This window comes from Kitasatospora sp. NPDC015121, assembly GCF_055562955.1.
Window position 1 is genome coordinate 1 of sequence record NZ_JBVHEH010000023.1, and the last position, 112,292, is coordinate 112,292.

93 protein-coding genes, 2 pseudogenes and 1 riboswitch (1 of these 96 running past the window's edge) are annotated in these 112,292 nt (G+C 75.4%); of the genes and pseudogenes, 51 read left to right on the forward strand and 44 right to left on the reverse strand.

Annotation, left to right across the window (positions count from 1 at the left end; translation table 11 throughout):
• From ACZ3J7_RS29430 to ACZ3J7_RS29440, 3 genes and pseudogenes are all read left to right on the forward strand, one after another.
• Positions 1-225, forward strand: a pseudogene (locus tag ACZ3J7_RS29430) (2-oxoacid:ferredoxin oxidoreductase subunit beta); the annotation flags it as partial.
• A 79-nt stretch (positions 226-304) separates the two neighbouring features.
• Positions 305-1,891 carry an acyl-CoA mutase large subunit family protein gene (locus ACZ3J7_RS29435; protein WP_465626280.1) on the forward strand — a complete coding sequence of 529 codons (1,587 nt, stop codon included), beginning with the start codon at positions 305-307 and terminating at the stop codon, positions 1,889-1,891.
• Positions 1,892-1,956: 65 nt separating this feature from the next.
• On the forward strand, positions 1,957-2,382 hold the full coding sequence (locus ACZ3J7_RS29440; protein WP_465626282.1) for a cobalamin B12-binding domain-containing protein: 426 nt from the start codon (positions 1,957-1,959) through the stop codon (positions 2,380-2,382).
• A 20-nt stretch (positions 2,383-2,402) separates the two neighbouring features.
• Here ACZ3J7_RS29440 and ACZ3J7_RS29445 read toward each other — a convergent pair whose 3' ends face one another.
• Positions 2,403-5,465, reverse strand: coding sequence for an ABC transporter substrate-binding protein (locus ACZ3J7_RS29445; RefSeq protein ID WP_465626284.1), 3,063 nt, complete (start codon positions 5,463-5,465; stop codon positions 2,403-2,405).
• A gap of 243 nt (positions 5,466-5,708) precedes the next feature.
• On the opposite strand from ACZ3J7_RS29445, the gene ACZ3J7_RS29450 reads away from it, so the two are divergent.
• Entirely contained in the window at positions 5,709-7,910 is a 2,202-nt protein-coding gene (locus tag ACZ3J7_RS29450; protein WP_465626286.1) for a SpoIIE family protein phosphatase, read from the forward strand.
• Between the two features lie 4 nt (positions 7,911-7,914).
• On the opposite strand, the gene murQ is transcribed toward ACZ3J7_RS29450, so the two are convergent.
• The gene (gene murQ, locus ACZ3J7_RS29455) at positions 7,915-8,859 is read right to left on the reverse strand and encodes an N-acetylmuramic acid 6-phosphate etherase (RefSeq protein WP_465626288.1); all 945 of its coding nucleotides are present in this window, start codon (positions 8,857-8,859) and stop codon (positions 7,915-7,917) included.
• Positions 8,856-9,758, reverse strand: coding sequence for a hypothetical protein (locus tag ACZ3J7_RS29460; protein WP_465626290.1), 903 nt, complete (start codon positions 9,756-9,758; stop codon positions 8,856-8,858). The genes murQ and ACZ3J7_RS29460 overlap by 4 nt, the downstream gene beginning before the upstream one ends.
• 217 nt (positions 9,759-9,975) lie before the next feature.
• Here ACZ3J7_RS29460 and ACZ3J7_RS29465 point away from each other — a divergent pair, with 217 nt between their 5' ends.
• A complete protein-coding gene (locus tag ACZ3J7_RS29465) occupies positions 9,976-10,977 on the forward strand; it encodes a hypothetical protein (RefSeq protein WP_465626292.1) in 1,002 nt (333 codons plus the stop codon).
• A gap of 73 nt (positions 10,978-11,050) precedes the next feature.
• Here ACZ3J7_RS29465 and ACZ3J7_RS29470 read toward each other — a convergent pair whose 3' ends face one another.
• The 9 genes from ACZ3J7_RS29470 to ACZ3J7_RS29510 all read right to left on the reverse strand — a co-directional run bounded on the left by ACZ3J7_RS29470 (position 11,051) and on the right by ACZ3J7_RS29510 (position 20,808).
• The gene (locus tag ACZ3J7_RS29470; RefSeq protein ID WP_465626294.1) at positions 11,051-11,992 is read right to left on the reverse strand and encodes a DUF5996 family protein; all 942 of its coding nucleotides are present in this window, start codon (positions 11,990-11,992) and stop codon (positions 11,051-11,053) included.
• A 232-nt stretch (positions 11,993-12,224) separates the two neighbouring features.
• Positions 12,225-13,265 (reverse strand): cation diffusion facilitator family transporter, encoded by a 1,041-nt coding sequence (locus tag ACZ3J7_RS29475; RefSeq protein WP_465626296.1) that lies wholly within the window; start codon positions 13,263-13,265, stop codon positions 12,225-12,227.
• A gap of 104 nt (positions 13,266-13,369) precedes the next feature.
• Entirely contained in the window at positions 13,370-15,094 is a 1,725-nt protein-coding gene (locus ACZ3J7_RS29480; protein WP_465626298.1) for a condensation domain-containing protein, read from the reverse strand.
• Between the two features lie 70 nt (positions 15,095-15,164).
• On the reverse strand, positions 15,165-16,829 hold the full coding sequence (locus ACZ3J7_RS29485) for a condensation domain-containing protein (protein ID WP_465626300.1): 1,665 nt from the start codon (positions 16,827-16,829) through the stop codon (positions 15,165-15,167).
• A gap of 4 nt (positions 16,830-16,833) precedes the next feature.
• On the reverse strand, positions 16,834-17,712 hold the full coding sequence (locus ACZ3J7_RS29490) for a class-II aminoacyl-tRNA synthetase family protein (protein WP_465626302.1): 879 nt from the start codon (positions 17,710-17,712) through the stop codon (positions 16,834-16,836).
• A 98-nt stretch (positions 17,713-17,810) separates the two neighbouring features.
• Positions 17,811-18,515 (reverse strand): 4'-phosphopantetheinyl transferase family protein, encoded by a 705-nt coding sequence (locus ACZ3J7_RS29495; protein WP_465626304.1) that lies wholly within the window; start codon positions 18,513-18,515, stop codon positions 17,811-17,813.
• On the reverse strand, positions 18,512-19,387 hold the full coding sequence (locus tag ACZ3J7_RS29500) for a beta-ketoacyl-[acyl-carrier-protein] synthase family protein (RefSeq protein WP_465626306.1): 876 nt from the start codon (positions 19,385-19,387) through the stop codon (positions 18,512-18,514). The genes ACZ3J7_RS29495 and ACZ3J7_RS29500 overlap by 4 nt, the downstream gene beginning before the upstream one ends.
• Before the next feature lie 5 nt (positions 19,388-19,392).
• Positions 19,393-19,701 (reverse strand): acyl carrier protein, encoded by a 309-nt coding sequence (locus ACZ3J7_RS29505; RefSeq protein WP_465626308.1) that lies wholly within the window; start codon positions 19,699-19,701, stop codon positions 19,393-19,395.
• 174 nt (positions 19,702-19,875) lie between these two features.
• The gene (locus tag ACZ3J7_RS29510) at positions 19,876-20,808 is read right to left on the reverse strand and encodes a 3-oxoacyl-[acyl-carrier-protein] synthase III C-terminal domain-containing protein (RefSeq protein WP_465626310.1); all 933 of its coding nucleotides are present in this window, start codon (positions 20,806-20,808) and stop codon (positions 19,876-19,878) included.
• Between the two features lie 323 nt (positions 20,809-21,131).
• Between ACZ3J7_RS29510 and ACZ3J7_RS29515 the strand changes: the two genes are divergently transcribed.
• The 3 genes from ACZ3J7_RS29515 to ACZ3J7_RS29525 all read left to right on the forward strand — a co-directional run bounded on the left by ACZ3J7_RS29515 (position 21,132) and on the right by ACZ3J7_RS29525 (position 24,232).
• On the forward strand, positions 21,132-22,316 hold the full coding sequence (locus ACZ3J7_RS29515) for a glycosyltransferase (RefSeq protein WP_465626312.1): 1,185 nt from the start codon (positions 21,132-21,134) through the stop codon (positions 22,314-22,316).
• Between the two features lie 152 nt (positions 22,317-22,468).
• Complete coding sequence (locus ACZ3J7_RS29520; RefSeq protein WP_465626491.1) at positions 22,469-23,422, forward strand: ATP-binding cassette domain-containing protein; 954 nt, start codon at positions 22,469-22,471, stop codon at positions 23,420-23,422.
• A 45-nt stretch (positions 23,423-23,467) separates the two neighbouring features.
• Positions 23,468-24,232 (forward strand): ABC transporter permease, encoded by a 765-nt coding sequence (locus ACZ3J7_RS29525; protein WP_465626314.1) that lies wholly within the window; start codon positions 23,468-23,470, stop codon positions 24,230-24,232.
• A 69-nt stretch (positions 24,233-24,301) separates the two neighbouring features.
• Here ACZ3J7_RS29525 and ACZ3J7_RS29530 read toward each other — a convergent pair whose 3' ends face one another.
• From ACZ3J7_RS29530 to ACZ3J7_RS29545, 4 genes are all read right to left on the reverse strand, one after another.
• Positions 24,302-25,609: an aminotransferase-like domain-containing protein gene (locus tag ACZ3J7_RS29530; RefSeq protein WP_465626316.1), complete on the reverse strand. Its 1,308-nt coding sequence runs from the start codon at positions 25,607-25,609 to the stop codon at positions 24,302-24,304.
• Complete coding sequence (locus ACZ3J7_RS29535) at positions 25,606-26,613, reverse strand: alpha/beta hydrolase (RefSeq protein ID WP_465626318.1); 1,008 nt, start codon at positions 26,611-26,613, stop codon at positions 25,606-25,608. The genes ACZ3J7_RS29530 and ACZ3J7_RS29535 overlap by 4 nt, the downstream gene beginning before the upstream one ends.
• Positions 26,613-27,593: a class I SAM-dependent methyltransferase gene (locus tag ACZ3J7_RS29540; protein WP_465626320.1), complete on the reverse strand. Its 981-nt coding sequence runs from the start codon at positions 27,591-27,593 to the stop codon at positions 26,613-26,615. The genes ACZ3J7_RS29535 and ACZ3J7_RS29540 overlap by 1 nt, the downstream gene beginning before the upstream one ends.
• Positions 27,594-27,671: 78 nt before the next feature.
• A complete protein-coding gene (locus ACZ3J7_RS29545; RefSeq protein ID WP_465626322.1) occupies positions 27,672-28,778 on the reverse strand; it encodes an alpha-hydroxy acid oxidase in 1,107 nt (368 codons plus the stop codon).
• Positions 28,779-28,966: 188 nt separating this feature from the next.
• On the opposite strand from ACZ3J7_RS29545, the gene ACZ3J7_RS29550 reads away from it, so the two are divergent.
• The 11 genes from ACZ3J7_RS29550 to ACZ3J7_RS29600 all read left to right on the forward strand — a co-directional run bounded on the left by ACZ3J7_RS29550 (position 28,967) and on the right by ACZ3J7_RS29600 (position 40,410).
• Positions 28,967-30,376: a class I adenylate-forming enzyme family protein gene (locus tag ACZ3J7_RS29550; protein WP_465626324.1), complete on the forward strand. Its 1,410-nt coding sequence runs from the start codon at positions 28,967-28,969 to the stop codon at positions 30,374-30,376.
• A gap of 572 nt (positions 30,377-30,948) precedes the next feature.
• The gene (locus ACZ3J7_RS29555; RefSeq protein WP_465626326.1) at positions 30,949-31,215 is read left to right on the forward strand and encodes an acyl carrier protein; all 267 of its coding nucleotides are present in this window, start codon (positions 30,949-30,951) and stop codon (positions 31,213-31,215) included.
• Entirely contained in the window at positions 31,215-31,505 is a 291-nt protein-coding gene (locus tag ACZ3J7_RS29560) for an acyl carrier protein (protein ID WP_465626328.1), read from the forward strand. The genes ACZ3J7_RS29555 and ACZ3J7_RS29560 overlap by 1 nt, the downstream gene beginning before the upstream one ends.
• Complete coding sequence (locus ACZ3J7_RS29565) at positions 31,502-32,620, forward strand: beta-ketoacyl synthase N-terminal-like domain-containing protein (RefSeq protein WP_465626330.1); 1,119 nt, start codon at positions 31,502-31,504, stop codon at positions 32,618-32,620. The genes ACZ3J7_RS29560 and ACZ3J7_RS29565 overlap by 4 nt, the downstream gene beginning before the upstream one ends.
• A gap of 242 nt (positions 32,621-32,862) precedes the next feature.
• Entirely contained in the window at positions 32,863-33,483 is a 621-nt protein-coding gene (locus ACZ3J7_RS29570; RefSeq protein ID WP_465626332.1) for a beta-ketoacyl synthase chain length factor, read from the forward strand.
• 83 nt (positions 33,484-33,566) lie between these two features.
• Positions 33,567-35,246 carry a class I adenylate-forming enzyme family protein gene (locus ACZ3J7_RS29575; protein ID WP_465626334.1) on the forward strand — a complete coding sequence of 560 codons (1,680 nt, stop codon included), beginning with the start codon at positions 33,567-33,569 and terminating at the stop codon, positions 35,244-35,246.
• A complete protein-coding gene (locus ACZ3J7_RS29580; protein WP_465626336.1) occupies positions 35,243-36,511 on the forward strand; it encodes a beta-ketoacyl-[acyl-carrier-protein] synthase family protein in 1,269 nt (422 codons plus the stop codon). Before ACZ3J7_RS29575 ends, ACZ3J7_RS29580 begins: the two co-directional genes overlap by 4 nt.
• Positions 36,508-37,509: a VOC family protein gene (locus ACZ3J7_RS29585; protein ID WP_465626338.1), complete on the forward strand. Its 1,002-nt coding sequence runs from the start codon at positions 36,508-36,510 to the stop codon at positions 37,507-37,509. Before ACZ3J7_RS29580 ends, ACZ3J7_RS29585 begins: the two co-directional genes overlap by 4 nt.
• A 53-nt stretch (positions 37,510-37,562) precedes the next feature.
• Entirely contained in the window at positions 37,563-38,480 is a 918-nt protein-coding gene (locus ACZ3J7_RS29590) for a phytanoyl-CoA dioxygenase family protein (protein ID WP_465626339.1), read from the forward strand.
• Positions 38,477-39,451: a thiamine pyrophosphate-dependent dehydrogenase E1 component subunit alpha gene (locus ACZ3J7_RS29595; RefSeq protein ID WP_465626340.1), complete on the forward strand. Its 975-nt coding sequence runs from the start codon at positions 38,477-38,479 to the stop codon at positions 39,449-39,451. The genes ACZ3J7_RS29590 and ACZ3J7_RS29595 overlap by 4 nt, the downstream gene beginning before the upstream one ends.
• Positions 39,448-40,410 (forward strand): alpha-ketoacid dehydrogenase subunit beta, encoded by a 963-nt coding sequence (locus ACZ3J7_RS29600; RefSeq protein WP_465626341.1) that lies wholly within the window; start codon positions 39,448-39,450, stop codon positions 40,408-40,410. Before ACZ3J7_RS29595 ends, ACZ3J7_RS29600 begins: the two co-directional genes overlap by 4 nt.
• Before the next feature lie 190 nt (positions 40,411-40,600).
• On the opposite strand, the gene ACZ3J7_RS29605 is transcribed toward ACZ3J7_RS29600, so the two are convergent.
• Complete coding sequence (locus tag ACZ3J7_RS29605) at positions 40,601-41,782, reverse strand: globin domain-containing protein (RefSeq protein ID WP_465626343.1); 1,182 nt, start codon at positions 41,780-41,782, stop codon at positions 40,601-40,603.
• 188 nt (positions 41,783-41,970) lie between these two features.
• Positions 41,971-42,483, reverse strand: a complete 513-nt coding sequence (locus ACZ3J7_RS29610; protein WP_465626345.1) for an RrF2 family transcriptional regulator — start codon at positions 42,481-42,483, stop codon at positions 41,971-41,973.
• Between the two features lie 222 nt (positions 42,484-42,705).
• On the opposite strand from ACZ3J7_RS29610, the gene ACZ3J7_RS29615 reads away from it, so the two are divergent.
• Complete coding sequence (locus tag ACZ3J7_RS29615) at positions 42,706-44,265, forward strand: carboxyl transferase domain-containing protein (protein WP_465626347.1); 1,560 nt, start codon at positions 42,706-42,708, stop codon at positions 44,263-44,265.
• A gap of 24 nt (positions 44,266-44,289) precedes the next feature.
• Here the strand turns inward: ACZ3J7_RS29615 and ACZ3J7_RS29620 are convergent, their stop codons facing one another.
• On the reverse strand, positions 44,290-44,616 hold the full coding sequence (locus ACZ3J7_RS29620) for a rhodanese-like domain-containing protein (RefSeq protein ID WP_465626349.1): 327 nt from the start codon (positions 44,614-44,616) through the stop codon (positions 44,290-44,292).
• Between the two features lie 37 nt (positions 44,617-44,653).
• On the opposite strand from ACZ3J7_RS29620, the gene ACZ3J7_RS29625 reads away from it, so the two are divergent.
• Both ACZ3J7_RS29625 and ACZ3J7_RS29630 read left to right on the forward strand, forming a co-directional pair.
• Positions 44,654-45,268, forward strand: coding sequence for a TetR/AcrR family transcriptional regulator (locus ACZ3J7_RS29625; RefSeq protein WP_465626351.1), 615 nt, complete (start codon positions 44,654-44,656; stop codon positions 45,266-45,268).
• A 430-nt stretch (positions 45,269-45,698) separates the two neighbouring features.
• The gene (locus ACZ3J7_RS29630) at positions 45,699-46,283 is read left to right on the forward strand and encodes a TetR/AcrR family transcriptional regulator (protein WP_465626353.1); all 585 of its coding nucleotides are present in this window, start codon (positions 45,699-45,701) and stop codon (positions 46,281-46,283) included.
• A 108-nt stretch (positions 46,284-46,391) separates the two neighbouring features.
• Here ACZ3J7_RS29630 and ACZ3J7_RS29635 read toward each other — a convergent pair whose 3' ends face one another.
• A complete protein-coding gene (locus ACZ3J7_RS29635) occupies positions 46,392-46,928 on the reverse strand; it encodes an HAD domain-containing protein (protein ID WP_465626355.1) in 537 nt (178 codons plus the stop codon).
• Between the two features lie 87 nt (positions 46,929-47,015).
• The gene (locus tag ACZ3J7_RS29640; RefSeq protein ID WP_465626357.1) at positions 47,016-47,603 is read right to left on the reverse strand and encodes a hypothetical protein; all 588 of its coding nucleotides are present in this window, start codon (positions 47,601-47,603) and stop codon (positions 47,016-47,018) included.
• A gap of 246 nt (positions 47,604-47,849) precedes the next feature.
• On the opposite strand from ACZ3J7_RS29640, the gene ACZ3J7_RS29645 reads away from it, so the two are divergent.
• Positions 47,850-48,353, forward strand: coding sequence for a hypothetical protein (locus ACZ3J7_RS29645; RefSeq protein WP_465626359.1), 504 nt, complete (start codon positions 47,850-47,852; stop codon positions 48,351-48,353).
• Between the two features lie 38 nt (positions 48,354-48,391).
• Here the strand turns inward: ACZ3J7_RS29645 and ACZ3J7_RS29650 are convergent, their stop codons facing one another.
• Positions 48,392-49,537, reverse strand: a complete 1,146-nt coding sequence (locus ACZ3J7_RS29650; protein WP_465626361.1) for an alpha/beta hydrolase family protein — start codon at positions 49,535-49,537, stop codon at positions 48,392-48,394.
• Positions 49,538-49,747: 210 nt separating this feature from the next.
• Here ACZ3J7_RS29650 and ACZ3J7_RS29655 point away from each other — a divergent pair, with 210 nt between their 5' ends.
• The 4 genes from ACZ3J7_RS29655 (at position 49,748) to ACZ3J7_RS29670 (ending at position 53,310) form a co-directional block, all read left to right on the forward strand.
• On the forward strand, positions 49,748-50,194 hold the full coding sequence (locus ACZ3J7_RS29655) for a MarR family winged helix-turn-helix transcriptional regulator (RefSeq protein WP_465626363.1): 447 nt from the start codon (positions 49,748-49,750) through the stop codon (positions 50,192-50,194).
• Positions 50,195-50,342: 148 nt separating this feature from the next.
• Positions 50,343-51,686 carry a precorrin-6y C5,15-methyltransferase (decarboxylating) subunit CbiE gene (cbiE, locus tag ACZ3J7_RS29660; protein ID WP_465626365.1) on the forward strand — a complete coding sequence of 448 codons (1,344 nt, stop codon included), beginning with the start codon at positions 50,343-50,345 and terminating at the stop codon, positions 51,684-51,686.
• Positions 51,683-52,423 carry a precorrin-4 C(11)-methyltransferase gene (cobM, locus tag ACZ3J7_RS29665; RefSeq protein WP_465626367.1) on the forward strand — a complete coding sequence of 247 codons (741 nt, stop codon included), beginning with the start codon at positions 51,683-51,685 and terminating at the stop codon, positions 52,421-52,423. The genes cbiE and cobM overlap by 4 nt, the downstream gene beginning before the upstream one ends.
• Before the next feature lie 251 nt (positions 52,424-52,674).
• Complete coding sequence (locus ACZ3J7_RS29670; RefSeq protein WP_465626369.1) at positions 52,675-53,310, forward strand: hypothetical protein; 636 nt, start codon at positions 52,675-52,677, stop codon at positions 53,308-53,310.
• Between the two features lie 13 nt (positions 53,311-53,323).
• Here ACZ3J7_RS29670 and ACZ3J7_RS29675 read toward each other — a convergent pair whose 3' ends face one another.
• Entirely contained in the window at positions 53,324-54,004 is a 681-nt protein-coding gene (locus tag ACZ3J7_RS29675) for a TetR/AcrR family transcriptional regulator (RefSeq protein ID WP_465626370.1), read from the reverse strand.
• Between the two features lie 76 nt (positions 54,005-54,080).
• Between ACZ3J7_RS29675 and ACZ3J7_RS29680 the strand changes: the two genes are divergently transcribed.
• On the forward strand, positions 54,081-54,665 hold the full coding sequence (locus ACZ3J7_RS29680) for a peroxiredoxin-like family protein (RefSeq protein WP_465626372.1): 585 nt from the start codon (positions 54,081-54,083) through the stop codon (positions 54,663-54,665).
• Between the two features lie 152 nt (positions 54,666-54,817).
• Here ACZ3J7_RS29680 and ACZ3J7_RS29685 read toward each other — a convergent pair whose 3' ends face one another.
• The 3 genes from ACZ3J7_RS29685 to ACZ3J7_RS29695 form a co-directional block, all read right to left on the reverse strand.
• Entirely contained in the window at positions 54,818-55,465 is a 648-nt protein-coding gene (locus tag ACZ3J7_RS29685; RefSeq protein ID WP_465626374.1) for a bifunctional 4-hydroxy-2-oxoglutarate aldolase/2-dehydro-3-deoxy-phosphogluconate aldolase, read from the reverse strand.
• Positions 55,466-55,535: 70 nt separating this feature from the next.
• Positions 55,536-57,221: an N-acyl-D-amino-acid deacylase family protein gene (locus ACZ3J7_RS29690; protein WP_465626376.1), complete on the reverse strand. Its 1,686-nt coding sequence runs from the start codon at positions 57,219-57,221 to the stop codon at positions 55,536-55,538.
• Positions 57,221-58,690 carry a type III PLP-dependent enzyme domain-containing protein gene (locus tag ACZ3J7_RS29695; RefSeq protein WP_465626378.1) on the reverse strand — a complete coding sequence of 490 codons (1,470 nt, stop codon included), beginning with the start codon at positions 58,688-58,690 and terminating at the stop codon, positions 57,221-57,223. The genes ACZ3J7_RS29690 and ACZ3J7_RS29695 overlap by 1 nt, the downstream gene beginning before the upstream one ends.
• A 263-nt stretch (positions 58,691-58,953) precedes the next feature.
• On the opposite strand from ACZ3J7_RS29695, the gene ACZ3J7_RS29700 reads away from it, so the two are divergent.
• The 3 genes from ACZ3J7_RS29700 (at position 58,954) to ACZ3J7_RS29710 (ending at position 61,354) form a co-directional block, all read left to right on the forward strand.
• Positions 58,954-60,015, forward strand: a complete 1,062-nt coding sequence (locus tag ACZ3J7_RS29700; RefSeq protein WP_465626380.1) for a sugar kinase — start codon at positions 58,954-58,956, stop codon at positions 60,013-60,015.
• Between the two features lie 137 nt (positions 60,016-60,152).
• Complete coding sequence (locus ACZ3J7_RS29705; protein ID WP_465626382.1) at positions 60,153-60,911, forward strand: IclR family transcriptional regulator; 759 nt, start codon at positions 60,153-60,155, stop codon at positions 60,909-60,911.
• A 32-nt stretch (positions 60,912-60,943) separates the two neighbouring features.
• Positions 60,944-61,354 carry a RidA family protein gene (locus ACZ3J7_RS29710; protein ID WP_285733029.1) on the forward strand — a complete coding sequence of 137 codons (411 nt, stop codon included), beginning with the start codon at positions 60,944-60,946 and terminating at the stop codon, positions 61,352-61,354.
• Positions 61,355-61,373: 19 nt separating this feature from the next.
• On the opposite strand, the gene ACZ3J7_RS29715 is transcribed toward ACZ3J7_RS29710, so the two are convergent.
• Positions 61,374-62,462, reverse strand: coding sequence for a cobalt-precorrin-5B (C(1))-methyltransferase (locus ACZ3J7_RS29715; protein ID WP_465626493.1), 1,089 nt, complete (start codon positions 62,460-62,462; stop codon positions 61,374-61,376).
• A gap of 243 nt (positions 62,463-62,705) precedes the next feature.
• Here ACZ3J7_RS29715 and ACZ3J7_RS29720 point away from each other — a divergent pair, with 243 nt between their 5' ends.
• Complete coding sequence (locus tag ACZ3J7_RS29720; RefSeq protein WP_465626384.1) at positions 62,706-63,446, forward strand: cobalt-precorrin-6A reductase; 741 nt, start codon at positions 62,706-62,708, stop codon at positions 63,444-63,446.
• A 19-nt stretch (positions 63,447-63,465) separates the two neighbouring features.
• On the opposite strand, the gene ACZ3J7_RS29725 is transcribed toward ACZ3J7_RS29720, so the two are convergent.
• From ACZ3J7_RS29725 to ACZ3J7_RS29735, 3 genes are read right to left on the reverse strand one after another with little or no spacing between them, the layout of a single operon-like run.
• A complete protein-coding gene (locus tag ACZ3J7_RS29725; RefSeq protein WP_465626385.1) occupies positions 63,466-65,067 on the reverse strand; it encodes a precorrin-2 C(20)-methyltransferase in 1,602 nt (533 codons plus the stop codon).
• On the reverse strand, positions 65,064-65,690 hold the full coding sequence (locus ACZ3J7_RS29730) for a precorrin-8X methylmutase (protein ID WP_014139538.1): 627 nt from the start codon (positions 65,688-65,690) through the stop codon (positions 65,064-65,066). The genes ACZ3J7_RS29725 and ACZ3J7_RS29730 overlap by 4 nt, the downstream gene beginning before the upstream one ends.
• Entirely contained in the window at positions 65,687-67,033 is a 1,347-nt protein-coding gene (locus ACZ3J7_RS29735; RefSeq protein WP_465626388.1) for a hypothetical protein, read from the reverse strand. The genes ACZ3J7_RS29730 and ACZ3J7_RS29735 overlap by 4 nt, the downstream gene beginning before the upstream one ends.
• Before the next feature lie 281 nt (positions 67,034-67,314).
• A riboswitch (cobalamin riboswitch) is annotated at positions 67,315-67,379 on the forward strand.
• Positions 67,380-67,658: 279 nt separating this feature from the next.
• On the opposite strand from ACZ3J7_RS29735, the gene cobN reads away from it, so the two are divergent.
• Positions 67,659-71,267, forward strand: a complete 3,609-nt coding sequence (gene cobN / locus ACZ3J7_RS29740) for a cobaltochelatase subunit CobN (RefSeq protein ID WP_465626390.1) — start codon at positions 67,659-67,661, stop codon at positions 71,265-71,267.
• A gap of 190 nt (positions 71,268-71,457) precedes the next feature.
• Positions 71,458-73,032, forward strand: a complete 1,575-nt coding sequence (gene lnt / locus ACZ3J7_RS29745) for an apolipoprotein N-acyltransferase (protein ID WP_465626391.1) — start codon at positions 71,458-71,460, stop codon at positions 73,030-73,032.
• 103 nt (positions 73,033-73,135) lie between these two features.
• On the opposite strand, the gene ACZ3J7_RS29750 is transcribed toward lnt, so the two are convergent.
• Both ACZ3J7_RS29750 and ACZ3J7_RS29755 read right to left on the reverse strand, forming a co-directional pair.
• Positions 73,136-73,897 carry a VOC family protein gene (locus ACZ3J7_RS29750; RefSeq protein WP_465626393.1) on the reverse strand — a complete coding sequence of 254 codons (762 nt, stop codon included), beginning with the start codon at positions 73,895-73,897 and terminating at the stop codon, positions 73,136-73,138.
• Entirely contained in the window at positions 73,894-74,808 is a 915-nt protein-coding gene (locus ACZ3J7_RS29755) for an NADP-dependent oxidoreductase (protein ID WP_465626395.1), read from the reverse strand. Before ACZ3J7_RS29755 ends, ACZ3J7_RS29750 begins: the two co-directional genes overlap by 4 nt.
• A gap of 285 nt (positions 74,809-75,093) precedes the next feature.
• Here ACZ3J7_RS29755 and ACZ3J7_RS29760 point away from each other — a divergent pair, with 285 nt between their 5' ends.
• From ACZ3J7_RS29760 to ACZ3J7_RS29770, 3 genes are all read left to right on the forward strand, one after another.
• On the forward strand, positions 75,094-75,759 hold the full coding sequence (locus ACZ3J7_RS29760; protein WP_465626397.1) for a GTP cyclohydrolase II: 666 nt from the start codon (positions 75,094-75,096) through the stop codon (positions 75,757-75,759).
• A 258-nt stretch (positions 75,760-76,017) separates the two neighbouring features.
• Positions 76,018-76,773 carry a hypothetical protein gene (locus ACZ3J7_RS29765; protein WP_465626399.1) on the forward strand — a complete coding sequence of 252 codons (756 nt, stop codon included), beginning with the start codon at positions 76,018-76,020 and terminating at the stop codon, positions 76,771-76,773.
• Positions 76,770-77,852 (forward strand): phosphotransferase, encoded by a 1,083-nt coding sequence (locus ACZ3J7_RS29770; RefSeq protein ID WP_465626401.1) that lies wholly within the window; start codon positions 76,770-76,772, stop codon positions 77,850-77,852. Before ACZ3J7_RS29765 ends, ACZ3J7_RS29770 begins: the two co-directional genes overlap by 4 nt.
• Positions 77,853-78,289: 437 nt before the next feature.
• Here the strand turns inward: ACZ3J7_RS29770 and ACZ3J7_RS29775 are convergent, their stop codons facing one another.
• Together ACZ3J7_RS29775 and ACZ3J7_RS29780 are read right to left on the reverse strand one after the other, a co-directional pair.
• Entirely contained in the window at positions 78,290-80,488 is a 2,199-nt protein-coding gene (locus tag ACZ3J7_RS29775; RefSeq protein WP_465626403.1) for a putative bifunctional diguanylate cyclase/phosphodiesterase, read from the reverse strand.
• On the reverse strand, positions 80,485-81,291 hold the full coding sequence (locus tag ACZ3J7_RS29780) for an SAM-dependent methyltransferase (protein WP_465626405.1): 807 nt from the start codon (positions 81,289-81,291) through the stop codon (positions 80,485-80,487). The genes ACZ3J7_RS29775 and ACZ3J7_RS29780 overlap by 4 nt, the downstream gene beginning before the upstream one ends.
• Before the next feature lie 152 nt (positions 81,292-81,443).
• On the opposite strand from ACZ3J7_RS29780, the pseudogene ACZ3J7_RS29785 reads away from it, so the two are divergent.
• Positions 81,444-81,617 (forward strand): annotated as a pseudogene (locus ACZ3J7_RS29785) (trehalase-like domain-containing protein); the annotation flags it as partial.
• Positions 81,618-82,176: 559 nt separating this feature from the next.
• On the opposite strand, the gene ACZ3J7_RS29790 reads toward ACZ3J7_RS29785, so the two are convergent.
• The gene (locus ACZ3J7_RS29790; RefSeq protein ID WP_465626407.1) at positions 82,177-84,336 is read right to left on the reverse strand and encodes a glycoside hydrolase family 6 protein; all 2,160 of its coding nucleotides are present in this window, start codon (positions 84,334-84,336) and stop codon (positions 82,177-82,179) included.
• 793 nt (positions 84,337-85,129) lie between these two features.
• On the opposite strand from ACZ3J7_RS29790, the gene ACZ3J7_RS29795 reads away from it, so the two are divergent.
• A complete protein-coding gene (locus ACZ3J7_RS29795; RefSeq protein ID WP_465626409.1) occupies positions 85,130-86,320 on the forward strand; it encodes a winged helix DNA-binding domain-containing protein in 1,191 nt (396 codons plus the stop codon).
• A 341-nt stretch (positions 86,321-86,661) separates the two neighbouring features.
• Here ACZ3J7_RS29795 and ACZ3J7_RS29800 read toward each other — a convergent pair whose 3' ends face one another.
• Both ACZ3J7_RS29800 and ACZ3J7_RS29805 read right to left on the reverse strand, forming a co-directional pair.
• Complete coding sequence (locus ACZ3J7_RS29800) at positions 86,662-87,564, reverse strand: hypothetical protein (RefSeq protein WP_465626495.1); 903 nt, start codon at positions 87,562-87,564, stop codon at positions 86,662-86,664.
• A 321-nt stretch (positions 87,565-87,885) separates the two neighbouring features.
• Positions 87,886-88,347 carry a DIP1984 family protein gene (locus ACZ3J7_RS29805; protein ID WP_465626411.1) on the reverse strand — a complete coding sequence of 154 codons (462 nt, stop codon included), beginning with the start codon at positions 88,345-88,347 and terminating at the stop codon, positions 87,886-87,888.
• A gap of 352 nt (positions 88,348-88,699) precedes the next feature.
• Between ACZ3J7_RS29805 and ACZ3J7_RS29810 the strand changes: the two genes are divergently transcribed.
• From ACZ3J7_RS29810 to egtD, 6 genes are all read left to right on the forward strand, one after another.
• A complete protein-coding gene (locus tag ACZ3J7_RS29810; protein WP_465626413.1) occupies positions 88,700-90,448 on the forward strand; it encodes a methyltransferase in 1,749 nt (582 codons plus the stop codon).
• A 74-nt stretch (positions 90,449-90,522) separates the two neighbouring features.
• Entirely contained in the window at positions 90,523-91,629 is a 1,107-nt protein-coding gene (locus tag ACZ3J7_RS29815; RefSeq protein ID WP_465626415.1) for an aminotransferase class I/II-fold pyridoxal phosphate-dependent enzyme, read from the forward strand.
• A gap of 143 nt (positions 91,630-91,772) precedes the next feature.
• Positions 91,773-93,047 (forward strand): ergothioneine biosynthesis glutamate--cysteine ligase EgtA, encoded by a 1,275-nt coding sequence (gene egtA / locus ACZ3J7_RS29820; RefSeq protein ID WP_465626417.1) that lies wholly within the window; start codon positions 91,773-91,775, stop codon positions 93,045-93,047.
• Between the two features lie 49 nt (positions 93,048-93,096).
• Positions 93,097-94,434 carry an ergothioneine biosynthesis protein EgtB gene (egtB, locus tag ACZ3J7_RS29825; protein ID WP_465626419.1) on the forward strand — a complete coding sequence of 446 codons (1,338 nt, stop codon included), beginning with the start codon at positions 93,097-93,099 and terminating at the stop codon, positions 94,432-94,434.
• The gene (gene egtC / locus ACZ3J7_RS29830; RefSeq protein WP_465626421.1) at positions 94,434-95,210 is read left to right on the forward strand and encodes an ergothioneine biosynthesis protein EgtC; all 777 of its coding nucleotides are present in this window, start codon (positions 94,434-94,436) and stop codon (positions 95,208-95,210) included. Before egtB ends, egtC begins: the two co-directional genes overlap by 1 nt.
• Positions 95,207-96,193, forward strand: coding sequence for an L-histidine N(alpha)-methyltransferase (egtD, locus tag ACZ3J7_RS29835; RefSeq protein WP_465626423.1), 987 nt, complete (start codon positions 95,207-95,209; stop codon positions 96,191-96,193). The genes egtC and egtD overlap by 4 nt, the downstream gene beginning before the upstream one ends.
• A 78-nt stretch (positions 96,194-96,271) precedes the next feature.
• Here the strand turns inward: egtD and ACZ3J7_RS29840 are convergent, their stop codons facing one another.
• Together ACZ3J7_RS29840 and ACZ3J7_RS29845 are read right to left on the reverse strand one after the other, a co-directional pair.
• The gene (locus tag ACZ3J7_RS29840) at positions 96,272-97,933 is read right to left on the reverse strand and encodes a phytoene desaturase family protein (protein WP_465626425.1); all 1,662 of its coding nucleotides are present in this window, start codon (positions 97,931-97,933) and stop codon (positions 96,272-96,274) included.
• A 157-nt stretch (positions 97,934-98,090) separates the two neighbouring features.
• The gene (locus ACZ3J7_RS29845; RefSeq protein ID WP_465626427.1) at positions 98,091-98,750 is read right to left on the reverse strand and encodes a TetR/AcrR family transcriptional regulator; all 660 of its coding nucleotides are present in this window, start codon (positions 98,748-98,750) and stop codon (positions 98,091-98,093) included.
• A 157-nt stretch (positions 98,751-98,907) separates the two neighbouring features.
• Between ACZ3J7_RS29845 and ACZ3J7_RS29850 the strand changes: the two genes are divergently transcribed.
• Both ACZ3J7_RS29850 and ACZ3J7_RS29855 read left to right on the forward strand, forming a co-directional pair.
• Entirely contained in the window at positions 98,908-99,861 is a 954-nt protein-coding gene (locus tag ACZ3J7_RS29850; RefSeq protein WP_465626429.1) for an alpha/beta hydrolase fold domain-containing protein, read from the forward strand.
• Between the two features lie 65 nt (positions 99,862-99,926).
• Entirely contained in the window at positions 99,927-102,023 is a 2,097-nt protein-coding gene (locus ACZ3J7_RS29855; protein WP_465626431.1) for a phosphotransferase family protein, read from the forward strand.
• A gap of 10 nt (positions 102,024-102,033) precedes the next feature.
• On the opposite strand, the gene ACZ3J7_RS29860 is transcribed toward ACZ3J7_RS29855, so the two are convergent.
• Positions 102,034-102,669 carry a TetR/AcrR family transcriptional regulator gene (locus ACZ3J7_RS29860; protein ID WP_465626496.1) on the reverse strand — a complete coding sequence of 212 codons (636 nt, stop codon included), beginning with the start codon at positions 102,667-102,669 and terminating at the stop codon, positions 102,034-102,036.
• A gap of 225 nt (positions 102,670-102,894) precedes the next feature.
• Between ACZ3J7_RS29860 and ACZ3J7_RS29865 the strand changes: the two genes are divergently transcribed.
• From ACZ3J7_RS29865 to fabG, 3 genes are all read left to right on the forward strand, one after another.
• Positions 102,895-104,043, forward strand: coding sequence for an acyl-CoA dehydrogenase family protein (locus ACZ3J7_RS29865; RefSeq protein WP_465626433.1), 1,149 nt, complete (start codon positions 102,895-102,897; stop codon positions 104,041-104,043).
• 80 nt (positions 104,044-104,123) lie between these two features.
• Positions 104,124-105,311 carry a thiolase family protein gene (locus ACZ3J7_RS29870; protein ID WP_465626435.1) on the forward strand — a complete coding sequence of 396 codons (1,188 nt, stop codon included), beginning with the start codon at positions 104,124-104,126 and terminating at the stop codon, positions 105,309-105,311.
• Positions 105,312-105,363: 52 nt separating this feature from the next.
• The gene (fabG, locus tag ACZ3J7_RS29875; protein WP_465626498.1) at positions 105,364-106,122 is read left to right on the forward strand and encodes a 3-oxoacyl-ACP reductase FabG; all 759 of its coding nucleotides are present in this window, start codon (positions 105,364-105,366) and stop codon (positions 106,120-106,122) included.
• 12 nt (positions 106,123-106,134) lie between these two features.
• Here the strand turns inward: fabG and ACZ3J7_RS29880 are convergent, their stop codons facing one another.
• Positions 106,135-106,962, reverse strand: coding sequence for an HAD family hydrolase (locus ACZ3J7_RS29880; protein WP_465626437.1), 828 nt, complete (start codon positions 106,960-106,962; stop codon positions 106,135-106,137).
• Positions 106,963-107,112: 150 nt separating this feature from the next.
• Positions 107,113-107,475 carry an HGxxPAAW family protein gene (locus tag ACZ3J7_RS29885; protein ID WP_465626439.1) on the reverse strand — a complete coding sequence of 121 codons (363 nt, stop codon included), beginning with the start codon at positions 107,473-107,475 and terminating at the stop codon, positions 107,113-107,115.
• A gap of 115 nt (positions 107,476-107,590) precedes the next feature.
• On the opposite strand from ACZ3J7_RS29885, the gene ACZ3J7_RS29890 reads away from it, so the two are divergent.
• On the forward strand, positions 107,591-108,067 hold the full coding sequence (locus ACZ3J7_RS29890) for a MarR family transcriptional regulator (protein WP_465626441.1): 477 nt from the start codon (positions 107,591-107,593) through the stop codon (positions 108,065-108,067).
• Between the two features lie 210 nt (positions 108,068-108,277).
• Here the strand turns inward: ACZ3J7_RS29890 and ACZ3J7_RS29895 are convergent, their stop codons facing one another.
• Positions 108,278-110,446: a glycoside hydrolase family 27 protein gene (locus ACZ3J7_RS29895; RefSeq protein ID WP_465626443.1), complete on the reverse strand. Its 2,169-nt coding sequence runs from the start codon at positions 110,444-110,446 to the stop codon at positions 108,278-108,280.
• Between the two features lie 145 nt (positions 110,447-110,591).
• On the reverse strand, positions 110,592-112,292 hold the 3' portion of the coding sequence (locus tag ACZ3J7_RS29900) for a hypothetical protein (RefSeq protein ID WP_465626445.1). Its footprint extends 471 nt past the window's final position; 1,701 of the gene's 2,172 nt are visible here — the last part of the coding sequence; the start codon falls outside the window, past its right edge; its stop codon occupies positions 110,592-110,594.

Here is a 112,292-nt window from a genome sequence, read left to right on the forward strand (position 1 = left end):
GTCCACGACGCCCACGCCCCCAGCCCCGCCACCGCCTTCGCCCTCACCCGCCTCGCCGACGCCGACACCCTCCACCACACCCCCATCGGCGTCCTGCGCGACGTCCAGCGCCCCGTCTACGACACCCAACTCAACGACCAACTCGCCCTCGCCGCACACCAACACGGCCCCGGCGACCTCGCCACCCTCCTCGCCGGCACCAACACCTGGACGGTCGGCGGCTGAGGGCACCGGCGCCCGCGGACCGACGACCGTTCCCGAACGGGACGGGGAGCGCCCCCGTCCCGCGACGAAGAGAGATGCCATGAACCCCGGAGCGCTGACCGAGTCGGGCCTGCCCGTCGAACCGGTCTACGACGCGTCCGCACTGGCGGGTTTCGACCCCGCCGCGAAGCTGGGAGAGCCCGGCCGCTACCCGTTCACCCGGGGCGTCTACCCGACGATGTACACCGGGCGGCCGTGGACGATGCGGCAGTACGCCGGGTTCGGCACCGCGAAGGAGTCCAACGCGCGCTACCACGAGCTGGTCGGCGCGGGCACGGGCGGCCTGAGCGTGGCGTTCGACCTGCCGACCCAGATGGGCTACGACTCGGACGAGCCGCTGGCCCACGGCGAGGTCGGCAAGGTCGGCGTCGCGATCGACTCGGTGGAGGACATGCGGACCCTGTTCCAGGGCCTGCCGCTCGACCAGGTGTCGACCTCGATGACGATCAACTCCCCGGCGGCGACGCTGTTCCTGCTCTACCAGCTGGTCGCCGAGGAGCAGGGCGTGCCCGGCTCGAAGCTGACCGGCACCATCCAGAACGACGTGCTGAAGGAGTACATCGCCCGCGGCACGTACATCTACCCGCCGCAGCAGTCGCTCCGCCTGACCAGCGACATCTTCGCGTACTGCCACCGCGAGACGCCGAGGTGGAACACCATCTCGATCTCCGGCTACCACATGGCGGAGGCCGGGGCGACGCCCGCGCAGGAGATCGCCTTCACCATCGCCAACGGCATCGAGTACGTCCGCACCGCGATCGCCGCCGGCCTGGACGTGGACGACTTCGCGCCCCGGCTCTCCTTCTTCTTCGTGGCCCGCACCACGCTGCTGGAGGAGGTCGCCAAGTTCCGTGCCGCGCGCCGGGTCTGGGCCCGCATCATGCGCGACGAGTTCGGGGCGCGGAACCCGAAGTCGCAGATGCTGCGCTTCCACACCCAGACCGCGGGCGTCCAGCTGACCGCCCAGCAGCCCGAGGTCAACCTGGTCCGGGTCGCCCTCCAGGGGCTCGGCGCGGTGCTCGGCGGCACCCAGTCGCTGCACACCAACTCGTACGACGAGGCGATCGCGCTGCCGACCCAGAAGGCCGCCCGGCTGGCGCTGCGCACCCAGCAGGTCATCGCGTACGAGACCGACGTGACCAGCACGGTCGACCCGTTCGCGGGGTCGTACGTGGTCGAGTCGATGACCGACGACATCGAGACCGCCGTGCTGGAGCTGCTGCGGGCCGTCGAGGAGCGCGGCGGCGCGGTGCGCGCCATCGAGCAGGGCTTCCAGAAGTCCGAGATCGAGCGCTCCGCGTACCGGACCGCGCTGGAGATCGACGGCCGGGAGCGCACCGTGGTCGGCGTCAACCGCTTCGTCCTGGACGAGGAGGAGCCGTACGAACCGCTGCGGGTCGACCCGTCGATCGAGGCCGACCAGTGCGAGCGGCTCGCGGTGCTGCGCAAGGAGCGCGACGGCGCGGCCGTCCGCCGGGCGCTGGACGCGCTGCGGACCGCGGCGGCCGGACCGGACAACCTGCTGCCGTTCATGCGCGAGGCGCTGCGCCTGCGGGCCACCGGCGGCGAGGTGGCGCACGCGCTGCGCGACGTCTGGGGCGTGTACACCCCGCGCGAGACCTTCTGACCACCGGCCCGACCGCCGACCCGACCGCCGACGCTTCCCGACCCTGGAACCCTGGAGGGCCCAGCATGCCACCCACAGCCGGACCGGACGCCCCCGCCGCGCGCGCACGCGTGGTGGTGGCCAAGCCCGGTCTCGACGGCCACGACCGAGGCGCGAAGGTCATCGCGCGCGCCCTGCGGGACGCCGGCTACGAGGTCGTCTACACCGGCCTGCACCAGACGCCCGAGCAGATCGTGGCGACCGTCGTCGCCGAGGACGCGGCGCTGCTCGGCCTGTCCATCCTGTCCGGCGCGCACCTGACCGTCGTCCGGCGGATCCTCGAACTGCTGCGCGCGCAGGACGCGGGCGACACCCGGGTGCTGGTCGGCGGCATCATCCCGGCCGCCGACATCCCCGAGCTGGAGGCGCTGGGCGTCGACGCCGTCTTCACCCCGGGCGCGGACATCGCGGCCGTCGTCGGTGCCGTCGAACGGCTCCTGGCCGCCGCCTGACCCGCACCCGGCGCTGGGCGTCACGCGCCGTCGGAGACGCCCAGCGCCTGCAGGTCGACGCCGCCGTAGGCGTCGGTGACGTAGACGTTGGTCAGCCGCGGGCTGCGGTAGTTCAGGGCGCGGGTGGCGCTGTAGGGCAGGTAGTAGGCGCCGTCGGTGACCTTGTGGTTGATCTTCCGGTAGAGGTCGGCGGCCTTGGCCCGGTCGCCCTGGGTGGCGGCCTGGTCGAACCAGCCGTTGATCTCGGGGTCGTTGAGGCCGGTGAGGTTGTAGTTGCCGCTCTCCCGGATCCGCCGGCCGTCGGTCAGGTCCTGGAGGAAGACCCGGCCGGACGGGTAGTCGGCGGTCCAGCCGGACATGATCAACCCGTAGCCCTTGGACTTGACGGTGCTCGGCGAGCCGATCGTGCTTGCCGTCTTGGTGATGTCGTAGTTCTCGACGGTCACGCTGATCCCGACCGCCCGGAGCGAGCTCTGCAGGGCCTGCGCCGCCGCCTGCTCCTTCGCGCTGTTGACGCGGGCGGCCAGCGTGACGGCGAAGCCGTCGGGCTTGCCGCAGGCGGCGAGTTCGGACTTGGCCTTGGCCGGGTCGGGCTTGCCGTCGGTGAGGCCGTACGGGTCGTAGTCGTCCCAGCCGGACACGGTCGGCGGCAGCATCGAGCCGGACGGCGCGCCGGTCTCCGGGCCGCCGCGCGCGGTCTGCAGCGCGGTGGTGTCGGCGGCGTACAGCACGGCGTTGCGGCAGTGCCGGTCGTCCAGCGGCGCGACGGCCGGGACGAGCGCGACGTAGCGCAGGACGCCGGTGGCGGGGTCGTCGGTCCGCGCCTTCAGGGCGGGGTCGGCGAGCACCTTGGCCTGGGCGGCGGGCTGGAGGCCGGCCTGCGACAGGTCGAGGTCGAAGTCGCCGGCGAGCACCTTGGCGTCGACCTCGTCGCCGCTGGTGGCCACGGTCAGCCGGATCCGGTCCGGCAGCGCCTTGCGCAGCGGGTCGGTGGACCGGTCCCAGGCGGGGTTGCGCTCCAGCTCGTAGCCCTTGCCGGTCTGGACGGTGCGGAACTTGTACGGCCCGGAGGAGAGCGGCTTCTCGGCGTACTTGTCGCGGGTGTCGGCGGCCTGCGGGACGGGCGAGGTGGCGCCCAGGGTCAGCAGGTACGGGAAGTCGGCGTTCGGTTTGGCGAGGGCGAACACCAGCGTGCGCTCGTCCGGGGTGCGCACCGAGTTCAGGCCCAGCTTCCCCGGGTCGGCGTCGCTGTACGGGCCCTTGTAGCCCTGGCCCTGGTCGAGCTCGTCGACCAGCAGCGTCGGCCCGCCGTACAGCTTCTCCTGGTCGAAGGACCGCTCGATGGCGTACTTGACGTCCTTGGCGGTGATCGGCGTGCCGTCCTCGAACTTCAGGCCGCCGCGCAGCCGGACGGTGTACGTGCGGCCGTCGGCGGAGACCTCGGGCGCGGCGGTCGCCAGGTCCGGCACCACGGCGGTCCCGGCCTGGCCGGGCTTGCCGTCGTACGCGTACAGGGTGCGGGCGTAGAAGCGCTGGAAGTTCCAGGTGGAGCCGTAGTAGGCGCGGGCCGGGTCCAGCGAGTCCAGGTCGGCGGGGGTGCCCAGGTTGAGGGTGCCGCCCTTCTTGTCGGACGGGTTCAGCACCCGGCCGATCGCCGCGTTGTACGCCGAGGTGCTCGTGGTGCCGCCGCCGTCCGGGCTGGGCGAGGTCGAGGCCGACGCCGAGGTGCCGCCCCCACCGCCCCCGCCGCCGCCCGGCTCCTCCTTCCCCAGCAGGTCCGTCGCCAGGATGCTCGCCGGCACCACCGCCGCGAGCACGCCGAGCGCGCCGAACAGCAGCACCTTCCGCCGCCGCCCGGCCGCGCCCGCCCCCGCCGCCTCGGCCGGTCCGGTCGGCCCGACCGGCGGCAGCGGAGTGGCGTACGGGTTCGGGAACGGCACGGGCGAGGCGTACGGGTTCGGACCCGGGTTCGGGGTGTCGTACGGGTTCGGGGTCTTGTACGGGCTCGGGTTCGGGCTCGGGCTCGGGTTCGGGCTCGGCAGGGCGTACGGGTTCGGGCTGTCCACCGGGCCGGGCGCCGGGGCCGGCGCGGGCGTCGACGTCGGGACGGGCGGCGGCGGGGTGCTGGGGAACGGCGGCGGAGTGGTCGGGGCGGCCGGCACCGGGGCCGGTGTCGGTGTCGGTGTCGGTGTCGGTGTCGGTGTCGGGGAAGCGTCGCGGACCGTCTGCTGGTGCGGCAGTGGCACGGGCGGGGCCTCGGGCGCGGTCCGGGTGGCCGCGGTCAGGGCGCGGACGGTCTGCTCGGCGGTCAGCCGCAGGCCCGGGTCCTTGACCAGCAGGCCCTGCAGCGCCGGGGTGAGCGGTCCGGCGTGCTGGGGCGGGCGCGGGGGCTGGGTGAGGATCGCGACGTACAGCGCGGTCAGCGTGGTCGCGGTGAACGGCGCCTCGCCCTCGACCGCGGTGTGCAGCGTGGCGCCCAGCGACCACAGGTCGGAGGCCGGGGTGGCGGGCTTGCCGTCGAGCTGCTCGGGCGCCATGTAGGCGGGGGTGCCGAGCAGCGTGCCGGTGTTGGTGAGCGACATGGTGGCGTCGGTGATGCTGGCGATGCCGAAGTCGGTGAGCACCACGCGGTTGCCGCTCAGCAGGATGTTGTCGGGCTTCAGGTCGCGGTGCACGACGCCCGCGGCGTGCGCGGCGGTCAGCGCGTCCAGCACGGCCAGGCCGATCCCGGCGACCCGCGCGGCGGGCAGTCGGCCGTGGTCGCGGACGGTGGCGGCCAGCGAGGTGCCGACGACGAACTCCATCACGATCACCGGGGCGCCGTCGTGCTCGACCACGTCGAACACCGTGATGATCCCCGGGTGGTTGAGCCCGGCCGCGACCCGCGCCTCGCGCATCACCCGTTGGAGCAGCAACTCCCGCTGCCCGTCCTCGAGTCCGGCCGGGAACAGGATCTCCTTGACCGCCACCTCGCGGTGCAGGGTCTCGTCCCGCCCCCGCCAGACCCGGCCCATCCCGCCCCGCCCGACCGGCTCGATCAGCCGGTAGCGTCCACCGATCAGCGTCCCGTCCCCGTCTGTCACGGCGCACAGGATATCGCTCCCCCGCGGCCGCCCGGGCGGCCATGATCTGTTCGTGACCGGCGCCCGGCCCGGCCTTCGGACCGGGCGCGTCGGGGCCGCTCCTCGCCGCCGTCCGGGTCGCCGTCCCCGTCGCAGCCTCGTGCCGGGTTTCCCGGCGTGGCGGTTTGAGGCGGTCAGGCCGGACGGCGATGCTGGGGGCGACGGCCTGGCTCTTGCTGCTCCGAAGGGGGTTGGACGGACGACATGGCGACTCGGGTGACGGGCCAGGCGGCGACCGCGACGGTCGGGGGCGGCGGGGCGGTCACCGGCTGGTCGGTGGCGGCGGAGCGGCTGACCGGGTTCGGCGCGGGCCGGGTGCTGGGGCAGCCGGCCGTCGAGCTGCTGGCCGGGGAGGCGCCGATCGCCTTGCTGCGCGCGGTGGTTCGGCACGAGCCGTTCACCGGGATGGTCCGGCTGCGCCGCTCCGAGGACGACCCGGTGGCGGTCGAGCTGGGCGCGGTGCCGGTGCGGACGGCGCGCGGCGAACCCGCCTGGGTGCTCTCCGCGCAGCCGCTGCGGCCGCTGACGGCCGGGGCCGACGGACTCGACGGGACCGACGGGCGTACCGGGAGCAACGGGCACACCGGGGTCGCCGGGGTCGCCGAACTGCCGCCGGTCGCTTCCGGGTCAGCGCCTGGCCCGGCGTCCGGGCCGGTGCCCGGCTCCGCGCCTGGACCGGCGTCCGGTTCCGCGGCCGCGCCGGTCGGTGCCGAGGAGCGGGCCCGGCGTCGGCTGGCGCTGCTCGGCGAGGCCGGGCTGCGGATCGGTTCGACCCTCGAAGTGGAGCGCACCGCACAGGAGTTGGTGGACGTCGCGGCCGAGGGCTTCGCCGACTTCACCGGCGTCGACCTGCTCGACGCGGTGTTCGGCGGCGGTCTGCCGTCCAGCGCCGGGCTGGTGTTCTACCGGGTGGCCCAGCGTTCGGTGCTGCCGGGCAGCCCGGAGTCCGCGGTCGCCACCGGCGCCGGGGACGTGATCGCGCCGGACTCCCCGATGGCCCGGGTACTGGCCTCGGGCCGTCCGCTGCGCACCGACTACCGCGATCCGGAGATCCGCGGCTGGCTGGCCCAGGAGCCCGAACGGGAGCGGCGGGCCAAGGAGTTCGGCATCCACTCCTCGCTGCTGGTGCCGCTGACCGCCCGCGGCACGACGCTCGGCGTGGCGATCTTCCTGCGGCACCGCAACCCCGAGCCGTTCGACGACGACGACCTGCTGCTGGCCACCGAACTGACCGCGCGCGCCGCGCTGTCGATCGACAACGCCCGCCAGTACACCCAGCAGCGCGACACCGCGCTCGCCCTGCAGCGCTCCCTGCTGCCCAGCCGGACGCCCCGGCAGGCCGCCGTCGAGGTGGCCTTCCGCTACCTCCCGGCGGGCGGCCGGGAGGGCGTCGGCGGCGACTGGTTCGACGTGATCCCGCTCTCCGGCGCCCGGGTCGCCCTGGTGGTGGGCGACGTGGTCGGCCACGGGGTGCCCGCCTCGGCGGCGATGGGACGGCTCCGGACGGCGGTCCGCACCCTCGCCGACATCGACATGCCGCCGGACGAACTCCTCACCCACCTGGACGACTTGGTGCTCCGGGTCGACCTGGACGAGCTGCCCGAGGGCGGCACCGCCTGGGCCGGCAGCAGCGTCGGCGCGGCCTGCCTGTACGCGGTGTACGACCCGGTCACCCGCACCTGCTCGCTGGCCCGGGCCGGCCACCCGGGCCCGGCCCTGGTCGGCCCGGACAACACCGTGACCTTCCCCGAGCTCCCGGCCGGTCCGCCGCTCGGCCTGGGCGGACTCCCGTTCGAGGCCTTCGAGTTGGAGGTGCCGGAGGGCAGCGTGCTGGCCCTGTACACCGACGGCCTGCTGCGCGCCTCCGAACTGCGCGGCGACCCCGGACTCGGCCTGGACCGGCTCGGATCGGCCCTCGCCGCCCCCGCCGACTCGCTGGAGGACCTGTGCGACCAGGTGCTCTCCGCGACCCTCGGCCCGGACGCCCCGACCGACGACGTCGCCCTGCTGCTGGCCCGCACCCGGGCCCTGCACACCCAGGACGTCGCCGACTGGTCGCTGCGCCACGACCCGGCCGAGGTGGCCCGGGCCCGCCGGCTGGCGGCCGCGAAGCTCACCGAGTGGGGCATCGAAGAGGCCGCCTTCGTCACCGAGTTGGTGGTCAGCGAGCTGATCACCAACGCCGTCCGCTACGGCCTACCGCCGATCGGGTTCCGGCTGATCCGCGACGGCGGCCTGCTGATCTGCGAGGTCTCCGACGGCAGCAGCACCGCCCCGCACCTGCGCCGCGCCCACAACGACGACGAGGGCGGCCGCGGGCTGCTGCTGGTGGCGCAGCTCTGCCGCAACTGGGGCACCCGGCACACCCCGCGCGGCAAGACCATCTGGGCCGAGCAGGAACTCTGACCCGTCAACCCCCCTGCTCCTCCAGGGCGTTGCGCAGCCGGCCGGCGTTCCGGGCCAGCGCCTCGGCCGCCCCCTGCGCGTCCAGCCCGGTGAGCAGCAGCAGGATCGCGTCCTTGACCCGCCCGCCGGTGGCCGCCAACGCGGCGTCCACGTCCGGGAGTTCGGCCTCGGTGGCGAGGGCGACGATCCGGCGGGCCCGGGCGCGCAGCTTGTCGTTGGTGGCGCGGAGGTCGACCATCAGGTCGCCGTAGGTCCTGCCGAGCCGGACCATGGTGATCGTGGAGATCATGTTGAGCACCAGCTTCTGCGCCGTCCCGGCCTTCAACCGGGTGGAGCCGGCCAGTAGTTCGGGCCCGGTGGCGACTTCGATCCGGTGCTCGGCGGCGTCCCCGAGCGCGGAGCCCGGGTTGCCCGCCAGGGCGACGGTGAGCGCACCGAGCGCGCGGGCGTGCTCGACGGCGGCCAGCGCGTACGGGGTGCGGCCGGAGGCGGAGACGCCCACCACGGTGTCGGCGGCGGTCAGCCCCAGCGCGTCCAGGTCGGCGACGGCGGCGGCCCGGTCGTCCTCGGCCCCCTCCACGGCGGTGGTGACCGCCCCGGGTCCGCCCGCGATCAGCCCGACCACCTGGCCGGGCGCGGTGCCGAAGGTCGGCGGGCACTCACCGGCGTCCAGCACCCCGAGCCGTCCCGCCGTCCCCGCCCCCGCGTACACCAGCCGCCCGCCGCGCCCCATCCGGGCGACGATCGCGTCCACCGCCGCCGCGACGGCCGGCACCACGGCGGCGACCGCCTCCGCCACCGTCCGGTCCTCGGCGTTCATCAACCGGGCGAGCTCCACCGTCCCCAGCAGGTCGATCCCCGCGCCGCCGGGCCGCCGTCCCTCGGTCGCCAGGCCGGCCAGGTGGCCGGGATCCGCTCGCCGCCGCGCTTCGTCCGGGGTGTCCGTCACGGGCCCACCCTAGGCCCTCCGGCACCGCCGGCACAGCCGGGCCGGCCGGCGGCCAGGCGGGCGAGCGCGGCGCGGTGGCGGGACCGGGCGGTGCGGCGGGCGGCGGCCTCGGCGAGGACGGCGGCGGTGGCGGCGGCGGGGTCGAAGGGGGGCGGGGCGAAGCGGGTGCCGGGGGTCCGGGCGTGCTGCCGCCAGTCGTCGTGGTGGAAGCGGACCGTCCAGCCGGGCCACAGCCGCGGGACCTCGTAGGCGCGCGGGACGGGGTACAGCGTCCACCAGTCGAGGCGGCGGCGGGCCGGGTCGAGGTGGAGGCCGGAGCTGACGTACAGCCGGCAGTCCTGGTGGGCGGGGGCGTCGGCGAGGCGGTCGAGCAGGGCCGGGCCCTCCAGGACGGGGTGGCTGAAGGCGTCGGAGGCGAGGTGGCGGCGGTCGGGGGCGAGGGTGAGCAGGACGCCGCCGGGGTCGGGGAGCGCGAGGTCCTCGTCGTCCGGGGCGAGGAACGGGGCGGCGCTGGGGGCGTCGTCGCGGCAGCGGACGTACTCGGGGTCGAGGCCGAGGTGGGTGCGCAGTTCGGCCGGGCCGTCGTACAGCCGGCGGACCCGCCAGCCCGGCCAGGCGGCCCGGATCAGGGCCAACGCGGCGGCGCGGTGGCGGAGTTCGGTGCTCGGACCCTCGCCGGTGAAGAACAGCAGGGTCTTCCGGCCGAAGTCGGCGAGGATCCCGCCGTGGGCCAGCTCGTCGTCCAGCCACCAGTCGTCGTGGTGGATGTCGGGGATGCCGGCGAGCAGGGCGGCGGGGCCGTCGAGCAGGTCGAGGTCGAGGCCGACCGCCCAACCGGTGCGGTGGAGCTCGTGCGTGCCGTCGGCGTGGACCAGGACGATGTTGGCTCGGTCTCCCATCGGTCCAGGATGGCCGCCGGGCCGGGGCCGCAGCCACCGGGTTTCCGGCCCGGGGCGGGATGGGTCGGGACGGGGCGCGCCGGGGGCCGGGGCGGGGGCGGTGTTCGCCGGCCGTTGGTCCGCGGGTGGTGGCAGCGTTGCCGTGGGGGCCGGTACGCTGCGCGCGTCGGCGCGGAGTGGGTTCGGTGGGGCGCGCCTTTCGACTCGGGGGTTCTCCATGGCGCGGCGCGTCGTTCGGACGACGGTGCTGCCTGCCGTCGTACTGCTGCTGGCGGCGTTGGGCGGGGCGCTGCTGTCCGTCGTTCCGGCGTCGGCCGCGTCGGGCGGCGGGACGGTGGGGACGGTCGTCGTCGGCGTCCCCGTGCGGGTGCCGGCCGGGGAGGGGTTCACGGCGGTGTTCACCGTGCAGTCGACCTCGCGGTACCGGATCGTGGTGGACTCGCTGCGGCTGCGGGTGTCGGCGGCGGACGACCCGTCCGAGCCGTCGGACGGCGTCTCCGTGCGGTGGCAGGATCCGGGCACCGGCGGCTGGCGGGACTCCGACGCGCGGACCGGGACGACCTGGGGGCTGGCGCTCTCCCCGCCGCTGGTCGTGGAGCCGCGCGGGTCGCTGACCTTCCGGGCCCGGATCGGCCTGTCGTCCGAACTGCCGGACGGCGCCTACGCGGTGGAGAGCGACGGGGTGGCCGGGTACCGGCTGCTCGACGCGGCGGGGCACGACGCGGGGCAGTTGGGCGCCCGGCAGTGGGCCCGGGCGGTGTTCCGCTACGGGGCGGGCCCGGCCCCGGACCCCTCCGCGTCGCCCTCGGCCTCCGGCGCGCCCACGGGGTCGGCCTCGCCCGCCCCGTCGCCCTCCGCGTCCGCGTCCGTCCCCGCTGACACCGACGCCTCCGTCGGTACGACGCTGCCGCCGGACGGCACGCCGTCCGCCGTCGGCACACCGTCCGGCGCGTCGCCGTCCGCCCCCCGTTCGCGGTCCGCCTCCCCGTCGCCGTCCGCGCGCGGGGACGACTCCCCCACCCCGGACGACGCGGACTCCTCGGCGCCCGTCGCGCTGTCCGCCGCCGGTCCCGCGCTGGACGCGGTGGCCGGCCCGGGGTCGAGCGGCGGGCCGGTGGGGTCCGCGAGCACCACCCTGCTGGCGATCGGCCTGCTCTCGATCGTGTCCGGCCTGCTGCTGGGCGCCTCACTGCTGGTCCAGCGGCACGCCCGCCTCTGAGGCGTCCGGGCCGCGGTCGGCGTCCTGCCCCGCGCCCCTCCCGGCACCTGAGCCGGCCCGGCGGCGGCTCCCGCTACGCGCCGGGGAGCCTGCGCAGTTCGGGGTCGGTGACGCCGCCGGGGCACTCCCGTTCGCGGCCCCAGCCGGCCAGGTCGGCGCCGGCCCGGTAGGCGGATTCGAGGAACTCCAGGGTGGTGTTCCAGGGGTCGGCGGCGGCGCGGGCCTCGTCGTACATCAGCAGGGCGAGGTGGCTGCCCCGACTGGGGGACCAGCGGGCGGCGGCGGGGTGCAGCGGGCGGGCGTCGAGGCCGGCCGGTTCGGGGGCGGTGTAGGAGTAGAACGCGGGGGCGGGGACGTTGTCGTCGCCGAACCAGAAGCCGGCGCTGATGACCTCGCGCGAGTAGGCCTCGCGGGTGACCGGGTCGGCGGCGGGCTGGTCGATCCGGCGGTCGGAGAAGCGGGTGACGGCGAGGTCGAAGGTGTGCCAGAAGTGGTGGACCGGGCTGGTCTTGCCGGAGTACCCGGTGGCGTACTCCTCCAGCAGCAGGGCGACTTGGCTGAGGATGTGCCAGTAGGTGGTGACGGCCGCCGGGTCGTAGCTGCGGTGTTCGCGGTCGTCGGCGAACGGGCGGTGCGCGTCGGGCAGGTCGTAGGGGTAGGGGTGGTCGGGGACGACGTCGATGTCGAGGTGGACGAGGGCGCGCAGGATGTCGCGGTAGAAGTCGGCGACGGACCGTCCGGCGAGCGGGAAGGAGTCCTCGGCGCCGTCGAGGGTCCGGACGTACAGGCGGTGGTCGGTGAAGTCGAAGTCGATGGTGAAGGCGTCGCCGCCGCGGGTCGGGCCGGTGGGGCGGGTGGTGATGCCGCGGCCGGTGAGGTGGAAGGGCACGTTCCACCAGTGGTTGCGGCGGGCGCTGCCGGCCAGCCGGATCTTGCCGACGACCTGGGCGAAGCGGTGCAGTGTCTCCTTGGTGTCCCGCCAGGACTCCAGGGGCAGGGGCGGGAACAGCTCCATGGTGGGCTCCGGCATGGGGAGGGGTCGGGGACTGCTGCCCATCCTCACCGCAGCCGGCGGGCCGCCCGGACGCGACTCGCCCGGACGGGGGCGCGGCTGCTCCGCCCGGGTGCCACGGCGCGGCCGGCCGGGGCGAGCGCTCGGCGCGGCCGGTCCGCGTGCCGGCGGGGTGGTGCGCCTGCGGGGCGCAGCCACGGCGGGCAGGCCCGGTGAGGGGTTCCCGGGTCGCGGTTCAGTTCCCGGCGGCCGTCTGCCGTCGGACCGCCTCGCGCAGTTTCCGGCGGCGCTCGGCCGCTCGGCGGCGTTCGTCCTCGTCGGCGGCGGTGATGTCGAGGAAGACCTGGTCGATGTCGGGGCAGACCGACCTGATCCGCTGCTTGAGCCCGACGCAGAGCTCCTCGACCCCGTTGCTGTCCAGACCGTCGACCAGGTCGATCCGGGCGGCCAACAGGGCGGAGCGGGGGCCGAGTTGCATGGTCAGCAGCCGGGTCACGGTGTCGACCTCGGGCCGTTCGGTGAGCACGTCCAGCGCCTTCTGCTGGACGGCCGGATCGACGGCCTGCCCGACCAGCCGGTCCTTGGCGTCGCGGCCCAGCCGGTAGGCGACGTACATCAGCAGCAGCGCGATGGCGAGGGCCGCGCCGGCCTCCCACTGCGGCCGGCCGGTCCACTGGTGCAGCCCGGCGCCGGCCAGGGCCAGCAGGACGCCGAGCACGGCGGCCGCGTCCTCCGCGAACACCGTCCGCACCGTGGGGTCGTCGCCGTGGCGCAGCTGTGCCGTCAGGCTGCGTCCGGCCTGCCGGGCCTGTCGGCGCACCTGCAGGGCGGCCCTGGCCAGCGAGCCGCCCTCGGCGAGCAGGGACACCAGCAGCACCAGGTAGACGATCAGGTAGTCGCCGGTCTCCTCGGCCTCGGGGTTCAGCAGCGTGTGCAGGCCCTGGTAGGCGGAGAAGCAGCCGCCGGTGACGAAGATGCCGACGGCGGCGAGCATCGACCAGAAGAACCGTTCCTTGCCGTAGCCGAAGGGGTGGCGGGCGTCCGGCCGTCGGCGGCTGCGGCTCAGCGAGGCGAGCAGGAACACCTCGTTGAGGCTGTCGGCGACCGAGTGCGCCGCTTCCGCCAGCAGCGCGGGCGAGCCCGCGACCAGGCCGCCGGCGACCTTCGCCAGTGCGATCACCAGGTTGGCCACCAGGGCGACCAGCACCGTTCCCCTGGTCTCGCCGTCGCCCTCCGGGCCGTCCGTCCGCGCGCCGAGCGCCTCGTCCCTCGTCATGCCCTGCCGTGTGCCCCGGCCGTCGCGGTACAACCTCCCGGCGGGGCGCAGGTCCGGGGCGCAGGTCCGGGACGGGGGGTCAGGGGCGGGGGTCCGGGGCGGGGCTATGCGCGTCCGGTGCCGGTGCCGTTCGGCAGGACGTACCGGTGCGGGGCCATCGCGGTGTCGTGGCCGGGGAGGGCCGCCATCACGGCGGCGTGTGCCCGGTCGGGGGTGAGCGGGTCGGCTCCGTTATCCAGCACGGCAGTCAACTCACCTCCCTCGCAGGTGACTTCGACGTCCCGGGCGGCGGGCAGGGCGGCCCGCAGCAGGTCGGTGACGGCGTCCAGGTCGACCCAGTTGCTGCCGACCCGCTGCCAGCGGCCCCGCTCGCGCCGTCCGACCGGCAGGCCGCTGAGGGCGGCGATCTCCCCGGTCGGACCGAGGGTGACGTTGCGGGTGCCGGCCAGGTCGAGCAGGCGGAGCAGGGCGAGGGCGAAGAGTTCGGTCTCCTCGCGGTCGAGGACGTCGGGGTGGGTGTGCAGGGTGAACTCGAGGCAGCCGCTGGTGCGCCAGATGTTGAGCATCAGCCGGGTGGGGGTGGGTTCGACGGGGTACCAGGCGAGGTCGGGTTCGGTGGGCGGCAGCGGGCGGGCGGCGGCGACCTCCGGAGGGACGGTGCCGCTGAGGTCGTTGACGACGACGTGCCGGGCGAAGCGGGCGCCGCGCCGGACGGCGACGTCCTCGATGAGCTGCCAGATCCGTTCCGCGTCGAAGGTGGCGTGCCAGTAGCCGGAGAGGGCGTGGGCCTGGGTGCGGCCGATCAGGGTGTCGAGGTCGGGGCAGTCGGTGTCGACGGCGAGCAGGGCGTCCTGGGCGAGGGTGCCGACGTGTTCGGCGAGGCCGGGGCGGTGCCGGTTGGCGGAGAGCGCGGCCATCACCACGGTGGGCTGGGCGGCCCGGTGGGCGGCGAGGACGGCGTAGCAGGCCAGCAGGACGGCGGAGGTGGAGGCCCCGGTGCGGGCGGTGGCGCGCTCCAGGGCGGCGGCACCGGCGGTGGAGCGGACCCCGAGGGTGGGCAGCAGGGTGTCGTTGGGGCCGATCCGGTCGTCGGCGAACACCGAGGTGGGCTGCTCGGCGAGGATGTGCTCCCAGTGCCGCAGCGCGGCCTTGGTGCGGCGCTGTCCGGAGGAGGACCGTTCCTGCTCGGCGACCTCGACGGGGGTGGGGGCGGCGGGGGCGGGCAGGGTGCCGCCGGCGGCCAGGGCCAGCCACTCCCGGAACAGCAGTCCGGTGGCGACGCCGTCGAGGTGGGCGTGGCAGATCACCACGGCCAGCAGGACGGGTGCGCCGTCGCGGGTGAGGAGGGCGAAGCGGAGCGGGAACTCCTCGGCCAGGTCGAAGGCCTGCCGCCGCCCCTCCCAGCAGTACGCCTCGGCGCGGGCGGCCGGGTCCTCGTCGGCCGCGAGGGGGAGCACCCGGACGGTGAACTCGCCTTCGGCGCGGACGTGCTGGCGGTCGGGTCGGCGGTCGGCGGGGCCGGGGAAGACGGTCCGCAGGGCGGGGTGGCGTTCGGCGAGGGTGCGCAGCGCGTCCAGGCAGGCCGGGAGTCCGGCTCCGGGCGGGACCGTCCAGGTGGCCTGCTTGTTCATGTGCGAGGGCTCGTCGTGGCGCAGGCAGCGGATCATGTTGTCCTGGCCGAGGGTGAGCGGGCCTTCGGCCTCGGGCGCGTCGGAGCGGTAGCGCAGGGTGAGGGCGGTGCCCTCCGGGTTGCTCCGGGGCGGTGCGGCCGGTGCGACTGGTGCGACTGGTGCGACTGGTGCGACTGGTGCGACTGGTGCGACTGGCATGGTGCCGGACTCCGTTCGGGGTGGCGCTGGTCTGCTCGGGCCGCTGCTCGCGTCCGGCCCGGTGGGGCCGCTACGGGCGTCCGGTGCCGGTGCCGTTCGGCAGGACGTAGCGCTGCGGGGCCATCACGGTGTCGCGCCAGGAGAGCGCGTCGACCACGGCGGTGTGCGCCTGGGCTGGGGTGAGCGTGCAGCCGCTGGGCACCACGGCGGTCAACTCCTCGTTCTGCCAGGTCACTTCGACGTCCTTGACGGCCAGGACGGCGCGCAGCCGGTCGGCGACGGCGTCCAGGTCGACCCAGTTGCTGCCGACCTGCTGCCAGCGGCCCTTCTCGCGGCGGCCGACGGGCAGGTTGCTGAGGGCGGCGAGTTCGCCGTCGGGGCCGAGGGTGACGTTGCGCTGCCCGGCGAGGTCGATCAGGCGGAGCAGGGCGCGGGCGAAGTGCTCGGTCTCCTCGCGGTCGAGGATGTCGGGGTGGGCGTGCAGGCTGATCTCCAGGCAGCCGCTGGTGCGCCAGATGTTGATCATCAGCCGGGTGGGGAGCGGTTCGGTCGGGTACCAGCTGAGGTCGGGGTCGGCGGCGGGGCCGGGGCGCAGGGCGGCGATCTCCTCGGGGACGGTGCCGCTGACGTCGTTGAGCACGACGTCCCGGACGAAGCGGGCGCCGCGGCCGAGCGAGGAGTCGTCGAGGATCTTCCAGAGCTGTTCGGTCTCGAAGGTGGCGTGCCAGTAGCCGGACAGGGCCTGGGCCTGGGTGCGGCCGATCAGGGTGTCGAGGTCGGGGCAGTCGGTGTCCAGGACGAGCAGGGCGTCCTGGGCGAGGGTGCCGATGTGCTCGGCGAGGACGGAGCGGTGACGGTTGGCGGACAGGGCGGCCATCACCACGGTGGAGCGGGCCGCGCGGTGGGCCGCGAGGGCGGCGTAACAGGCGGTCAGGACGGCGGACTTGGAGCTGCCGGTGCGCCGGACGGCCCGTTCCAGGGCGGCGGCGCCGGCCGGGGTGCGGATGGCCAGGGTGTGCAGCAGGTTGTCGGCGGAGTGGACCCGGTCGTCGGCGAAGACGGCGGAGGGCTCCTCCGCCAGGATGCGCTCCCAGTGGCGGAGGGCGGCGCGGCCGCGGCGCCGGCCGCCGGCGGAGCGCTCCTGTTCGGCGACCTCGATCGGGGTGGGTCCGGCGGGCGGGGGGAGTTCGCCGCCGGAGGCCAGAACCATCCACTCCTTGAAGAGCAGTCCCGTTGCCACGCCGTCGAGTTGGGCGTGGCTGACGACCACGCCGAGCGCCACGGGGCGGTCCTCGCGGGTGATCAGGCCGAGGCGGAGCGGGAAGTCCGCGGTGAGGTCGAACGGGTGGCAGCGTTCGTCCCAGCCGAACGCCTCGGCCCGGGCGGTGGCGTCCTCGTCCGGACCGAGGGCGATCACCTGGACGGCGAACTCGCCTTCCTGGAGCTGGTGTTGGACCTTTGGGAGCTGGTCGCCACCGGCTTCGGGGAAGACCGTGCGCAGGGCGGCGTGCCGTTCGGCGAGGGTGCGCAGGGCGGCGAGGCAGCGGTCCGTGTCGGCGCCCTCGGGGATGATCCAGGTGGCCTGCTTGTTCAGCGAGGAGGGTTCGTTCCGCTCCCGCGAGGGCTGTTCGTTGCGCAGGCAGCGGAGCATGTTGTCCTGGCCGAGGGTGACCGGCCCTTCGGCGCCGGGCGCCTCGGCCCGGAACCGCAGGACGGTGGAGCTGGTGTCTGACACGGGGTCAGTTTCCCTTCAGGGCGGTGCTGATGTGCTCGGGCCAGTCGGCGGGGCGGGTGCCGTGGGCGTGCAGCAGGGCGAGGGCGATCCGGTCGAGGCCGAAGGCGGTGCAGGCGGTGTGGCCGGTGGTGCCGTCGGCGGTGAAGTCGAAGACCTCGCCGAAGTGGTCCTTGTGGATGTTGGCGGAGGCGATCGCCTGGACCAGCCCGTCGGCCACCGGGACGCGCAGTTCGAACTTCAGCTCCTGGGCGCGCTGGGCGGCCTGGTAGAGCTTGCGGCCGCCGCCGAAGAACGGGTCGTCGGCGAGTTCGATCGAGGGCTTCAGGCCGAGGCCGTCGAGCCAGTCGGCGACCCGCCGCAGCCAGTGCTCGCGCCACTCCTGGCAGTGCTCGGCGGTGCCGGCGGTGACGAGTTCGGCCATCCGGAAGGTGCGCAGCCGGCCGGCCTCGGCGGTGGCCTCCTGCCGGAAGCACTGCGCCTCGACGCTGTAGCGGACGGGCTCCTGGAGGTCCTGGCCGGTGAGTCCGGCGTAGACGGGGTAGCAGGCGGCGGGCAGCAGGACCAGGTCGGAGATCTCCTGCCGGGCGTGCCAGGGGCCGGCTTCGGCGATCAGCGGGGAGAGCCGGCGCCAGTCGGCGGCGCTGCCGGTGTAGCTGTGCACGGTGCCGAGCAGCTGCGGGAAGGACGCCGCGTAGCCGGCCCGTTCGATGGTGGCGCGGGCGATCACGGGCGGGACGACGAGCCGTTCGAAGGGCTCGTCGGCGGCCAGCCGGGCGATCGAGTCGCTCAGCGCGCGCAGCAGCTTCTCGTAGGCGGCGGGCTGGAGTTGGACGCCGGGCGCGGCGGTGGGCAGCGGGGTGGCGTCCTCGGGGTGGCGGGTCATGGTCGGTCTGCCTAGGGTTTCGGGGACGGCGGGGGTGTCGCGTCCGGGTTCAAGTCGCTTGCAGGGTAGGGCCGTTGCGGGACGATCCCGGGGCGGGATCAGGTCCGCTGCGGAGCCGCTTCCGTTGCGGGGTAGGCGCGCAGGCGCGGCCGGTACGGTCGGGGGCCGCCTCCGTCACCCGCGTCCGCGTGCGCGCCGGTGCGGGCGGCGGCGGCCCGGTAGCCGGGGGGCGCGGGCAGGTCGTGGACGGTGCAGGGTCCGAGCGGTCCGTCCAGCCGGTGCGGGCCGGGGGCGAGCGGTCCGGCGTGGGTGCGCAGTCCGTCGGCGAGGCGTCCGCCGTGGGCTTTGGCGTACGCCTCCTTGCGGGTCCAGCGGCGGGTGAACTCCTGGGCGTCGCAGGCGTTCTCACCGTCCGGGTAGTAGCGGGCGGCGAGTCGGGCGGCGGCCGGTCCGCTCGGGACCGGCTCCAGGTCGACGCCGACGCCGACGCCGTCCTCGTCCGGGCCGAGGCGGTGTACGGCGAACAGCGCCCACGGTCCGGCGGTGCTCAGGTTGACGCTCAACTCGTCTTGCAGACCCTCGGGTTCGGGGCGTCCGTGCGGTCCCCGGCGCCAGCGGACCCGTTCGGGGGGCAGGTCGGCGGCGCGGGCGGTGAGCAGCCGGGCGGCGGCGTGCGCGGTGACGAAGCGGTGGCGTCCTGGCCCGTCGGGGTGGCGGGTGGCGCGGGCGCGTTCGTCCTCGTCGAGCAGGTGCCAGGCGCCGGGGAGGTCCGCGTCGGTGCGGATCAGCCAGACGTCGGTCATCGGCCCGGCTCCGCGGCCGCCCAGTGGGCGAGGTCGATCCGGCCGGTCTCGGGCTCGCGGTCGACGAGCGCGAGCGGCCGCCCGGCCAGGGCGGGGTCGGCGAGTGCGGCGCCGAGCGCGGCCCAGCCGCCGGTGTACGGGGCGGCGGCCCGGGCCGTCCGGGTCTCCGGGCCGCCGGGCGGTTCGACGCCGGCCAGGCCGGGGCCGAGCAGCAGCAGCGTCCGCTCGGGCAGCTCGGCGCTCAACTCCTTGAGGAACGGGCCGACTTGATCGGCGTGGACGTCGCTCCGGCTGTCCGTTCCGGTCAGCGGCCGCCCGCCCTCCTCCGACTCCCAGAGCAGGGCGGCGGCGGAGTGCCGGCCGGGCAGCCGGGCGGGCCGGTGCGGGTGGTGGTGCAGGTCGGCCTGCTCGACCGAGACCAGCAGGGCGCGCCGGGCCCCGCCGGTGCGGGCGTACGCGTCGGCGATCCGCAGCGCGCTGAACCCGGCGCCGGCGCCCTCGTCGCAGAGCGCGAAGGACAGCGGTTCGCCCGGGCACGACTCGGCGAGGTGCAGCGCCACGGCCTGTCCGGGGCGGACGTCGGGCGTGGCGTACACCAGCAGCAGCAGGTCGACCGGACGGGTCGGGCCGGTCAGCGCGTCGATGGCGTGCTGGGCCAGCACGGCGTACGACTGCCCGCGGGCCCCGGTCAGCGCGTCCTCGTCGAGCCGCACCCCGTACGGGCGGGTCAGGTCGGCGGTGAAGGCGCGCAGGTCGGGGTCGGCGGCGAGCGGGGAGTGGCCGGGCAGGTCGAGGGCGTGGGCGGCGGTCAGGCGCAGCGGGGAGGCGGCGCGCGACAGGGTGGTGGCGGGGAGCGGCCCGTGGACGCGCACGGTCGTCAGTCCTCGGCGATCACGTGTCCGGCGACGAAGCCCGCGAGGGTGCCGACCGAGCGCAGGTCGTCCTGTTCGATGCCCTCGACGTCGATCTGCACGTCGAGGTGGTCCTCCAGTTCGAGGATGAGTTCGAGGGTGGAGGCGGAGGTCAGGCCGACCTCGTCGAACAGGCAGGCGTTCTCGCCGACCTCGGGCAGTTCGCGCTTGAGCACCTGGGGCAGCAGCAGCAGGATCCCGTCGAGCGCGCGGCCGCGCAGCTCGGGGTCGACGGTGCTCCGGGTGGTGGTTTCGGGCAGGGCGGAGTCGGTCATGGCGATCCCCTGGATGGTCTGGCCGGCGTCCCGGCGGCGGGGCCGGGACGCGGGCGGGTGGACTGGGTGCCCGAGCGGGCCGGGTGCCCGGGCGGGCGCACGGGGCGCGCCGCCGTCGGGGGTCCGGCGTCCGGCCGGTCGCACCGGCCCCGGGCGGGGCGGGTGCGGGGCGGCTCAGTGCTGGAGCACCATGGCGGCGAAGGTCGCGCCGATCCCGGACGCGGCGAGCAGGTAGCGGTCGCCGCGGCGGAGCAGGCCGCGAGTGGTGGCGGTGTGGTGGTTGAGCAGGACGTCGGCGGCGAAGCTGTGCCCCACCGCCGGGACGTTGTCCAGCACCACGCGTTCGAGCGGGAACCCGGTCGCGCGGCAGATCCGTTGCCAGGAGATCCGGTTGACATTGTGCGGGAGCAGCAGCCGGATCGAGTCCCAGCTCTCGCCGGCCTCCTCCAGTGCCGCCTCCATCACGGCCACCATCAACTCCGGGTAGCTGCGCTGGTAGCGCTGCATCAGCTCCGGATCGTCGGCGAGTCGCCCGTCGAACTCGCCGCGCTGGTCGACCGCGTAGGACAGCACGCGGTCGCGTTCGCCTTCGGCCCGCACCAGGCAGGCCGCCGCCCCCTCGCCGAAGAGGGCGGTGTCCGGGACGATGCGGGCGTCCCGGGTGAAGGTCTTCTCGCCCGCCAGGATCAGCGCCAGCGCCTCGGGGTCGGGGTCTGCCGCCAGCAGCCGACCGGCCACGTCCAGGGCCAGCAGGGAGCCGGCACAGGCGTGGTGGGCGATGGTGAAGGCACGGGCGTGCGTCAGCCCCAGACGGCCGAGCGCGTCGTGCAGCGGGTTGTGCGGGTAGGGTGCCGCGATCGGCAGGCTGCGCGCGTGCAGCACGTACTTCACGCGGTGTTCGTTTCCGCGCAGCGGGGCCAGGGCCTTCGCTGCGGCGGTGAGCAGGTCGGACAGGTCTCCGTCGGGGTCCACCCTGACCTGGTCCAGGCCGTGGAAGCGGCGGAACAGTCTGATCTGACGGTCCGTCAGCCCCAGTCTCGCACCGGTGGTTTCGACCGGTTCGGCGACGGGGGGAAGGTGGACGGCGACTGCCTCCAGAGCGGTCACGCGGGCTAGTATTCCGTCGCCTCACCGGCCCGCACAAGAGATCGCCGACGCTTCCTTCCCGGCATCCCCCCGTGGTCTGTACCAGTTCCCCCTCGTTTGCACACGACTCGTACGCGACTCGCACCCGCCTCGCACGCGTCGTGCCGCGGCACCGCCCGAACCCCGCCGCTCGTGGGCCCGTTCGCACCCGTGCCGCCACCGCCTCCCCACCCCCTCCGCCCGCCCCTTCGCCCCGCCCCGCCCCTCCGCACCGCACCCCCCTTCGCCCCGCACCGCCCCTTCGTCCCGCCCCTTCCGTCCCGCTTCCGCGAGGAGAGCCGCCCATGTCCGCCACCCCCCTCCCCCACGCGCCCGGCAAGCGCCTGCTGATCGTGGTGCCGCCGCTGTCCGGGCACCTGCTGCCGGCCCGGGCGCTGGCGCTGGCCTGGGCCGCGCGCGGGCACCGGGTGTCCTGGGTCGGGCCGGAGGCGGCCCTGCGGCCGCTGCTCGGACCGGACGCGGAGGTGCACCCGACCGGCGCCCGGCTGTTCCGCGAGCAGGCCGCGGGCGGGTCGGCGGCGGTGCGCTCGCTGTGGGAGGGCTTCGTGGTGCCGCACACCCGGTTCACCCTGGGCGCGGTGCGGCGGGCCGTCGCGCAGTGGCGGCCGGACGTGGTGCTGGTCGACCAGCACAGCCCGGCGGGCGCGCTGGCCGCGCACGGCGCGGGCGTGCCGTGGGCGACCTTCGCGCCGTCCTCGTTGGAGATCGGCGATCCGCTGGGCGGCGACGGCGAGTTGGCCGACTGGCGGGACGGCGTGCTGCGCGGCCTGTGGGAACGGGCCGGCCTGCCCGCCGCCGAGTACGCCGACCCGCGATTCTCCCCCGGCCTGGTGGTCGCCCCGAACAGCGCCGCCCTGCTCGGCCTGGAGCCGTCCGCCGTCCCCGCCGAGTACGCCCTGGTCGGGCCGCTGCTGGCCGACCGCCCCGAAGTGCCGTTCCCCTGGGGCGAACTGGATCCCGACCGGCGCCGGGTGCTGGTCACCATGGGCACGCTGTCCGCCGAGGTGGCGGGCGACTTCCTGGACCGGACGGCCGCCGCGCTGGCCGGACTCCCGGACGTGCAGGCGGTGGTGGCGGCCCCCGGGGCGGTGGACCTGCCGCCGGGCACGGTCGGCCGCGCGCACGTCCCGGTGCTGGAACTGCTTGAGCGCGGGGCGGTCGACGCCGTACTGTGCCACGGCGGGATGAACACCGTCGGCGAGTCCCTCGTCCACGGAAGGCCGTTGGTGCTCGCCCCGATCCGCCACGACCAGCCGGTGACCGCCGGCCGGCTGTCCGCGCTGGGCGCGGCCGTCCGCGTCGACTTCGCCACCGCCCCGCCCGAGGAGCTGCGGGCGGCGCTGCGCGCCGTCCTCGACCGGCCCGGCTTCCGCACCACCGCCGAGCTGCTGGGGCGTCAACTCCGGGAGGGCGGCGGCGCGGTGGCCGCCGCCGAACGGCTGGAGCGGTTCGCCTGCGCACCGCGCTGAGCCCGCCCCGCCAGCTGGTCCAGACCATTGTCGGCGGGCCTGGTCGGGCCCTAGGGTCTGCTCCGGCGTCCCCCGCCACCCCCTCTTCTCCCCCTTCCTCCCTCCCTTCCTTCCCCATCCGCACCAACCGACCACAGGAGTCCGGGTTGATCGTGACCAAGGGGCTGCGCAAGTCCTTCCAGCCCCGCCGCGGCGCCGCCGTCGACGCGGTGCGCGGCATCGACCTGAACGTCGCGGAGGGCGAGATCTACGGCCTCCTCGGCCCGAACGGCGCCGGCAAGACCACCACGCTGCGCATGCTCGCCACCCTGCTCGTCCCCGACGGCGGCGCGGCCACCGTGGCCGGCGCCGACCTGCGCGCCGAGCCCGGCGAGGTCCGCCGCCGGATCGGCTACGTCGCCCAGGGCGGCGGCACCACCGACCAGGCCACCGCCCGCGAGGAGCTCGTCCTGCAGGCCCGGATGTACGGCGTCCGCAAGGCGGAGGCCGTCCGGCGCGCCGAACAGGGCCTGGCCGCGTTCGACCTCACCGAGTTCGGCGACCGGGTCTGCAAGACGTACTCGGGCGGCCAGCGCCGCCGCCTCGACCTCGCGCTCGGCGTCGTCCACCGCCCCCGGGTGCTGTTCCTGGACGAACCCACCGTCGGGCTCGACCCGCGCAGCCGCTCCCAGGTCTGGTCCGAGGTGCGCCGCCTGCGCGAGCAGGGCATGACGGTACTGCTGACCACCCACTACCTGGACGAGGCCGACGCCCTGTGCGACCGGATCGGCATCGTCGACAACGGCGGCATCGTCACCGAGGGCACCCCCGAGGAGCTCAAGCAGAAGATCGCCGGCGACTCCGTCACCATCGGCCTGCCGGACGCCGCGACCACCACCGGCGCCGAGCGCGCCCTGGCCGAACTCCCTTGCGTCCAGCGCCTGGAGGCGCTGCCCGGCGAGGACGGGCTGCGCCTGCACGTGGACTCCGCGGCCACCGCGATCCCGCAGCTGCTGCGCACCCTGGCCGCCGCCGGCATCGAACCGGAGCACGTCCAGCTGCAACGCCCCAGCCTGGATGACGTGTTCCTGGCCCTGACCGGCCGCGCGCTGGTCCACAGCGGCTGATCCCGCTGCCCCCCTTTTTTCCGGCACCGAAGCCCCGAGGTCCCCGTGAAGCTCGCCCGCGACACCTGGCTGGTCTACCAGCGCCAACTGCTCCTGATGGCCCGCTCCCCCGTGTGGATCGCCGTCGGACTGCTCCAACCCCTGTGCTACCTGCTGCTGTTCGCCCCGCTGCTGACCTCGGCGCTGGCCGCGTCCGGCGCGCACAGCACCGCCGACGCCTACCGGATCTACGTGCCGGGCCTGCTGTCCGCGCTGGCCCTGATGGGCGGCCTGTTCACCGGCTTCACGCTGCTCGGCGAACTGCACACCGGCGTCATCGAGCGCTCCCGGGTGACCCCGGTCAGCCGGGTCGCGCTGCTGCTCGGCCGGGCGCTGCGGGAGACCACCGCGCTGCTCATCCAGTCGGCGCTGATCGCCGTGCTGGCCATCCCGTTCGGTCTGACCGTGGGCCTGACCGACCTGCTGCTGGCGATGGCCATGCTGGGGCTGATGGCACTGATGGCCTCCTCGGTCTCCTACGGCCTGGCCCTGCTGGTGCCCACCGACGCCGCGCTCGGCCCGGTCCTCAACACCATCGCGCAGCCGCTGGCACTGATCTCCGGCACCCTGCTGCCGATCGCGCTGGCCCCGGCCTGGCTGCGCACCGCCGCGTCCTGGAACCCCTGCTACTGGGCCGTGGAGGGCATGCGCGCCCTGTTCGCCGGCCACCTGGACGCCCCCGAGGTGTGGCGCGGCCTGCTGCTGACCGCCCTGCTGATGGCCGTCGCGGTGGCCTGGTCGGCCCGGCTGTTCGCCCAGCGGATCCGCTGACGGGCCGGTGGGCGCGCAGCACCGAGCGGGGCCCGGCACTCCTGCGCCGGGCCCCGCTCGGTGCTGCGCTCAGCCGCCTTCCGGCACCCGCTCCTTGACGAAGTCCGCCAACCTCCGCACCCCATCATTGATCTGTTCTGGCGTCAGATACGAGCAGGAGAGCCGCAGTTGGTGCTCGCCGCCGCCCCCGGGATGGAAGCCGTCCATCGGCGTCCACAGCACGCCGTACTTGCGGGCGCAGTCGTCCAGGGCGCGGGCGTCGGCCCGGAACGGCACCGTGACGACGGCGAAGTAGCCGCCGTCGGGGTGGTTCCAGGAGACGCCCGGAACGCCCCGGAAGGCCGCCTCCAGCGCTTCCAGCAGGGTCTCCATGTTGCGGGCGTAGAAGCGCCTGGCGGGCTCGTTGGCGTCCCGCAGGCGCAGTCCGGCGCTGATCAGCATGCCGCCGATGACGGCCTGGCTGAGCGCCGACGTGTTCACCGTGGTCATGCTCTTGAGCTTGGCGAGCTCGTCGGCGAGCAGCGCCCGCCGGCCGTCCGGCCCGGCCACCTGCTGGTCGGCGAGCAGGTAGCCGACCCGGGCGCCGGGGAAGCAGGTCTTGGCGAACGAGCCGAGGTAGACCACGTTGCCCCGGTCCCCGTCCAGCGCCCGGAGGGTGGGGCGGGGGGAGTCGGTGCGGCCGAAGAAGCCGTACGGGTTGTCCTCGATCAGCAGGACGCCGCCCTCCTCGGCCACCTCCAGCAGCCGGCGGCGGGACGGCTCGTCCATGCTGGCGCCGCTCGGGTTGGCGAAGTCGGGGACGACGTAGCAGGCGCGGGGGCGCTTCCCGGCGGCGCGCAGCTCGCGGACGGCCGCGCGCAGCGCCTCGGGGTCGAGGCCGCCGTCGCGCCCGGCCTCCGGCACGGGGTGCACCGTCAGGTCGAGCAGCCGGGCCGCGCCGGTCACGCCGACGTAGCAGGGCGCGGAGACCAGCAGCACGTCGTCCGGGCCGGCGCACAGCGCGCGCAGCACCAGCAGCATGCCCTCCTGGGCGCCGACGGTGACCACCAGCGCCTCGGGATCGGCCTCGATGCCCTCGTCGGCGGCCAGCGCCCGGGCGATCAGCGGGGCGATCAGGCCCTTGGTCCGCCCGTACTGGAACACCTCCTGGCGGACCCGGCTCTCGCTCAGGCCGCGCTCCTCGCGCAGGTGGCGCAGGTAGGTCTCCAGGTGGGTGTGGATCTCCGCCGGGTCGAAGAACTCCTCGTACGGGCGGCCGGGGGCGAAGGAGACCGCGTCCGGGTAGCGGCCGGTGACCTCGTTGAGGAAGGTCATCGCGTCCAGCAGCGGGTCGGCCAGCGATCCGTGCAGGTCGGCGAGGTGCAGCACCCGGGTCACCGGACCGCCTCCGCCGGGGTCCGCTGGTAGGCGGCCACCAGGCGTTCGGCGGCGAAGAGTTGGGCCGCGCGGCCGTCGTCGAGCACGGCGGGCATCGCGAAGAAGCCGTGCGGCATGCCCTCGTAGCGGCGCAGTTCGACGGGCACGCCGGCGGCGCGCAGGGCCTCGGCGTACTCCTCGCCCTCCGCGCACAGCGGGTCGTACTCGGCGGTGATCACGGTCGCGGGCGGCAGGCCGGCCAGCGAGGGGGCGCGCAGCGGGGAGACCAGCGGGTTCGCGGCGTCGGCGGGGTCGGCGAGGTAGTGCGACCAGTACCAGGCCACCGAGTGCCGATTGAACAACGCCGGATCCGCCTCGTCGCCGTCCTGCCCGGTGTCGTCCTGCCCGCCGTCCTGTCCGGTGTCGTCCGCCGCCGGGACCCGGTGGTCGGTGTTGGGGTAGACCAGCAGCTGGTGCCGGATCGCCGGGCCGCCGCGTTCGCGGGCGAGCAGGGTGAGGGCGGCGGCCAGGTTGCCGCCCGCGCTGTCGCCGCCGACCGCGATCCGGTCCGGGTCGAGGCCCGACTCGGCGGCGTGGCGGGTGATCCAGTCCAGGGCGGCCCAGCAGTCGTGGACGGCGGCGGGGAACCGGTGCTCGGGGGCGTGCCGGTAGCCGACGGCGAGGACGTCCTCGCCGGTGGCGTTGGCCAGCGCGCGGCAGATCGGGTCGCCGGTCTCCAGCGAGCCGAGCGCCCAGCCGCCGCCGTACAGGTAGAGCAGCGCGGGGCCGGGCTCGGCGTCCGCGGGGCGGGGTTTCGGCAGGTAGTGGCGCAGGGTGAGCGGGCCGCCGGGGCCGTCGATGATGAACTCGGCGACGTGGTGGACCTCTTCGCCGCTCCCGGTGGCGGCCCGCAGGTCGGCGAGGTCGGCGGCGCGGGCCTCGGCGAGGGTGCGGGTGTACAGCGGCGGGGTGCCCGCGGCGACGCGGCGGGCGCGCATCGCCTCGGCCTGGGGGTGCAGCGGCATCAGCGCGGTCCTCCGGGGGCGGCGTCGGGGGCGACGGCCTCCAGGTAGATCGACTCGTCCTTGCGGAAGGCGGTGTCGAGGGCGGCGACGTCCGGTCGGGCGCCGGTCTGGAACTCCCGTCGGGTGACGGCGAATCCACCGTACCCCGCGCTGTCCAGGACGTACCGCAGCTCGGCCTCGTCGTAGATCCAGCGGTGGCCGAAGTGGTAGAAGATCTGGTTCAGCATGAAGGCGCGCCGCTCCGGCATCGGCGGTCCGACCCGCATGGTGCGCAGGCGGCGGCGGTGGCGGCGGAAGAACTGCTCGCGGTCGTCGAGGTAGCCGGTGATGTACGCGGCCAGGTCCGGGGTGGTGATTCGGAGCAGCCCGCCGGGGCGCAGCACCCGGCGCACCTCGGCCAGCCAGTACACGGCGGTGCCGAGCGGGACGTGCTCGATCAGGTGCTCGGCGTACACCCAGTCCACGCTGTGGTCGGCGAACGGGAGCGGTTCGGTGATGTCCAGGCTGGTGTACAGGCTGCTGCCGTCGATCCGGTAGACCGGGCCGGGACGGGTGGCGTCGGTGCCGTTGTGCAGGCCGACCAGGTCGGTGCCGAGGCCCTGCGGGTGGCGGGTGCGGAACGCGGCGAACTCGATGCCGGTGACGCCGAGCTGCTGGAACTCCTGGTGCGTACGCGGTACTTCAGGGCTGACCTGCTCGATCGTGACGCATCGGGCGAGGTCCTCGGTGAACGCGTCGGTGCGGGCGGCGAGGCCGTCGGGGTCCTCCCAGTCCCAGTCGGCGAACAGCGCGGCGACGGGGTCGGCGGCGGGGGCTTCCGCGGGGGCGGCGAGAGCTTCAGGGGGTCCTGCGGCCGACTCCGGGGAAAGGTTCACGGAAACTTTCACGGCGGGCTCGGTGCCGGGCGCGCCGGGGCCGGCGGCGGCCTCTCCGGCGGGGTCGGCGCCGGGTGTTCCGGTGGGGATTGCGGTGTGCGTCACGGGGCTTCTTCCGTTCTCTTCCACTTGCTTTGTCGGTGCTCCGTCACGTCCCCTATATATAAGGAGAGCGGAGCGCACTCAGCGGTACGTCCGCGGGGCCGGCGGCCAGGGCGCGAGCGCGCCGCGGTCGAGGTCCGCGAGGGTGGGCCGGCCGGCCAGCACCATGGTGTCGAGCAGCTCCTCGCGCAGCAGGTCGAGCACCGCCCGGGCGCCGTCCGCGCCGCCGTGCGCCAGGCCCCACAGCACGGGTCGGCCGACCAGTGCGGCGCGGGCGCCGAGCGCCAGCGCCTTGGCGAGGTCGGCGCCGTGCCGCAGGCCGCCGTCGACCAGCACGGGGTACCCGACGGGGACGGCGTCCACCACCTCGACCAGGGCGTCCAGCGCGGGCGGGGTGCCGTCGAGCTGGCGGCCGCCGTGGTTGGAGACGACCAGGCCGTCCACGCCGTGCTCGACGGCGAGCTTCGCGTCCTCGGCGGTGAGCACGCCCTTGAGCACCAGCGGCAGCGCGGTGTGCTCCCGCAGCCAGGCCAGGTCGGACCAGGTGATCGTCGGGTCGAACTGCCGCCGGGAGTGCTCCTCGATGCCGGAGCGGCCGGGCGCGGACCGGCCGGCCTCGTCGCTGAGCCGGGCGACCAGGTTGGCGGCGGTCATGCCGGGCGGCAGCGCGAAGGCGTTGCGCAGGTCGCGGAGCCGGCGGCCGACCTTGGGCGCGTCGACGGTGAGCACCAGCGCCCGGTAGTCGGCCTGCTCGGCGCGGCGGACCAGCCCGGCGAGCGCCTCGCGGTCGCGCAGCCAGTACAGCTGGAGCCAGCGCGGCGCGCCGGGCGCGGCGGCGGCGATCCGCTCCAGCGTGCAGCCGGCGAAGATGCTCACCACCAGCAGCGCGCCCGCCCCGGCGGCGGCCCGGGCGGTGGCGCACTCCGCGTCGGGGTGGGCCAGGCCGTGGTACGCCATCGGGGCGACGCCGTACGGGGCGGCCAGCCGGGCGCCGAACAGCTCGGTGCCGGTGTCGGGGGCGGAGACGTCGACCAGGACGCGCGGGCGCAGCACGTACCGGCGCCAGGCGTCCGCGTTGGCCCGGGCGGTCCACTCGTCCCCGGCCGCTCCGTCGAAGAAGTCCCAGATCACAGCGGGCAGTCGGGCCTTGGCCAGTGCGCCGTGCTCCGCCAGTGTGAGCGGAACCATCGCGTCCGAACCTCCTGATGAGCCGTCAACTCGTGCGAAAACGATGGACAGCGTAGGGGGCAGCCCGCCACTGGTATAGACCTTGACCCTTGATGCGCTCCCGTGCAAAGGTCGGCACCGACGGGGGATCCACACTGAAGCATCACAACTTCCGAACCTTGCTTCCCACACGAGCGCGTGGAGTTGCGTTGACGCTTACCCCAACCCCGGTGCGCGGCGGCACGGTCGCCGCGGACTGGGTGGACGAGCAGTTACTCGCCGGACCGGACGGCGAACCGTGCCTGCGCTTCGGCGCCCCGGTGGCCAGAGGGACCTTGCGGGCCCTGGTGGCCGAACGGCAGCGGCAGTTGGCCGCCGCCGGCCTCGGCGAACGCGGGACGGTGGCATTGCGGATGCCGCCGTCGGCGGAGTTCGTCGCGGTGCTGTTGGCCGCCTGGCGCTCCGGCGCCCAGGCGGTCCTGCTCGACCACCGGCTGACCACCGTCGAGGTGGACCGGGCGGTGGACCGGCTGCATCCCCGGGTGCTGGTCGAACTCGCCGACGGACGACCGACGTTCAGGTCGCTCCCGGACGGCGTGGCGGCCGCCTCCGAGCATGCCCTGGTACAGCTCAGTTCGGGGTCGACCGGCCCGTCCAAGGTGATCGCCCGGACGGCCGCCGACCTGCTCCGCGAACTCGGCTGCTACGCACGGCTGCCGGAGTTCCCGACCCGCGGCGAGCGGACCGTGCTGCTGTCCTCGACGGTGCACGTGCTCGGCCTGGTCGGCGGACTCCTGCACGCCCTGCACGCGGGCGTGGAGCTGGTGGTGCCGCAGCGGATGACCCCCGCGGGCATCCTGGCCACCATTGCCGAGGGCACCGCCCCGACCACCGTGATCGGGGTACCGTTCCACGCCGAGCTGCTGGCCGCGGCCGCGGCGCCGCCCGAACTGCCGCAGCTGCGGCGGATGATCGTGGCCGGCGAACTCGTCCGCCCGCAGCTGCCCGCGGCGTTCCGCGAACGCTTCGGGGTACCGCTGGGCACCATGTACGGGATGACCGAGACCGGCGTCATCGCGACCGACCTGACCGGGCGCACCCACCCGGCGGTGGCACCCGTCCACGGCATGGAGCTCACCGTCTCCGGCGGCGAACTGCACATCGCCCGGGCGGAGTCCCCGTACCTGGGCCCGACCGACCCCACCCGCTGGTCGGACGGCCTGCTGCACACCCGCGACGCCGCACGGATCGAGGCCGCCACCGGCCTGGTCACCGTGCTCGGCCGACGCGACTCACAGATTTCCATCGGCGGCCTCAAGGTCGACCTGAACGAGGTCGAACAGGCCCTCACCGGACTCCCCGGTGTGGTCGAGGCCGTGGTGCTGTTCGCCGACGGCGCGATCGAGGCTTACGCCGCGACCGCCGACGGCGTCACCTCCTCGCCGTCCGAACGGGGCGGCGCTGCCGAGCAGCTGCGCGAACTGCTCGGCAGGGAACTGGCGGGCTACAAGCTCCCCCGCCGACTGCACCTGATGCCGCAGCTCCCCCGGACCGCCACCGGGAAGCTGCTGCGGGACGTCACCGCCCTGCGCCGACAGGTCACCGACACCCCCCGCTGATCCACCCCCGCCCCACCCCGTTCCCCCGCCCGCCCCTTCCGGTGCGGTGCGCCCGGACCGGCGGCCGGCTCCAGACACCGTCCGCACGTCCGTCCGCACGTCCCGCCCGGAACCGACCCGTCTGCGCTGTGACGCTGCTGCCGTGGGCATCGGTGCTACGGCATCGATGCGCCGTCATCGGTGACCCCTCACCGATGTGTCGACATCGATGTCCCGACATCAATGCTTCGACATCAATGCTTCGGCATCCGTGTCGTGACATCCATGTCCCAACACCCGTGTCGTGACATCGATGCCTCGGCACCCATGTCCCCACACCGACGTCCCGGTCCCGCCCCCTCGGCGGCCGCCCTGACACCCGTGCCCCAGCACCGATGCGCCGTCATCGATGTCGGGTCATCGATGTTCCGACATCGATGCGCCGACATCCGTGTCGCAACACCCATGCCACAACACCCGTGTCGTGACATCGATGCCTCGACATCCATGTCCCCACACCGATGTTCCACCACCGATGCGCCGACATTCGTGTCTCGTCATCCGTATCCCGACGCCCCGGAAAGAGTCAGCTCATGCAGGAACAGATCCGCTCGTTCATCCTCACCACGCTGGCGTCGATGAACTACGACGTCTCGCAGGTCACCTCGGAGACCGACCTCGGCCCGGCCGGCCTCGACCTGGAGTCGCTGGCGCTGGCGGACCTCGCGGTGCAGGTCGAGGAGGAGTTCGGCATCCGCTTCGAGCTGGACGACATGGAGTCCACCGCGCTGATGACCATCGACGAGTTCAGCGCCGAGGTGGCCGCCCGGATCGCCAAGACCTCGGTGGGCACCGCCTGATGAGCGCCTCCGCTGACGTGCGCTTCGACCGGTCCGAGGCGCTGGCCATGCTCGCCCGGTACGGCGACCGCTCCCCCGAGCAGGTCGACGAGCACCTGGGCTCGCTGGAGCTGACCTGGCTGATCGCCGAGGCCGAGAGCGCCTACGGCGTGCAGATCGACCTGGACGACGAGCGCCTCGACGCCATCCGCACGGTGGACGACGCGGTCGCCGCGCTCGGCGCGCAGATCGCCGCCGCGACGGATCCGGGAACCGCCCCGGAAGCGGCCGCGGGATCCGCCGCGTCATGACTGCGACCGCGCTCCGGAACGGTCCGCCGCGGCGCGCCGTCCTGGTCGGCGGGATCGGCGTGCGGTCGGCGTTCGGCGCGGGGCTCGCGGCGCTGACCGACGGGGTGCTCGCCGGGCGGCCCGCGTTCACCCGGGTGGAGCGCTTCGGCACCTCCGCGCAACGCACCGACCGGGCCGCCACCGGGCCGGGCTCGCCCCGGCTGGCCGACCAGCTGGTGGCGGTACTCGCCGAGTCGGGCGCGCTCTCCGGTCCGGTCGACACCGAACTCCCCTCCCAGGGCGAGGAGTTGCTGCTCGCCCTGCACGGCGACCGGCGGGCCGGACCGGTCGCCGCCGAGGTCGCCGAGCGCACCGGCCTGCGGCCCCGGGTGTACACCGGCGCGTGCGTCGCGGCGTCCACCGCGGTCGCCGACGCCGCCGCGCTGATCGCCTCCGGCCGCCGCGAGCGGGTGCTGGTCGCGGCCGGGTACCTGGTCGAGCCGGACACCTTCGCGGTGTTCGACGCCGGCCGGGCACTGGCCGGGGACGGCGCCGTCCGGCCGTTCAGCCTGGGACGGCAGGGGATGCTGCTCGGGGACGCGGTGGTGGCGGTGGTCCTGGAGTCCGAGCCGGCCCTGCGTCGGCGCGGCGGCCGGCCACTCGCCAGGATCGCCGGCTGGGCGCGGACCGGGGACGCCCACCACGTCTGCCGACCGCACCCGGACGGCACCGGTCTGGCCCGGGCGGTGCACGGGGCGCTGGCCCGGGCCGGCGTCGAGCCGACCGCGGTCGGCTACGTCAACGCCAACGGCGCGGGCTCCAAGCTCGGCGACCTCGCCGAGGCCGCCGCCCTGCGCACGGTCTTCCCGGACGGCACCCCGCCGGTCAGCTCCACCAAGTCCGTGCACGGCCACGCCCTGGAGGCCTCGGCCCTGCTCGAACTGGCCGTCACCGTCGGCGTGTTGCAGGTCGGCTCGCTCCCCGTGAACGCCGGCTGGCAGGCTCTCGACCCGGGCTGCCCGCTCGACCTGGTCCTCGACCGCCCCCGACCGGCCGCCCCGGCTCCGGCCCTCGCCCTGACCGTGAACGCCGCGTTCGGCGGCGCCGACACCGCACTCCTGGTGGCCTCCGCATGACCTCTTCGCCCACCCCTCCCGCCACCGACCCGCCACTGTCGCCGCCGTCAGCACCGTCGCCGCCGGCACCGCCGGCACCCCCGTCACCGCGGACCCCGGGAGCGCCGCTCGCTCCACGCCCCGGACCGGCCACCGCCCCGCCCGCCGTGCACCGCCTCGGCCGCCTCCCCTGCTGAGGCCCGCGCACCACCGTTCCCGCTCCCGTCCGGCCGTCCCCGGCCCGTCCTCCTGGTGGCTCCCGCATGACCGCCCCGACCGCTCCGACCGCCCAGACCGCCAAGGCCTCCGCGCCCGTACCCGCACCCGCCGCGCCCCCGTCGCCCCCGTCGCCCCTTCCGTCCCCGCCGCCGGGGTCCGTCGCGGTGCCCCGGCTGCTCGCGGGGCCGCTGCGGGTGCTGGCCGCCGCCCGGTGGCCGGACCGGCCGGCGGACGAACTGCCCGCCATCGCGGGGTTCGTGGAGTCCGCGTTCAGTCCGCTGGTGGCCGAGACCGCCGAGCGCTGCCTGCGCGCCCGCTACGGGTCGCCGCCGGCCGCCGGGGCGCCGCGCACCGCGCTGCTGCTGGTCAGCCCGACCGGCGACACCGGTACCGCGGACGCGCTCGCCCGGGCCACCGCCGCCGGGCAGCGGGCGGCGCCGCTGCTGTTCTTCCAGTCCAACCCGAACGCCGTCCTCGGTCACCTCGCCGCCCGCTGGCAGCTGGACGGCCCGGTCGTCGCGCTCGGCCCCGGCTTCGAGGACGAACGCGAACTGCACGACCGGGCAGCCCTGTTGATCGAGGACGGGGACGCCGAGCAGGTGCTCGCGATCACCGCCGTCCAGGGCCCGCCCGACCACGCCACCGCCGTCCTGCTCGCCCCCTGAGCGTTCGGCGCCCCCGGCACCCGACCCCCGAGGGCCCCCGAGGGCCCCGCCTCCCGCACCACGCCACGACAAGAACGGGAACGATGAGCCTCCGAACCCTTCGCGCCACGCTGTCCGCGGACAGTTCCGTCGGCGCGGGCAACGTCCTGACCACCCGGGTCGAGCAGGGCCTCGGCCTGGACTCGCCGACCCTGACCTTCGACACCCCCGTCGACTCCCATCCGGCGAACGAGGCGCTGACGCTCCGTCAACTCGACGTCGCGGTACGGGCCAGGGCCGCCTCCCTGCACGCGCTGGGGGTGCGCCGGCGCGACCCGGTCGCCGTCCAGGCGTCCGCCGCCGCCGACCAGGTGCTGTCCTTCCTGGCCCTGAGCCGCCTCGGCGCTATCCCGGCCCTGCTCAACCCGGCGCTGGACGCGGACACTTCGGCCCGCTACCTGCGCCGGTTGAACGCGGTCGGGCTGCTCGCCGACGCCGCGCACGCCAAGGCCCTGGCGGACGTCGACTTCGGGGCCCCGATCCTCGCCGACACCGCCGAACTCGCGGACGGCGACCCGGAGTCGGCGCCCGCCCCGTACCGGCACTGGCCGACCGACCCGGTGGCGATCACCCACTCCTCGGGCACCACCGGCCTGCCGAAGGCGGTGCTGCACTCGCACGCCAGCCTGTACGCGGCGATCCGGCACCGCCTGCTGCTGCCCCGTCCGCAGGGCATCGACCGGGTGCTCAGCGCGCTGCCGGCCGCGCACGCCGCGACGCTGATCGCGGTCAACCTGGCACTCAGCTTCGACGCCCAACTGCACCTGATCTCGCAGCAGTCGGGCCCGGCCGTGCTGGACGCCATCGAGCACTGGCAGCCGCAGGGCGTGTACGGCTTCGCCACCACCTGGGCCGACCTGGCCCGGCGCGACCTGTCCTCCCGCGACCTGTCCTCGGTCGGCCTGTGGTGGAACACCGGCGACTGCGCGCACGAGGCGCACATCCGCCGCCTGGTCGCCCAGGGCTCGCGGGAGACCGCCACCCGCCAGGGTCGGGTGCGCACCGCCGGTTCGGTGTTCATCGACGGCCTCGGCTCGTCCGAGATGGGCCACTCGCACTTCCACATCAGCCACACCGTCGACTCCGACCGCTACGGCCGCTGCGTGGGCCGCCCGCACGCCTTCGTCGACTGCGCGGTCCTCGACCCGGACGGCAACGAGCTCGGCCCGGGCGAGGTCGGCGAGTTGGGCACCCGCTCGCCCACCCTGTCACCCGGCTACTGGAACGACTCGGTCACCACCCACCGCACCCGGGTGCGCGACTACTTCCTCACCGGCGACCTGATGTACCGCGACGAGGACGGCTACTACTACCACGTGGACCGCGCCGTCGACACCGTCGACCTCGGCGACGGCCGGCGCCTGCACACCGCCGCCAGCGAGGAGCGCGTGCTGGCCGCCTGCCCGGACGTGCACGACTGCACCGTGGTCGCCTTCCGTGACGGCGAACGGACCATCGCCGACGTGCTGCTGCAGCTCGACCCGGCCGCCGACCAGGACGCCGACCGCACCGCCGAGGTGCTCGCCGCGCTGGAGCCGCACGTCGCCGCCGTGGTCCGCTCCGTGCTGCCCGTCCCGGACGGCCGGATCCCGCTCGGCCCGACCGGCAAGGTCCGCAAGGTGCTGCTGCGCCAGCGCCACCTGGCCGAGAACACCGCAGCCGCGACCGCGACCGCCGGAGCCGCAGTCGGAACCGCAGCCGGTACCGGAGCCGAGGGCGAGTGAACACCATCTCCGCGCAGGTCACCGGCATCGGCTGGGTGACGCCGCTGGGCCGGGCCGTGCCCGAGGCGTTCCGCGCCCTCGCGGCCGGCCGCTCCGGGCTGGTCGCGCCGGCCGAGGACCACCCGGCGGCGGGCTGGCTGCGGGTCGCGGGCGTCGCCCCGCACGTCCCGGCCACCGAGGTGCTGCCGCCGACCGAGGTCCGGGTCGCCGACCGCTACCTGCTGCTCGCCCTGGCCGCCACCGAGGACGCCCTCACCGACGCGAAGCTGACGGTCGGGCAGGACGCCGATCCGGAACGGGTCGCGGTGGTGCTGGGCACCGGCGGCGGCGGGCTGGAGAGCTACGAGCAGCAGGCCGCCGGGCGGCGCGAACGCGGCCGGGCCGCCGTCAGCCCGTACCTGCTGCCGGGCATGCTGTCGAACATGGCGACCGCCCGGGTCGCCATCAAGCACGGCATCCGCGGCTACAGTTCGGCCGTGATCACGGCCTGCGCGGCCGGCGCGCAGGCGATCGCCGAGGGCCTGCGGCTGATCCGCGGCGGCGAGGCGGACGTGGTGGTGTGCGGCGGCGCGGAGGCCCCGCTACACCCGACGATCGCCGCCGCCTTCGACAACTCCCGCGCCCTGGCCGCCGGCTGGGACGATCCGACGCAGGCGTCCCGGCCGTTCGACGCCCGCCGCAACGGCTTCGTCCTGGGCGAGGGCAGCGCCGTCCTGGTCCTGGAGAGCGCCGAGCACGCGGCCGCCCGAGGCGCCAATGCCTATGCCGCGCTGGCCGGTTGGGGGGCGGCCAGCGACGCCCACCATCCGACCATGCCGCGTCCGGACGGCGCGGGCGCGATCTCCGCGATGCGGGCCGCGCTGCGCTCGGCGGGCCTGTCGCCGACGGCCGTCGACTACGTCAACGCCCACGGCACCGGCACCAAGTTGGGCGACCGGGCGGAGGCCGCGGCGCTGCGCGAGGTGTTCGGCGACCACGACCCGTGGGTGAGCTCGACCAAGGGCGCGACCGGCCACCTGCTGGGCGCCTCGGGGGCGGTGGAGGCGGCGGTGTCGGCGCTGGCCGTCGCCGAGGGCCTGCTCCCGCCCACTCTCAACCTCGAACAGCCGGACGGTGACTGCGCGTTGCGGCACGTCCGCGGCGCGGCCGAGCACAGTGTCGTGCGCCACGCCCTGTCCAACTCGATCGCGTTCGGCGGCCACAACCTGAGCCTGCTGTTCGGGCCGCCGAGCATCACGGCCAAGCACCTCGGAGGGGACTCATGACCGTGCCCGGCATCGCGTACACCGAACTGTACGTGGAGGACGCCCACAAGTACGCCGCCCAGCTGCGCGACGACTGGGGCTTCACGCTGAGTGAGCCGGCCCGGGTGGCGCCGGGGACCAACCAGGTGGTGGCGCACCAGGGTTCGATCCGGGTGCTGCTGACCTCGGCGGTGGAGACCGAGCACCAGGTCGCGGCGTGGGTGCGGCGGCACGGCGACGGCGTCGCGGTGATCGCGCTGCGGCACACCGACGCGGTGGCGGCGGCCGCGGCGGCCGAGCGGGCGCTGAACGCGGGCGGCGGCTGCCTGGACGGGGCGGGCACGGTCTCCGGTTTCGGCGATCTGGCGCTGCGGTTCGTCGACTCGGACGATCTGCTGCCGGGCGGTGAACTGCCGGGCGAGGGCGCGCTGCTGTCGCTGGACCACGTGGCGATCGTCGTGCCGGGCGGGCAGTTGGCGCCCTCGGTGGACTGGGCGGTGCGCGGGCTGGGCTTCCGGGAGATCTTCCGGGAGTACGTGGAGGTCGGCGACCAGGCGATGGACTCCCGGGTGGTGCAGAGCCCGTGCGGGACCATCACCTTCACCCTGCTGGAGCCGGACACCTCGCGGGCGTCCGGCCAGATCGACGGCTTCCTGGAGGCGCACGGCGGCGCGGGCGTCCAGCACCTGGCGTACGCGACGGCGTCGATCACCGCGACGGTACGGGAGCTGGGCGGGCGCGGGGTGGCGTTCCTGAGCACGCCGGGCGCGTACTACGAGGCACTGGAGTCGCGGCTGGGCCCGACGGCCATCCCGGTGCCCGAACTGCGGGACACCAACGTGCTGGTGGACCGGGACCACGGCGGCGAGCTGTTCCAGATCTTCGCCCGCTCCACCCACCCGCGCCGGACCTTCTTCCTGGAGCTGGTGGAGCGGCGCGGCGCCGGCACCTTCGGCACCGCCAACATCAAGGCCCTGTACGAGGCGGTGGAGCGCGAGCGCGCCACCGCGGACAGCTGACCGGACGAGCAGGCCGGAGGACCGGGCCCGGACGGACGAGAGAGGAGCGCGAAATGACCACCGTTACGGAGCAGTTCGAGTTGACCGAGGAGGAGTCGGCGCTGCTGCCGACCGTCGAGGAGGTGCTGGAGTACGCGGAGCGCGGCTGGTACCTGTCCCGGCGGCTGTTCAGCGACGCCGAACTGGACGCGCTGCAGGCCGCCACCGAGCGCTACTACGCGGGCGAGCGGGACCGTGAACTCCCCGCCCGGCCGCCGCACCTGGCGTCCTGGAAGCCGTCGGACGGGCCGGTCCAGCGGCACAACGACTACGTGCACTACGAGCACGAGGAGATCGGCCGGATCCTGCGCAAGCCGCTGCTGGGCGCGGTCGCGGCCCGCCTCGCGCAGGCGGAGGAGATCCGGCTGTTCCAGTCGACGCTGATCTTCAAGCCGCCGGTGCCGGGCGAGCCGAGCAACGTGGTGCCGTGGCACTTCGACAAGCACTACTGGCAGACCTCCACCTCGCAGCGGATGCTGACGGCGTTCCTGCCGTTCCACGACTGCACGGAGGAGATGGGCACCATCACCATGGTCGACGGCAGCCACCGCTGGGAGGAGCGGCCGGGCGGTGACGACTCGACCCGGCACTTCGCGGCCCGGGACCGCTCCGAGTTGGAGCAGCTGCTGCACGAGAACGCCGAGTTCAACGGCACCGAGGTCCACACCGTGCCGATGGAGATCCCGCGCGGGCACGTGTCCTTCCACCACTGCCGCACCTACCACGGCTCGGGCCCGAACCGGTCGGCGCAGCCGCGCCGGGCGGTGTCGCTGCACCTGCAGGACGGGGCGAACCGGTACCGCTCGTTCCTGAAGCCGGACGGCTCGCCGGTGGTGTACAACCACGACGCGGTGGTGCGGCGGGACGCGGCCGGCCGGCCGGACTACGCGGACCCGGAGTTCTGCCCGGTGCTGTGGCGGTCGGGCCGGTGAGCCTGCCGCACCTGGCGGACCCGGCGGGGCGCTACCGGACGATGCGGCTGATCCGCTCGTTCGAGGAGCTGGCCCTGGAGTGGGTGCGGTCGGGGCTGGTGGTCGGCGGAACCCACCCGTACATCGGGCAGGAGGCGGTGGCGGTCGGCGTGTGCGCCGCGCTGGAGCCGACCGACCAGTTGACCTCGACCCACCGCGGGCACGGGCACGTGCTGGCCAAGGGCGCCGACCCGGGCCGACTGCTGGCCGAACTGCTGGGCCGGGTCGGCGGGTTGAACGGCGGCCGGGGTGGTTCGATGCACGCCGCGGACTTCTCGCTCGGCATCCTGGGCGCCAACGGCATCGTCGGCGCGGGCGCGCCGATCGCGGTCGGCTCGGCCTGGGCGGCCCGGCGGCGCGGTGAACCCACCGTGGTGGCCTCGTTCTTCGGCGACGGCGCGCTCAACCAGGGCGTCCTGCTGGAGGCGTTGAACCTGGCGTCGATCTGGCGGGCGCCGGTGGTGTTCGTCTGCGAGAACAACGGCTACGCGACGACGCTGCCGGCCGCCTCGGCGGTGGGCGGGTCGGCCTGCGGCCGGGCGGCGGCGTTCGGCATCCCGGCCGAGACGGTGGACGGGATGGACGTGGAGGCGGTCCGGGCGGCGGCCGAGCGGGCGGTGGAGCGGGCGCGCACGGGGGGCGGTCCGTCGTTCCTGGAGTGCCTGACGTACCGGTTCGAGGCCCACCACACGATGGAGCGGCGCTTCCGGCTGTCGTACCGGACGGCCGAGGAAGTGGCGTCCTGGCGGGAGCGCGACCCGCTGGCGACCGGCCTGCCGGCCGGGCAGGCGGCGGAGATCGACCGGGAGGTGGCCGAACTGTTGGCCGCCTCGGCCGAGTTCGCGCTGGCCTCGGCGGAGCCCGATCCGGCGACGGCCAATGACCACCTGTACGCGAGCGGGCTGCGGCCCCGGTCGGGAGCGGCACTGTGACGCTGTTGTCGTACGCCAAGGCGATGAACCGGGCGCTGGCGGACGCGCTGGAGGCCGACCCGGCGGTGTGCGTGTTCGGCGAGGACGTCGGCGCGGGCCTGGCCGGCCTGACCCTGGGCCTGCAGCAACGCTTCGGCACCGAACGAATAGTGGACGTACCGCTGTCGGAGCAGGCGTTCACCTCGGCGGGCATCGGAGCCGCGCTGAACGGGATGCGTCCGGTGATCGAGTTGCAGATCCCGTCGCTGCTGTTCCTGGTGTTCGAGCAACTCGCGAACCAGGCGCACAAGTTCTCGTTGATGACGGGCGGGCAGGCCCGGGTGCCGCTGACCGTGGTGGTGCCGGGTTCGGGTTCCCGCAGCGGTTGGGCGGGCCAGCACTCGGACCACCCGTACGGCCTGTTCGCGCACGTCGGCATCAAGACGCTGGCGCCCGCGACGCCGACCGACGCCTACGGGTTGCTGAGTTCGGCGATCCGGGACGACGACCCGGTGGTGCTGTTCGCCCCGGCGGGTGCGCTGGGGGTGCGGGAGGACGTGACGGCGCCGCTGGTGCCCGTCCCGCTCGGCAGGGCCCGGACGGTGCGGCCGGGCACCGACGTGACGGTGGTCGCGGTCGGCCACCTGGTGCACCAGGCCGTCGCGGTGGCCGAGGAGTTGGCGGGCGAGGCCTCGGTGGAGGTGCTCGACCCGCGCACCCTGTACCCGCTGGACCGGGCCGCCCTGGTGGAGTCGCTGGGTCGCACCGGCCGACTGGTGGTGGCCGACGACTCCAACCGCTTCGCCGGTTTCGCCGCCGAGGTGCTGGCCGTGGCCGCCGAGGACTGCCGCCTGCTCGCCCCGCCCCGCCGGGTCACCCGCCCGGACGGCGCGGTCCTCCCGTTCGCCCTCGCCCTGGACCGCGCCCTGCAACCGAGCGACGACCAGTTGCGGGACGCGATCCGGGCCGTCCTGAAGTGACCGGCGACCCCGACCCGGTCCGGCCCCGGCCCTGACCCGGCCCCGGCCCCGGCCCCGGCCCTGACCCGGCCCCGGCCGCCAGCCGCCGGCCCCGGAGCGGTTCGCACCGCTCCGGGGCCGGGCCCTTTGCGTCATCCCCCGCCTGCCGCAGGGTGGTTGACGTCTGCCGGGCCCGCGCTCGGGCCGGTGTTCAGGCCTGGCCGAGCCACATGTCCGGGCCGAAGACCTCGTAGTGGATGTCCGCGGCGGGGACGCCGGCGGCGAGCAGCTGGGTGCGGACGGCGCGCATGAACGGGAGCGGGCCGCACAGGTAGGCGACGGCGTCGGCGGGGACGTCCAGGCCGGCCAGGTCGACCAGGCCGGTGCGCGCGGCGGGCCACTCGCCCTCGGGGCGCTCGTACCAGACATGCGCCTCGCCGTTCGGGAGCTTGTCGACCAGCTGCGCGTACTCGGCGCGGAAGGCGTGCGCGGACTCCCGCCGGTCGCCGTGCACGGCGATCACCCTGCGGGTGGCGCCGGACTCGGCGAGGTGGGCGAGCATGCCGACGATCGGGGTGCAGCCGATGCCGGCCGAGGCCAGCAGCACCGGCCGGTCGCCGTCGGCCAGCTGCACGTCGCCGAACGGGGCGCTGACCTGCAGCGTGGCGCCCACGTCGACGTGCTGGTGCAGGTGGTTGGAGACCTCGCCGGCCGGGTCGCCGACGACCTTCTTGACGGTGATCCGCAGACCGCCGTCGGGCTGCCCGGAGAGGCTGTACTGGCGGATCTGCCGCGCGCCGTCGGGGAGTTCGACCTGCACCGACACGTACTGGCCAGGCTTGTGCGCGGGCACCGGCCCGCCGTCGGCGGGGCGCAGCAGGAAGGTCGCGACGTCGGCGGTCTCGGCGGTGCGGGAGGCCACCGTGTACGGGCGGCGTTCGCCGCGGGTGCCGCTCTCCTCGTACAGGCGGGCCTCGATGGCGATCAGGGCGTTGGCCATCAGCCAGTAGACCTCGTCCCAGGCGGCGGCGACCTCGGGGGTGACGGCGTCGCCGAGCACCTCGACGATGGCGGCGAACAGGTGAGTGTGGACCACCTGGTACTGGTCGGGGGCGACGCCGAGCGAGGCGTGCTTGTGCGCGATGCGGGCGAGCATGGCGTCCGGGCGCCGGTCGGGGTGCTCGACCAGGGCGGTGGCGAAGGCGGCTATCGAGCCGGCCAGCGCCTGGCGCTGGCTTCCGTCGGCCTGGTTGCCCCGGTTGAACAGGTCGCGCAGCAGCTCGGGGTGGGCCGCGAACAGCCGGCCGTAGAACGAGCCGGTGATCTCCCCGATCGCCGCACCCACCACGGGCAGGGTGGCGCGTACGGTCTGCGCGGACTTCTCGGACAGCATCCGAAACTCCAAACTCGCATCTGAGATGCGTATTAAAAAGCGTGAGAAAACCAGCCGGCCGACCGGCTGGCCACTGCTCGTCACTACGGACCGGCCCTACCTGGCACCGACCGTCACCGACCATCGCGGAGGTCGCCCGGGGCGCGGGAGGCGCCTTGCGCTCGCCTCGATGCTCGTCCGACGGACGGCTAGGCGGAAGGGCCGAACGGCCCCGCGCCCGGCGGGCCGACCGGGCCGACCGGCACCACCGGCAGCCCCAACAGGACCGGACCGGCACCGGCGCCGTCACCGGCGTCACCACCACCGTCGGCGACCAGGTCGTCCACGGTCAGCGGGTCGAGCGTCGCGAAGAACGCCTCCTGCGCGCGTCGCAGCGCCCCGCGCAGCCGGCAGGAGTGGCGCAGCGGGCAGGGCGGCTCGTCCTCGCAGCCGACCACGTCGCCGACGCCCTCCAGCTCCCGGACGATCCGGCCGAGCGAACCGGCGCGCCCGGCGGCGGTCAGGGCGAGCCCTCCGCCGCGGCCGCGCCGGGCCTCGACCACGCCCAGGTGCTGGAGTCGGCTGACCACCTTCGCCGCGTGGTTGTACGGGACGCCGACCGCCTCGGCCACCTCGCGGGTGGTCGGGGTCTGGTCCTCGTCCAGCACCGCCAGGCGCATCGCGATGCGCAGGGCGATGTCGGTGCTCTTGGTCAGCCTCACGGGCCTGACTCTAGCCAATTAAGCATCTTGGATACCAATTAAGCCGGTGTCTGCTGCCTCACATCCCGACCCCCGCCGCGCCAGACGCCGGAGGCCCGGGGCGGTGATCTCGCTCACCACCGTGCGGCGCGCCCACCGAGCACCTCGCCGCCCCGCTAGCCTCGGCCGCACGACCCCTTGCTCCGCCCTTCCCCGCCCCACCCCCGTACGACGGAGGCCCCGGTGACCGCACGTCAACTCCTCGACCTGCTGGTCGACCCCGGCACCTTCCACAGCTGGGACGAGCCGGTCACCACCGAGTACGCCGACCCCGACTACCGGGACGCGCTGGCCCGGGCCCGGGCCCGCACCGGCCTGGACGAGGCCGTGCTGACCGGACGCGCCCTGCTGGACGGGCGTCCGATCGCGCTGGTCGCCTGCGAGTTCGCCTTCCTCGGCGGCTCGATCGGCGTGGCCACCGCCGAGCGGATCACCCGGGCCGTGGAGCGCGCCACCGCCGAACGCCTGCCGCTGCTCGCCCTGCCGGTCTCCGGCGGCACCCGGATGCAGGAGGGCTCGGCCGCGTTCCTGTGCATGGTCCGGGTCACCGCCGCCGTCCACGCCCACCGCACCGCCGGACTCCCCTACCTGACGTACCTGCGCAACCCCACCATGGGCGGGGTGTTCGCCTCCTGGGGCACCCTCGGCCACCTGGTGCTCGCCGAACCGGGCGCCCGGCTCGGCTTCCTCGGCCCCCGGGTGTACGAGGAGCTGCGCGGCGAACCGCTGCCGCCGGCCGTCCAACGCTCCGAGACGCTGGCCGCGCACGGCCGGCTGGACGCGATCGTCCCGCCCGAACGGCTGCGCGCCTTCCTGGCCCGCGCCCTCACCGTCCTCACCGCCCGCCCCGCGTCCGCACCCTCGGATGCCCCCGCGTCGGATGCCCCCGTCCCATCGCCCGTTCCCGTCCCGTCGGCCGCCCTTGTCCCGCCGGCCGCTCCCGGGCCGTCGGACGCCTGGGAGTCGGTGCTGCTCAGCCGCCGCCCCGACCGCCTCACCGCGCTCGAACTCCTCTACCACGCCGCCGAGTCCTTCCTCCCGCTGGACGGCGACAGCGCGCTGGTCCGTGGGCTGGCGCTGATCGGCGGGCGCCCCGTCATGGTCGTCGCCCAGCAGCGACAGGGACCCGACCAGCCCCAACTGCCGGTCACGGCGGCCGATCTGCGGGCCGTCCGGCGTCAGGCGCAGATCGCCGAGGAGTTGGGGATGCCGCTGCTCACGGTGGTCGACACCACCGGTGCGGAGCTCTCCGTCCAAGCCGAACTCGACGGTGTGGCACTGGAGATCGCAGCCTGCCTGACCACGCTGGTCGGGCTGCGCACCCCCGTGCTGGCCGTCCTGCTCGGCCAGGGCAGCGGCGGCGGGGCGCTCGCCCTGCTGCCCGCAGACCGGGTGCTCGCCGCCGAGCACGCCTGGCTGGCCCCGCTGCCCCCCGAGGGCGCCTCCGCGATCGTCCACCGCGACGGCGACCACGCACCTCAACTCGCCCGCGCCCAGGGCATCACCGCCACCGCCCTGACCGCCACCGGCCTGGTCGACCAGGTCGTTCCGGAGGGCGCCGACCCGGCCGAGCTGCGCGACCGCCTCGCCGCCGCCGTCAGCGCCGCGCTCGCCGAGCTCGCCCGACTTCCGGACACCGAACGCCTCGCCGCCCGGGCCGCCCGCAACCGCCGTCTCGGCGGCCCCTCCCCCGTGCGTCAGGAGACGGAACTCCCGGCGCCGGGAGTCGGGTTCGCCGACTGACGGCGGCTCGTCGCGCGGCGGAGGTCAGGCGGATTCGGTGGGAAGCCCGGCCTGGACCCAGTCCTGAATGCCCTCACGGTACTTGCGGACGTTGGCGTAGCCGAGGGCGGTGAGCCGGTCGGCGACCTGGCCGCTGTTGGGGCAGGTCGGGCCGGAGCAGTAGGTGACGATCGCGGCGTCGCGGTCGGGCAGCAGGGTGGACGCTTCGGCGTAGACGGCGCCCGGGACCAGCACCAGGGCGCCGGGGAGGTGCTGCTGGGCGTAGTACTCGCCGCCGAGCGTGTCGACGACGGTCACGGCGCCGCCCTTGATCGCCACTGCCAGCTCGTCGCGGGTGATGAGTGCGGTCATGCCACTGCCTCCAGGGGAATCGGACTACAGTCCTGTTATGGCTCACAACAGTAACGGACCGCAGTCCGCTTCCGCAACGCCCCTGGAACTCCTGCGGACTCCGCCCCCCAAGGAACGCGCGGACGCGGCCCGCAACCGGGTCGCGGTACTGGAGGCGGCCGCCAGACTGTTCGCCGAACAGGGCGTCGAGGCGGTCTCCATGGACCAGGTCGCCACGGCCGCGGGCGTCGGCAAGGGCACCCTGTTCCGCCGGTTCGGCGACAAGTCGGGGCTGGCCGCCGCCCTCCTGGACGCCCGCGAGCGGGTGCTCCAGGAGGCGGTCCTGCACGGGCCGCCCCCGCTCGGCCCCGGAGCCCCGGCCGACCAGCGCCTGACCGCGTTCCTCGACGCCTACCTCGATTACCTGCTGGAACACCTCGCACTGGTCCGGATGTCCGAAACCGCCGCCCCCGGCGCCCGCTACCGGATCGGCGCCTATCGGTTCTGGCACCGCCACGTGGCGATCCTGCTCCCCGCCGCACCCGACCCTGACCACGCCGCCCACGCCCTGCTCGCCCCCCTGGCCGCCGACCACGTCTCCGCACTCCTCCCGGAACTCGGCGAACAGCGGATCCGCGCCGGCCTGCTCCACCTCGCCCGCTCCGTGTCATGACGCGACGTGGCAACCCGACCCGCCGCCGTCCCGGCGGCCGCACTTCACCGGAGCCCCCGCCACGAACGCCACCGCCCACCGATCCCCCTCCGGCCGGGGAGCTGCGCCGCCCACCCGCGACCCAACGCGACCGCTTGGCCGCCGCGTTCGCCGACCCGGCCGCAGCCGAACCCGATCCGGGCGGACGCGCTTGACCTTCAACCCCGACGCGCCGAGCCCTACTTGCTCCGTTCCCGCCCTCCCCTCCGCGTTCGCACCCACCCCCGGGCCCGCCCGCACGCAAAGGCCGCGAGCCGCTAGGATCCGGATCGAACGTTCCGCTTCGAGCGCACGGGATAGCCGCTACGCCTGACAAGGCGCCAGAACAGGGCGCACGCCGCCGAACGTCCGCCGCCAACCACCCACCACCGAGTACCAGTCAGGGGAAGGCATGCCCGAGAACTCCCGCCCGCTGCGCACGGACGCCCGACGCAACCGCGAACGCGTGCTGGCCGCAGCGGAGTCGGTGCTGGCCCGCGACGGCGCGACGGCCTCGATGCGGGCCGTCGCCGAGACCGCCGGCGTCGGACTCGGCACCATCTACCGGCACTTCCCCACCCGGGAGTCCCTGTTCGAAGGCATCATGGTCGCCCGGATGCTCCAACTGGCCGACTACTCGGGCACCCTGGTCGAAGCAGCGGACGCCGGGGCGGCGTTCTTCGCGTTCTTCACCGCCGTCGTGGACAACGCGAGCCGGATGCGCGCCTTCGCCGAGGTGCTCGCCGACGCGGGCATCGACGTCAAGGCCGGCACCTCCGAGGCGGCCGCCGCCCTGCGCACCGCGCTGGACACCCTGCTGACCCGGGCGCAGCAGCAGGGCGCCCTCCGCTCCGACCTGCAACTCACCGAAGCCATGGCCCTGTTGGCCGCGATGTGCCTGGCCGCCGAGCGCAGCCAGTGGGAACCCACAGCCCGGGACCGGACCCTCGCCATCCTGTTCGACGGTTTCCGCCCCCGCCCCCACGCACACGCCTGAGTCGCCAGGCGCCTGGCGGGACTCCCGGCAACAGGCTGCGGCACGGCCGACCGTCCCGGCCGCGACGGACACCGGCTGAGGGCAGGTTTCGCCGAACGTCCTTCGCGATCAGTACGGTTGGCGCAGCCACTCCTCCAGGACGGTGAAGTCCTGCTCGGTCAGGCCCAGTCGGGGGTCGACCCGGAGCAGCAGCGCGGGCCCGGCGTGGTGGGCGGCCACCCAGGACCGGTCGGCCGCACCGATCTCGTCGTCCACCCAGGCGAACGCACTGCCCGCCGCGTGGCCGACCAGCAGTGGCGTCTTCCAGTGCACGCCCGGTGGAAGGGCGCCCGACGCGGTCGGCGGATCCGTGCCGTCCGGCTCTTCCAGCACGGGAAGTTGGGGCAGTCCGAGCAGCGGGGCGACGCAGATGTTGGCCTCGTGCTCCCAGGTGGTGGCCCACACCGGGCGGCAGTCCAGCCCGGCGATCCGCGCCCCGCGCCGAGGATCGAGCCTGGTCAGCAGCGGGTTATCGGCGACCTCCGCGCCCAGCACCTCACGGATCCGGTGGGGCGTCAGGTACTCCGGCTGCCGCCCGGCCGGACCGCCGAACGGGATCAGCGGGCCGTCGACGTCGAGGTACAGCAGCGGTGGGAGTGACTCCATCCCCGCATCCTGCCAGCCCTGCCCGCGGGGCGCCGCTCCGACCGTACCGGTCCGGCCGGTACCGGTCCGGGCGGTGGGCCGCACGTCTCATCGTCGCAACCGGTACCCACCCTCGATCACGTACAGGTCGGGGGTGGGGGCCGCGCACTTCGCGGTCACCGGCGGGGCGGTCGGGTCGCCCGGGTCCGGGACGCCCGACCACCCCACCCTTCCCTGCTGCGCCCGGTCGAGCGAGAAGCTGAATCCGGTCTCCGGGTGCCAGCCGTCCGGCGGCCGGGGCGGTTCGGCCGTGCCGGGCGGGACAGCGTAGGTCAGCGACCGCACCGTTCCGGTGACGGTCGCGGTGTCGCCGTCCGCGATGAGGCAGTCGACATCTACCTCGACCCGTACCGTTCCTTCCCAACCACCTTGCTGCGTAAGGAACTTGTGCTGGATGACGGCCCGCCCCGTGCCGCCGAGGCGCCCCTGTGCGCGGGCGTCGACGCTCAGCGTGAGGTCACCGAACCCGGGCAGGGGCGCACTCTGCGGACCGAGGCCGACCTGCCCGTACAGCGCGACAGCGCCCCTCGGCGCGGGCGCGACTACGGCGGCCCGCGCGGCCGGCACCACCAGGCACGTCCCGGCCACCCCGGCCGCCCCCGCCAGCAATCCGGCAACCATCCGACGCCACGTCATTTTCCTTCTCCTCCCGACGAGCCGAACGACCGCGCCCCGGCTCCGCCGTGCTCCACGGCCGCGCACGGGGACGGAGTCAAAGGTCGCAGCCGGCGCCGCCGACCCGCGTCCGCCACCGGGAGGAGCCTCGTCATCCGCGCGGAGGAAGACCACTGGTCCCGGTCTCCGCCCGGACGGCGGTGGGCCCGGTGGCGTGCCGTGGCTTACGGTGTGCGGCAACGCGCTTGGCAGGGAAGGGTGGTGGCGATGGGCTGGGAGCTGACCTTCGAGCGGCCGGACGGCGCCGGAGACCCCGCGTACCGGTTCGACTCGGCCGGGATGAGACCGGTCCGGCGGACGATGGAACGCCTCGGCATGCTGTCGTACGAAGAGCCGCCGCCCTGGCCGTCGCCCGCCGAACACGGCCTGGCCCCGGCCGATTTCGCGGCCGTCCTCGACGGCAGGACGTCGGAGCGCATGCGGGCGTTCCGGGCCGCCTGCCGGGTCGTGACCGACTGGCAGGACGAACGGCCCTCGGGCATACCCGCGTACAAGTTCGGCGGCACCAACGACGGTTGGCTGGTGACGCCCGCCGAGATCCGGTCCGCACTGGCCACCCTCGCGGCCCACCCCGCGTGGACCAGGGCCGTGGTGCTCCGAGGGCAGCTACCCCGGACGACCCGGCCGACCCAGACGGAGTGGGCGGCCTGGGCGGAGTGGATCGACTACCTCGAACGCGCCACGGTCCGCGGCGGCTTCCGGGTGGAGTGACGCCCGTGCACCCTTCGCGTTCCGCCGTTCCCGCCCGCTCACCCCAGGACGTCGGCGAGCCAGTCGGCGGTGTCGGGGAGCCAGTCCGGCAGGGCGTTGCCGAGCAGGTGGTTGCCGTGCGGGACGTGCAGCAGCTCGGCGTGCGGCAGGTCCGCGCCGAGGGCGGCGGCGTTGGTGACGCCCGGGATGCGGTCCCGGCCCCCTTCCACCAGCAGCAGCGGCAGGTCGCGCAGGTGCGGTGCCAGGGCGGCCAGGTCGAGCCGCTCGACGAAGGCCCGGGCGGCCTCCGCGCCGCCGCAGCGCCGGGTCAGCGTGGCGGTGACGAACGGCACCAGTGCGTCCCACTCCAGCCGGTACGGTCCGCTGACCAGCGCCGCCGCCCGCACCCGCGGGTCGTGCGCGGCCAGGTCGGCGGCGAGGTAGCCCCCGAGGCTGAGCCCGAGCACCGCGACCCGCCCCGGGTCCACCACACCGCCGACCGCCTCACCGCCCGCCCTGCCGCCCGTCATCTCGGCCGACATGCCTGGAGCCGACTCCGCCGGCTGCTTCAGGACGTGGTCCAGGGCCCGGCCGAGCGCGGCCCGGTGCGCGGGGCCGAGCGCCGGACCGGCGGCCAGGACGCCCTGCCCGGGCCCGTCCACCGCCAGGACGGCCACTCCTCGGGCCAGCAGCGCGTCAGCCGGCCGGTGGAACTCCTCCTTCGAGGAGTCCATCCCGGGCACCAGCACCACCAGCGGGTACCCCTCTTCGCCCGACTCCCCCGACTCCCCCACCTCCGGCAGGCGCAGCCACCCCGCGTAGCCCGCACCGGAGATCCGCCGGGCCCGGGGTTCGAGCAGTGCGAGGTAGGCAGCCATCGACCGGTCGGCCTCGACGGCGACGTCAGCGGCCCGCTCCGGGTCCGGGTCCGGCAGCAGGGAGGCGAAGTGGAACCAGCGGGCCGCCGACCGGTGGGGCCGACCGGCGGTGCGGATCCGGCCCAGCCCGGCGGCCTCCTCGGCCCGGGTCCGATGGGCGAGCGCCGCCGCCCGGCAGGTCTCCGGCCAGTGCACCAGCGAGTCGACCGAGGCGGTGACCCGGTCGTACTCGTACAGGTCGATGCCCGCGCCGTGGGCGCGCGGGCGGGTCTCGGCGATGAAGCCGGCCGCCATGCCGGGAGCGGCGAGAAAGGAGAGGTCGGTCATGGTGGCGTGGTCCTCCGGAGCTGGGCGGTCCTGGCAAGCTAATAGATCGACAAATCGACGGGGAACTGACGGTGCCGCTCGTCCGGCAACCGCTCCGGCGCTGATCCCGATCCCGATTCGATCGCGATCATCAATGAGCGCCATCATCATCAATCAATTGACGACTGTCAACGAAACGGATTGATTTCGCCGACCCTGTAGCATCGCCGCATGGGAATGCCTGCCGGTGACCGTCTCGGCGTCGACCTGCACCGCGCCGGCCAGGAGTTGCTGGCCGCGAAGCGCCTCGCGGTCGAGCCCGCGGGGCTGACCGTGCCGCAGTACGCGGCGTTGTACGTGCTCGCCGACAGTCCGGGGATCAGCGGGGCGGGGCTGGCTCGGGCCTGCCAGGTCACTCCGCAGGCGATGGCGGTCCTGCTCCGGCACCTGACCGAGCGGGGGCTGGTGGAGCGGGCGCCGCACCGCTGGCACCGCAACGTGCTGGAGACCCGGCTGACCGATCGGGGGCGGGCGGCGCTGGAGCTGGCGGACGAGCGGGCGACCGAGGTCGAACAGTGCCTGGCCGACGAGTTCACCGAGGCCGAGCAGGAGCGCTTCCGGGATTTCATGGGCCGGGCGGCCCGGGCCCTGCAGCGCGCCGCCGCCGAGCTCGGCTGACCGCACACCGGTCCCCGGTCGGCCGGCGATGGGGGCCGTCCCGGTGTGGCCAATGTCGCACGGTGGATCTCCGCAGCTCGTGGGGGGTACGCCGGTCGGCTGCGGGTAGGCTGCGGCTGCCCCGTACCCGAGCCGTGAGGAGTTGCGCGTGTCTGCGATCACCGTCGTGGGGGTGGGTGCGGACGGCTGGCCGGGGCTCTCGGGCGCGGCGCGGGAGGCGTTGGAGGCGGCGGAGGTGGTGCTCGGCGGAGGGCGCCAGTTGGGGTTGCTGCCGGTGGAGGTGACGGCGGATCGGGTGCCGTGGCCGTCGCCGCTGCCGCCGTCGGTGCCGGGGCTGCTGGAGCGGTTCGCGGGGCGGCGGCTGGCGGTGCTGGCGAGTGGTGATCCGATGTTCCACGGGATCGGCCGGACGCTGCTGGAGTGCGGGGTTCCGGTGGAGTCGCTGCGGGTGCTGCCGCATCCGTCCTCGGTGTCGCTGGCGTGTGCCCGGTTGGGTTGGCCAGTGGAGGAGACCGAGGTGGTGACGCTGGTGGGCCGGCCGGTCGAGTCGCTGCACGCGGCGCTGTACCCGGGCCGTCGGCTGCTGGTGTTGAGCGCGGACGCGTCGACGCCGGCGCGGGTCGCGGAGCTGCTGACCGCTCGGGGGTACGGGCCGAGCCGGCTGCGGGTGCTGGAGCAGTTGGGCGGTCCGGCGGAGGCGGTGCGCGAGGGTGTGGCGGTGGGTTGGCCGTCCGCGCCCGGTGATCCGTTGAACGTGGTGGCGGTCGACTGCGCGCTCGACCCCGGGGCCGTCGGGCCGGATTCACCCCGGCAGCAGCTCGTTCCGGGACTGCGGGACGAACTCTTCGAGTCTGACGGCCAGTTGACGAAGCGTCACATCCGGGCGGCGACGCTGGCGGCGCTCGGGCCGGCGCCGGGTGAGCTGCTGTGGGACGTGGGCGGCGGCTCGGGTTCGATCGGCATCGAGTGGCTTCGGGCGCACCGCAGTTGTCGGGCGGTGAGTGTGGAGCGCGATCCGGTGCGGGTGGAGCGGATCGTCCGGAACGCGGCCGCACTGGGGGTGCCCCGGCTGCGGGTGGTGCGGGGGGCGGCGCCGGCGGCGTTGGCCGAGTTGGTCGCGTCGGGGCCCGAACTGGGCCGTCCGGACGCGGTGTTCGTCGGTGGCGGGTTGACGGTCCCGGGGGTGCTGGAGGCGTGCTGGGCGGCGCTCGCTCCGGGTGGACGGCTGGTGGCGAACACGGTGACGTTGGAGTCGGAGGCGCTGCTGACGCAGTGGTACCGGCGCCAAGGTGGCGAGTTGGTGAAGCTGTCGGTCGCGCACGCGGTGCCGGTGGGCGGGTTCACGGGGTGGCGGCAGGCGATGCCGGTGACCCAGTGGAGCGTGGTCAAGGGGGCGGGGGGCGAAGCGGACGGAGCCGCGGGCGGAGGCGGGAGCGGGAGCGCCGGGGAGTCCGGTGCGGACGGAGCAGTGGCAGGAGGAGGAGCGAAGTGACGGTCTATTTCATCGGCGCCGGTCCGGGTGCGGCGGATCTGATCACGGTGCGCGGCCAGCGCACCCTGGCCCGCTGCGGGGTGTGCCTGTACGCGGGCAGCCTGGTGCCGCCGGAGCTGCTGGCGGACTGCCCGCCGGACGCCCGGCTGGTGGACACCGCGAACCTGGACCTGGACCAGATCCTGGCGGAGATCGTCCGCGCGCACGGCGCGGGCCTGGACGTGGCGCGGCTGCACTCGGGCGACCCGTCGGTGTTCTCGGCGATGGCCGAGCAGATGCGGCGGCTGGACGCGGCGGACATCCCGTACGAGGTGGTGCCGGGCGTGCCCGCCTTCGCGGCGGCCGCGGCGGCGCTGAAGCGGGAGTTGACCGTGCCGACGGTCGGGCAGACGGTGATCCTGACCCGGGTGGCCCGGCAGGCGACGCCGATGCCGCCCGGCGAGGAGCTCGCCGTGCTCGGGAAGAGCGGGGCGCTGCTGGTGCTGCACCTGGCGGTGCGCTACGTGGAGAGCGTGGTGGAGGAGTTGCTGCCGCACTACGGTCCGGACTGCCCGGCGGCGGTGGTCGCGATGGCCAGCCGCCCGGACGAGTTGGTGCTGCGCGGCACGCTCGGGGACATCGCCCTGCAGGTACAGGCGGCGGGTGTGCTGCGGACGGCCGTCATCATCGTCGGGCGGACCCTGGCCGCGACGGAGTTCCGCGACAGCCACCTGTACTCGACGACCCGGGCCCGCTGACGCGGGTACGGCGGATGCGGCGGATGCCGAAGGCCGTCCCGGCGGCGCGCTGCCGGTGGCGCGCTACCGGCGCCGGGACGGCCTGAGCCTCACACGCGGCTGACGCCGGGGCTCGCGACAGGGGCCGGTCCAGGGCCGCCACAGCCGGACCGGCAGGCACCGAAGGGTGGCTCCGCGGGCTGTCGCAGCGGGCTGGCAGGATCGGCGCGTTGGCGTTCCGCCCTGCCCTGCCGGCGACGAGAGGTCTCCCGATGTCCGAACCGTACTCCGCGATGGCCCGGCTGCACCTCGAACCGGCGGCGCTGCGTGCCTACTTGGCCGCGCCGTCCGGGCCGTGGGCGGGGTGGAAGGAGCTGACGGGGTGGTGCGACCGGCCCGGTGGGACGGGCGGGCTGCCGTGGTCGATGCACCCCGGGCCCGACGCCGCCACCGTGGAGCGGTGGTTGACGGACGGCGACGACCACCGGGCCCAACTGCGGGCGTTCCTGCGGACGGCGGAGGAGCCGGGGCTCGCCTCGCTGGGGTACGACGAGGCCGCGCGGACCCTGACGGTGGTGAACCTGACCGTGCAGCGCGAGTCGTTCCGCGATCCGCTGTGGTTCCTGTCCGTGATCGGCGGTGCGGCGCGGTACGTCGGCGGGCGGGGCGGGTTCGCGGTGGTGCGCGACCACATCTGGCCGGGGCCGGAGGACCGTTACACGCTCGGCGTGCTGACCGTCGGCCCGGCCGGGGCGCGGGCGCTGCACCCGGTGCGGGACGCCGGGGCGTACCGGGCGGCGGTCCGGGCGGCGGACGAGGTGTTCGACGTGACGGGCCTGCCGGACGACGACGAGGACCCGGAGGAGTGGAGCGGCCCGGACCCGGTGGCGGGCCTGGACGCGCTCTGAGCCCGTCCCGGCCTCATTTCCCTCCCTCGCCCCCGCCCCGGCCGATGCCCAGGCCGTCGAGCACGGTGCCCGCGCCGTCGGCGAAGGCGCGTGCCGGGTCGGTGGCGGCGCGGGTGGTCAGGGCGGCGGTGAGCAGGGGGAAGGCCTCGGGGACGAGCGGGCCGGGACCGGCGTTGGTGGTGGCCTGGTGCTCGACCTCGAGCGCCCCGATGGCGTACGACACCAGCGCGTGCAGCGCCGCCGCCCGGGCCGGGCCGTCCAGACCGGCATCGGCCAGCGTCTCCAGCAGCCGTTCGCGCCAGCGCAGTACGGGCAGGCAGCCGCCGTGGTGCCGGACGGTCAGCGGCAGCACGCCGGGGTGCGCGCCGACGGCCTCGCGCAGCAGTCCCAGCAGGGCGAGCAGCCGTTGTCGCGGCGGGGCCGGGGTGGCCGGGGTGGCCGGTGGGGCCGGGGTGGTCGGCGGGGCCGGGGTGCCCGGCGGGGCGGGGCGGTCGAGGACGGTGCCGAGGGCGAGGTCGACGACCAGGCATTCGAGTTCCTCGCGGTCCTCGACGTAGCGGTAGAGCGCCATGGTGCGGCGGTCGAGTTCGGTGGCGACGGTGCGCATGGACAGGGCGGGCAGACCGTCGCGGTCGATCACGGTGAGGGCGGCGGCGGCGATCTGGCGGGTGGTGAGGGAGCGTGGACGGGGCATGGGTTGACAGCGTACGCCATACGCCTACAGTTTTGGCGTACGGTCTACACCTACGAGGATCCACCGAGGAGACCACGTGTCCCGACTCCGGGCCGGCACCACCGCACCGCCCCTCCCCGCCACCGACGCCGCCGACGCGCCCCTGCCGCCGCCGCCCGTGGGCGGACTGACGCACCTGCAGTTCCGCCGCTTCGCGGGCTGTCCGATCTGCAACCTGCACCTGCGCGGATTTGCCGTCCAGCACCCGGAGTTGCGGGAGGCGGGGGTGCGGGAGATCGCCGTCTTCCACTCGCCCGCCGCCGAACTGCGGCCCTACGCCGAGGGGTTGCCGTTCCCGTTGCTCGCCGATCCCGAGCAGCGGCTCTACCGGGCGTACGGGGTCGAGCGCGGTGCGCGCGCCCTGCTCGACCCGCGGGCCTGGCCGTCGATCGCCCGGGCGCTGGCCCGCAGCGTGCCGCTGGTCCTGCGCGGCCGCGAACGCCCGCCCGCCACGCGCCCGTTGGGCGGCCGGCTGGGGCTTCCCGCCGATTTCCTGCTCACCTCGGACGGCCGGGTCGCCGCCGCGCACTACGGCACCCACGCGGCCGACCACTGGAGCGTCGACCAGGTCCTCGCCCTGGCCGCCGGGCACCGGGCGGCACCGCTCCCCCAGCACGGCTGAACCCGCCCCCACCCGTCCGCCCCCACCCGGTCGCCCCGACCCGGTCGCTGCGGCGGTGCGGCCGGTCCGGGGCGGCAGCAGGGTGCGCCCACCGAGCAGAACCCAGCCCTGTCCGGCCGTGCTCAGCCGCGCTCAACCGTGCTCAGCCGCGCTCAGCCGAGCGAGGCGACGAACTCCTTGGCGCGGCGGGTGATGTCGGCCCAGTCGCCGTCCGCGACGGCCTGTGGGGGGACGACGTCGGTGCCGGCGCAGACGGCCAGGGCGCCGTGGTCGAGGAAGGCCTTGGCGTTGCCGGCGTTGACGCCGCCGGAGGCGACCAGCGGGACGTCCGGGTAGGGGCCGCGCAGGTCCTTGAAATACCCGGGGCCGAAGGCCTTCGCGGGGAAGATCTTGACGGCGGCGGCGCCGAGGTCGACGGCGTCGGCGACCTCGGTGGGGGTCAACGCACCCATCACGACCGGGATTCCGGCTTCGCGGGCGACGTCGGCGACGGCGGGGCGCAGGCCGGGGGTGACCAGGAAGCGGGCTCCGGCGGCGATGCCGGCCCGGGCCTGGTCGGGGGTGAGCACGGTGCCGACGCCGATCCGGCAGCCGGCTTCGGCGGCGCGGGCGAGGTGGCGGGTGACGTCCGGTGTGGTGAAGGTGAGTTCGGTCCAGGCGATGCCGCCTTCGGCGAGTGCTTCGCAGAGCGCGACCGCGTCGGGGATCACGGGGGCCCGCACCACGGCGATCACCGGTTGCCGGGTCAGTGCCGCGCGGAGGTCGGCGCGCGGGTCCGCGCGCAGGTCCGTGGTGTCCATTCCCATCCTGCCAACTCCTGTTCGAAATGAGCTTGTTCGTGATGTCTGGGGTTCGGCCCCCCGGGTGTGCTCAGTCCAGCGCCCGGACCTTCCGGTCGGCGCCTCGGCGCAGGGCGCGGCCGGCCAGGTCGCCGGTGGGTTTGCCGTCGGTGAGGGCGGCGACGCCGTTGACCAGGACGTGCCGGATGCCGTCGGCGGGTTGCCTGGGCTGGTCGAAGGTGGCGGTGTCGCGGACGGTGTCGGGGTCGAGGAGGACCAGGTCGGCGTGGTAGCCGGGGCGGATCAGGCCGCGCCGGTCGAGGCCGAGGCGGCGGGCGGGGCGGCCGGTCATCCGGGCGATGGCCTGTTCGAGGGTGAGGACGCCCAACTCGCGGCTGTAGCGGGCGAGGTAGCGGGGGAAGGTGCCCCAGGCGCGCGGGTGCGGGCGGGCGCCGACCAGCAGTCCGTCGCTGCCGACGGTGTGCACGGGGTGCCGCATGATGGCGCGGACGTTCTCCTCGTGGCCGACGTGCTGGAGGATGGTGGTGCCCAACTGGTCGGCGCGCAGCAGGCCGAAGAAGACTTCGGTGCCGGTGCGGCCCTGTTCGGCGGCGAGTTCGGAGACCTTCCGGCCGACGACGGCGGCCAGTGAGCTGTTGCGGACGCCGGAGATCTGGATGGTGTCCCAGTCGGTGACGACGCCGTGGCAGCCGTCGCTGCCGTGCTCCTCGACGTCGGCGCGGATGCGTTCGCGGGCGGTGGGGTCGGTGAGGCGGGCGAGGGTGGCTTCGGGGCCGCCTTCGGTGGACCAACTGGGCAGCAGGGCGGCCAGGGTGGTGGATCCGGGCAGGTAGGGGTAGCTGTCGAGGGTGATGTCGATGCCGTCGGCGAGGGCGGCGTCGACCAGGGCGAGGAACTGCCCGGCGCGGCCTTCGTTGACGCCGAAGTTCATGGTGGCGTGCGTGAGGTGCAGCGGGCAGCGGGAGCGCCGGGAGATCTCGACCATCTCCGCGTAGCCTTCCAATGCGCCCGCGCCGTAGGAGCGTTGGTGGGGTGCGTGGAAGCCGCCTCGGGCGGCGACGACGGCGCACAGTTCGACGAGTTCGGCGGTGTCGGCGTACATGCCGGGGGTGTAGCTGAGGCCGGTGGACATGCCGACCGCGCCGTCCGTCAGCGCCTCGTCCAACAGCCCTTTCATCCGGTCGAGTTCGGGTCCGGTGGGCGGGCGGTTGTCCCAGCCCATGGCGAGCATCCGGACGCTGCCGTGCGGGACGAGGTAGCAGGTGTTGACGGCGACCCCCGCCCCAGCCCCGGCACCCATACCCGCACCCGCACCCGCACCCGCACCCGCACCCGCACCCGCACCCGCAGCCGCGTCGAGGCGATCGAGGTACTGGGCGACGGTGCGCCAGTTCCAGTCGAACTCGTCGTCGGCGGGGTCGCCGTTCCAGCCGGCGAGTTGGCGGCGCAGGGCGGCGAGGGTGGCGTCGTCGACGGGGGCGTAGGAGAGGCCGTCCTGGCCGAGAACTTCGAGGGTGACGCCCTGGGTGATCCGGGAGGGGTGGTCGGGTTCGAGGAGGATCCGCAGGTCGGAGTGGGCGTGCATGTCGATGAAGCCGGGGGCGAGGACGAGGCCTTCGGCGTCGATGACCTGACGTCCCGTCAGTCCTCGGCCGATCTCGTCGATGCGGCCGTCGGTGACGGTGACGTCGGCCTGCCGGCGGTCGGTGCCGGTGCCGTCGATGACGGTGGCGCCGCGCAGGAGCAGGTCGGCCATCAGAAGTACGTCCGGACCAGGTCGACGACGCGGGGGTTCTCGGTGTCGGCGTGGTCGAGGACGGGGATCAGGCTCCACTTGTCGAAGGCGGTGCAGGGGTGGGAGAGGCCGAGGCGCAGGACGGCGCCGATCGGGGCGGCGGGGCCGGCGTCGCGCAGGAAGGCGTGCTGGTCGTTGAGGGCGGTGACGGTGGCGCCGGTCAACGGGCCGTGGCCGCGTACGAGTTGGGGTTCGGGGAGGCCTTCGTCGAACGGGAGGTCGCGCTTTCCGGCGTCGAGCAGGGCGAGTCGGGGCTCGGGGTGGGAGACGACCCGGGCCCAGCCGTGCATGGCGGAGCGCAGCGGGGTGGCGGCGGCGTCCCGGGCGAGCGGGGAGATGCCCCGGTAGAAGCCGTCGTCGTGGGCGAGGTAGGCGCCGGCCCGGACGATGACGGCGGTGCCGGGGACCTGCCGGGCGAGGGGGGTCAACTCCTGCGCGACGGTGTCGAAGTAGGCGCTGCCGCCGGCGGTGACGATCGGGGTGGGGGTGGGGTAGTCGGTGGCGAGGCGGCGGTGCAGGTCGGCGAGGTCGGCGAGGTAGCCGCGGACGGTGGCGAGGGCGGTGTCGGAGGCGTCGTGGGCGAGGGCGCCCTCGTAGCCGCCGACGCCGGCCAGGCGGAGGGTGGGGGCGGCGAGGACGGCGGCGGCGACGTCGAGGGCGGCGGGGACGCCGCGGGCGCCGGTGCGGCCGCCGGGGCCGCCGAGTTCGACGATGACCTCGACGGGGCGCTGCGCGCCGGCGGCGCGGAGGGCGGCGTCCATCAGGTGGACGCTGTCGGTGGAGTCGACCCAGGAGGCGAAGGCGAAGTCGGGGTCGCGGTCGAGTTCGCCGGCGATCCAGGCGAGTCCGGCGGGGTCGAGGAGGGTGTTGGCGAGCAGCAGGCGCTGGACGCCGTGGGCGCGGGCGACGCGCAGCTGGGGGAGGTTGGCGAGGGTGATGGCGTGGGCGCCGGCGGCGAGTTGGGCCTGCCAGAGGGCGGGCGCCATGGTGGTCTTGCCGTGCGGGGCGAGGCGGACGCCGGCGGCGCGGCACCAGGCGGCCATGGTGTGCAGGTTGTGGCGGAGGGCGGCGGCGTCGAGGGTGAGCAGGGGGGTGCCGAGGCCGTCGAGGGTGGGGCGGGTGGCGAGCCAGTCGCGGACGGTGCGGCCGTGGGCGTCGGCGGGGAGGGCCTTGAAGCGGAAGTCGATGGTCTCGTCGGCGAGGGCGGCGACGGCGGCGGTGTCGATGCCGGGGCCGTGGACGGGGTCGGCGAAGTGGCGCTCCCGCCGCTGCTCCGCGGCCGCCCCGGCGCTCGCGTCCGAGCCGGTCACCGCCTCCGCCTCCGCCTCCGGACGCGCGTCCGCACCCGTCGCCGCGTCGGCCTCCACGCCCGTCGCCGCGGCGGCCTCCATACCCGTCACCGCGTCCGTGCCTGCTGCCGTCTCGTCCATCGCCGCACCTCCGTTCGAACCCCGGCCCACGCACGAGCTGGGGAGTTGCAACATGTGCAACCTGTATTGCGCATGTTGGTGATACGGTTCTAGCATTCACGCCGGACGGCGGTCAACGGACCGCGACGCGGCCCGTCCACCCCTCCCACCAGGCACGCAGCACCGGGGCTCACCGCCGAGCGCCGGGGCGCGCGGGCCGTCGACGCGGGTCGTCGAGCGGTGGGGGCAGGGGGCAGGGGCCCGAGGGTGAGGGAGCGGGTTTGATGGCGGATCACGGCGGCGCGGGCCAAAACGGTGCCCGGGCGGTATGCCTGGGCGAGTCGATGGCGGTGCTGCTGCCGGACCGGCCGGGGCCGTTCGAGGCCGTCGGCGCGTTCCGTCCCTCGGTGGGGGGCGCCGAGTCGAACGTGGCGGCGGCGCTGGCCGGACTGGGCGTGCCGACGGCGTGGATCAGCCGGGTCGGTGCGGACGGGTTCGGCCGTCGGCTGACCGGCGACCTGGCGGCGGCGGGGGTGGACGTGTCGGCCGTCGCGGTCGACCCGCACCGGCCGACCGGCGTGTACCTGAAGGAGACCGGCGGTTCCGCCCTGCCGCACGACCTGGGCCCGGGCCGCTCCCGCCTGCACTACTACCGCACCGGGTCGGCGGCGTCCGCGCTCTCCCCCGCGCTGCTGGAGGACCCGGCGGCGGCGGCGCTGCTGGACGCGGCACCGCTGCTGCACCTGACCGGCATCACCCCCGCCCTGTCGGACGACTGCCTGGCGCTGGTGCGGGCGCTGCTGGCCCGCCGCCGGCCGGGCCGGCTGGTCTCCTTCGACCTGAACTGGCGCCCGGCGCTGTGGCGGCTGCGCGACCCGGCGGTGCTGCCCGAGCTGCTGGACGCGGCGGACGTGCTGCTGCTCGGCGCGGACGAGGCGGAGGACGCGTTCGGCACCGGCGACCCGGACGAGCTGCGCCGCCGCTTCCCCTCCCCGGCGACGCTGGTGGTGAAGGACTCCGGCCACCTGGTGACCGCGCTCGACCGGGACGGGGGCGCGGTGACCGAGCCGGCGCTGCGGGTGGAGGTGGTGGAGCCGACGGGCGCGGGCGACGCGTTCGCGGCGGGCTACCTGGCGGGCACCCTGCGCGGCCTGGACCAGCGCTCGCGGCTGCGCCTGGGCCACCTGTCGGCGGCGGGCGCGCTGACCGCGCACACCGACCACGGCACCCTGCCGGACGCCCGGACGGTGGCCGCGCTGCTGGCGGCCGACGCGCGGGACTGGGCGGCGACCCGGGTCTCCGCGGCCGGCTTCGACTCCCCCGCCCTGCCCGCGCCCGTCCGCTGACACCCGGCCCCCGACCCCCGTCCCCCACCCGTCCACCGAAACCCGGCCCACGACCCCCGTCCCCCGACCCGTCCACCGAAACCCGGCCGCTGCGAAGCGTCCCCTCCCGGCACCCTCGAACTACCCTCGGGACTCCCATGAGCCAGACCGTCACCCGCGCCCTGCGCCTGCTCGCCGAACTCGGCGAGGGCGAGCGCTCCCTGGACCAGCTGGCCGATCTGATCGGCGTGCACAAGACCACCGTGCTGCGGCTGCTGCAGAGCCTGGAGGAGGAGCGCTTCGTCCACCGCGACGCCCAGTACCGCTACCACCTGGGCGCGGGGCTGTTCGCACTGTCCAGTCTCGCGCTGGAGCAGCGGTCGATCCGCCGCACCGCCGCCCCGCACCTCGCCGAGCTGAACGCGGCGACCGGCCAGACCGTGCACCTGGCCGCGTACGAGGGCGGCGAGGCGGTGTACATCGACAAGTACGACTCGCGGCACCCGGTGCGGATGTACTCGCGGATCGGGCTGCGGGCGGCGCTGCACAACACGGCGGTGGCGAAGGTGCTGCTGGCGGACCTGCCGCCGGGCGAGCGGCGCCGGGTGGTGGACGGCATCGAGTTCACCGTGCACACCCCGAACACGATCACCAGTCCGCAGGCGCTGCTGGCCGAGCTGGACCAGGTCGCGGCGCAGGGCTGGGCGCAGGACCACGCCGAGCACGAGTCGTTCATCAACTGCGTGGCCGCGCCGATCCGGGACGCCTCGGGCCGGGTGGTGGCCGCGGCGTCGATATCGGTGCCGGACGTGGTCCTGCCGTACGAGCAGGTGCTCGACCTGCTTCCGCAACTGCTCGCCTGCACCCGGGCGATCTCCACCGACGCGGGCCTCCCGGCGCGCGGCGGTTTTCACTGACCCATCGTCAATTCCATTGGAGAGCACCGAAGATGAGTGACAAGATCGAGGTTCGTACCGACGGCGCGCCCGCTCCGGCGTGGATGTTCTCGCAGGGTGTGCGCAAGGGCCCGATCCTGCAGGTGTCCGGCCAGGGCCCGCAGGACCCGGCGACCGGCGAGTACCTGTACCACGGCGACGTGAAGGCGCAGACCCGGCGGACGCTGGAGAACGTCAAGGCGATCGTGGAGGCCGGCGGGGCGAGCATCGAGGACGTGGTGATGTTCCGCGTCTACCTGACCAAGCGCGCCGACTTCCCGCTGATGAACGAGGTGTACGCGCAGTTCATCGAGGAGAACATCGCCCCGGGCGGGGTGAAGCCCTGCCGCACCACCGTCTTCGTCGAACTCCCGCAGGAGCCGATGCTGGTGGAGATCGACGCCCAGGCCGTCGTCACCGGCTGACCGGCCTCGCGCCCCCGGTTCAGGGCCCCTTCGGGGCGGCCCGGCCGACGATGGCGCCCGCGCGGTCGATGCAGATCACGTCGACCGTGACGGGGGCGCCGAGCAGCACGTCGAGGGCGGTGGCGCGGGCCCGTTCGGCGACCAGGTCGCCGAGCGGGACGCCCGCCGCCGTGCACGACTGCACCGCTTCCAGGGCGGTGTTGGCGGCGGCGACCCGGGCGGCGAGTTCTTCGTCGGCGCCGCCTTCCCTGGCCAGGGCGGCGAGTTGGGCCTTGTCGACCTGGGAGCGGCCGGAGTGCAGGTCGAGGTGGCCGGCGGCGAGCTTGGAGAGCTTGGCGAAGCCGCCGCAGACGGTCAGGCGCGGAACGGGGTGCCGGCGCAGGTACTTGAGGACGGCGCCGGCGAAGTCGCCCATGTCGAGCAGGGCGTCCTCGGGCAGGTCGTACTCGGCGACGACGACCTTCTCGGAGGTGGAGCCGGTGGCGCCCGCGACGTGGGTGCGGCCGGCGGCGCGGGCGACGTCGATGCCGCGGCGGATCGAGTCGATCCAGGCCGAGCAGGAGTAGGGGACGACGACGCCGGTGGTGCCGAGGATGGACAGGCCGCCGAGGATGCCCAGCCGCGGGTTCCAGGTGTGCCGGGCGATCTCCTCGCCGTGGTCGACGGAGAGTTCCACCTCCACGTCGCCGGATCCGCCGTACTCGCGGGCGACTTCGGCGACCACCTCGCGGATCAGCTGCCGGGGCACCGGGTTGACGGCCGGCTCGCCGACCGGCAGCGGCAGGCCGGGCTTGGTGACCGTGCCGACGCCGGGCCCGGCCCGGAAGACCACGCCGCTGCCGGGCGGGCCCGGGCGGACGGTGGAGCGGACGAGTGCGCCGTGCGTCACGTCGGGGTCGTCGCCCGCGTCCTTGACCACCCCGGCGCTGGCCCGGCCCTCGCCCAGCTCCTCCACGGCCAGCGCGAACGCGGGCCGCTCACCCTTCGGCAGCGTGATCGTCACCGGGTCGGGGAAACCGCCGCCGAGCAGCGCCGTGTACGCCGCCTTGGTGGCGGCCGTCGCGCACGCCCCGGTGGTCCAGCCCGGCCGCAGCCCGCTGCTGCGCAGCTGCCCCTTGCGCCCGCCGCCGCCCGCGGCCTGCGCCTGCTCCTGCCCCCGCCCTCGCGCGTCCTGCGCTCTGCCGCCCACCGCTCCACCGCCCACCGCTTCGTCACTCACCGCTGGCCATCCCGCCGCTCCGCTCGCCGTTCCGCTCGCCGTTCCGTCCTCGCCTCCACCGTCCCACGCCGGGCCCGCCGGCCGCCCGGTTAGGGTGGTGTGTCCTGATCACACCGGCCCCGGGAGTCCCGCATGCACGTCCTGATCCTCGGCGGCACCAGCGAGGCCCGCCGGCTGGCGGACGTGCTGGTGGCCGATCCGGCGCTGCGGGTGACCAGCTCGCTGGCGGGACGGGTGGCGCAGCCGAGGCTGCCTGCCGGGGAGGTCCGGATCGGCGGGTTCGGCGGTCCGGAGGGGCTGGCGGCCTGGCTGCGCGCGCACGCGGTGGACGCGCTGCTGGACGCCACCCACCCGTTCGCCGAGCGGATCAGCCGCAACGCGGCGCTGGCCGCCGCGGGCACCGGTACGCCGCTGCTGGCGCTGCGCCGTCCGAGCTGGACGGCGCGGGAGGGCGACCGCTGGCATCCGGTGCCGAGCCTGGCCGCCGCCGCGGCGGCCCTGCCCGGGCTGGGCCGCCGGGTGTTCCTGACCACCGGGCGCCAGGGCATCGCGGCGTTCGCGCACCTGGACGGCCTGGTGTTCCTGGCGCGTTCGGTGGAGGCGCCGGTGCCGCCGATGCCGGTGGCGACCGAAGTCCTGCTGGAGCGCGGGCCGTTCACCCTGGACGGGGAGCGCGAGCTGTTGCGCGTGCACCGCATCGAGGTGCTGGTGACCAAGGACAGCGGCAGCGCGGCGACCGCGCCGAAGCTGACCGCCGCCCGCGAACTGGGCCTGCCCGTGGTCGTGGTGGAGCGCCCGCCGGCCCCGGCGGGGGTGCGGACCGCCCCGGACGTGGCCGGGGCGGTCGACTGGGTCAGGCGGCTGGCGGGCTGATGGTCCGTCAACTCGCCTGCTATTGCTCGGGGTAGCGGCGCGGCGTCCACACCACTTCGCTCTCGCCGCCGCGCCGCACCCACTGGGTCTGGGTGGAGCCGACCAGCAGCAGGGTCCGCATGTCGACCTCGGCCGGGTCGAGTTCGGCGAGCGCGACGGTGCGGATCCGCTCGGTGGGGCCGCCGACGTCCCGGGCCATCACCACGGGGGTCTGCGGGTCGCGGTACTCCAGCAGCAGGTCGCGGGCCGAACCGACCTGGGTGGTGCGGGACTTGGAACCGGGGTTGTAGAGCGCGAGGACGAGGTCGGCCTCGGCGGCGGCGCGCAGCCGGCGGGCGATCACCTCCCAGGGCTTGAGCCGGTCGGAGAGCGAGACCACGGCGTAGTCGTGGCCGAGCGGGGCGCCGGCCCGGGAGGCGGCGGCGTGCGCGGCGGTCATGCCGGGCAGGACGCGGACGGGCACGTCCCGGTAGGGGTCCGCGCAGGCGGCCTCCAGGACGGCGGTGGCCATCGCGAAGACGCCGGGGTCACCGGAGGAGACCACGGCGACCCGGCGGCCGCGGCGGGCCAGCTCCAGGGCGAACTCGGCGCGGACGCCTTCGACCTTGTTGTCGGAGCCGTGCCGGACCTGCCCGGCGCGGACGGGCACCCGGTCCAGGTAGGTGGTGTAACCGACCAGGTCGGTGGCGTTCGCGAGGGCGCCGCGCGCCTCGGGGGTGAGCCAGAGCGGCCCGGCGGGGCCGGTACCGACCACGACGACCTCACCGACCTGACCGGCCTGGCCGGGCTCGCCGACCTGACCAGGCTCGCCGACCTCGCCGATCTGCCCCGGATCCCCTTCCGCCCGGGCGCCCAGGGCCTCGAAGGGCTGCCCGGCGGAGTCGAGCGCGGCGACCCGGCTGGGCAGCACGGCGACGGAGAAGTACGGGACGCTGTCGGGGTCGACGTCGGCCAGCCGCCCGGTGCGCTCGCCGTCCATGGTGGCGCGTTCGACGTACCGGGCCTCGTCCAGCCGGCCGGCCCGTTCCAGGGCGCGGCGGACGGCCGGGAAGGTGCGGCCGAGCTTCATCACGACGGCGGAGTCGGTGGCGGCGAGGCGGGCGGTGAGCTCCTCCTCGGGGAGGGTGCCGGGGATGACGGTGAGGACTTCCTCGGCTTCGACCAGCGGGGTGCCGAGGCGGGCGGCGGCGGCGCTGATCGAGGTGACGCCGGGGACGACCTCGGTGGGGTAGCGGTGCGCGAGGCGCTTGTGCATGTGCTGGTAGGAGCCGTAGAACAGCGGGTCGCCCTCGGCGAGGACGACGACGTCGCGTCCGGCGTCGAGGTGGGCGGCGAGCCGGGCGGAGGCCTCCTGGTAGAAGTCGTCGAGCGCGCCGCGGTAGCCGCCGGGGTGGTCGGTGGTCTCCACGGTGACGGGGTACATCAGCCGCTCTTCGAGCTGGCCGCCCGTGAGGTACCGCTCGGCGATGGCCCGGGCGTGCGAGCGGCCGTGCCGGGCGCAGTGGTAGGCGATGACGTCGGCCTTGCCGATGAGTTCGGCGGCGCGGACGGTGAGCAGCGACGGGTCGCCCGGTCCGACGCCCACCCCGTACAGCTTGCCGGTGTTCTGACGGTCCGTCATTCTTCTTCGCTCGCAATCGCGTTAATGGCGGCGGCGGCGATGGCGCTGCCGCCTCGGCGGCCGCGGACGACCAGGTGTTCCAGGGCGGCGGGGTGCTCGGCGAGGGCCTGCTTGGACTCGGCGGCGCCGATGAAGCCGACCGGGACGCCGATGACGGCGGCGGGGCGGGGGGCGCCGGCCTCGATCATCTCCAGCAGGCGGAACAGCGAGGTGGGGGCGTTGCCGACGGCGACGACGGCGCCTTCGAGGCGGGGCAGCCAGAGTTCCATCGCGGCGGCGCTGCGGGTGGTGCCCATGGCGCGGGCGAGTTCGGGCACAGCGGGGTCGGTGAGGGTGCAGAGCACCTCGTTGTCGGCGGGCAGCCGCTTGCGGGTCACGCCGCTGGCGACCATGTTGACGTCGCACAGGATCGGCGCGCCGGCCAGCAGGGCGCGGCGGGCGTCGGCCACGGCGTTCGGCGACCAGAGCAGGTCGTCGACCAGGTCGGTCATGCCGCAGGCGTGGATCATCCGGACGGCGACCCGGGCGACGTCGGCGGGCAGATGGGCGAGGTTCGCCTCGGCCCGGATGGTGGCGAAGGACTGGCGGTAGATGGCCGCGCCGTCCTTCTCGTACTCGATCATTCGGGCCTCCGGCGTTGGACGGTGGAACTCTGGACGGTGGAGCTCTGGACGGTGGAACTCTGGACAGGGGGGCGCTGGGCAGGGGGGCTCTGGGCGCTACGGGCTTCGGCGACCGCCTCGGCGGTCTCGTGCGGTTCGGTGTCGCGGGTGGTGCCGTCGACCGTGACGCGGTGCCCGGTCGGGGTGGCCAGGACGTCGACCCAGCGGCCGGCGGGGTGTCCGCAGCGGCGCTCACAGCCGGACCAGTGGACGGGGAGTCCGATGGCGGGTGCGGCGGCGACGGCCTCGGCGGCCTGGGCGCGGACGTCGGCGTGGGACTTCGCGCAGCCGGGCAGGCCGGTGCAGGCGGTGACGCCCTCCCAGGGGCCGCCGGGGGTGGTGCGGAACCCGGCGGCGGCGAGGCGCGGCAGCCAGGCGGGGTCGGTGTGCGGCAGGACGACGCCGCGCCAGGGGGTGAGCCGGGCGGCGTGCGGGGAGGTCTCGCCGAGGGCTTCGGCGAGCAGCCGCCACTGGGCGCTGCTCGCGCGGCCGAGGCGCGGGGCGACGGAGAGGGCGCCGGCGGGTGCGCCACCGGCGCCGGCGGGACTACTCACGCTCGCGGGACTGCCGGTGATCGCGCCCAGCACTATTCGTTCGCCGGCGAAGGGTGGCAGCGGGGTGTCGCCCTCGGGGAGTTGGCGCTGGATCTCGCGGGCGTGCCAGGCGCGTCCGGCGGCGAGGTCGAGGATGCGGCGGGCGGCGTCGAGGGCGGCGGCTACGGGGGTGTCGACGGCGGTGGCGCGGTGGGCGCGGCCGTGGCGGAGCAGGGCGCGGCCGCCGCCGACTGCGATCAAGGTCACATCGGCGTCGAGGGCGGCGACGTCGCCGCGGCCGTCGTCGAGGGCGAACAGGAACTTGCCGGAGAGTGCGGCGGCCCACGGCGCGGCGCAGAGTGCCTGGTCCAACTCCCGCACCCAGGTGGTGACCTGTTCTCCTCCGGCGCCGTGTCCGTCGAGGCCGGCCAGTGGGGAGGCGACGATGTTGCGGACGCGTTCGTGCGTGTCGGAGGGCAACAGGCCGACGGCGCGCAGGCGTTCGGCGAGGTCGGCGGCGCAGTCGGCGGTCAGGCCGCGCAGCTGGGCGTTGCCGCGGGAGGTGATCTCGATTCCGCCGTCGCCGAGGGCGTCGGCGGCGTCGGCGATCGCGTGCAGCTGACGGTACGTCAACTGTCCGCCGGGAAGGCGGAGTCGGGCGAGGTGTCCGTCCTCGGCGGAGTGCAGGCGGAGCGCGCCGGGGCAGGCGTCGGCGCGGCCTCGGTCGGGCCCGACGGAGGGTGCCTGGGCGGCGTCGGGTGTGGGTGGCATGGCGGCGAGCATACCCATCGGGCGCGTCCGCGCCACCGCCTCGTCCGTCACACCGGGGCGGTGCTCCCCCGGGGCCGCCGTGGCGCGATTGCGCAGCTCAGCGCGGTGCGGGCCGGTTGCGGGGGTGGTCGCGGGGCGGTGCGGGCCGGATTCGCGGGGCGCGGGTGGTCGGGTTTCGGTCAGCGTCACAGGTCACACTCCCCCGCGGGCCGATCACCCCGTACGATGCTGGCGGGCGCCTCTCGGGGCGTCCGCTGCCAGCGACGGCACAGCGGAGGAAGTCCGGTGCGAATCCGGTGCGGTCCCGCCACTGTGACCGCGGCTCAGTGAGCCGTGGGAGCCAGGAACTCCGGCCGTCCTCCACCGCCCGGGGCGAGGACCCCGAGGAAGGCTGTTCCATGCGCTGCCGCACGTCCGTGCCCCGGCGGGTGCCCGCCGTCGCCGGGCCGTCCCCTGCCGTCCGTTCCGCGCCGTCCGCACGTCCCGTACGGCCGGCCCGCCTCGCGCGGTCCGTCCGCCTCGCGGCGCCCGTCGGCTCCGCAGCGCCCGCCCGCTTCGCACCGTCCGCCTGCTTCGCACCGTCCGCCCGCCCCGTGCCGTCCGAGACGCCCGGGAGGGCTTCCGCATGATCCTGCTGCTGTCGACGTCCGACACCGACCTGCTGAGCGCCCGGGCGGCGGACGGCCCGGTGCCGTTCCGCTGGGCGAACCCGTCCCGGTTGTCGCCGGAGGAGCTGCCCGCGCTGCTGGACGGGGTGGAGCTGGTGGTGGTGCGACTGCTGGGCGGGCGCCGGGCCTGGCAGGAGGGGTTGGACGCGCTGCTGGCGGGTCCGCGCCCGGTGGTGGTGCTGACCGGCGAGCAGGCGCCGGACGCGCAGCTGATGGAGCTGTCGACCGTCCCGGCGGGCATCGCGGCGGAGGCGCACGCGTACCTGGCGCACGGTGGTCCGGCGAACCTGGCGGAGCTGGGCGCGTTCCTGTCGGACACGGTGCTGCTGACCGGGCACGGTTTCGCGCCCCCGGCGTCGGCGCCCGCGTGGGGTCCGCTGGAGCGGGCGGCGCGCACGTCCGAGGGGCCGGTCGTCGCGGTGCTGTACTACCGGGCGCACCACATGAGCGGCAACACGGCGTTCGTGGAGACGCTGTGCCGGGCGGTGGAGGACCAGGGTGCCCGGGCGCGGGCGTACTTCTGCGCGTCGCTGCGCGGGGCCGAGCCGGAGCTGCTGGCGGAGCTGGGCGCGGCGGACGCGATCGTGACGACGGTGCTGGCGGCGGGCGGTACCCGGCCGGCGGACGCGCAGGCGGGCGGGGACGAGGAGGCGTGGGACGCGGGGGCGTTGGCGGCGTTGGACCGTCCGATCCTGCAGGCGCTGTGCCTGACCTGGTCGCGGGCGCAGTGGGAGGGCAGTGACGACGGCCTGTCGCCGTTGGACACGGCGACGCAGGTCGCGGTGCCGGAGTTCGACGGGCGGCTGATCACGGTGCCGTTCTCGTTCAAGGAGGTCGACGAGGACGGGTTGACGGTGTACGCGGCGGACCCGGAGCGGGCGGCGCGGGTGGCGGGCATCGCGGTGCGGCACGCCCGGTTGCGGCACACGCCGGCGGCCGAGCGCCGCCTCGCGCTGGTGCTGTCCGCCTATCCGACCAAGCACGCGCGGGTGGGCAACGCGGTGGGCCTGGACACCCCGGCGTCGGCGATCCGGCTGTTGGAGCGGCTGCGCGCGGAGGGCATGGACCTGGGCGACGGCCTGCCCGGCCTGGACACCGACCGGGACTCGGGGCACGAGGGCGACGCGCTGATCCACGCGCTGATCGACGCGGGCGGCTACGACCAGGCCTGGCTGACCGAGGAGCAGCTCTCCCGCAACCCGGTGCGCATCCCGGCGGCCGACTACCGGCGCTGGTACGCGACGCTGCCGGCGGCGCTGCGCGAGCGGGTCGAGGAGCACTGGGGTCCGGCGCCGGGCGAGTTGTACGTGGACCGGTCGCGGAACCCGGACGGCGACATCGTGCTGGCGGGGATCCGCTCCGGGAACCTGCTGGTGCTGATCCAGCCGCCGCGCGGGTTCGGCGAGAACCCGGTGGCGATCTACCACGACCCCGACCTGCCGCCCAGCCACCACTACCTGGCGGCGTACCGGTGGATCGCGGCGGACCGCGCGGACGGCGGTTTCGGCGCGCACGCGGTGGTACACCTGGGCAAGCACGGCAACCTGGAGTGGCTGCCGGGCAAGACGGCGGCGCTGTCGGCGGAGTGCGGCCCGGACGCGGTGCTCGGTGACCTGCCGCTGGTCTACCCGTTCCTGGTGAACGACCCGGGCGAGGGCACCCAGGCCAAGCGCCGGGCGCACGCGACGCTGGTCGACCACCTGGTGCCGCCGATGGCGCGCGCCGACTCGTACGGGGACATCGCCCGGCTGGAGCAGCTCCTCGACGAGCACTCGAACATCGCGGCGATGGACCCGGCGAAGCTGCCGGCGATCCGGGCGCAGATCTGGACGCTGATCCAGGCGGCGAAGCTGGACCACGACCTGGGGTTGGCGGAGCGGCCGGAGGACGACGGCTTCGACGACTTCCTGCTGCACGTGGACGGTTGGCTGTGCGAGGTGAAGGACGCGCAGATCCGGGACGGCCTGCACGTGCTGGGGCAGGCCCCGGCGGGCACCGACCGGGTCAACATCGTGCTGTCGATCCTGCGGGCGCGGCAGATCTGGGGCGGGGTGAGCGCGCTGCCGGGCCTGCGCGAGGCGCTGGGGCTGGACGAGTCGGCGCTGACGCTGGGGGCGACGGACGCGGCCGAGGCGCGGGCCCGTTCGCTGGTCGAGGCGATGGAGGCGGAGGACTGGAACCCGGCGGCGGTGGCGAAGGTCACCGAGGGCCTGCCGGCCGCCGTCGCGGACGTGCTGGGCTTCGCCGCGACCCAGCTGGTGCCCCGACTGTCGGCCACCACCGACGAGTTGGACGCGGTGCTGCACGCGCTGCAGGGCGGTTTCGTGCCGGCCGGGCCGTCGGGTTCGCCGCTGCGCGGGCTGGTCAACGTCCTTCCCACCGGCCGGAACTTCTACTCGGTGGACCCGAAGGCCGTCCCGTCCCGGCTGGCCTGGGAGACCGGGCAGGCGCTGGCGGCGTCGCTGGTGGAGCGCTACCGGGCCGACAACGACGGGCAGTTCCCGCCGTCCGTGGGTCTCTCGCTCTGGGGCACGTCGGCGATGCGCACGGCGGGCGACGACATCGCCGAGGCGTTCGCGCTGCTCGGCGTGCGCCCGGTGTGGGACGACGCCTCGCGCCGGGTGACCGGCCTGGAGGCCGTCCCGGTGGAGGAGTTGGGGCGGCCGCGGATCGACGTGACGCTGCGCATCTCGGGTTTCTTCCGGGACGCCTTCCCGCACGTGGTGGCGCTGCTGGACGACGCGGTGCGGCTGGCGGCCCGCCAGGAGGAGTCGGCCGAGCAGAACTTCGTCCGGGCCCACGTGCAGGCCGACCTGGCCGAGCACGGTGACGAACGGCGGGCCACGGTGCGGGTGTTCGGCTCCCGGCCGGGCACGTACGGGGCGGGCCTGCTGCAGCTGATCGACAGCCGGGACTGGCGCACCGACGCCGACCTGGCCGAGGTGTACACGGTGTGGGGCGGTTACGCGTACGGGCGGGGCCTGGACGGGCGGCCGGCGCGCGAGGAGATGGAGAGCGCGTACCGGCGGATCACGGTGGCGGCGAAGAACACCGACACCCGTGAGCACGACATCGCCGACTCGGACGACTACTTCCAGTACCACGGCGGCATGGTGGCGACCGTGCGGGCGCTGACCGGGGCCAGCCCGGCCGCGTACATCGGCGACTCGACCCGGCCGGAGACCGTGCGCACCCGCACCCTGACCGAGGAGGCGGCCCGGGTCTTCCGGGCCCGGGTGGTCAACCCGCGCTGGTTGGAGGCGATGCGCCGGCACGGCTACAAGGGCGCGTTCGAGATGGCCGCGACCGTCGACTACCTGTTCGGCTACGACGCCACCACGGGCGTGGTCGCGGACTGGATGTACGAGAAGCTGACCCAGGAGTACGTGCTCGACCCGGTCAACCGGGAGTTCTTCGCGGGCGCCAACCCGTGGGCCCTGCACGGCATCGCCGAGCGCCTGCTGGAGGCCGCCGGGCGCGGCCTGTGGGCGGAGCCGGACGCGGCGCTGCTGGACGAGTTGCGGCAGGTGCTGCTGGAGACGGAGGGCGACCTCGAAGGGGAGTGAGACCGTCCCCACACGAACGGCTTCCCCGGTCCCGGGCTCGGGACCGGGCCGGGGGGCGGGCCGCCCTCGGGACGGTGCGGAGACCGACCGTCCGAACCCGGGGGCAACCCGGTTCGAACCTTCGGTGACCGTGACATGCCGATGATCGTATAGGGGTGCCTTCCGGCCCGCTCGGGCGGACAATCTCCGCATGAACCTGCGAACCGCCCTGACCCGACCGGCCCGCTACGGCGCGCTGGCCTCGGGTGCGCTGCCCGTGCTGACCTTCCCCGGCGCCGGCCTGGCCTGGCTGGCCTGGGCCGCGCTGGTGCCGGGGCTGCTGCTGATGCGGGCGGCGGGCGGAGCGCGCGAGGCGGCGGTGCGCGGCTGGTGGTTCGGCGCCGGGTTCATCCTCACCGGGATGTACTGGCTGATCCCGTCGATCGGTCCGGCCCTGCCGGTGCTGGCGGTGCTGTTCGGCGTCCTGCAGGCGCCGTTCGGCCTGGCCGCGTGGTGGCTGCTGCGCGGCGAGCCGACGCTGCGCCGCGCGGCGGCGGCGCTGGCGGTGCTGCCCGCGGTGTGGGTGTGCGCCGAGTACGCGCGCTCCTGGAACGCGCTGGGCGGACCGTGGGCGCTGTTCGGCGCGACCCAGTGGGAGCACCCGGCGGTGCTCGGACTGGCGTCGATCGGCGGTGTGTGGCTGGTGAGTTGGGCACTGGTCGCGGTGAACACGGCGCTGGCGGTGCTGCTCTGCGCCCACGTGCCGCGGGTGCGCGCGCTGGCGGGGGCGACGGCGCTGGCCTCCGTCCTGGCGGGGCCGCTGGCGTTCGCCGCGCAGGCCGCCCCGGCGACCTCGGGCTCGGCGTCGGTGGCGCTGGTGCAGGCCGGTTCGACCCCGGACGAGCAGGCCCGGCTGGAGGCGAACGTGCGGATCACCCGTTCGCTGGCGGGCCGCCCGACGGACCTGGTCGTCTGGGGCGAGAGCTCCACCACCGAGGACCTGGACCGCCGGCCGGAGACGATGGCCCGGCTGGCCGCGCTGTCCCGCCTGACCGGGGCGCAGCTGCTGGTCGGCGAGGACGCCCGGAAGGCCGACGGGCGGATCTCCAAGGACGCGGTGCTGGTGGACGGTTCGGGCGTGCTGGCGCGCTACCGGAAGATCCGGCTGGTGCCGTTCGGCGAGTACATCCCGCTGCGCCCGCTGCTGGGCTGGATCGCGGGGGTGAGCGCGGCGGCGGGCGAGAACCGGGCGCCGGGCAGCTCGGTGCACCTGCTGCCGGTGGTCGACCGGGACGGGCGGGCGCTGCCGGTGGGGGCGCTGGTCTGCTTCGAGTCGGCGTTCCCCGACATGTCGCGCACCGCGGCCCGGCAGGGCGCCGCGCTGATCGTCTACCAGTCGGCGACCTCGACCTTCCAGTCCACTTGGGCGCCGGCCCAGCACGCCTCGCTGGGCGCGCTGCGGGCGGCCGAGACCGGCCGGCCGGTGGTGCAGGCGGCGCTGACCGGCGAGTCGGTGGCATACGACGCGCAGGGGCGGCGGCTGGTCCGGCTGGGCACCGACGAGACGGGCGCGGTGACGGCCCGCCTGGCGCTGGCCGACCCGGCGGCGCGGACCTGGTACGTGCGGCTGGGCGACTGGGTGCCGCTGGGCGCGCTGGCGGTGGTGCTGGCGGCGCTCGCGACGGCGGCGGCCCCCGCGCTGCGCGAGCGGCGCCGCCCGGGGCCGCCGGCCGCCCCGGCGCCGACCGACGTGCCGCCGGCGGACGTGCCGCCGTCCCGGGTCTGAGCTCCGTGTCGGGCTTGAGCCCCCGGGCCGGGCCTGGGCCCCCGGGCCGGGCCTGGGCCCCGTCCCCGGTCTGAGCTCCGTGCCGGGTCTGAGCCGCGCGCCGCTACTGCTCCTCCGGCACGTGGATGCCGAACAGTGCGCCCTGCGGGTCGCGCAGCACGGCCAGCCGGGGGCCGTCGGGGACGTCGGTGGGCGGGAGGGTGACGGTGGCGCCGAGCAGGGAGGCGCGTTCGGCGCCGAGGTCGGCGTCGGCGACCACGAAGTACGGCATCCAGTAGGGCGCCGCTCCGGCCGGGAACTGGTCGGACATGTCCGTCATTCCGCCGAAGTCGCGGCCGCCCAGGCCGAACCGGGTGTACATCTCGCCGGAGTTGACGCTCCAGCCGAACACCCGTTGGTAGAACTCGGCGGCGGATCCCGGTTCGTGGGTGGCGAGTTCGACCCAGCCGAGGGCGCCGGGCTCGTCGCGCAGGTCGACGCCCCGCAGGGTGGCGGGCTGCCAGGTGGAGAAGACCGCGCCGGTGGGGTCGGCGGCGACGGCGAACCGGCCCCAGTCCAGGGCGTCCGTCGGCGGGACGATCAACTTGCCGTCGGCGTCGGCGATTTCGTCGGCGGCGCTGTCGGCGTCGGGGGTGTGGAAGCCGATCGTCCAGGCGGTCGGCTGCTCGGGCTGCATCAAGGCGCTGAGTCCGGCGACGAGTTGGTCGCCGAGGTGGAGCTCGGTGTAGCCCATGGCCCGCTCGTCGGGGACCACTTCGGCGCGCCAGCCGAAGAGTTCGTGGTAGAAGGCCTTGGCGGCGGCGGGATCCTTGGTGGCGAGTTCGACCCAGCAGGGCGCACCGGGGATGGGTTGGGTGGTCTTCACGGTCGGCTCATCTCCAGGATCAGTTTCCCTCGGGCGTGTCCGCCCTCCACTTCGGCCATCGCCTCGGCGGCCCGCTCCAGCGGGTAGCGGGCGCCGATGTGCGGGTCGAGCGTTCCGGCGGCGACGAGTTCGGCGAGGGCCGCGAGCGGGGCGGCGGTGCCGTCGCGCCGGACGTAGGCGCCGCCGAGTTCGGCGGCGGTGGCCGGGTCGGCGGTGGAGACCAGCCGGCCGGGGGTGCGCAGGGCCCCGGCGACCTCGCGGACGGCGTCCCCGCCGATCAGGTCGAGCACGGCGTCGACGCCGTCGGGGGCGACGGCGCGCAGCCGGTCGGCGACGCCCGGCCCGTACCGGACGGGGATGGCGCCGAGGCCGCGGACGTACTCGGCGCTGCCCTCGCCGGCGGTGCCGAGGACGGTCAGGCCGCGGCCCCGGGCGATCTGCGCGGCGGCGCTGCCGACGCCGCCGGCCACGCCGACCACCAGCAGGGTCTGCCCGGCGTCGAGGCCGAGCTGGTCGAGGGCGTCGTAGGCGGTGGCGGCGGCGACCGGCAGCGCGGCGGCTTCGGCGAAGCCGACGGTGCGCGGCTTGTGGGCGGTGGCGCGGGCCGTCAGCAGCGCCTCCTCGGCGAACGCGCCGCCGATCGTGGTGCCGAACACCTCGTCGCCCTCGCGGAAGCCCCGCACGTCCTCGCCGACGGCGGTCACCACGCCGGCCGCCTCGCTGCCCATCACCTGCGGCGGGGCGGCGTCGGTGCCGAAGAAGCCCTGCCGCTTCTTCCAGTCGGCGGGGTTCACTCCGGCCGCAACCACCCTGATCCGCAGCGCGCCGGGGCCCGGGACGGGCGTGGGCCGGTCCAGGAACTCCTGCTGCTCCGGTCCGCCGTACGCGACGAACCCGAATGCCTTCGCCATCCGCTCTCTTCCTCCCTCGCCCGGGCCCCCTCACCTCCCCACCTTGCCGGGGTACCAGCGGGTAGCGGGAGGCTGGTGGGCCGAACGGGAGGGTGTGGGAACTGGTGGCGGGAGTGGGGGCGGGGTGCGGGCGGGGCGGGGGAAGGCTTCCGGGACGACAGTTGTTCAAATTGGAACGACGGTGTAGCGTCGGGCCAGCACGATCCGGTTCGAATTTGAACAACCCGTGTGGGCCCCTCGCGCCGGACCGCAGCCGACACCCACCGCGGCCCCGGAGGACCCGACATGACGCACCCCGCGACCACCGCGACCCCTGCCACCACCGCGCGGCGGCCCGTCGCCACCGTCCGCTCCAGCGTGCGCATCCCCCTCGTCTTCGCCGACGGCTACCGCGTCGAGGCCGAGGCCCGCACCTTCCACGGCCTGGCCGACGGCGCCGAGCACGTCGCCCTCACCCTCGGCGACCCGTCCGCGCACCCCGCCCCGCTGGTGCGCCTGCACTCCGAGTGCCTCACCGGCGACGTCTTCGGCTCCGCCCGCTGCGACTGCGGCCCCCAGCTGCGCGAGTCCGTCCAGCGCATCGCCGAGACCGGCGGCCACCTGCTCTACCTGCGCCAGGAGGGCCGCGGCATCGGCCTCTACAACAAGCTCGACGCCTACGCCCTGCAGGACTCCGGCCTCGACACGTACCAGGCGAACGCCGCCCTCGGCCTCCCCGAGGACGCCCGCGACTACACCGCCGCCGCCCAGATGCTCGACGCCCTCGGCGCCCCCGCCGTCCGCCTGCTCAGCAACAACCCCGACAAGGCCGCCCAGCTCACCGACCTCGGCATCACCATCACCGAACGCGTCCCCACCGGCGTCCACCTCTCCCCCAGCAACCTGCGCTACCTCCGCGCCAAGGTCGAGCACACCCGGCACACCCTCGCCCTGGCCCCGTTGGTCGGCTGACCGTCCCCTTCCGCCAGGGGGCGGCGGTGGCGCGGGCGTCCCGGCGCCGCCCGCGCGGGCGTCGGCGTGGCAGTCCGGCGGGCGCGGCCCGACCGGACCGGGATTTCGTCATACCGCTGGACGCATCGGGCGGGGCGTACCGGCCGCGGCAGGGCGGGCACGGGGCGGGACCCGCGTTGCGCGGGGCGCGGGACGGGCGGACGGTGGGAGTAGCCGTGTCCGGCACTCCGCCGCTCCCTCGCTTCCCCGGAGAGCGCCATGACCCCCAGGCCAGCCAGCGCCGCAGGTCCCCGCGCCGGCCTCCCTCGCGTCGGCCCAGTCCGCCCGGCGGATCCACACGCGACGGTCGCGGAGCCGGCCGAGGAACTGGCCGAGGCCGCGCGGGCGAGGTACCCGCTGGACGCGTTCCTGGCCTCGGCGGGCATGCTGCAGGCCGCCGAGGACCGGCTCGCGGGCAGCTGGACGGCGCCCCGGCGCCTCGCCCGGCACCTGCAGGACGGCGCCGTCGGCAGTGGCGACCTGGCCTGCGCCGCGCCGCACCCGGCGGCCGCCAGGACCCGGGCCCTCGCCGACGCCGTCGACGACCTGGCCGGCCTGGTGCTGCGCCCGGCACCGCTCCCGTCCGCCCCGTACCGGCGCCTCGCCCGGCTGGCCGCGCGGCTGACCGGCACTCCGGTGCTGCGCCGGGTGCTCGGGCCGGCGGTGCGCCGCCCGCCGTCATGCTTCTGCGGGTCCGACCAGTACCCGGACGACCTGGCCGAGTTGGGCGATCACGGCGCGGCGCCCGCCCACGCGCCCGCCGAACTCCGCGCCGTGGCACGCTCCTCCGCCTCCCCGTACCAGGCGGGCCTGGCGCAGGCGGTCGCCGGACTGCTGGGCCGCCGCCCGGGCGGCCGCGCCCGCTGCCGCCCGCCCCGGCCGTCACCGGCCAACCGGGCCCCGATGGCCCGGCTGGCCGAACTCGCCTTCCAGGCAGCCCGGTTGGCGGCCTTCGGCGAGCGGGGCGGGGCATGACCGGCCGGGTGCCCGTGCACGAGTTGCTGGGGGTGCGGGAAGTCGCGGGCGGCCTGCTGCTGGTGCCGCCGGGGGTGGCGGGCCGGGCGGCGGACGAGCTGCGACTGCGGTGGGCGGGACGGGAGTTGGGGCACGGCCGGTGGGAGGCGGTGGCGCAGGGCTTCTCGGACGTGCTGGTGGCCCGCTGGCGGCCGGCGGACGGCGGGCCGCCGGTGCTGGTGAAGTGCCCGCGCACCGGGGAGGCGGTGCGGGCGCTGGTCCGCGAGCGGGACGCGGTGGCGGTGCTGGGCGCGCAACTGGGGGCGTCGGAGCCGGGTCCGTCGGGTCCGGGCCCTTCGGGGCTGCGGGAGTTGCTGCCGCGGACGCTCGACTCGCGCCTGGGCGCCCGCCCGCCGGTGCTGGTGCAGGGCGTGCTGCCGGGCCTGCCGGGCGACGTGCTGCTGGCCCGTCGGCCCGGACTGTCCGCCGCGCTGACCGCGTCCGCGTTCGCCCTGCTGGACGAACTGCGCGGCGCCACCGGCGGTTCGAGCCGGGACGGGCGGCTGGTGGACGGCTGGCTGGGCCACCGGCTGGCGGTGCTCTCGGACCGGGTCCGCTGGTGCCGGGGCGCGGAGGGCACCGCCGGGCTGCTGGCGCTGCGCTCGCTGCTGCGCCGCGAGTTGACCGGCCGCCCGGTCGAAGTGGCCTGGACGCACGGCGACTTCACCCCCGGAAACCTGCTGGTCCGCTCCCCCGACCCGACCTCCGGCACCGGCCCGCTGTCGGTCACCGGCGTGGTGGACTGGGCGGACGCGCTGGCCGACGGCCCGGTGGTGGTCGACCGGGCGAGTTTCGCGCTGGCGCTGGGTCGGCTACTGGACGGCCGTTCCTGGGGCGCCCAGGTCGTCCAGGCGCTGCGCTCGGGCGTCCTGAACCGTCCGGAGACCGGCGAACTCCCGGCGTCGGGTGCCCTGTTGGCCTGGCTGTGGCACGTCTCGGGGAACCTGGAGAAGTCCCGCCGCCTCGCCCGCAACCGGCACTGGCTGCGCGAGGTCCTCGTCCCGGTGCTGCGCGAACTGGCGGGCGCCACGGCGGAGTGAGGGGCTGGCGTCGGCGCGGGGCCGTGGCTCGCTGTCGGGCACGACGACTGCGTGGACCACCGAGGTGGCGTGCCGGGGCGCACGTGCGCCAGTGCCGCCGGACGCCGACCCAGGCGTTCCGGAGTCGTGCGCCGTCGGTCCCGGCGGGCGGGCTGCCGGGCGAAGTGCCGGACGGCGGGGCGGAGTTGGCTTCAGGGTGCCCGGTGGGCAGGGTGGCGCTCATCGCGTGCCTCTTCGCGGTGTGCCCCGCGCGGGGACGGGCAGGGTGCTGCCCGTGCGGAAGACGGGTGCGGCGCGGGGCGGGCCCGCCGTCGCGCGTCCGAGCTCCGGAGCGGCGCTCGGCGTCCGAAACTGCCGACGCCGGGGCGTCAGCGGGCGCGTCCGGTTCGTCCCGTTCCGTGGCGGAGAAAGGTTTCGGCTCCGCTGGTCGAGGAGCCTCAGCCCTCGTAGCCGAGGCCGGGTTCGGGCGCGGCCTCCAGGTCGCTCTCGGCGATCCGGCGGGCGATCTCGGCGGGGCGGACGGGGCGGCCGAAGTGCCAGCCCTGGGCGAGGTCGCAGCCCATCAGGCGCAGGCGTTCGGCGTCGGCGCGGCTCTCCACGCCCTCGGCGGTGACGGTCAGGCCCAGGGTGTGGGCGAGCGAGACCAGTCCGCTGACGATCCGCCAGCCGAGGTGGGTGTCCTTGGCGGGGTCGTGCAGGTCGCCGACGAAGGAGCCGGCGATCTTGAGGTTGGAGACGGGCAGGTCGCGCAGGTAGGCCAGGTTGGACCAGCCGGTGCCGAAGTCGTCGACGGCCAGCGAGACGCCCATGTCGACCAGCGCGTGCAGCGCCTTGAGCGACTCGTCCTCGGGGCCGACCACGGTCGACTCGGTGATCTCCAGCTGCAGCATCGACGGGTCGAGGCCGGTGCTGCGCAGGGTGCGTTCGACGTCGCCGACCAGTCCGGCGTTGCGGGCCTGCCGGACGGCCAGGTTGACGCTCAGCCTGGGCGCCCGCTCGCCGAACCGGGCGACCCAGTCGGCGGCCTGTTCGCAGGCCTGCTCCAGCACCCAGCGGCCGAGCGGCATGATCAGCCCGGTCTCCTCGGCGACGCCGACGAACTCCTCCGGGCCGAGCACCCCGAGCTGCGGGTGTCGCCAGCGCACCAGGGCCTCGACGCCGGTCATCGTCCCGGAGGCGAGGTCGACCATCGGCTGGTAGTCGATGAAGAACTCGCCCCGGTCGAGCGCGGCGGGCATCCGCACGGAGACCGCGTACCGGCTGACGGCGCGCGCGTTCTCCTTCGGGTCGAAGAGCGTCCAGCGACCGCGCCCGGCCTCCTTGGCGCGGTACAGCGTGAGGTCGGCGGCCCGGACGGCGGCGCCGGGCGTGGTGCTGGCGATCCGCCGCTCCAGCACGCCGACGCTGGCGCCGACGGCGAGCCGGTGGTCGCCGATCACCACGGGCTTGGTGAGCGCGGCGAGGACGGTCTTGGCGGCGGCCACCGCCTCCTGCTCGCCCCGGCAGTTCTCCAGCAGCACCACGAACTCGTCGCCGCCGAGCCGGGCCACCATGTGGCCGAGCGGGCTGAGCGCGTTCTCCAGCCGGCGGGCGACCACGGTCAGCAGCTGGTCTCCCATGTCGTGGCCGAGGCTGTCGTTGACGATCTTGAAGCCGTCCAGGTCGACGTAGCACAGGCCGAAGCGGACGTCCGGCTCCGGCTCCTCGAAGATCTTCTCCAGCCGTTCGAAGAACGCGGCCCGGTTGGGCAGGCCGGTCAGCGGGTCGTGGGTGGCCTGGTGGCGCAGCCGCTCCTGCAGGCGGTAGCGCTCGGTGACGTCCTCCAGCATGGCGACCTGGTAGAGCGGCACACCGTCGTCGTCGCGGATCAGCGAGACGGTCAGATGGGTCCAGACCACCTCGCCGTCGCGCCGGTAGTACGGCTTGTCGAACTGGAAGTACTCGCGCTTGCCGCTGATCAGTTCCTCGTACGCCTCCCAGACGCCGGGAGTGTCCTCGGGGTGGACCAGGTCGTCGACGCGCACGCCCGTCATGTCCTCGGGGCCGCCGCCGAAGATGTCGCCGAGGGCCCGGTTGACGGCCAGGATGTTGCCGTCGGTGTCGCCGAGGCCGATGCCGATCGCCGCGGACTCGAACAGCGCCCGGAACCGGGCCTCGGAGACGCGCAGCGCCTTCTCGACCTCCTGCCGGGCGGTGTCGGCGGCGAGCCGGATCGCCTCCTGCTCGCGCAGCGTGCGCTCGCGCAGGGCGGCCGCCCAGCCGGCCGCGAAGGCGCCGCTGAGCTCCGGGCCGCGGTCGTCGGGGACGGCCTGACGCTGGATCAACTGCACGGCGTCGGCGAGCAGTTGCGGGTCGGTGAACTGGTTGTCGATGAGCAGCGCGCCGACCTGTCCGGCCAGTTCGGGGCGGAACGGGTGCTCGGTGGCGGCCCGGCGCAGCAGTTCGGCGGTGCGGGTGATCAGCGGGTTCAGCACGCCGGGGCGCACCGCGGCGCCGTGCCCGGTGCGCAGCATCGCGGACCAGGCGGCGCGGAACCCGGCGGCGGCCTCCGCGTCCGGAGCGGTGCCGGTCCCCGCTCCGGCCCCCGGGGAGGGGTCCGCGGAGGGGTCCGCGCCGGTCCCCGCCGACTCGTTCACGACAGGCGCCCGACTCCGGCCATGCCGGTCATCCGCTCGGGGTTGGGGCCGACCGACTCGGCGTCGTCGGGGCGCCACTCGGGCAGGTAGACGACGCCGGGCTCGACCAGCTCGTAGCCGTCGAAGAAGGCGGTGATCTGCTCGCGGTTGCGCATGGTGAGCGGGGTCGGGGTGGAGCGGTACAGGCTCTGATGGGAGCCGGCCTGGTCGGGGCGGCCCTCCAGGGAGGCGTGCGAGAGGATCAGCATGCTGCCGCTGGGCAGGGCCTCGCGGAGCCTGGTGAGGATCTTGGCGGGGTCGTCGGCGTCGGTGACGAAGTGCAGGACGGCGTTGAGGATGACGGCGACGGGTTCGCCGGGGGCGAGCAGCGCCTCGACCTCGGGGCGGGCGAGCAGGTCGTCGATGTTGCGCAGGTCGGCGTCGACGACCTGGCTGAGCGGGTCGTCGGCGAGGATCAGCCGGCTGTGCGCGACCGCGACGGGGTCCATGTCGATGTAGACGACGCGCGCGTCGGCCTGGTACTCGCGGGCCACCTCGTGGACGGCGCCGAAGGTGGGGATGCCGGAGCCGATGTCCAGGAAGCGGGCGATGCCCTCTGCGGCGGCGAACTGGGTGGCGCGGCGCAGGAAGGCCCGGTTGGCGCGCATGATCTTCGGCAGGTCGGGCCAGAGCTCGATCGCCTTGCGCGCCATCTGCCGGTCGACCTCGAAGTTGTGCGACCCGCCGAGGTAGTAGTCGTAGACCCGGGCGGCGTTCGGCTTGTCGAGGTCGGTCCCTGCGGGAACCCAGTTCGGACGCGCCATGACGGCACTCCCTCCGACGTGGCATTCAAAAATGGCAATAGGACATAAAGATCTTCCTATACTTCCGATCCGCATCGCAAGCCGACACGGCCGAACGGCGGCGCGGCGCGCCCCGCCCGGCGACTACCCCCGATCGGCGCGGAATCTCCCTCCTGGGCGGACGGATCGAGGACCACGCGCTCCTCTCCGACCCGCGGACCGCCGCCCTGGTCGGCCGGGACGGCTCGGCGGACTGGCCGTGCCCGCCCCGCTTCGACTCTCCCAGCTACTTCGCCGCCCCTGACGGCGAGGTCCGGCCGCTCGACCTGATGCCGCACCGCGACCGGGCGCACCACGACCGCCCGCCCCGGCGTCCGCGTCCCGTCCGCGCCGACCAGCTCGCCGCCCAAGGCGCCGGGCGGGGAGCGCGACTGGGGCCACTGGTTCTGTCGGCTGCGCGGCGGTTTCCGCCAGGAGGCCGCGGCCTGGTGCCGGTGGCCGCTGCGCGCGGTGGCCGACGACCCGTCCGACGTGCAGGCGGTGTACGGGATGGCCGGGGAGCGCGGGCGGCCGGAGAGCGAAGCCGACCGGCGGCCCGGGCACCTCGGCTCGCGGCCGGTCCGGTTCGGCCCACGGCCTGGGGCTGCTCAGCGAGCCGTGAGATCCGGTGGCGGGTCGCCGACTGGGCGACACCCCGCAGGCGTTCACCCGGGTCGCCCTGGTCAACACCGCCTTCCGGCGGGGTGGTTGAGCCTTTCCGCCAGGGCCGGGAACGGGCAACCGCCCCCCTGCAGACTCTGCAGGGGGGCGGCGCCGCTGGGGGGGTGTTGCGTGGTGCGGCTCCGGCCCGCGTCAGTCGGGCCGGAGCCGCGGTCTGTCCTACTGCCGTGCCGGCCCGGGTTCGGGTCAGCTGGTGGCGGTGCAGGTCAGGGTCGGGACGGCGTTGCTGCCGGAGTAGCTGCCACCGAAGCCGAAGCTGGTGGAGCCGTTGGCGGCGACGGCGCCGTTGTAGCCGGCGTTGTTGACCGTCACGGACTGGCCGGACTGGCTGACGGTGCCGTTCCACAGGTTGGTGACCTGCTGGTTGCCCGCGAAGGACCAGGTGACCTTCCAGGACTTGATCGCGGTGTTGCCCGCGGTCACGGTGACGTCGGCGTTGAAGCCGGCGCCCCAGTCGCTGCTGACCTTGTAGCTGGCGGTGCAGCCGGCGCCGCCGGTGCCGGTGCCGGCCTGGGTGGTGGCGGTGACGGCGGCGGCGGCGGAGAGGTTGCCGGCCGCGTCCTTGGCCCGCACGGTGTACGCGTACGCGGTGGAGGCGCTCAGGCCCGAGTCGGTGTACGAGGTGCCGGCGGTGGACCCGACCAGGGTGCCGCCCCGGTACACGTTGTAACCGGTCACGCCGACGTTGTCGGTGGAGGCGGTCCAGGTCAGCGAGGCGCTGCTGGAGGTGGTGGTCGCCGCCAGGTTGCCCGGGGTGCTCGGCGGGGTGGTGTCGGTGGTGCCGCCGGAGCCGGTGGTGACGCTGAGCGCCGCCGAGGAGGCGGAGACGTTGCCGGCCGCGTCCTTGGCCTTCACGGTGTACGCGTACGCGGTGGAGGCGGTCAGACCCGAGTCGGTGTACGAGGTGCCGGCGGTGGACCCGACCAGGGTGCCGCCGCGGTACACGTTGTAACCGGTCACGCCGACGTTGTCGGTGGAGGCGGTCCAGGTCAGCGAGACGCTGCTGGAGGTGCTGGTCGCCGCCAGGCCGGTCGGAGCGGTCGGGGCGGTGGTGTCGGCGGTGCCGGTGCCGAGCGCCGGGTAGGCGTTCTTCAGCAGCTCCTGGAACTGGGCCGAGAACCAGTGGCCCGCGAGCGGGGAGTTCGCCAGGGCGCCCGACATGTTGAAGTTGTTGCGCGCGTTGCCGGTGTAGGTCGGGTCGCACATCCCGTCCTGGCCCTTGCCCTCGTCGTTCGGGATGTACTGGCTCGCGCCGTCCGACTCACCCGGGGGCTTCACCCACACGTACGCGGCGATGCCGTCCTCGGGGGCCGCCTTCGGACGCTCGCCGAGGCCCGCGCCGGACTGGTTGCACCAGTTGCCGGTCTGGAAGCGGCGGTCGATCCGGCCGCCGTCGACGTACGCGTCGACGGTGGTCTTCGGGCCCGGGCCGGCCGGACGGTTCGCGCCGCCCCAGCCGTTGCGGGAGGTGTCGATCAGCATGCCGATGTTCGAGTTGAACCCGGAGGCGACCGCCTTGGCGCGCCAGCCCTTGGCGAAGGACGCCTCGTCGACGTACTGGTTCCAGTCGACCCACTTGGACTGGCGGACGGAGGTGCCGTTCACCGAGTCGCCGACGGTGAAGTTGGGCTCGTGCAGCGGGCCGTAGTTGGCGGTGTTGACGACGAAGCCCTGGACGTTGGCGAGCGTCGAGCCGGAGGCCTGGGCCGCCTGCTTGATGGTGTCGATGGCCGGCTGCAGGTTGGAGTCCCAGCCGAGCCAGCCGTGGTGGCCCGCGTCCACGTAGTTGTAGACGTTGGAGATCGCGCCGAGCTTGGCCAGCGCGTAACCGACACCGTTGATGTAGTTGCCGTTGGCCTTCATGGTGTCGCACGCGGGGGTCGCGGTGGCGGTGCCGCCCGCGTTGGTGACCAGGTTCGGCAGCGAGTCGAGCTCGATGGTGGTCACGATCCGCAGGCTCGCGTAGGCCGGGTCGGCCAGGATCGCGGCGATCGGGTCGATGAACTCGCTCTTGTAGCGCGGCAGGTCGGTGGGGCCGAGCTCGCCGTTCGAGGACAGGGCGGCGCAGTCGCGGCCCGGCAGGTCGTAGATGACGACCTGGAACACGTACGGCTTGCCCGCGGCCTGCTGCACCGCGGCGTTCAGGTGGTCGCGCAGGCTCATGCCGCCGTTGACGCCGTTGATGGCGGCGATGCGGTCCAGCCAGACGAAGGTGGGCTGGTTGGCGACCGCCGAACCGCCCGGCTCGGCGGCGGCGTGGGCGGCCCACTCGGGGTTCACGTAGACCCCGGCGCCGACGAAGGGGTTGTCCACGCGGGTCGCCGCGTGGGCGGCAGTGGTCGTCATGGCAAGGGGAACAACGGTCGCGGCGCTGAGCACCACGGCCGCGGCCGCCGTCCGGAGGCGACGCGTCAGATTCGACACGGTAAGGGAGTCCTTTCGGGTGGGGGACGGACTCGATGAAAACGCCCCAATCAATGGGAGCGCTCCCATACTTGGCCCGCTCTGAGGCGAACTCAGCTCGGGGACAACCGATATGAAGCCATGACCTCGAACTCCCGTCAAGAAGTTCGACAGAACCCGTGGGAGCGCTCCCGCCGACCCGGATGGACACCGCCCGTCACGGTTCGGCCACCCCCGCGCACCCCCGTACGCACCGCTCGACACCCGCCCCCACCGCCCCACCTGCCCCGGACGGCCCCACCCGTCACCGCCGCCCAGCGGGACGGTTCGCCGACGACCCTTCCCGCCCGGGTGCGGCCCGCGGAGGGCCGGGCCCGGGGGTCGGCCGGTGGCCGGATCCGGTGCACCGCGATGGCCGTTCCCACGCCTGCGGCGCGGCGCAAAGGTCCTGCCCCACAAGGGACTTGCGGGCGGCTTCGGCCGCCTCCGCACAGCCCGGCCCGCCCTCGCCGGCACCGGCCGGTCCACCTCCCGCCACTCGCCCGCCGCCCGCCCCTCGCCTTCCGGCCGCCCACCCGCCGGTCGGCCGCGCGCGGGCCCCCGGCCGACCGGCGCCGCTCCGCGAAACTTTCACCGGCCGCCGCGCCACGGGGCAGTTGGGGCCCGGAACGGCCCCGCCGGGCCCGGACCGCATGGCAGGCTGTCCCCCCCCCCCCCCGACCCTTGGAGGAACCGCGTGCCCGCCCGCCCCGCCCGCCCCCGCTTCGACGACGACCAGCGCCGCGCCCGGCTCGCCCACCGGCACCTGCTCGCTCCCGGCGGCGGGGCCGACCGGGCGGAGCAGGTGGTGGACGCCCTGGTCGCCGTGCACGCCACCGACCCCGCCACGGTGTTCCTGGCCGTCGCGGCCCGGCTCACCGCGCCCGGCACCGCCGACACCGAGCGCGCCCTGTACACCGACCGCACCGTGCTGCGCCGCCACGGCATGCGCAAGACCCTGTTCGCCGTCCCCGCCGACCTCGCCCCGGCGCTGTACGCCTCCACCACCGCGAAGAGCGTCGCCGCCGAACGCGCCCGCCTGCTACGGGACTTCGCCGCCTCCGGCCGGGACGCCGCCTGGACCGCCCGCGCCCAGGCCGACGTGGTGGCCGCGCTCGACGCCGCGCTCGCCGACTCCCCCGAGGGCCTGACCGGCAGCCGACTGGGGGAACTCGTCCCGCAGTTGCGCGAGACCATCGACTACGGCAACGGCGCCACCCAGCCGGTGGGCATGCGGCTGCTGCGCCTGCTCGGCATGGAGGGCGCGCTGGTCCGCCGCCGCCCGGTCGGCGGCTGGACCAGCAGTCAGCACCGCTGGGTCCCCGGACCGCCCGTCCCCGCCGCCCCCACCCCCGCCGAACGGGCCGCCGCGCAGGCCGAGTTGGCGCGGCACTGGCTCGCCTCCCACGGGCCCGCCACCGAGGACGACCTGGTCTGGTGGACCGGCTGGGGCATCCGCGAGGTGCGCGCCGCGCTCGTCGCGCTCGCTGCCGTCGAGGTCGAACTCGCCAGCGGAGCGAGCGGGTTCGTCCTCCCCGACGACCTCGACCCGCTCCCCGCCCCGGCGCCCTGGGCGGCCCTGCTGCCCGCCCTCGACCCCACCACGATGGGCTGGAAGCACCGCGACTGGTACCTCGACCCCGCGCACCGCCCCGAACTCACCGACCGCTCGGGCAACCTCGGCCCGACCGTCTGGTGGAACGGCCGCGTCATCGGCGGCTGGGCCCAACTCCCGGACGGCGAGATCGCCTTCGACCTGCTCACCGACCCGGGCCCCGCCGCCCGCACCGCCGTCACCGCCCGGGCCGCCGCCCTCCGCGCCGTCCTCGCCGACACCCGGGTCACCCCCCGCTTCCGCACCCCGCTCGAACGCCGCCTCACCAGCTGAGCCCCGGACGCCGCGCGCCGGGCCCCGGTGCGGGCGCAGTCCGAGGAGCCGATCCGCCGCTTCGAGCGCGCGCACGGCAGCGTCCTGCCCGCCGCCCGTCGGGGTCTCCCGCGCACGGCCGCCGACCAGGAGGAGGCCCTGCGCGACCTGCGGGTCGAGTGCCCGCGGGACGGCTTCCCGGCCGGTGGTCTCCGGCAGCGGGGCCGGACGGGTCCGGGCCGACGACCGCGCGGGCGGCCTCCCCCGGACCGGGGCCGGGCTCCGGCACCCGGCACCCCGCCTGGCCGGCGTCCTGACGCGCGTCCTGGCCGGAACCTAACGGCCCTCCCCGGCAGGCGGGTTCACACCTCCAGGACGAACCACTGCCGGGCCGACCGGCCGTGCAGGTAGAGGCGCCGCCCCCGGCCGACCGGTTGGGCGTAACCCGTCAGGGGCGCGCCGTTGGGGTAGGTCAGCCGGGCCTCCTCGACCGGCACGGCCTCGTCCGCCGTCAGCCGCAGGCGCTGCATCCGGTCGTTGCGCGCGGCGACGCCCCGGCTGCCGCCGCCGAGCAGGACGGCCTCGTCCCCGTGCACCGCGAGGCCGCGCGGCGACCGCACCGGTGACCTGCGCAGGGTGGTCCGGCCGTCGGTGCGGGCCTCCAGCAGCGGGAAGGCGGGGTAGTAGCAGGCCCAAGCCACGCCGTCCTCGACGTTGAGGGCGTAGACGGTGTCGATGTGCTCGGCGCCGGGCGGGGCCGAGTAGCCCCACCGCCGGTTGCCGCCGCTGTCCCGGCACACCAGGCCGTCGGCGCTGATCGGGTCGCCGTAGACGCCCTCGTCGCCGTAGGCGGTCCACAGGTGGTGGCGCCGGTCGGCCATCGCGAACTCGACGCAGCGCCCCGGCGCGAACCCGCCCCGCCGGCGCCCGTCGCGGCCGTGGATCTGCGCGTCCCGCCTGCCCGGCGCGCTGAGGCCGAGCAGCAGGACCCGGCCGTTGGGCAGCGCCTCCAGCATGGAGACCCGCAGGCCCACGCCGTACAGGGTCCGCTCCCGGGTCGCGCCGCCGTCGGCGTCCGCGACGACCAGCAGCGCGTCGTGGGGGTGGCGGCGGGGCCGGACGGCGGGCCGGCCGTACCGGTCCGGCACCAGGTCCGCGTCCGGGCAGACCAGCCAGAGTGCCCGCCCCCACGCGTCCACGGTGGTGGCCAGGATCCTGCGGTGGTCGTACCGCGCGGGCAGCAGCGCGTACGGGCGCAGCGCCACCTTCCTCAAGGGATCACCTCACGGACGGACGGATGGACGGACACCATGGCGGGACGGGCGCGAGGGCCGTGCCGGTGGGTGGCACGGCCCTCGCGCCGGGTGCGGGGCGCCCCGTTCCCGCCCTCGTCGTCCGGATCTGCACGTGGTGGTGAGGTGTGCGGTGTGCACCGTCACGTGTGCGCGGTGCTGGGCTGCACTGTGGTGGGGAGTCGAACCCCGGCGTTGCCCTTCACGCGCCAGTGGCCGGATGAACCGCCGGCCGCGGTCTGTGCACGCCTCCGTGGCGACTACCTGCTTCCCGCACCCGGTTCGTGGGGGAGGTCAGTCCTCGATCAGGTCGATCTCCCAGTTGGTGCGCTGGATCAGGGTGTCCACCTCGCGGATCTCCTTGGCCAGCACGTCAGCGCGGGCGCGCAGTTCGGCGACCGGCAGGGCGGAGAGGATGCGCAGTTCGGACCTCAGCTGGCGGACGGAGCCGCCCTGGCCGCGGCCGGAGGCGGCGTCGGCGGCGGAGGTGAGCACCGAGTGGCGCAGCCGCAGGACGTCGCGGCGGGCGAGGGCGTCGGTGAGGGTGCCGCCGCCTTCGACGCGGGCGGTGGAGTTGGTGCGGTTGATCCGGCGGATCAGCCGTTCGAGCGCGTCCAGGGTCCGGTCGGCCTCGGCCAGGACCTCGGCGGGCTCCTCGCCCTCCTGGTGGCGGGCGCTGCCGACGACGCGCGTCCGCAGCTGTTCCACCTGCCGCACCGCGGCCGCCCGTTCCGCGAGCGCTTCGGCCAGTTTCACCGCGTCGTCACCTCTGTCGTTCCGGGTACGGCTGATCGTCGGGCCAGTATGCCCGCCGTTCCGGGCGGCGGTCCGCGCGGGTCCGCCGCCCGGGGCGCGGACCTCGGCGGGAATTCCGGGCCAACCGGGTGAATCCGGATGAAAGCGCGCTTCGCCGGTGACTAGGATCAACACGCCTGACGGACCGCCAGGTCCCTCCGGAGGGGCGGTGCCCGTCGCACCCGCCTCCGCGCCGTCGAGCTGCGCCCTTCCCCCATGCGGGCGCAGCACCGTCCCGTGGCGCGCCCCTCCCCCCAGAAACGTTTCGCCCACGCATCACCCTTCCCCCTCCCCTCTCCGAGGACGCCCCGCCATGACCACGAGCACGAGCACGACCCTGACCACACCCACGCCCGGGACCGCGATCGTGACCGACGCGGAGCTGCTCCGGGCCGCCGCCGACCACGCCCGCCGCCACGACACCGCCGCCCTGTTAGGCGCCCTGCTGCCGGGGCTGGACGGCGTGGAGCTGCGGGCGCTGACCGACCGCTGCCGGTTCGCGCACACCGCGCTGCTGGTCTTCCCGCCGGACGGTGCGGCGCTGGACGGGATGCTGGCGGGCGCGGGGCTGGCGGTGCGGGAGGCGCCGAGGCCGAGCACGGTGGTGCGGGAGCGGCTGGCGGCGCGGTACGGGCGGGACGCGGCGGGGCTGGCGGTGGGCATCCTGCGGCCGGCGGTGACGGGTGCGGACGGGGAGCGGCGGGTGGTGGAGGTGTTCGCGCTGACCGTCCCGCCGGGTTCGGACCTCGCCGCGCTGGCCGCGCGCGAGCGGGCGGCGCAGCACGAGGCGCACCTGGGCTTCGAGGTGGTGCGGCCGGATCCGCTGGTGCTGCGCGGCCTGTGCGCGCTGCTGGACCGGCGCGGCGCGCGGCCGGACGGCGGCGGCTACAACCCGCACGAGGACGGCACGGTGCTGTACTTCACGGCGCCCGCCGACTCGAAGGCGGGGTACCCGCGGATCGAGCTGTACGCGCCGGGCGACCATCGCGAGCTGCTGGCCGAGCACCTGGCCCGGTACCGGGCGGGCGGTCCGGCCGAGGTGCTGCTGCGGCAGTTGACGGGGGCGTGGGCGACGCAGGCGCTGGGGGTGTTCGCCGAACTGGGCGTGCCGGACGCGATGGATCCGCGGCTGCCGCGCGGTGCCGGGGAGTTGGCGGCGGAGGTGGGCGCGGACGCGGAGGCGCTGGGTTCGCTGCTGCGCTACCTGGCGACGCTGGGGGCGGTGGTGGCGGACGGCGGGGGGTACCGGCTGGCGCCGGCCGGGGAGCTGCTGCGGGCGGGTGCGGCGGGTTCGCTGCGGCCGTTGGCGCTGCTGTACGCGGGGCCGTTCTACCGTTCGTTCGGGGAGTTGGCGGGGACGGTGCGGACCGGGCGGGTGGCGTTCGACGAGTTGTTCGGCGCGAACCACTTCGACCACTTCGCGGGTGATCCGGAGCTGGCGGAGCTGTTCGACCGTTCGATGGCGGCGAGCGCCCGGATGTTCGATCCGCTGCCGGCGCATCCGGCCGTCCGGGCGGCGGCGGCCGCGTCGTCGCCGGCGGCGCCGCGGACGGTGGTCGACGTGGCGGGCGGTACCGGGGAGCTGCTGGCCCGGCTGCTGGCCGTGCACCCGGGGTTGCGCGGTGTCCTGCTGGAGCGGCCGCAGGTGGCGGCGGCGGCGCGGGCGTTCCTGGACGGCGCGGGGTGCGGCGGCCGGGTCGAGTGCCGGGCGGGCGGGTTCGCGGACGTGCCCGCGGGCGGGGACGTGTACCTGCTGTCGCGGGTGCTGCACGACTGGGACGACGGGCGCTGCCGGGAGATCCTGCGCCACCTGGCGACGGCGATGCCCGGGCACGCCGAACTGCTGGTGGTGGAGCGCCTGTTGCCGGAGGACGGCGCCCCGTCGCTGGCCGCCGCCTGGGACCTGCACATGCGCTGCAACGTGGGGGGCCGGGAGCGGACCGCCGGGCACTACGCGCGCCTGTTCGCGGACGCGGGGCTGGAGTTGGCGGGCCGCGACCCGCTGCCGTTGGACGCGTACGTGCTGCGGGTGCGCAAGTCGGCGGCCGTGGGCGCCGGTTGACCGCGGGCGGGCGGGTCGGCCGGGCGGGTCCTACCGTGGGGGGCGGAGCGTGGCGGCGGCGGAGGGAGTGCGGGGTGTTCGAGGAGTTCTCGCGGGCGGGGACGGGCAGTGCGAAGTGGGCGCGGGCGGGGGCGGGGCGGATCGCGATGGGGGTGGCGGACATGGACCTGCCGGGGCCGCCCGGGGTGGGGGCGGCGCTGCGGGCGCGGGCCGGGCACCCGGCGTTCGGGTACCCGGTGGCGGAGGCGGCGGACCGGGTGCTGGTGGCGGACTGGTACCGGCGGCGGCACGGGGTGGAGGTGGATCCGCGCTGGGTGATGCTGCTGCCGTTCGCGCCGGGCACGGCGGTGCGGCTGCTGGTGGAGGCGGTGCGGCCGCTACCGGGTCCGGCGGTGTTCGTGACGCCGGAGTGGGGCGGTTTCGCGCGGGTGTGCGGGGCGGCGGGGGTGGCGGTCCGGGAGCTGCCGCTGCGGGAGACCGGCGACCCGGCGGACCCGTACCGGCTGCCGCTGGCGGAGGTCGCGGCGGCCCGGCCGGGGCTGGTGCTGCTGAGCAGTCCGCACAATCCGAGCGGCCGGGTCTGGTCGGCCGGGGAGGTGCGGGCGCTGGCGGCGGCGGCCGGGCCGGGGCTGCTGGTGTCGGACGAGGTGCACGGCGACCTGCGGCACCCGGACGCCGGCGTGGAGCAGCCGGTGGCGGTGGCGGTGACGGGCGGGGCGGCGAACGTGGTGACGCTGAACTCGGTCGGCAAGACCTTCAACGTGTCGGGGCTGCCGAGCTGTTTCGCGCTGGTCCCGGACGCGGGGCTGCGGGAGCGGCTGACGGCGGTGATGGCGGGTTTCGGGCTATGGGAGGGGGGTCTGCTGGGGGCGGTGGCGCAGCGGGCGGCGCTGGCGGGGGGCGGGCCGTGGCTGGACGGGGTGCTGGCGCACCTGGTGCGGGCCCGGGAGCTGGCGGTGGCGGCGCTGGGCGGGGCGGTGCTGGCGCGTCCGCAGGCCTCGTACCTGCTGTGGCTGGACGGGGCGGGGCTCGGCACCCGGGCCGAGGTCCTCACCCGGTGTGACGTCGAACTGGCGGACGGGGCGGATTTCGGAACGGCCGGTTCCGGGCGCCTGCGGCTGAATTTCGCCCTCCCACTGGGCCGCCTGCGCACCGCTCTCACCCGCCTGACCTGCGAATGAGCGCTTCGGGCGGCATCGAGGTTTGCCCCGGAGCAGACTGAGCAGGAACAACCGGGCTCAAGTCGCGTACCGAGGGATGGTGAAACCCGGTGACATCCGTACGTCCGCACGAGATCGCTCCGGCCGACGATCCGATACACAGTGTGACGGGTCGGGCGGAGTTGACCGAGGCGTCGGCCGAACGACAGCTCGGCGCCATCTGCTTCAAGATCGGGCCGCCCGCGCTGGTCGGGGTGGAGACGGAGTGGTTCGTCCACGACGTCCGATGTCCCGGCGTGCCGGTGGATCCCGACCGGGTGGCGGCCGCGCTGGCGGTGCTGCCCGACTCGGCCGACGGTCCGGTGCTCCCGGCCGGGTCGCGGCTGACGCGTGAACCCGGCGGGCAGGTCGAGCTCAGCTCCCCGCCCGCCGCCGACCCGGCCGACTGCGCGGCCGGACTGGCCGCCGACCAGGCGGCGCTGCGGGCGGCGCTGGCCGCCGAGGGCCTGCGGCTGACCGGCAGCGGCACCGACCCGATGGACCGCGAGCGGCGGATGCTCGCCACCCACCCGCGCTACCACGCGATGGGGCGGTACTTCGACCGCGGCGGCCCGTGGGGCCGGATCATGATGACCGGCACCGCCTCCGTCCAGGTCTGCGTGGACGCCGGCACGGCCGCCGACCACGTCGCGCGCTGGCGGCTGACCCACGAGCTGGGGCCGGTGCTGGTCGGGGCGTTCGCCAACTCGCCGCTGCTGGAGGGCCGCCCGACCGGCTGGAAGTCGACCCGGCAGCTGGTGTGGTCCCGGATGGACCCCACCCGCACGCTCGCCCCGCCGCCGACCGCCGACCCGCGCACCGCCTGGACGGACTACGTGCTGGACGCCGCGCTGCTGTGCGTGCGCCGCCCGGAGGGGCTGCCCTGGGACGCGCCGGCCGGGCTGACCTTCCGCGACTGGCTGCGCGGCGCGGGCGAGCGGCCCCCCACCGAGGCCGACCTGGACTACCACCGCACCACGCTCTTCCCGCCGGTGCGTCCCCGGGGCCACCTGGAGCTGCGGATGATCGACGCCCAGCCGGGCGAGGGCTGGCGGGTGCCGCTGGCCCTGGTCAGCGCGCTGCTGGACGACCCGCGGGCCGCCGACGAGGCCCGCGCCGCGCTGGAGCGGCTCGGCCACGCGGGCAGCCGCGCCCCGCGCTCGGGCCTGTGGCGGCGGGCCGCCGCCCTCGGCATGGCCGACCCGGACCTGCGCCGCGCCGCGCTGCTCTGCTTCGCCGCCGCCGAACGCGCGCTGGCCCGCCGGGACAGCACGCTGCGGGCCGACCTGGTCGAGTTCGCCGAGCGCTACCCGGCCCGCGGCCGCTGCCCGGCCGACGACCAGCTGGCCGCCCTGCGCGGCGGCGCCGCCCCCGCCCTCCAGGAGGACGCCCCGTGCTGACGCCCTCCCTCCCCCGCTCCGTCCAGCCCGCCGCGCCGCAGGAGACCCCGTGCTGAACGCCGACCGGACCGACCCCGCGCTGCTGCGCGAGCTGATCGCCACCGAGCTGATCGCCGCCCGGGAGCGCACCGCACAGCTCACCGAGGCCGTCGACGACGCCGAACTGGTGGCCCAGCACTCGCCGTTGATGTCGCCGCTGGTGTGGGACCTGGCGCACATCGGCAACCAGGAGGAGCTGTGGCTGCTGCGCAACGTCGGCGGCCGCGACCCGATGCGCCCGGAGATCGACCCGCTGTACGACGCCTTCGAGCACCCGCGCGCCGAACGGCCCCGGCTGCCGCTGCTGCCGCCCGCCGAGGCCCGCGCCTACGCGCACGAGGTGCGCGGCCGGGTGCTGGACCTGCTGGCCGCCTCCCCGCTGGAGGGCGCGCCGCTGCTGGACGCCGGCTTCGCGTTCGGCATGGTCGCCCAGCACGAGCAGCAGCACGACGAGACCATGCTGATCACCCACCAGTTGCGCCGGGGCCCGGCCGTGCTGGACGACCCGCCGCCGCCCGCCGCCACCGGCGGGTCGCTGCCCGCCGAAGTCCTGGTCCCCGCCGGTCCGTTCACGATGGGCACCGACACCGAACCGTGGGCGCTGGACAACGAGCGCCCGGCCCACCGGGTCGACCTGCCCGCCTTCTGGCTGGACACCACGCCCGTCTCCAACGGCGCCTACCAGCGCTTCCTCGCCGACGGCGGCTACGACGACCCGCGCTGGTGGACGCCCGAGGGCTGGGCGCACCGGAAGTCCGCCGACCTGACCGCGCCGCTGTTCTGGCGGCGCGAGGGCGGCCAGTGGCTGCGCCGGCACTTCGGCCGGCTGGAGCCGGTGCCGGAGAACGAGCCGGTGCTGCACGTGAGTTGGTACGAGGCCGACGCGTACGCCCGGTGGGCCGGGCGGCGGCTGCCGACCGAGGCGGAGTGGGAGAAGGCCGCCCGGCACGACCCGGCCTCCGACCGCTCCCGGCGCTTCCCGTGGGGCGACGCCCCGCCCGGCCCGGAGCACGCCAACCTCGGCCAGCGGCACCTGCGCCCGGCCCCGGTCGGCGCCTACCCGCAGGGCGAGTCGCCGTACGGCGCCCGGCAGTTGATCGGCGACGTGTGGGAGTGGACGTCCAGCGACTTCACCGGTTACCCGGGCTTCTCGGCCTGGCCGTACCGGGAGTACTCGGAGGTGTTCTTCGGCCCGGAGTACAAGGTGCTGCGCGGGGGCTCGTTCGCGGTCGCGCCGGTCGCCTGCCGGGGCACCTTCCGCAACTGGGACTACCCGGTCCGGCGGCAGATCTTCTCCGGTTTCCGCACCGCCCGCGACGCGGAGCCGCTGCCGGGGGGAACGTCCTGATGTGCCGTCACTTCGCCTACCTGGGAGGGGCGGTGCCGATCCGCTCGGTGCTGCTCGACCCGCCGCACGGGCTGCTGCGGCAGTCCTGGGCGCCCCGGCTGCAGCGCTACGGCACCGTCAACGCGGACGGCTACGGCGTCGGCTGGTACGCGGCCGGCGACGAACGGCCGGCCCGCTACCGGCGGGAGGGCCCGATCTGGGCCGACGTCGACCTGGCCGACCTGGCCCGGGTGGTGCGCTCGCACGCGGTGCTGGGCGCCGTCCGCTCCGCCACCGCGGGCTGCGCGGCCGGGGCGCAGGCCGCCGCCCCGTTCGCGGCCGGACGCTGGCTGTTCAGCCACAACGGCGCGCTGCCGGGCTGGCCGGACGCCTTCGCCCCGCTGGCCGAACTGCTGCCCGCCACCGAGCTGTTGGAGCTGGAGGCGCGCACCGACTCGGCTCTGCTGTGGGCGCTGGCGCTGAACCGGCTGCGGGCGGGGGTGAAGCTCGGCGACGCGCTCGCCGAGGTCTGCCTGCTGGCGGCCGGGACCGCCGACGCCCGGATCAACCTGCTGGCCACCGACGGCACGTCGATCGCGGCCACCGCCTGGGGCGACACCCTGTTCCAGCGCCGTGACCCGGACGGCTCCGTCCTGGTCGCCTCCGAGCCGTTCGACGACGGGCCCGGCTGGTCCGAAGTCCCCGACCGCACCCTGCTGGTGGCCGACGCGGCCGGCAGCTCGCTGATCCCGCTGGCCCCCGTCGGCCCGCGCACCCGAGAGGACGCACCCCGGTGACCGGATACCAGCTCACCCGCCTGCTGCCCCCCGACCACCTGCACCACGCGCTGCGCGCGGACGTGCTGGCCGGGCTGACCTCGCACCCCAAGCGGCTGCCCCCGAAGTGGTTCTACGACGCCCGCGGCTCCGAGCTGTTCGAGGAGATCACCCGGCTGCCCGAGTACTACCCGACCCGGGCCGAGCGGGAGATCCTGGCCGCCCGCGCCGCCGAGATCGCCGCCACCACCGGCGCCCGCACCCTGGTCGAACTCGGCTCCGGCTCCTCGGAGAAGACCCGCCTGCTACTGGACGCGCTGCGCGCCGCCGGCACCCTGGAGCGGTACGTGCCGGTGGACGTCAGCGAGAGCGCCCTCGAATCGGCCGCGAAGGCGCTGACCGTCGAGTACCCGGGCCTCGAGGTGTCCGCCGTGCTCTCCGACTTCACCGCCGGCCTGGGCCTGCCCGAGGGCGGCGGCCCGCGCCTGGTGGTGTTCCTCGGCGGCACCCTCGGCAACCTGCTGCCCGCCGAACGCGCCGCGTTCCTGACCGGTCTGCGGGCCCAACTCCTGCCCGGAGACTGGCTGCTGCTCGGCACCGACCTGGTCAAGGACCCCGCCGTGCTGGTCGCCGCGTACGACGACGCGGCGGGCGTCACGGCCGCGTTCAACCGCAACCTGCTGTCGGTGCTGAACCGGGAGCTGAACGCCGACTTCGAACCGGAGCAGTTCGAGCACGTGGCGCTCTGGGACGCCGAGAACGAGTGGATCGAGATGCGGCTGCGCGCCCGGCGCGCGCAGACCGTGAAGGTCGCCGAACTCGGCCTGCCGGTGCACTTCGAGGCCGGCGAGGAGCTGTACACCGAGGTCTCGGCGAAGTTCCGCCGCGAGCGCGTCGAGCGCGAGCTGTTCGCGGCCGGCCTGCGCCTGGCCGACTGGTGGACCGACGACGAGGGACGCTTCGGCCTGTCCCTGGCCAGCCCGTCGGAGGACGGCTCCGACTGACCGGCTGACCGGCTGACCGGCCCGGCGCCGGTGTCCGGGCCGGGCCGCCCAGGCCCGGTCCGGTCAGGTCTGGCCCGGTCAGGTCCGGCCTGGCCCGGGCGGGGCCGGCGGGCGGACGCCCTGCCGCAGCAGGCCCGCCCACAGGCGGGCGCGGCCCGGCCGGTCCAACGCCTCGTGGGCGGCGAGCAGGCCGCCGGTGACCGCGCCGAGGAAGCCCCCGGCCAGGCAGTCCTGACCGGAGAGGTAGAGGCCGTCGATCGCGGTGCGCGGGCGCAGCCAGTCCGCCCGGCCGGGTCGGCGGCCGTCGCCGAAGGCCGTGACGTCCTTGGCGAGCCCGTAGAGGCTGCCGCCGGGCCAGGCGGTGAAGCGTTCGGCCGTCAGCGGGGTGCCGAGCTCGTGGTAGGCGACCCGGCCGCGGGTGCGGGGCAGGTGGCGGTGGAGGACGCCGAGGAGGTGGGCGGCGAGTTCGGCCTTCAGCTCCAGGTAGGCCGGGTCACGGTGGGGCGGGGGCGCGCCGTGGAAGGGCGCGAACAGCTCCGGGTGGACGTAGGCGAGGATCTCGCCGGTCGACCGGCCGGGGTTGCGGGCGGTCCAGGTCGGGTCCTTGGCGCAGGAGAAGGAGAGGAAGCAGCCGCTGGTGCGCCCGCCGGTGCCGTCGAAGAAGGCGTCGCAGTCCCCGTCGGTGACCATGAGGTTGTGCCGGGGGAGGCCGAGTTCGGCGGGGTCGCCGTCGAGGCCGAGGAAGAGCACCACGAACGGGAATCCGCGCCGCATGCCGTCCAGGCGGTCCGCGGCGGGGTGCGGCCGTCCGGGGCCCGGGGCCGGCAGCAGGGTGCGGTAGGTGTGGTGCGCGCCCGCCGCGCTGACCACCACCGGGGCGCGCACCGGGGTGCCGTCCGCCAGGCGCACGCCGGTGGCCCGGGTCCCGTCCAGTTCGATCCGGGCGACCGGTGCGCGGACGAAGACCTCCCCGCCCGCGGCCCGGATCGGGTCGAGCATCGCGCAGGCGATCGCGGCGCTGCCGCCCACCGGGTACCAGGCCCCGGTCCGGAAGTGCTCGAACATCACGGCGAGCAGGAAGAACGGCAGGTTGGCGGTGGAGTCGGCCAGCAGCAGGGCGCTGCGGGTGAGGACGGCCTGCCGCAGGCGCTCGTCACCGATCAGCCCCCGCACCACCTCCCGGGCCGGGCGCATCGCCTCGGGCGGTACCGCCAGTGCCCGCAGCGGGCGGGCCAGCCGCCGCGCCACCGGGCCCGAGAGGCGGCCCAGCGCCAGGGCGGGGAGCACCGCCCGGCACCGCCCCACCAGGGCGAACAGGGCCTCGATGCCGGGCCGTTCGGCGGGGAAGCGGGCGATCAGTTCGGCCCGGTGGGCGGCGAAGCCGACCGGGCCCCGGTGCGTCTCGTCCGCCAGCCGGTACTCGTCGCACGGGTCCCCGACCGGGGCCCAGCGCAGCGTGCCGCCGGTCAGGTAGTCGGAGACCACCCGGACCGGCTCGCGCGGCGCCAGCTGGCCGACGTAGTGGATGCCGACGTCCCACTCCCAGTCGCGGCGCCGGTAGGCGTGGGTGTAGCCGCCCGCGGTGTAGTGCTGTTCGAACACCGCCACCCGGCGTCCCTGGCGGGCCAGGCAGACCGCGGTGGTGAGCCCGCCGGCGCCGGAGCCGACCACCACCGCGTCGTACCGGTCCGCGACCGCGCCCGCCGCCAGCGGCCTGCCCACCCGTACGCGTCCCGCCATGTCCGTCACCTCCGCCGCCGACCGCCGGGGCCGGCCCGCCACCGGGCAGGACCGCTGCCCACGGGGCGGAGGGGGTCCACCTCCCGGTGCAACTCCCCGGGGGCGCGCCGGTTACGGCCTCCTCCCGAAACGGGTGCGGGGCGGCGGGGCCCGGCGGTCAGGGCAGGGAGGCTTCGACGTCCGCGAGTTGGACGGCCAGCAGCTCCTCGAACGCGGCCCGGCGGTCCGCGCCGAGCGGACGCAGCTCGCGGGCGTAGTGGGCCAGGTTCGGGAAGCGCTCGGGGTCGGCGCCGAGCACGGCGACCCGGAACTGCTCCCGCCCCTGTTCGTACTCCTCGGGCGTGATCGTCCCCAGGCCGCCCTCGGCGGAGATCAGCGCGGAGAGCAGCACCACCAGGCGGTGGTAGCGCACCGGGACCTGCGCGTCCGGCAGGCCGGCGTCGCGCAGGATCCGCAGCAACTCCTCCATCACCAGCCGGGATCCGGTCCCGCCGGACCCGTAGCGTCCCCAGATCGCGGCGAGTTGCGGCTGTTCGGCGAAGCCGGCGCGCAGGCGCAGCGCCAGGGCGGTGACGCGCTCCTTCCAGTCGGCGGCGTCCTCGGTGCGGTGGTCGGCCATGGCGTCCCGCAGGACCCGGTCGGCGACCTCGCGCAGCAGTTCGGTCTTGTTGCGGAAGTGCCGGTAGAGGCTGGAGGAGTCGGTGCCGAGCGCGGCGGCGAGCCGGCGCACGCTGAAGGCCTCGGTGTCGCCGGTGCGCAGCAGTTCCGCCGCCTTGTCGAGGATCTCCTCGGTGGTCCATCGCCTGCGGCCGGTCATCTGGCCCCTCCTCCGTCGCGTCCGGCTCCAGCCTATTCCATGCCCGCAGGAGTGCGCCCACCTGTGCACTTGATGTTGCACGCGGTGCGTGCATTAATGGGCGCACGGCACCACGACGACACGCACCCGGCGCGGGCGCCGGGAGGGGGAGCACACCATGGACAGCAACCCGGCCAGGCCGCCGGAGCCGGACTACGACACGGTCACCGCCGAGGAGTTGGCGGCCTACGCCGAGGCCGAGAACCGCTTCCGCCGCTCGCCGGCCGCCCGGGCGGTGCTCGGCGCGCCGGACCCGGACGCGCCGGGCGAGTGGCACGTCCTCGCGCTGCCCAGCCGCGAGCTGTCGGTCCGGGTGCACCGCCCGGCCGCCGCCGGGGACCCGCTGCCGCTGGTGGTGCACGTCCACGGTGGCGGGATCGTCGGCACGGCGACGCAGTGTGACTGGACGAACAGCCACCTCGCGGCCCGCCTGCCCGCCCTGGTCGTCTCGGTCGAGCACCGGCTGCTGGCCCCCGGCCTCCCGCTCGCGGACGCCGCCGCCGACGGCTGGGACGTGCTGGCCCGGCTGGTGCGCGACGCCGGGCGGTGGGGGGTCGACCCGGCGCGGGTGGCGGTCTTCGGCGAGAGCTGCGGCGCGCTGATCAGCGCCCTGTCGGCCGTCCGGGCGGTGGACGAGGGCCTGCCGCTGCGGGCCCAGGTGCTGGTCAACCCGGTGGTGGACGTCACCGCCGCGATGCTCGACCACCCGTCGGTCGCCGCGCACGGGGAGCGGCCCGGCCCGACCCTGCCGCTGCTGCGCCTGGTGCGGCGGCTCGGCATCCCTTCGGGCGACCCGGCCGAGGCCCGGGCGCTGTCGCCGCTGCACGCGGACCGGCTGGGTGCGACGGCTCCGGCGCTGGTGCTGGTGCCGACCCTGGACGCGGTCGCCGACCACGGCCGCCGCCACGCCGAACGGCTGCGCGCGACGGGGGTCCCGACCAGGCTGGTCGAGTACCCGGGCGCCCCGCACGCCTTCCTGACCCTGCCGGGCCTGCCCGCCCTCGAAGCCCAGGCGCGCGCCGCGCGGGCGGAGGTGCTCGGCTTCCTGCGCACGGCCCTGCTGGACGGGTAGGGGCCGCCGCGCCCGGTGTCCGATATTCGGTGGCGGGCACCGGGCGCGGTCCGGAGAATTCCCCGGTGCAGACGACTGAGCAGCGGACGGCGACCGTCGTGGTCGAGTGGCGGGGCGAACGCGTGGGGGCGGTGGGGCCGTTCGCGACCGCGTCGCCCTACTGGGCGCAGGTCGGCGAGGTGGCCGAGGTGGCCTCCCGGCTGGCGGGGGCGCCGCTGGCGGTGCTGCGGCTGCTGTCGGTGACGGGCGGCGAGGGCGGTGGTGGCGGCGAGGTGGTGTACCTGGCGGTGGCGTCCGAGGCCCCTACCGGCGCGCTGACCCCGACGGAGGTGGCCGACACCGGGCACCCGCTGCGGCTGGGCTGGGCCTCGGCGGACGGCCTGGCAGCCGAATGGGCCTGGGCGGACGGCGAGTTGGCGAAGCTCGGCCGTCCCAGGACCGGCCCGGTGGAGCAGGTGCGGAGCTGGAACCTGTCGGCGCTGTCGCGGTTCCCGACCGCCGGGGGCCCGGTCTGGCTGAAGAGCACGCCGCCGTTCGCGGTGCCGGAGGCAGCGGTGATCGCCCGGATCGAGGCGGCCCGGCCGGGCCTGGCCCCCACGGTGCTGGCCTCGGACGGGCGGCGCGCACTGCTCGCGGACGTACCGGGCGTGGACTGCTGGGGCGCCCCGGAGGACGGCATGCTGAGCGTCGTCGACCGGTGGGCGGCCGTCCAGGCGGCGACCGCGCCGGACGGCCCGGACGGGCTGGCGGACTGCTCACCGGCCGCACTGGCCGCCCGCTTCCCGGCGCTGCTGGAGCGGCTGCGCCCCGAGCTGTCGGCGGCGGAGTACGCGCAGGCCCGGAGACTGGCCGAGCGACTGCCCGACCTGGCGGAGCGACTCGACCGCTGCGGGCTGCCGTCGACCCTGGTGCACGGCGACTTCCACCCGGGCAACTGGCGCTTCGACGGCGAGCGGGCGACCGTCCTGGACTTCTCCGACGCCGCCTGGGGCCACCCGGCCCTGGACGGCCTGCGCCCGGCGCCGTTCCTCTCCCCCGACCGCTGGGCGGACCTGCGCTCCCGCTGGGTGGCGGCCTGGCGCGAACTGGCCCCCGACAGCCGCCCGGAGCACGCGCTGGAGCTGGCCGCCCCCCTGGTGCACGTGCACTTCGCACTGCGCTACCAGGAGTTCCTGGACGGCATCGAGCCCAGCGAACACCCCTACCACGCGGGCGATCCGGTCGGCGAGGTCCGGCGGGCGCTGCGCAAGGCGCTGTTCCCGACCTCCGGCTCCGAACCGCTGGGCGCGGGCCGGGAGTTGTACGAGGCGCTGATGTGGATGGGCGGCACCGGCACGACGGCGGAGGTGCTGGACGGCTGGGCGGCGCAGGCGCTGCCCGGCTACCCGGAGCGGCTGGCGGCGGCGGCCGCGTACGACACGTTCACCGCGCGGCCGAGGGAGGAGCAGAACCGGCTGGAGGAGGAGCTGTACGCGCTGAGCCGGACCGCGGACACGCTCGCCCTGGGGTTCCAGCCCCCGTACGGCGACGAGCCGGCCCGGGACGGGACCCGGCCGGGCCTCGACCCGGCGGGCTACCGGGCGTTCTTCGCCCGGCTCGGGATGGCGGAGGTCGGCGCGGCGGACGGCTTCGACCCGTTCCTGCACGAGATCGCCGAGCTGGTGCCCGCCGAGGACCCGGACGCGCCGATCGAGCTGCTGGACGTGCTCTGGCCGGGGTTCGTCCTCGGCGAGCTGCTGTTCACCCGCGCCGGCGTGCGGGTCCGGGCGGGCGCCCGGGTGGCCGAGCCGGGCTGGGCGGACGCCTCGCCGGTGTACTGGGCGTTCCGGCGGCGCGGGCGGCGGCCGGTGGACCTCTCGCACGGCTGGGGGTCGAACTCGCAGTGGGGCACCCGCCACCGGATGGACTTCCGGACGGCGGACGGCGACCGGCTGAACGTCGTCCCGCGTCCCGAGCGGCTGTCGGACCACCACCGGGTGCAAGGGCTGACCCGGGCGGAGGCCGAGGAGCTGCTGCGCCACCGCTGCCTGCTGCGCCGCCCGGTGGGCCTGCCGGAGCTCGTCGCGGACTCGCGGGCGGCGATGGACTTCCTGCCGTTCCACTGGACGCTGCCGGAGCCCGGGGCGTGCGTCGGGGGCTGCCGCGACCACGAGGCCGGGTAGTGGCGCCGGCTCAGGGGTTCAGGCGGCGGTAGCGCAGGTCCAGGCCGTCGAGGAGGGCGTCCAGGCCGGTGTCGAAGGCGCCCTCGTCGACGGCCCGGCGGTGTTCGGCGAGGCGGTGGGCGTCGCCGAGGTGGGGGTAGTCGGCGGCGGCGTAGAGCGCGGCGTCGTCGGGGAAGCCGGCGGCGAAGGAGCCGAGCGCGGAGCCGGTGACGAAGTAGCGCATCAGGGCGCCGATCCGGGTGGCCTGGCCGCGCGGCCAGCCGGCCTCGACCAGGCAGCCGAAGACGGCGTCGGCGAGGCGCAGCGCGTTGGGGCGGCGGCCGGGGCCCTGGGCGAGGACGGGGACCAGGTGGGGGTGGGCGGCCAGGGCGGCGCGGTAGGAGCGGGCCCAGGCGCGCAGCGCGGTGCGCCAGTCGTCCGGCGCGTCGAACACGGTGAGGTCGACCTCGCCCATCACACTGTCGACGACGGCGTCGAGCAGTTCGTCCTTGGTGGCGAAGTGGTTGTACAGCGAGGGTCCGCTGACCGAGAGTTCGGCGGCCAGGCGGCGGGTGGAGAGGGCGGCCAGGCCCTCGGCGTCGACCAGGGCGAGCGCGGCGGTGATGATCCGGTCGCGGCTGAGCAGGGGGGTGCGGGGTCGGGCGATCTCCGCCTCCTGGGGCGCGCGGGGGTCGGACGGGGGGTCGGACGGGGGTCGGGCCGAGGGGGTCGGGCCGGGTCGGGGGTCATTGTCTCAGGTGCCGCCGCCGGTCCTGCGGGGTGCTCTTCCGCCGCGGGCCGGTGCGGGCTACAGTCACCTTAAAACTTGCAGTGCTAGTTTTACGGGCGCCGCAGGATCGTCGAGGGTGTCGAGCGTTCGGGGTGTCGCCGCGTGGACCTGGAACTGACCGAGGAGCAGGCCGCCGTGCGGGAGCTGGCGGCCGCGTTCACCGACCGGGAGATCGTGCCGTTCGCGGCCGAGTGGGACCGGGCCGAGTCGATCGACCTGGGCGTCGTCCGGAAGCTCGGCGACCTGGGCTTCCTCGGCCTGACCCTGCCGGAGGAGTACGGCGGCAGCGGCGGCGACCACCTGGCGTACTGCCTGGTGCTGGAGGAGCTGGGACGCGGCGACTCCTCGGTGCGCGGCGTGGTGTCGGTCTCGCTGGGGCTGGTCGCCAAGTCGGTCGGCGCGTTCGGCACCGAGGAGCAGAAGCGCGCCTGGCTGCCCCGGCTGTGCTCGGGCGAGGCGCTGGGCTGCTTCGCGCTGACCGAGCCCGGCACCGGTTCGGACGCGGCGAACCTGACCACCCGGGCCGAGCGCGACGGCGACGACTGGCTGCTCTCCGGCACGAAGATGTTCATCACCAACGGGACGTGGGCGGACGTTGCCCTGGTCTTCGCCCGCAGCGGCGGGTCCGGGCACCGCGGGGTGACCGCCTTCCTGGTGCCCACCGACGCGCCCGGCTTCGAACGGCGGCTGGTGCACGGCAAGTTGGGCCTGCGCGGGCAGGCCACCGCCGAGCTGGTCCTCGACCGGGTCCGGGTGCCGGACGGTGCGCGGCTGGGCGAGGTCGGCAAGGGCTTCACGGTCGCGATGGCGGCCCTCGCCAAGGGCCGGATGTCGGTCGCGGCGGGCTGCGTCGGCATCGCGCAGGCCGCGCTGGACGCGGCGGTGCGCTACGCCGGGGAGCGCAAGCAGTTCGGAAAGCCCATCGCCGCCCACCAGTTGGTGCAGGAGCTGCTGGCCGACATCGCCGTCGACGTCGACGCGGCCCGGCTGCTGACCTGGCGGGTCGCCGACCTGGTCGACCGCGGCCTGCCGTTCGCCACCGAGTCCTCGGTCGCCAAGCTGTTCGCCTCCGAGGCGGCGGTGCGCTGCGCCAACAACGCGCTGCAGGTCTTCGGCGGTTACGGCTTCATCGACGAGTACCCGGTCGGCAAGTACCTGCGCGACGCCCGGGTGATGACCCTGTACGAGGGCACCAGTCAGATCCACAAGCTGCTCATCGGGCGCTCGCTGACCGGCGTCAACGCCTTCTGACCCGGCCCTCCCCCGCCCCGCCCCCTTTCCGACCGTTCGACCTTCCGACCGTTCGACCTTCCGACAAGGAGCCCGCCGAAGTGCTTCCGGTCTTCATCGCCGCCGCCCGCCGCACCCCGATCGGGCGGCTGCGCGGCGCACTGTCCGCCGTCCGGCCCGACGACCTGTCGGCGGCCGTGCTGCGCGGACTGCTCGCCGAGGTGCCCGCGCTGGACCCGGCGCGGATCGACGACGTGTACTGGGGCGCCGCCAACCAGGCCGGCGAGGACAACCGCAACCTGGCCCGGATGGCCGTCCTGCTGGCCGGGCTGCCCGACAGCGTGCCGGGCGCGACCGTCAACCGGCTCTGCGCGTCCGGGATGGAGGCCGTCACCTCGGCCGCCCGGGCGATCGGCTCCGGCGAGGCGGACGTCGTCGTCGCGGGCGGCTGCGAGTCGATGAGCCGCGCCCCGTTCGTGCTGCCCCGCCCGGACGAGGCGCTGCCGCACCGGATGGAGACCTTCGACACCCGGCTCGGCTGGCGCCTGACCAACCCGCGGATGCGCGAGCTGCACGGCGTCCTGTCGATGGGCGAGACCGCCGAGGAGGTCGCCGCCCGCTACGGCGTCGACCGCGCCGCACAGGACGCGTTCGCCCTGCGCAGCCACCGACTGGCCGCCGCCGCGCGGGAGTCGGGGCACTTCGACGCCGAACTGCTGCCCGTGGCAAGGCCGGACGGGACGGTGGTCGACCGCGACGAGTCGATCCGGCCCGACAGCACCGCCGAGAAGCTCGCCGCCCTGAAGCCGGTGTTCCGGCCGGGCGGGACGGTCACCGCGGGCAACGCCTCGCCGATGAACGACGGCGCCGCCGCGCTGCTGCTGGTCAGCGAACGAGCCCTGGCCGAGCTGGAGTTGGAGCCGCTCGGCCGGTACGTGGCGGGCGCCTCGGCGGGCGTGCACCCGGACGTGATGGGCATCGGACCGGTGCCGGCCACCCGGCGGGTGCTGGAGCGCTCCGGCTGGAAGCTCACCGACCTGGAGACCGCCGAGTTCAACGAGGCGTTCGCCGCCCAGGCGCTGGCCTCCGTACGCGAGTTGGGGATCGACCCGGAGTTGGTCAACCCCTCCGGCGGGGCGATCGCGCTCGGCCACCCGCTGGGCTGCTCCGGTGCCCGGATCCTCACCACCCTGCTGCACCGGATGCGCCGCACCGGCGCCCGCCGCGGCCTGGCCACCATGTGCGTCGGTGTCGGACAGGGCTCCGCCGTCCTGGTCGAGCGCGACTGAACCCCCTGATTCAACAACAGACATGACGGAACGTCAGGAACGGAGTGCGGCGATGGGCAGGTTCGACGGCAAGGTGGCGGTGGTGACCGGGGCCGCGCAGGGCATCGGTGCGGCGACGGCCCGGCTGCTGGCTGCGGAGGGCGCGGCGGTGGCCGTGGTCGACCTCACGGCGGAGCGCGCCGAGGGCACCGTCAAGGAGATCACCTCGGCCGGCGGCCGAGCGCGCGGGTTCGGCTGCGACGTGGCGGACTACGACGCGGTGGAGGCCGTGTTCGCCGCCGTGGTCGAGGAGTTGGGCGGGGTGCACGTCCTGGTCAACAACGCCGGGATCACCCGCGACAACCTGTTCTTCAAGATGCCCAAGCAGGACTGGGACACCGTGCTCGCGGTCAACCTGACCAGCGCCTACAACTGCGCGCACGTCGCGCAGCGGTACTTCGTCGCGCAGAAGTACGGCAAGATCGTCTCGCTCAGCTCGCGCTCCGCGCTGGGCAATCGCGGCCAGGCCAACTACGCGGCGGCCAAGGCCGGCATCCAGGGCCTCACCGCGACCCTGGCCATCGAACTTGGCCCCTACAACGTCAACGTGAACGCCGTCGCCCCCGGCTACATCGCCACCTCGATGACCGCCGCGACCGCCGAACGCGTCGGCGCCACCCCCGAGGACCACCAGGCCGAGGTCGCCGCCCGCACGCCGCTGCGCCGCGTCGGCCGCCCCGAGGAGGTCGCCGCCGTGGTCGCCTTCCTGGCCAGCGAGGACGCCTCGTACGTCAGCGGCCAGACCCTGTACGTCAACGGCGGCGCGCGCTGAGCGAGCCGGCGTTCAGCGCCGGGGCCACCGGCGGGCCCGCCCCGGCTCCGCCCGCCCGTCCGGAGCGGCCGCCCCGGCCTGCGGCGGGACGGGGGCCGGTCCGGCGGGCGGGCGTTCGGACTCCGGCTGGAGGACGCCCGGGTAGTCGAGTCCGGTCGAGACCTGGACCAGGCTCGCGGCCCGCCGGCCCGTCCAGTCGGACTCGCGGTCCTCGGCCTCGTGCTCGGCCCAGTCCTCGGCACGCAGCTGGACGGCGGTCATCCCGGCGGCGGCCGCGCCGCTGAGCTCCCGGCCGTCGCCGTCACCCACGTACAGGCAGCGCTCGGGGGTGACGCCGAGCCGCCGCACCACCTCGGCGTACAGCGCCGGATCGGGCTTGCGGCGGCCCTCCCGGCAGGAGAAGACCGCGGTGTCCACCCAGCGGGAGACCGGCAACAGCGCCCAGTCGTCGGCGAGTTCGGACGAGCAGTCGCTGAGCACCCCGATCCGCACGTCGGCCCGGCGGATCCCCTCCAGCACCCCCGGCGCCTCCGGCCGCACCTCGAACAGCTCCCGCTGCGCCGCGCGCCGGGCCTCGCAGGCCTGCCACAGCGCCGACCCGGCCGGCTCCGGCACCCCGCAGCGGGCCGCCAACTCGACGACGGTCTCCCGCAGTCCGCGCAGCCGCCCGGTCGCCCGCTCCTCCCACGACTCGTCCCAGGCCCGCCGCCACCGCTCCGGCGCGATCCCCAGCGGGGCCGCACTGCGGGCGGCGTGCTCGTCCCACACCCGGGACGGGACCGCGGGGGTGAGCGTGCCGAAGAAGTCGAACACCACGGCGTGGAAGCGGGAGGACGGCATGCCCGGGAGAGTAGCGCCCGTCGCGGGCCGCCCGAGCAGCGCGACCCGACCCGGAGAGGACCGTCGCGTGGGCGAGAACCCTCCGGAGCAGTGGGACTTCACGGACGACGGCTCCCCGGCGGCGGACACCGCCCCGCACGCCCGGAGCGGTCAGCCGGCCGCCCCGGCCGTGCGGGCGGCCGGGCGGGCGGCCGTCGGCGCCCGCCGGGCCCGGCCGCGCAGGGCCAGCCGGCAGCCCGCGCAGCCGGGGTGACCGGCCCGGGCCGAGTGGTCCCGGACGCGCCAGTGCCGCTGGTCGGGCGGCCGCGGCCCGCTGGGCTTGCCCCAGCCGGCCAGGTGCAGCAGCCAGGTGGCGAGCGCCGCGGCCGGAGCGAGCGCGACGCCGCTCCACAGAGCGGCGGGTGACGCCAGGACCAGGCCCGCGCCGGCCGTGGTGAAGGCCAGGATGCCGAGGGCCGTGCCGGTCCAGCCGGCGACGGTGTGCCCCATGTCGTGGTCGCCGTGTGCGTTCATGCGTCCTCGTTTGGTGTGATGGGCGGGTGCGGAGACGGGCCGGAGCGGGGGATTGGCGCCCCCACCGACCATTTATCTCACGAGCTAAGTAACTTAGATGCTAAGGAGATTTCGAGTGGAGGGCAAGCCCCGCCCCCGGGCCACCCCGGAGCAGGCCCTGCAGGCCATGGACCGGATGATCGCCCTGGCCCAGTTCGGCCAGCACGACATCGCCGCCCGGCTCGGCCTGAACACCACGGACCTGACCTGCCTGGGCTTCGTGATCGAGGCCGCGCAGTCCGGCGCACCACTCGCCGCGGGCGACCTGGCCGAACGCGCCCAGCTCACCACCGGGGCCGTCACCGGCGTCCTCAACCGCCTGGAGAAGGCCGGCTACGCCCGCCGCGAGGCCGACCCCGCCGACCGCCGCCGGGTCCGGATCACCATGTCCGACGACGCCCAGGACCGGATCCTCCAGGTCTACGGCCCCTTCTACGGCCGCCTGGCCGCCCTGTTCGCCGACTACTCCCCCGCCGAAGTCGCCGTCCTCGCCGACTGGTTCACCCGTGCCCGCGAGGCCATGGCCGAGTCGCTCGCCGAGATCCGCGACTGAGGGGCGCCCGCGGGGCCGGAGGCCGTGAAGGCCCGACACGCCCTCGCCGGCACCCCCCGCCAGCACCCGGCATCCGACACCCGGCACCCGTCGTCCGTCGTCCCGTCGTCCGGCACCCCGGGCCCGAAGCCGACGGGGCCGGCCACCGAATCGGTGACCGGCCCCGTCCCGGCCGGCGGGAGGCCCGCCGGCCGGGGGTTCCCGCCGGAGTCAGGCGACGGCCGCCACCGTCAGGTCCGCCGCGTTGACGGCGTTGCCGGGCACCTGGCTCCAGTCGCTCCAGCGGCCGGTGGCGGTGTCCAGTTCGCTGCCGAACACCAGGCCGCCCGCCGTCCCGTAGACGTGCACGCGACTGCCGGAGGCCACACTGGTGAGCGCGCCGAGGCCGCTGCCGGGCAGCTGGGTCCACGCCTGGGCGAAGTGGCCGGCGTTGTAGTCGCCGACCTGGCCGAACATGGTCCGGTTCCCGCCGACGATCTCCAGGTACACCACGTTGCCGACGATGCTCGCGGTGATGTCGGAGGCCCCGGTCGCGCCGCCGGGGATCTCGTGCCAGCCGCTGAACGCGCCCGTCACGGTGTCCAGGTCCTCGCCGTAGACCCGGCCGAGCGCGATGGCGTAGATGTGCACCTTGGTGCCGGACGCCACGCTGGTCAGCCTGGACAGCGGGGCGTCGTCGGCCCGGGTCCACCCCGTGTCGAAGTGACCGGCGTTGTAGTCGCCGCGCTGGAGCCACATCGACCCGTCCCAGCCCGCGATCAGCAACTGCACCACGTTGCCGACGATGCTCGCACTGATGTCCCGGACCCCGGTCGCGCCGCCGGGGATCTCCCGCCAGCCGCTCCACCGGCCCGTCACGGTGTCCAGGTCCTCACCGAACACCCGGCCGCCGGCGATCCCGTAGACGTGCACCAGCGTGCCGGCCGAGATGCTGGTCAGACCGGTCAGGCCGGAACCCTCCGGGTGCGACCACTGCGGGGCGAAGCCCCCGGTGGCGAGGTCGCCGACCTGCGCGGCCATCGCGCCGCCGCTGTCGGTCATCTGCAGCGACACCCGCCCCGGGGCGCCCGGCGACACCCGGTACATCACGGTGGCGTGCGGGGCCACGGTCGCCGAGACGATCCCGGTGCTGCTGCCGGTGGTGTGCGCCCACAGGTCGGTGAGGCGGAACGACGGCGACGCCGGCAGGCCGATGGCGGACGTGGTGGTGGCGATGGTCCGCGTCGTGTCGCTCTCGTTGAACAGCGTCACCGCCACGTCGCCGCCGGCCAGCGGCTTCGCCATGATCGACGTGCCCGGCGCCGACGGCACCGGCACGCCCTGCCTGCCCAGCGGGTCCTGGTCGACCGCGATCACGTCCCGGTTGCCGTAGATGGCCAGGGTCTCGGGGGAGGCGGTGGTCAGGTCCGTCCCGGCGATCAGCGGCGCCGCCATCACGGCCCACAGGCTGAACTCGGAGCGCGCCTCGTCCGGGGTCAGGGTGCCCATGGAGGTCGTGGTGCCGATCTCCAGCATGTCGGGGTCGTTCCAGGCACCGGGACGCGCCGAGGACGCGAACTTCGCGTTCTCGTGGTAGTTGTCCAGCAGCGACCCGTAGGCGCTGTCGGCCGGCACCGACCAGGTGGGCGAGATGTCCTTGTACGTGCGCCACATGTTCCCGACCTGCGGCGCGAGCGCGACGTTCGGCTCGCCCGGCGAGCACAGGCTGTAGACGATCGGACGGCCGGTGTTCCTCAACGCCTGCCCCATGACCGGGAACCGGTCCGCCCAGTCCTTCCCGGCGGGCACCGAGGGGTCGTACGGCTTGTAGAAGTTGCCGCAGTTGTCGTACTTCAGCAGGTCGACGCCCCAGTCCGCGAAGGTCTGGGCGTCGACGGCCTCGTGGCCCATGCTGCCGGGGAAGTACCGGTCGGTCCCCGGGACGGCCGGGAACGCGCAGGTGCGCCAGCCCGCGCTCTCGTAGATGCCGAGCTTCAACCCCTTGGAGTGGACGTAGCGGGCCACCCCGTCGATCCCGTGCGGGAACTTCACCGGGTCCGGCTGCAGCCGGCCCGCGGCGTCGCGGCCGTTGGTCGGGTCGTTCCAGCCCGTCGCCGACTTCATCCAGCAGTCGTCCAGGTTCACGTACTGGTAGCCCGCGTCCCGCAGGCCGGAGGAGACCAGGAAGTCGGCCGTCCTCTCCACCAGCCCCTCGTTGAGCCCGTCGCACCCGAAGGCGTTCCAGTCGTTCCACCCCATCGGCGGCGTGGCCGCCAGACCGTTGTCCGACGCCTGTGCCGGCGGCGCGCTCCCCAGCACCAGGGCGACCGGCGCGGCGGTCATGGTCACGGCCAGCGCCACGGTGGCGGCGAACCCCCGCAACCCACGGATCGGATTCAATCCGTCCTCCCCACACGAATGCGGACGGCCCGGCGGGCCGTCCCAGTGGCGGCATTCCACCAGACCGGCCGGATCCCCCCGCCACCGGGTCGCACACCAAGCACCGCCGCGCGCCCGCGGACCGGCCCGGCGGGAGGACGCGGGCCTAGCCGCGGGCCTCCGCGAGCTGGCGCAGGTAGCGTTCGGCGGCGCGGAGCTTGCGGTTGTCGGGGCCGGGGAGGTGGGCGCGCAGCTCGATGATGTCGGGGGCGATCCGGATCGCCTCCGCGGTGTCCCCGACGGCGCGCCAGCAGGCCTCGGCGTTGGTGACGGCGCGCTGGGTCTCGGGGTGCTCGGGGCCGTCGGTGCGCAGCAGCGTGGCGGCGACCTCGCGGTACAGCTCGGCGGCGACGGCGGGCCGGCCGCCGACCCGGCTGACGTGGGCGCGGACCTGACGGACCTGCAGCACGACGGTCGCGTGCGCCCCGTACGCGCCGACGGCCTTCTCCTCCAGCGCGAGGGCGAGCGCGGACGCGGTGTCGTGGTCGCCCGCCTCGGCGCTGCGGACGATGTCCCCGATCGCCTCCAGGTACTCCTGCGGCGGCACCTGTCCGGGCGGCGGCGAATCCGGTGCGACGGGGGCGGGGGCCGGGGCCGGCTTGCCGAGCCGCACGGCGTCGGGCGCGCCGGAGCCGTCCGGCCCGCCGGGCGGGACGGTCGCCGGGGCGGCGGCCGGGCCGGGCAGCGGGGTGGTGGCGGCGAGCGGGTCGTGCCGGGGGGCGGGCTCCGGCTCGGGGGCGCGTTCGAGCAGCGGCGCGGCGGCGGCCGACTTGTCGAGCGGGACGGTCGCGGCGAGCGGGTCGGCCACCGGGGTGCCGCCCTTGCCCAGGTCGACCCGGGGCGCGCCCGGCTCCGGCTTGCCCAGCGGGACGCGCGCGGCGGGCTCGGTGGACGGGGCGGGCGTGACGGACGCGGACCCGCCGGGCGGGACCAGCGGAATGGTGCCGGTGGCGGTCAGCGCGTCCTCGGGGACCATCGGCTCGCCCTTGACCAGCGAGACGATCATCTTCCGGCGCGGCGGGGTGGCCGGGACGCCGGCCTTGCGCAGCGAGACCAGGCCGCGCGGCGTCCAGCCGGGGGCGAGCCGGGGCCGGGCGGGCTCGGGCGCGGCGGCGGCCGGCGGCGGGCCGTTCTCGGTGCGCGCGGGGGCCGCGGCCGGGGCGGCGGCGGTCGGTTCGCCGGTGCCGATCTGCCGGGCGGTGTTGCGGAAGTAGGGCCGGTCCGCGGGGTGGGCCGCGATCGCCACGGTGTCGGGGCGCAGCACCGAGTGAACCTGCTGGCGGACGAGTTCGGGGGTGAGGAACTGCTCGGCGCCGGGTCGGCCGCGGTGCAGGGTCTCGATCAACGCCCGGGTGAAGGTGCCCAGTTGGTCGGGGTCGTGGTTGACGATGGCCCAGAGCGGCACGCCGTCGGAGAGTTGCTGTCCGGCGGTGGCGGCGAGACCGGGCCAGACCACCTGGTCGGCGCTCAGGTCGCCGATCACCAGGGTGTCCAACTCGGTGCCGCGGTGCCGGAGTTCGTTGGCGACGGCGGACCAGGGCAGGCTCTCGGAGGGCTTGTTCTCGCGCAGCGAGAGGTAGAGCTGCTCACCCCGCCGGTCGGTGATCAGGTGGCCGCCGAGGTGGATCAGCAGCGGGCCGGGGTGGCGGGCGGCGGCACGCAGGTGGGCCAGCACGGTCTGCGGGTCGCTGGCGCCGGGCAGGTGGACGGCGTCGACCTGGTCGGCGGAGAGCAGCACCTGGGGGGCGACGCCGGCCAGCGCGGCGGAGAGCACGGAGGGCTGTCCGGTGCCGCCGCGGCCCCAGCG

What these genes read in the sequence shown, in the direction of transcription:
- ACZ3J7_RS29435 (WP_465626280.1), top strand. Translation starts at nt 305, where the DNA reads ATGAACCCCGGAGCGCTGACCGAGTCGGGCCTGCCCGTCGAACCGGTC.
- ACZ3J7_RS29440 (WP_465626282.1), top strand. Translation starts at nt 1,957, where the DNA reads ATGCCACCCACAGCCGGACCGGACGCCCCCGCCGCGCGCGCACGCGTG.
- ACZ3J7_RS29450 (WP_465626286.1), top strand. Translation starts at nt 5,709, where the DNA reads ATGGCGACTCGGGTGACGGGCCAGGCGGCGACCGCGACGGTCGGGGGC.
- ACZ3J7_RS29460 (WP_465626290.1), bottom strand. Translation starts at nt 9,758, where the DNA reads ATGGGAGACCGAGCCAACATCGTCCTGGTCCACGCCGACGGCACGCAC.
- ACZ3J7_RS29465 (WP_465626292.1), top strand. Translation starts at nt 9,976, where the DNA reads ATGGCGCGGCGCGTCGTTCGGACGACGGTGCTGCCTGCCGTCGTACTG.
- ACZ3J7_RS29470 (WP_465626294.1), bottom strand. Translation starts at nt 11,992, where the DNA reads ATGGAGCTGTTCCCGCCCCTGCCCCTGGAGTCCTGGCGGGACACCAAG.
- ACZ3J7_RS29475 (WP_465626296.1), bottom strand. Translation starts at nt 13,265, where the DNA reads ATGACGAGGGACGAGGCGCTCGGCGCGCGGACGGACGGCCCGGAGGGC.
- ACZ3J7_RS29480 (WP_465626298.1), bottom strand. Translation starts at nt 15,094, where the DNA reads ATGCCAGTCGCACCAGTCGCACCAGTCGCACCAGTCGCACCAGTCGCA.
- ACZ3J7_RS29490 (WP_465626302.1), bottom strand. Translation starts at nt 17,712, where the DNA reads ATGACCCGCCACCCCGAGGACGCCACCCCGCTGCCCACCGCCGCGCCC.
- ACZ3J7_RS29495 (WP_465626304.1), bottom strand. Translation starts at nt 18,515, where the DNA reads ATGACCGACGTCTGGCTGATCCGCACCGACGCGGACCTCCCCGGCGCC.
- ACZ3J7_RS29505 (WP_465626308.1), bottom strand. Translation starts at nt 19,701, where the DNA reads ATGACCGACTCCGCCCTGCCCGAAACCACCACCCGGAGCACCGTCGAC.
- ACZ3J7_RS29515 (WP_465626312.1), top strand. Translation starts at nt 21,132, where the DNA reads ATGTCCGCCACCCCCCTCCCCCACGCGCCCGGCAAGCGCCTGCTGATC.
- ACZ3J7_RS29535 (WP_465626318.1), bottom strand. Translation starts at nt 26,613, where the DNA reads ATGCCGCTGCACCCCCAGGCCGAGGCGATGCGCGCCCGCCGCGTCGCC.
- ACZ3J7_RS29545 (WP_465626322.1), bottom strand. Translation starts at nt 28,778, where the DNA reads ATGGTTCCGCTCACACTGGCGGAGCACGGCGCACTGGCCAAGGCCCGA.
- ACZ3J7_RS29555 (WP_465626326.1), top strand. Translation starts at nt 30,949, where the DNA reads ATGCAGGAACAGATCCGCTCGTTCATCCTCACCACGCTGGCGTCGATG.
- ACZ3J7_RS29560 (WP_465626328.1), top strand. Translation starts at nt 31,215, where the DNA reads ATGAGCGCCTCCGCTGACGTGCGCTTCGACCGGTCCGAGGCGCTGGCC.
- ACZ3J7_RS29565 (WP_465626330.1), top strand. Translation starts at nt 31,502, where the DNA reads ATGACTGCGACCGCGCTCCGGAACGGTCCGCCGCGGCGCGCCGTCCTG.
- ACZ3J7_RS29570 (WP_465626332.1), top strand. Translation starts at nt 32,863, where the DNA reads ATGACCGCCCCGACCGCTCCGACCGCCCAGACCGCCAAGGCCTCCGCG.
- ACZ3J7_RS29575 (WP_465626334.1), top strand. Translation starts at nt 33,567, where the DNA reads ATGAGCCTCCGAACCCTTCGCGCCACGCTGTCCGCGGACAGTTCCGTC.
- ACZ3J7_RS29585 (WP_465626338.1), top strand. Translation starts at nt 36,508, where the DNA reads ATGACCGTGCCCGGCATCGCGTACACCGAACTGTACGTGGAGGACGCC.
- ACZ3J7_RS29590 (WP_465626339.1), top strand. Translation starts at nt 37,563, where the DNA reads ATGACCACCGTTACGGAGCAGTTCGAGTTGACCGAGGAGGAGTCGGCG.
- ACZ3J7_RS29605 (WP_465626343.1), bottom strand. Translation starts at nt 41,782, where the DNA reads ATGCTGTCCGAGAAGTCCGCGCAGACCGTACGCGCCACCCTGCCCGTG.
- ACZ3J7_RS29620 (WP_465626349.1), bottom strand. Translation starts at nt 44,616, where the DNA reads ATGACCGCACTCATCACCCGCGACGAGCTGGCAGTGGCGATCAAGGGC.
- ACZ3J7_RS29625 (WP_465626351.1), top strand. Translation starts at nt 44,654, where the DNA reads ATGGCTCACAACAGTAACGGACCGCAGTCCGCTTCCGCAACGCCCCTG.
- ACZ3J7_RS29630 (WP_465626353.1), top strand. Translation starts at nt 45,699, where the DNA reads ATGCCCGAGAACTCCCGCCCGCTGCGCACGGACGCCCGACGCAACCGC.
- ACZ3J7_RS29635 (WP_465626355.1), bottom strand. Translation starts at nt 46,928, where the DNA reads ATGGAGTCACTCCCACCGCTGCTGTACCTCGACGTCGACGGCCCGCTG.
- ACZ3J7_RS29640 (WP_465626357.1), bottom strand. Translation starts at nt 47,603, where the DNA reads ATGACGTGGCGTCGGATGGTTGCCGGATTGCTGGCGGGGGCGGCCGGG.
- ACZ3J7_RS29645 (WP_465626359.1), top strand. Translation starts at nt 47,850, where the DNA reads ATGGGCTGGGAGCTGACCTTCGAGCGGCCGGACGGCGCCGGAGACCCC.
- ACZ3J7_RS29650 (WP_465626361.1), bottom strand. Translation starts at nt 49,537, where the DNA reads ATGACCGACCTCTCCTTTCTCGCCGCTCCCGGCATGGCGGCCGGCTTC.
- ACZ3J7_RS29655 (WP_465626363.1), top strand. Translation starts at nt 49,748, where the DNA reads ATGGGAATGCCTGCCGGTGACCGTCTCGGCGTCGACCTGCACCGCGCC.
- ACZ3J7_RS29670 (WP_465626369.1), top strand. Translation starts at nt 52,675, where the DNA reads ATGTCCGAACCGTACTCCGCGATGGCCCGGCTGCACCTCGAACCGGCG.
- ACZ3J7_RS29675 (WP_465626370.1), bottom strand. Translation starts at nt 54,004, where the DNA reads ATGCCCCGTCCACGCTCCCTCACCACCCGCCAGATCGCCGCCGCCGCC.
- ACZ3J7_RS29685 (WP_465626374.1), bottom strand. Translation starts at nt 55,465, where the DNA reads ATGGACACCACGGACCTGCGCGCGGACCCGCGCGCCGACCTCCGCGCG.
- ACZ3J7_RS29690 (WP_465626376.1), bottom strand. Translation starts at nt 57,221, where the DNA reads ATGGCCGACCTGCTCCTGCGCGGCGCCACCGTCATCGACGGCACCGGC.
- ACZ3J7_RS29695 (WP_465626378.1), bottom strand. Translation starts at nt 58,690, where the DNA reads ATGGACGAGACGGCAGCAGGCACGGACGCGGTGACGGGTATGGAGGCC.
- ACZ3J7_RS29700 (WP_465626380.1), top strand. Translation starts at nt 58,954, where the DNA reads ATGGCGGATCACGGCGGCGCGGGCCAAAACGGTGCCCGGGCGGTATGC.
- ACZ3J7_RS29705 (WP_465626382.1), top strand. Translation starts at nt 60,153, where the DNA reads ATGAGCCAGACCGTCACCCGCGCCCTGCGCCTGCTCGCCGAACTCGGC.
- ACZ3J7_RS29710 (WP_285733029.1), top strand. Translation starts at nt 60,944, where the DNA reads ATGAGTGACAAGATCGAGGTTCGTACCGACGGCGCGCCCGCTCCGGCG.
- ACZ3J7_RS29720 (WP_465626384.1), top strand. Translation starts at nt 62,706, where the DNA reads ATGCACGTCCTGATCCTCGGCGGCACCAGCGAGGCCCGCCGGCTGGCG.
- ACZ3J7_RS29725 (WP_465626385.1), bottom strand. Translation starts at nt 65,067, where the DNA reads ATGACGGACCGTCAGAACACCGGCAAGCTGTACGGGGTGGGCGTCGGA.
- ACZ3J7_RS29730 (WP_014139538.1), bottom strand. Translation starts at nt 65,690, where the DNA reads ATGATCGAGTACGAGAAGGACGGCGCGGCCATCTACCGCCAGTCCTTC.
- ACZ3J7_RS29735 (WP_465626388.1), bottom strand. Translation starts at nt 67,033, where the DNA reads ATGCCACCCACACCCGACGCCGCCCAGGCACCCTCCGTCGGGCCCGAC.
- cobN (WP_465626390.1), top strand. Translation starts at nt 67,659, where the DNA reads ATGATCCTGCTGCTGTCGACGTCCGACACCGACCTGCTGAGCGCCCGG.
- lnt (WP_465626391.1), top strand. Translation starts at nt 71,458, where the DNA reads ATGAACCTGCGAACCGCCCTGACCCGACCGGCCCGCTACGGCGCGCTG.
- ACZ3J7_RS29755 (WP_465626395.1), bottom strand. Translation starts at nt 74,808, where the DNA reads ATGGCGAAGGCATTCGGGTTCGTCGCGTACGGCGGACCGGAGCAGCAG.
- ACZ3J7_RS29760 (WP_465626397.1), top strand. Translation starts at nt 75,094, where the DNA reads ATGACGCACCCCGCGACCACCGCGACCCCTGCCACCACCGCGCGGCGG.
- ACZ3J7_RS29765 (WP_465626399.1), top strand. Translation starts at nt 76,018, where the DNA reads ATGACCCCCAGGCCAGCCAGCGCCGCAGGTCCCCGCGCCGGCCTCCCT.
- ACZ3J7_RS29770 (WP_465626401.1), top strand. Translation starts at nt 76,770, where the DNA reads ATGACCGGCCGGGTGCCCGTGCACGAGTTGCTGGGGGTGCGGGAAGTC.
- ACZ3J7_RS29780 (WP_465626405.1), bottom strand. Translation starts at nt 81,291, where the DNA reads ATGGCGCGTCCGAACTGGGTTCCCGCAGGGACCGACCTCGACAAGCCG.
- ACZ3J7_RS29790 (WP_465626407.1), bottom strand. Translation starts at nt 84,336, where the DNA reads ATGACGACCACTGCCGCCCACGCGGCGACCCGCGTGGACAACCCCTTC.
- ACZ3J7_RS29810 (WP_465626413.1), top strand. Translation starts at nt 88,700, where the DNA reads ATGACCACGAGCACGAGCACGACCCTGACCACACCCACGCCCGGGACC.
- egtC (WP_465626421.1), top strand. Translation starts at nt 94,434, where the DNA reads ATGTGCCGTCACTTCGCCTACCTGGGAGGGGCGGTGCCGATCCGCTCG.
- ACZ3J7_RS29840 (WP_465626425.1), bottom strand. Translation starts at nt 97,933, where the DNA reads ATGGCGGGACGCGTACGGGTGGGCAGGCCGCTGGCGGCGGGCGCGGTC.
- ACZ3J7_RS29845 (WP_465626427.1), bottom strand. Translation starts at nt 98,750, where the DNA reads ATGACCGGCCGCAGGCGATGGACCACCGAGGAGATCCTCGACAAGGCG.
- ACZ3J7_RS29850 (WP_465626429.1), top strand. Translation starts at nt 98,908, where the DNA reads ATGGACAGCAACCCGGCCAGGCCGCCGGAGCCGGACTACGACACGGTC.
- fabG (WP_465626498.1), top strand. Translation starts at nt 105,364, where the DNA reads ATGGGCAGGTTCGACGGCAAGGTGGCGGTGGTGACCGGGGCCGCGCAG.
- ACZ3J7_RS29880 (WP_465626437.1), bottom strand. Translation starts at nt 106,962, where the DNA reads ATGCCGTCCTCCCGCTTCCACGCCGTGGTGTTCGACTTCTTCGGCACG.
- ACZ3J7_RS29885 (WP_465626439.1), bottom strand. Translation starts at nt 107,475, where the DNA reads ATGAACGCACACGGCGACCACGACATGGGGCACACCGTCGCCGGCTGG.